This window comes from Allolucifera butyrica (assembly GCF_900476375.1).
In the GTDB taxonomy this organism is placed as follows: Bacteria; Bacillota; Negativicutes; order Sporomusales; family UPPP01; genus Lucifera; species Lucifera butyrica.
The window spans coordinates 1-115,343 of the sequence record NZ_UPPP01000116.1 but is presented as its reverse complement, the minus strand read 5'-3'; the positions used below and the strand labels follow the sequence as shown (position 1 = coordinate 115,343).

General features: G+C 48.0%; 95 protein-coding genes and 3 pseudogenes (1 of these 98 running past the window's edge). 6 read left to right on the top strand and 92 right to left on the bottom strand.

Translation table 11 applies throughout. The features are described 5' to 3' along the window. Positions 1–322: pseudogene (locus LUCIF_RS22900) on the top strand (IS110 family RNA-guided transposase); its annotated part reaches 836 nt to the left of the window's first position; the annotation flags it as partial. Between the two features lie 434 nt (positions 323–756). On the opposite strand, the gene LUCIF_RS22895 reads toward LUCIF_RS22900, so the two are convergent. From LUCIF_RS22895 to LUCIF_RS22875, 5 genes are all read right to left on the bottom strand, one after another. Continuing rightward, positions 757–963: a hypothetical protein gene (locus LUCIF_RS22895; protein ID WP_126720622.1), complete on the bottom strand. Its 207-nt coding sequence runs from the start codon at positions 961–963 to the stop codon at positions 757–759. 1 nt (position 964) lies between these two features. Then, the gene (locus tag LUCIF_RS22890; protein ID WP_122630133.1) at positions 965–8,758 is read right to left on the bottom strand and encodes a hemagglutinin repeat-containing protein; all 7,794 of its coding nucleotides are present in this window, start codon (positions 8,756–8,758) and stop codon (positions 965–967) included. 60 nt (positions 8,759–8,818) lie between these two features. Then, on the bottom strand, positions 8,819–10,519 hold the full coding sequence (locus LUCIF_RS22885; protein ID WP_122630132.1) for a ShlB/FhaC/HecB family hemolysin secretion/activation protein: 1,701 nt from the start codon (positions 10,517–10,519) through the stop codon (positions 8,819–8,821). A 954-nt stretch (positions 10,520–11,473) separates the two neighbouring features. Continuing rightward, on the bottom strand, positions 11,474–12,388 hold the full coding sequence (locus LUCIF_RS22880) for a CHAP domain-containing protein (protein ID WP_165866128.1): 915 nt from the start codon (positions 12,386–12,388) through the stop codon (positions 11,474–11,476). Positions 12,389–12,865: 477 nt separating this feature from the next. After that, complete coding sequence (locus tag LUCIF_RS22875) at positions 12,866–14,185, bottom strand: SLC13 family permease (protein WP_207858344.1); 1,320 nt, start codon at positions 14,183–14,185, stop codon at positions 12,866–12,868. A 663-nt stretch (positions 14,186–14,848) separates the two neighbouring features. Here LUCIF_RS22875 and LUCIF_RS22870 point away from each other — a divergent pair. Next, positions 14,849–15,886: a DUF7309 domain-containing protein gene (locus tag LUCIF_RS22870; RefSeq protein WP_122630129.1), complete on the top strand. Its 1,038-nt coding sequence runs from the start codon at positions 14,849–14,851 to the stop codon at positions 15,884–15,886. A gap of 98 nt (positions 15,887–15,984) precedes the next feature. On the opposite strand, the gene LUCIF_RS22865 is transcribed toward LUCIF_RS22870, so the two are convergent. From LUCIF_RS22865 to LUCIF_RS27115, 7 genes and pseudogenes are all read right to left on the bottom strand, one after another. After that, positions 15,985–16,737, bottom strand: a complete 753-nt coding sequence (locus LUCIF_RS22865; protein WP_122630128.1) for a YdcF family protein — start codon at positions 16,735–16,737, stop codon at positions 15,985–15,987. Between the two features lie 3 nt (positions 16,738–16,740). Beyond that, entirely contained in the window at positions 16,741–17,193 is a 453-nt protein-coding gene (locus LUCIF_RS26640) for a hypothetical protein (RefSeq protein WP_207858342.1), read from the bottom strand. Positions 17,194–17,916: 723 nt separating this feature from the next. After that, a complete protein-coding gene (locus LUCIF_RS22855; RefSeq protein ID WP_122630127.1) occupies positions 17,917–18,705 on the bottom strand; it encodes a hypothetical protein in 789 nt (262 codons plus the stop codon). 123 nt (positions 18,706–18,828) lie between these two features. Then, positions 18,829–19,686 (bottom strand): annotated as a pseudogene (locus LUCIF_RS22850) (AbiJ-NTD4 domain-containing protein). A gap of 449 nt (positions 19,687–20,135) precedes the next feature. Beyond that, entirely contained in the window at positions 20,136–21,461 is a 1,326-nt protein-coding gene (locus LUCIF_RS26630) for a glycine-rich domain-containing protein (protein ID WP_207858337.1), read from the bottom strand. 328 nt (positions 21,462–21,789) lie between these two features. Further along, entirely contained in the window at positions 21,790–22,635 is an 846-nt protein-coding gene (locus tag LUCIF_RS22835) for an IS91 family transposase (protein WP_207858335.1), read from the bottom strand. Then, entirely contained in the window at positions 22,611–23,081 is a 471-nt protein-coding gene (locus LUCIF_RS27115; protein ID WP_279386986.1) for a transposase zinc-binding domain-containing protein, read from the bottom strand. The genes LUCIF_RS22835 and LUCIF_RS27115 overlap by 25 nt, the downstream gene beginning before the upstream one ends. Positions 23,082–23,183: 102 nt before the next feature. Here LUCIF_RS27115 and LUCIF_RS22830 point away from each other — a divergent pair, with 102 nt between their 5' ends. Both LUCIF_RS22830 and LUCIF_RS22825 read left to right on the top strand, forming a co-directional pair. Continuing rightward, positions 23,184–24,377, top strand: a complete 1,194-nt coding sequence (locus tag LUCIF_RS22830; RefSeq protein ID WP_122630125.1) for an IS256 family transposase — start codon at positions 23,184–23,186, stop codon at positions 24,375–24,377. 267 nt (positions 24,378–24,644) lie between these two features. Beyond that, positions 24,645–25,872 (top strand): annotated as a pseudogene (locus LUCIF_RS22825) (IS256 family transposase). A gap of 328 nt (positions 25,873–26,200) precedes the next feature. On the opposite strand, the gene rfbD reads toward LUCIF_RS22825, so the two are convergent. From rfbD to LUCIF_RS22655, 34 genes are all read right to left on the bottom strand, one after another. Next, positions 26,201–27,040 (bottom strand): dTDP-4-dehydrorhamnose reductase, encoded by an 840-nt coding sequence (gene rfbD / locus LUCIF_RS22820; RefSeq protein ID WP_122630124.1) that lies wholly within the window; start codon positions 27,038–27,040, stop codon positions 26,201–26,203. Between the two features lie 9 nt (positions 27,041–27,049). Continuing rightward, positions 27,050–28,069: a dTDP-glucose 4,6-dehydratase gene (gene rfbB, locus LUCIF_RS22815; protein WP_442405474.1), complete on the bottom strand. Its 1,020-nt coding sequence runs from the start codon at positions 28,067–28,069 to the stop codon at positions 27,050–27,052. 1 nt (position 28,070) lies between these two features. Continuing rightward, positions 28,071–28,526, bottom strand: coding sequence for a dTDP-4-dehydrorhamnose 3,5-epimerase family protein (locus tag LUCIF_RS22810; RefSeq protein WP_122630122.1), 456 nt, complete (start codon positions 28,524–28,526; stop codon positions 28,071–28,073). A 36-nt stretch (positions 28,527–28,562) separates the two neighbouring features. Beyond that, positions 28,563–29,432, bottom strand: a complete 870-nt coding sequence (gene rfbA / locus LUCIF_RS22805; RefSeq protein WP_122630121.1) for a glucose-1-phosphate thymidylyltransferase RfbA — start codon at positions 29,430–29,432, stop codon at positions 28,563–28,565. 105 nt (positions 29,433–29,537) lie between these two features. Beyond that, positions 29,538–30,920 carry a mannose-1-phosphate guanylyltransferase/mannose-6-phosphate isomerase gene (locus LUCIF_RS22800; protein WP_122630120.1) on the bottom strand — a complete coding sequence of 461 codons (1,383 nt, stop codon included), beginning with the start codon at positions 30,918–30,920 and terminating at the stop codon, positions 29,538–29,540. A gap of 22 nt (positions 30,921–30,942) precedes the next feature. Further along, positions 30,943–31,695: a YdcF family protein gene (locus LUCIF_RS22795; protein ID WP_122630119.1), complete on the bottom strand. Its 753-nt coding sequence runs from the start codon at positions 31,693–31,695 to the stop codon at positions 30,943–30,945. A gap of 13 nt (positions 31,696–31,708) precedes the next feature. Further along, complete coding sequence (locus LUCIF_RS27110) at positions 31,709–32,374, bottom strand: acyltransferase (RefSeq protein WP_122630118.1); 666 nt, start codon at positions 32,372–32,374, stop codon at positions 31,709–31,711. 103 nt (positions 32,375–32,477) lie between these two features. Then, a complete protein-coding gene (locus LUCIF_RS22785) occupies positions 32,478–33,134 on the bottom strand; it encodes an acyltransferase (protein WP_122630117.1) in 657 nt (218 codons plus the stop codon). Between the two features lie 89 nt (positions 33,135–33,223). Further along, on the bottom strand, positions 33,224–34,180 hold the full coding sequence (locus LUCIF_RS22780) for a GDP-mannose 4,6-dehydratase (protein WP_122630116.1): 957 nt from the start codon (positions 34,178–34,180) through the stop codon (positions 33,224–33,226). 49 nt (positions 34,181–34,229) lie between these two features. Further along, positions 34,230–35,216, bottom strand: coding sequence for a GDP-mannose 4,6-dehydratase (gene gmd, locus LUCIF_RS22775; RefSeq protein ID WP_122630115.1), 987 nt, complete (start codon positions 35,214–35,216; stop codon positions 34,230–34,232). Between the two features lie 30 nt (positions 35,217–35,246). Further along, a complete protein-coding gene (locus LUCIF_RS22770) occupies positions 35,247–36,356 on the bottom strand; it encodes a glycosyltransferase family 4 protein (RefSeq protein WP_122630114.1) in 1,110 nt (369 codons plus the stop codon). Continuing rightward, positions 36,353–37,435 (bottom strand): glycosyltransferase family 4 protein, encoded by a 1,083-nt coding sequence (locus LUCIF_RS22765; protein WP_122630113.1) that lies wholly within the window; start codon positions 37,433–37,435, stop codon positions 36,353–36,355. The genes LUCIF_RS22770 and LUCIF_RS22765 overlap by 4 nt, the downstream gene beginning before the upstream one ends. 71 nt (positions 37,436–37,506) lie before the next feature. After that, positions 37,507–38,709 carry a glycosyltransferase gene (locus tag LUCIF_RS22760; RefSeq protein ID WP_165866127.1) on the bottom strand — a complete coding sequence of 401 codons (1,203 nt, stop codon included), beginning with the start codon at positions 38,707–38,709 and terminating at the stop codon, positions 37,507–37,509. Between the two features lie 14 nt (positions 38,710–38,723). Then, positions 38,724–39,770: a glycosyltransferase family 2 protein gene (locus LUCIF_RS22755; RefSeq protein ID WP_122630111.1), complete on the bottom strand. Its 1,047-nt coding sequence runs from the start codon at positions 39,768–39,770 to the stop codon at positions 38,724–38,726. Beyond that, positions 39,760–40,419, bottom strand: a complete 660-nt coding sequence (locus tag LUCIF_RS22750; protein WP_122630110.1) for an acyltransferase — start codon at positions 40,417–40,419, stop codon at positions 39,760–39,762. Before LUCIF_RS22750 ends, LUCIF_RS22755 begins: the two co-directional genes overlap by 11 nt. Beyond that, positions 40,409–41,287, bottom strand: coding sequence for a glycosyltransferase family 2 protein (locus LUCIF_RS22745; RefSeq protein WP_207858331.1), 879 nt, complete (start codon positions 41,285–41,287; stop codon positions 40,409–40,411). The genes LUCIF_RS22750 and LUCIF_RS22745 overlap by 11 nt, the downstream gene beginning before the upstream one ends. A 73-nt stretch (positions 41,288–41,360) precedes the next feature. Further along, the gene (locus LUCIF_RS22740; RefSeq protein ID WP_165866126.1) at positions 41,361–42,629 is read right to left on the bottom strand and encodes a flippase; all 1,269 of its coding nucleotides are present in this window, start codon (positions 42,627–42,629) and stop codon (positions 41,361–41,363) included. A gap of 254 nt (positions 42,630–42,883) precedes the next feature. Beyond that, the gene (wbaP, locus tag LUCIF_RS22735) at positions 42,884–44,368 is read right to left on the bottom strand and encodes an undecaprenyl-phosphate galactose phosphotransferase WbaP (RefSeq protein WP_122630108.1); all 1,485 of its coding nucleotides are present in this window, start codon (positions 44,366–44,368) and stop codon (positions 42,884–42,886) included. Between the two features lie 130 nt (positions 44,369–44,498). Continuing rightward, positions 44,499–45,191, bottom strand: coding sequence for an O-antigen ligase family protein (locus LUCIF_RS26865; protein ID WP_243638784.1), 693 nt, complete (start codon positions 45,189–45,191; stop codon positions 44,499–44,501). A 548-nt stretch (positions 45,192–45,739) separates the two neighbouring features. After that, complete coding sequence (locus LUCIF_RS22725; RefSeq protein WP_122630106.1) at positions 45,740–46,759, bottom strand: glycosyltransferase family 9 protein; 1,020 nt, start codon at positions 46,757–46,759, stop codon at positions 45,740–45,742. A 98-nt stretch (positions 46,760–46,857) separates the two neighbouring features. Next, a complete protein-coding gene (locus LUCIF_RS22720; RefSeq protein WP_122630105.1) occupies positions 46,858–47,913 on the bottom strand; it encodes a glycosyltransferase family 9 protein in 1,056 nt (351 codons plus the stop codon). 57 nt (positions 47,914–47,970) lie between these two features. Beyond that, positions 47,971–49,116 (bottom strand): glycosyltransferase family protein, encoded by a 1,146-nt coding sequence (locus LUCIF_RS22715; protein ID WP_122630104.1) that lies wholly within the window; start codon positions 49,114–49,116, stop codon positions 47,971–47,973. Continuing rightward, a complete protein-coding gene (locus LUCIF_RS22710; protein WP_122630103.1) occupies positions 49,097–49,870 on the bottom strand; it encodes a glycosyltransferase family 2 protein in 774 nt (257 codons plus the stop codon). The genes LUCIF_RS22715 and LUCIF_RS22710 overlap by 20 nt, the downstream gene beginning before the upstream one ends. Continuing rightward, positions 49,867–50,916 carry a glycosyltransferase family 9 protein gene (locus LUCIF_RS22705; protein ID WP_207858329.1) on the bottom strand — a complete coding sequence of 350 codons (1,050 nt, stop codon included), beginning with the start codon at positions 50,914–50,916 and terminating at the stop codon, positions 49,867–49,869. The genes LUCIF_RS22710 and LUCIF_RS22705 overlap by 4 nt, the downstream gene beginning before the upstream one ends. Before the next feature lie 18 nt (positions 50,917–50,934). Then, positions 50,935–51,999 (bottom strand): lipopolysaccharide heptosyltransferase II, encoded by a 1,065-nt coding sequence (gene waaF / locus LUCIF_RS22700; protein WP_122630102.1) that lies wholly within the window; start codon positions 51,997–51,999, stop codon positions 50,935–50,937. 30 nt (positions 52,000–52,029) lie between these two features. Beyond that, positions 52,030–52,539 carry a D-glycero-alpha-D-manno-heptose-1,7-bisphosphate 7-phosphatase gene (locus tag LUCIF_RS22695; protein WP_122630101.1) on the bottom strand — a complete coding sequence of 170 codons (510 nt, stop codon included), beginning with the start codon at positions 52,537–52,539 and terminating at the stop codon, positions 52,030–52,032. After that, complete coding sequence (gene rfaD / locus LUCIF_RS22690) at positions 52,536–53,501, bottom strand: ADP-glyceromanno-heptose 6-epimerase (protein WP_122630100.1); 966 nt, start codon at positions 53,499–53,501, stop codon at positions 52,536–52,538. The genes LUCIF_RS22695 and rfaD overlap by 4 nt, the downstream gene beginning before the upstream one ends. Beyond that, the gene (rfaE1, locus tag LUCIF_RS22685) at positions 53,498–54,979 is read right to left on the bottom strand and encodes a D-glycero-beta-D-manno-heptose-7-phosphate kinase (protein ID WP_243638781.1); all 1,482 of its coding nucleotides are present in this window, start codon (positions 54,977–54,979) and stop codon (positions 53,498–53,500) included. The genes rfaD and rfaE1 overlap by 4 nt, the downstream gene beginning before the upstream one ends. 3 nt (positions 54,980–54,982) lie before the next feature. After that, the gene (locus LUCIF_RS22680) at positions 54,983–55,537 is read right to left on the bottom strand and encodes a D-sedoheptulose-7-phosphate isomerase (RefSeq protein ID WP_207858327.1); all 555 of its coding nucleotides are present in this window, start codon (positions 55,535–55,537) and stop codon (positions 54,983–54,985) included. Positions 55,538–55,561: 24 nt separating this feature from the next. After that, complete coding sequence (locus LUCIF_RS22675; protein ID WP_122630098.1) at positions 55,562–56,956, bottom strand: LptA/OstA family protein; 1,395 nt, start codon at positions 56,954–56,956, stop codon at positions 55,562–55,564. A 186-nt stretch (positions 56,957–57,142) separates the two neighbouring features. Then, positions 57,143–58,060, bottom strand: coding sequence for a hypothetical protein (locus LUCIF_RS22670; RefSeq protein ID WP_122630097.1), 918 nt, complete (start codon positions 58,058–58,060; stop codon positions 57,143–57,145). 99 nt (positions 58,061–58,159) lie between these two features. Continuing rightward, positions 58,160–58,591: a hypothetical protein gene (locus tag LUCIF_RS22665; protein WP_122630096.1), complete on the bottom strand. Its 432-nt coding sequence runs from the start codon at positions 58,589–58,591 to the stop codon at positions 58,160–58,162. Positions 58,592–58,633: 42 nt separating this feature from the next. After that, entirely contained in the window at positions 58,634–59,509 is an 876-nt protein-coding gene (locus LUCIF_RS22660) for a CPBP family intramembrane glutamic endopeptidase (RefSeq protein WP_122630095.1), read from the bottom strand. A gap of 164 nt (positions 59,510–59,673) precedes the next feature. Further along, complete coding sequence (locus LUCIF_RS22655; RefSeq protein ID WP_122630094.1) at positions 59,674–60,594, bottom strand: decaprenyl-phosphate phosphoribosyltransferase; 921 nt, start codon at positions 60,592–60,594, stop codon at positions 59,674–59,676. 388 nt (positions 60,595–60,982) lie between these two features. On the opposite strand from LUCIF_RS22655, the gene LUCIF_RS22650 reads away from it, so the two are divergent. Then, the gene (locus LUCIF_RS22650; protein ID WP_165866123.1) at positions 60,983–61,933 is read left to right on the top strand and encodes an IS110 family RNA-guided transposase; all 951 of its coding nucleotides are present in this window, start codon (positions 60,983–60,985) and stop codon (positions 61,931–61,933) included. Between the two features lie 488 nt (positions 61,934–62,421). Here the strand turns inward: LUCIF_RS22650 and LUCIF_RS22645 are convergent, their stop codons facing one another. The 4 genes from LUCIF_RS22645 to LUCIF_RS22630 form a co-directional block, all read right to left on the bottom strand. Next, positions 62,422–63,699 (bottom strand): S-layer homology domain-containing protein, encoded by a 1,278-nt coding sequence (locus tag LUCIF_RS22645; RefSeq protein ID WP_122630092.1) that lies wholly within the window; start codon positions 63,697–63,699, stop codon positions 62,422–62,424. 317 nt (positions 63,700–64,016) lie between these two features. Further along, a complete protein-coding gene (locus tag LUCIF_RS22640) occupies positions 64,017–64,433 on the bottom strand; it encodes a RuvC family protein (RefSeq protein ID WP_122630091.1) in 417 nt (138 codons plus the stop codon). Between the two features lie 138 nt (positions 64,434–64,571). Further along, positions 64,572–65,711: an S-layer homology domain-containing protein gene (locus LUCIF_RS22635; RefSeq protein WP_122630090.1), complete on the bottom strand. Its 1,140-nt coding sequence runs from the start codon at positions 65,709–65,711 to the stop codon at positions 64,572–64,574. A gap of 509 nt (positions 65,712–66,220) precedes the next feature. Continuing rightward, on the bottom strand, positions 66,221–66,529 hold the full coding sequence (locus tag LUCIF_RS22630; protein ID WP_122630089.1) for a hypothetical protein: 309 nt from the start codon (positions 66,527–66,529) through the stop codon (positions 66,221–66,223). Between the two features lie 182 nt (positions 66,530–66,711). Between LUCIF_RS22630 and LUCIF_RS22625 the strand changes: the two genes are divergently transcribed. Then, on the top strand, positions 66,712–67,587 hold the full coding sequence (locus LUCIF_RS22625; protein ID WP_122630088.1) for a LysR family transcriptional regulator: 876 nt from the start codon (positions 66,712–66,714) through the stop codon (positions 67,585–67,587). Between the two features lie 13 nt (positions 67,588–67,600). Here LUCIF_RS22625 and LUCIF_RS22620 read toward each other — a convergent pair whose 3' ends face one another. The 42 genes from LUCIF_RS22620 to LUCIF_RS22415 form a co-directional block, all read right to left on the bottom strand. Beyond that, on the bottom strand, positions 67,601–68,851 hold the full coding sequence (locus tag LUCIF_RS22620) for a DUF3084 family protein (protein ID WP_122630087.1): 1,251 nt from the start codon (positions 68,849–68,851) through the stop codon (positions 67,601–67,603). Positions 68,852–68,975: 124 nt separating this feature from the next. Further along, positions 68,976–70,064 (bottom strand): LptF/LptG family permease, encoded by a 1,089-nt coding sequence (locus tag LUCIF_RS22615; RefSeq protein ID WP_122630086.1) that lies wholly within the window; start codon positions 70,062–70,064, stop codon positions 68,976–68,978. A 138-nt stretch (positions 70,065–70,202) separates the two neighbouring features. Next, complete coding sequence (gene lptB, locus LUCIF_RS22610) at positions 70,203–70,922, bottom strand: LPS export ABC transporter ATP-binding protein (RefSeq protein ID WP_122630085.1); 720 nt, start codon at positions 70,920–70,922, stop codon at positions 70,203–70,205. Between the two features lie 64 nt (positions 70,923–70,986). Then, positions 70,987–71,346 carry a four helix bundle protein gene (locus LUCIF_RS22605; RefSeq protein ID WP_122630084.1) on the bottom strand — a complete coding sequence of 120 codons (360 nt, stop codon included), beginning with the start codon at positions 71,344–71,346 and terminating at the stop codon, positions 70,987–70,989. Positions 71,347–71,433: 87 nt separating this feature from the next. Continuing rightward, positions 71,434–72,156 carry an LptA/OstA family protein gene (locus tag LUCIF_RS22600; protein ID WP_207858326.1) on the bottom strand — a complete coding sequence of 241 codons (723 nt, stop codon included), beginning with the start codon at positions 72,154–72,156 and terminating at the stop codon, positions 71,434–71,436. Then, positions 72,153–72,713: an LPS export ABC transporter periplasmic protein LptC gene (lptC, locus tag LUCIF_RS22595; protein WP_165866122.1), complete on the bottom strand. Its 561-nt coding sequence runs from the start codon at positions 72,711–72,713 to the stop codon at positions 72,153–72,155. Before lptC ends, LUCIF_RS22600 begins: the two co-directional genes overlap by 4 nt. Then, positions 72,685–73,632 (bottom strand): lysophospholipid acyltransferase family protein, encoded by a 948-nt coding sequence (locus LUCIF_RS22590; RefSeq protein WP_207858325.1) that lies wholly within the window; start codon positions 73,630–73,632, stop codon positions 72,685–72,687. Before LUCIF_RS22590 ends, lptC begins: the two co-directional genes overlap by 29 nt. Beyond that, positions 73,629–74,171, bottom strand: a complete 543-nt coding sequence (locus tag LUCIF_RS22585) for a KdsC family phosphatase (protein ID WP_122630081.1) — start codon at positions 74,169–74,171, stop codon at positions 73,629–73,631. The genes LUCIF_RS22590 and LUCIF_RS22585 overlap by 4 nt, the downstream gene beginning before the upstream one ends. Next, positions 74,171–75,142: a KpsF/GutQ family sugar-phosphate isomerase gene (locus LUCIF_RS22580; protein WP_279386985.1), complete on the bottom strand. Its 972-nt coding sequence runs from the start codon at positions 75,140–75,142 to the stop codon at positions 74,171–74,173. The genes LUCIF_RS22585 and LUCIF_RS22580 overlap by 1 nt, the downstream gene beginning before the upstream one ends. A gap of 14 nt (positions 75,143–75,156) precedes the next feature. After that, entirely contained in the window at positions 75,157–75,981 is an 825-nt protein-coding gene (gene kdsA / locus LUCIF_RS22575) for a 3-deoxy-8-phosphooctulonate synthase (protein ID WP_122630079.1), read from the bottom strand. A 98-nt stretch (positions 75,982–76,079) separates the two neighbouring features. After that, positions 76,080–76,811 carry a 3-deoxy-manno-octulosonate cytidylyltransferase gene (gene kdsB / locus LUCIF_RS22570; RefSeq protein ID WP_122630078.1) on the bottom strand — a complete coding sequence of 244 codons (732 nt, stop codon included), beginning with the start codon at positions 76,809–76,811 and terminating at the stop codon, positions 76,080–76,082. A gap of 55 nt (positions 76,812–76,866) precedes the next feature. After that, positions 76,867–78,024, bottom strand: a complete 1,158-nt coding sequence (gene lpxK / locus LUCIF_RS22565; RefSeq protein ID WP_122630077.1) for a tetraacyldisaccharide 4'-kinase — start codon at positions 78,022–78,024, stop codon at positions 76,867–76,869. Between the two features lie 24 nt (positions 78,025–78,048). Then, positions 78,049–79,350, bottom strand: coding sequence for a 3-deoxy-D-manno-octulosonic acid transferase (locus tag LUCIF_RS22560; RefSeq protein WP_122630076.1), 1,302 nt, complete (start codon positions 79,348–79,350; stop codon positions 78,049–78,051). A 23-nt stretch (positions 79,351–79,373) separates the two neighbouring features. Then, on the bottom strand, positions 79,374–81,104 hold the full coding sequence (gene msbA, locus LUCIF_RS22555; protein ID WP_122630075.1) for a lipid A export permease/ATP-binding protein MsbA: 1,731 nt from the start codon (positions 81,102–81,104) through the stop codon (positions 79,374–79,376). A gap of 24 nt (positions 81,105–81,128) precedes the next feature. Further along, positions 81,129–82,277: a lipid-A-disaccharide synthase gene (lpxB, locus tag LUCIF_RS22550; RefSeq protein ID WP_122630074.1), complete on the bottom strand. Its 1,149-nt coding sequence runs from the start codon at positions 82,275–82,277 to the stop codon at positions 81,129–81,131. Between the two features lie 119 nt (positions 82,278–82,396). Further along, positions 82,397–83,200 (bottom strand): LpxI family protein, encoded by an 804-nt coding sequence (locus tag LUCIF_RS22545; protein ID WP_122630073.1) that lies wholly within the window; start codon positions 83,198–83,200, stop codon positions 82,397–82,399. A gap of 17 nt (positions 83,201–83,217) precedes the next feature. After that, on the bottom strand, positions 83,218–84,042 hold the full coding sequence (gene lpxA / locus LUCIF_RS22540) for an acyl-ACP--UDP-N-acetylglucosamine O-acyltransferase (RefSeq protein ID WP_122630072.1): 825 nt from the start codon (positions 84,040–84,042) through the stop codon (positions 83,218–83,220). A 186-nt stretch (positions 84,043–84,228) separates the two neighbouring features. Continuing rightward, positions 84,229–84,657, bottom strand: a complete 429-nt coding sequence (fabZ, locus tag LUCIF_RS22535) for a 3-hydroxyacyl-ACP dehydratase FabZ (RefSeq protein WP_122630233.1) — start codon at positions 84,655–84,657, stop codon at positions 84,229–84,231. An 18-nt stretch (positions 84,658–84,675) separates the two neighbouring features. Continuing rightward, entirely contained in the window at positions 84,676–85,503 is an 828-nt protein-coding gene (gene lpxC / locus LUCIF_RS22530; protein ID WP_122630071.1) for a UDP-3-O-acyl-N-acetylglucosamine deacetylase, read from the bottom strand. 86 nt (positions 85,504–85,589) lie between these two features. Then, positions 85,590–86,363, bottom strand: coding sequence for an amino acid ABC transporter ATP-binding protein (locus LUCIF_RS22525; protein WP_122630070.1), 774 nt, complete (start codon positions 86,361–86,363; stop codon positions 85,590–85,592). 158 nt (positions 86,364–86,521) lie between these two features. After that, complete coding sequence (locus LUCIF_RS22520; RefSeq protein ID WP_122630069.1) at positions 86,522–88,867, bottom strand: ABC transporter permease family protein; 2,346 nt, start codon at positions 88,865–88,867, stop codon at positions 86,522–86,524. A 305-nt stretch (positions 88,868–89,172) separates the two neighbouring features. Then, positions 89,173–90,069, bottom strand: a complete 897-nt coding sequence (locus tag LUCIF_RS22515; protein ID WP_207858324.1) for a lysophospholipid acyltransferase family protein — start codon at positions 90,067–90,069, stop codon at positions 89,173–89,175. 43 nt (positions 90,070–90,112) lie between these two features. Next, complete coding sequence (locus LUCIF_RS22510; RefSeq protein ID WP_122630068.1) at positions 90,113–90,739, bottom strand: YjbH domain-containing protein; 627 nt, start codon at positions 90,737–90,739, stop codon at positions 90,113–90,115. Between the two features lie 380 nt (positions 90,740–91,119). Continuing rightward, on the bottom strand, positions 91,120–93,027 hold the full coding sequence (gene phnD / locus LUCIF_RS22505; protein WP_122630067.1) for a phosphate/phosphite/phosphonate ABC transporter substrate-binding protein: 1,908 nt from the start codon (positions 93,025–93,027) through the stop codon (positions 91,120–91,122). 290 nt (positions 93,028–93,317) lie between these two features. After that, positions 93,318–94,337 (bottom strand): UDP-3-O-(3-hydroxymyristoyl)glucosamine N-acyltransferase, encoded by a 1,020-nt coding sequence (gene lpxD / locus LUCIF_RS22500; RefSeq protein ID WP_122630066.1) that lies wholly within the window; start codon positions 94,335–94,337, stop codon positions 93,318–93,320. 45 nt (positions 94,338–94,382) lie between these two features. Beyond that, entirely contained in the window at positions 94,383–94,799 is a 417-nt protein-coding gene (locus LUCIF_RS22495) for an OmpH/Skp family outer membrane protein (protein ID WP_122630065.1), read from the bottom strand. Between the two features lie 84 nt (positions 94,800–94,883). Continuing rightward, positions 94,884–95,816, bottom strand: a complete 933-nt coding sequence (locus LUCIF_RS22490) for an OmpH family outer membrane protein (protein ID WP_126720621.1) — start codon at positions 95,814–95,816, stop codon at positions 94,884–94,886. Positions 95,817–95,916: 100 nt separating this feature from the next. Continuing rightward, on the bottom strand, positions 95,917–96,393 hold the full coding sequence (locus tag LUCIF_RS22485) for an OmpH/Skp family outer membrane protein (RefSeq protein ID WP_122630063.1): 477 nt from the start codon (positions 96,391–96,393) through the stop codon (positions 95,917–95,919). An 86-nt stretch (positions 96,394–96,479) separates the two neighbouring features. After that, positions 96,480–97,856 carry a hypothetical protein gene (locus LUCIF_RS22480; protein ID WP_207858323.1) on the bottom strand — a complete coding sequence of 459 codons (1,377 nt, stop codon included), beginning with the start codon at positions 97,854–97,856 and terminating at the stop codon, positions 96,480–96,482. After that, positions 97,840–99,612 (bottom strand): BamA/OMP85 family outer membrane protein, encoded by a 1,773-nt coding sequence (locus LUCIF_RS22475; protein WP_122630062.1) that lies wholly within the window; start codon positions 99,610–99,612, stop codon positions 97,840–97,842. Before LUCIF_RS22475 ends, LUCIF_RS22480 begins: the two co-directional genes overlap by 17 nt. A 20-nt stretch (positions 99,613–99,632) precedes the next feature. Next, entirely contained in the window at positions 99,633–100,232 is a 600-nt protein-coding gene (locus LUCIF_RS22470) for a hypothetical protein (protein ID WP_126720620.1), read from the bottom strand. A 261-nt stretch (positions 100,233–100,493) separates the two neighbouring features. Next, positions 100,494–101,135 carry a sigma-70 family RNA polymerase sigma factor gene (locus tag LUCIF_RS22465; protein ID WP_122630060.1) on the bottom strand — a complete coding sequence of 214 codons (642 nt, stop codon included), beginning with the start codon at positions 101,133–101,135 and terminating at the stop codon, positions 100,494–100,496. A 60-nt stretch (positions 101,136–101,195) separates the two neighbouring features. Next, a complete protein-coding gene (locus LUCIF_RS22460; protein WP_122630059.1) occupies positions 101,196–105,491 on the bottom strand; it encodes a translocation/assembly module TamB domain-containing protein in 4,296 nt (1,431 codons plus the stop codon). Positions 105,492–105,817: 326 nt separating this feature from the next. Beyond that, positions 105,818–107,113 carry a TolC family protein gene (locus LUCIF_RS22455; RefSeq protein ID WP_122630058.1) on the bottom strand — a complete coding sequence of 432 codons (1,296 nt, stop codon included), beginning with the start codon at positions 107,111–107,113 and terminating at the stop codon, positions 105,818–105,820. A gap of 172 nt (positions 107,114–107,285) precedes the next feature. Further along, positions 107,286–108,563, bottom strand: a complete 1,278-nt coding sequence (locus LUCIF_RS22450) for an MlaD family protein (RefSeq protein WP_122630057.1) — start codon at positions 108,561–108,563, stop codon at positions 107,286–107,288. Next, on the bottom strand, positions 108,560–109,318 hold the full coding sequence (locus tag LUCIF_RS22445) for an ABC transporter ATP-binding protein (protein WP_122630056.1): 759 nt from the start codon (positions 109,316–109,318) through the stop codon (positions 108,560–108,562). Before LUCIF_RS22445 ends, LUCIF_RS22450 begins: the two co-directional genes overlap by 4 nt. A gap of 31 nt (positions 109,319–109,349) precedes the next feature. Further along, positions 109,350–110,114, bottom strand: a complete 765-nt coding sequence (locus LUCIF_RS22440; RefSeq protein WP_207858322.1) for an MlaE family ABC transporter permease — start codon at positions 110,112–110,114, stop codon at positions 109,350–109,352. Between the two features lie 361 nt (positions 110,115–110,475). Next, entirely contained in the window at positions 110,476–112,314 is a 1,839-nt protein-coding gene (locus LUCIF_RS22435; RefSeq protein ID WP_207858321.1) for a SpoIVB peptidase S55 domain-containing protein, read from the bottom strand. A 16-nt stretch (positions 112,315–112,330) separates the two neighbouring features. Further along, positions 112,331–112,648 (bottom strand): biotin/lipoyl-containing protein, encoded by a 318-nt coding sequence (locus LUCIF_RS22430; protein WP_122630055.1) that lies wholly within the window; start codon positions 112,646–112,648, stop codon positions 112,331–112,333. A 38-nt stretch (positions 112,649–112,686) separates the two neighbouring features. Then, entirely contained in the window at positions 112,687–114,144 is a 1,458-nt protein-coding gene (locus LUCIF_RS22425) for a phosphodiester glycosidase family protein (RefSeq protein ID WP_122630054.1), read from the bottom strand. A 173-nt stretch (positions 114,145–114,317) separates the two neighbouring features. Next, positions 114,318–114,689, bottom strand: coding sequence for a rod-binding protein (locus tag LUCIF_RS26620; RefSeq protein ID WP_207858320.1), 372 nt, complete (start codon positions 114,687–114,689; stop codon positions 114,318–114,320). Between the two features lie 11 nt (positions 114,690–114,700). Continuing rightward, positions 114,701–115,343: flagellar basal body P-ring protein FlgI (locus LUCIF_RS22415; protein ID WP_165866121.1), on the bottom strand; the 643-nt coding region annotated here is incomplete at its 5' end.

The following is a 115,343-nucleotide window of genomic DNA, read 5'->3' as shown; positions in this document are numbered from 1 at the left end:
TGCCGAAGTCGGAGATATTTGCCGATTTCACAGTGCGAATGCTCTTATTGCTTATGCCGGACTGGACTCTCCACCACATCAGTCAGGTCTTTTATCTGTCAAGCGCAGCATTTCTAAACGGGGAAGCCCAACCTTGCGTAAAACAGGTTTTGAAATCATCAACAGCATACGGAAAGCCAAGCCTTCTCACGACAACGCTGTTTATACTTTCATGCAGAAAAAAGAAGCTGAAGGAAAGCCAGTTAAAGTAGCAAAAATCGCAGGTTTAAACAAATTTCTTCGGATTTATTATGCTAGAGTGAAAGAAACTCTCTCAGATTAAGTGTTCATCATACCGAATTTCACTGTCTTTCAGGACGGCTTTTTCGCCATGTCTTTTTACCTTATTTCGGTAATTCATCTCTTGACAATGCTTTACAGGTTTAATTAGCTGGTCTTTGACATTTTCTATGGATTTTGCAAAAAATCAGATGGATCATCTGATATAGTACTTATTATGTGTGAAAGTATTTCTTTTACTTCAGTTGGTTTCATATGCGTTCCTCCCTCGAACCTTTATATTTCAAGGGCAGGGCCGCAAATTTCCGACTATTTGTCAAGAGTTCTTTTATATGACTAGCAAATATAAAAATAGAACGTTTACATCTACTTTTATCGATGTAAACGTTCTATTTTGCTTAACTTAATGACATTGACTTGACAGGGAGCGGTTCAATTTTTCGTCCGTTGACCTCATTTTTAGTTAGAACAATACACCTAATCAATTAAATCAGCAATATATAGCGGAACACTTTCTTCTAATCTTTCTTTTAAACAATTCATATGACAAAATAGCTGCTGTTCTTGTTGTCTATCAACTCCTTTATCCCAATTAGATACAACAATTAGGCCTGTTACATCCATTTCGTTGGAGATAACTGTTTCACCACAAAAACAACATCTATATTTTTGATTTCTCATCATATCACTCCCATCCATAATTATTCGCTAACCTATTTAATGATTTCTCACTAATGTTTCTTAATGCAGTAACAACACCATTTTCGCCTTCGACTATAACACTATACTTTCCATCACTAAAACTTTTAATAAACACGTTAGCCCCATCAGCTTGTGTCATAATCTTGTCTGGTGATAGTTTTATGTCACTTATTTCCTCTGGCGTAAATCCTCTTCCTAGTAACCTTACTACTCCATGCTCCGTTGTACGAACGACACTTTGGATTTCTTCCTGCGCTAAGCTTTCTTTTAATCTTTGATATTGGGCAGCACTGGCTGCAATCTCTCCAGAACTTACAGCTTTCACCAATGTACCATTATAATTATATACTACTACACCAGCTATTACTACAGCAGTCCCAATAACTCCAGCTTCTGCTAATGTTGAATAATCAAAAGTCGGGGTATTTACTAACCATGAATTCTGGAAATCTGGGTCTGCCGCTAACTCTTGTGCCTGCACGGATACAGTATTTAACAATCCTTGATTTTCCTCTTTATTCCATTCTTCCTCAGTAAGGTAAATATTCATTCCGCTAGCTACTTGATCTTGAGCTTTATCAATCATATCCCAATATGCAACTGTTTTCAAATCTCCAGCATCGAGTGCTGCCTGACGTTGTTGCTGCTGCCAATGAGAAAGGAAGTTATTTCTTATATCATTTACAGTGATACTACCGCCAGTTTGCGCATTTCCTCCAACTGCCGCCGATGATGCTGCTCCAACTACATAACTTGCCCATTGCATTAGTGCTGGGTCTTTTATCTTTGCCAATTCACTCGTTACAATTTGGGTAAGTCCTGCACTTGCCGCTCCAGAACCAAAACTTCCACCGGACATTTGGGACATGATGCCACCGACAAATGCTTTGAGAGCAACTTTGTTCGGGTCATTTTCTTTAAGTCCCAAATCACCAATTGCCTTAAATGCTTCTTCACCAAATAATCCTGCCAACTCTTGTTGTTCCTGTACCTTGGCTTTATCGAAGATTTTACCTAATTCATTCACTGCATTGGTCATATCGCGACTTAACCCAACAGGGTCAACTTTTTTACCACCGATAATAATCGTTCCTGCTGAAATTGCAGATTGAGTTGTACTACTTGCATTACCGGTAGCAGTTACACCAATATTCGGTGTAAGACCTTGGTTTTTATAGTTCGGATCATCTTTACTATATTTATGAGTATCAAGGTTAACTCCAACGCTGCTTGAATCATAGTTAGCATTGTTTTGAATGTTGGAATAAGTAAGGGAGCCAGTGTCTAATTTGTTCTTATCCGGCGTCGCCTCGCTAGAAATCACTGCCCCTTTCAGGTCCGTATTCTTTCCTACTTGGATATCGAAGCCGCCTTTTCCTGCATAGACACCGCTTTGTTGGGTGACACTCTGGTAATTCGAGTCGGTTTTGCCTTTGCTTACGGAGGCCGTGCTTGGCATATTGATGCCAAGCGTGCCGCCTGACGAACTGCTCTTTTCCGTATAGTTATCAGTATCCTGTTGGCTGGCAATATTGAGGTTGCCGCCCACGTTCATTTGGACCGTGCCGCCCTTTGCCTGCGAACCGACTATGTTGGTGTCATTGCCGGAGTTGATGGTCAGATTGTTGTTGGCCGTAACCTGGGTCTGGGTATAGGTCGTTCCATTTTCCTTGGCATTATCGTTGGCTTTGCTACCTTGGACAAAAAGACCGGTACCGCCGCCGGGACTAAAGGTAGCACCAATGCCCGCGGAACTGCTACTCTCGGTCGTGTTGTTCTGACTCGTATTGCTTGCCGACTGCAGGTTGATGTCCTTGGCGGCATTCAGGTTAATATTCTCACTAGTCAGGGTGGAACCCACCACATTAAGGTTGCCGTCGGTGGCTTTACCGGACGAATCCTTCGCGCCGCTGCCGGTCGCGGTAATGGTAATGTCCTTATCCGAGGTCAGGGTACTGCCCTGGGCAGTTATTGCCTGACTGGTCGTTGTCGACTGGGTACTGCTGCTGCCCAGGCTGACGGTTACACTCAGTCCTCCCGTTAAAGCTTTCCCGTTAGTTTTCGTGATGTCCTCGATGGCTGGTTGGGCCGTTTCCGCGGCCTTATACTCATATAACGCTTTCAATCGGCTGTCCTGTACGTCCTGGCTCCGGTTCACATCGTTCGTGGCGGTTGTTAAGGCATTAATCGTGGAATTACCTACGGAAACGGACAGTCCGCTTTGCTTGAATTCGTACGTATCTTTTAATTGGTCCGTGTTATTGGCCGAATCGATGGTCACATTCTGGCCGGTCACATTAATGCCTTGCGAACCAATCATATCGGAGCCGGTGACCGCAGCATCCTTATGGGCCGTAATATTGACCTGGCCGTTGGTCGAACCGACGGTGCTGCTCACCTGGGTAACTGTATTCTGCGTAGTATCATTTTTCTGGCTCTGGCTGCCGATGGTGATGCTCAAGCCGCCCCCGCCAAAGATGCCGGAGGTCTGCTTATGGACATAGTTCTCGGTCTGGCTATTTTCCTGCGCCGATGTAATGTTGATGTTATTTCCCGCCGTCAGGTTTACGTCATTCGTGCCGACCATGTTGCTGCCCTTCACGGTCAGGTCATTGCCGGTGGTAATATTCACAGTGTTGCCGGAAACGGTACTGCCTTTGACTTGGTTAACCAAAGAGTAATTCATCGTATCGGTGGTCGTACTAGAGAAGAAGCCGCCGCTTTCTGTATGCGTTTGTACTAACGACTCATGCTTCTCGGTCGTTTCCTGCACGGTCACATCTTTATCAGCAGCAATCGTTACGCCGCCGTTCTGGCTGGTAATATTGCTGCCGGCCAGGGTGATGCTGCCGCCACTTACCGCAGCGCCACTCACCAACGATCCGCCGGAAACCTTCCCTGCCGCCACGGTGACATTGCCGCCCCCTTGCAGGTTGGTACCGATAACGGTCTCATCATCCGTCCGGGTCCGTTTCCAGCCACCATCCACGCCGACAGTCTGATCATTAATCTTCTCGTCCTTTACCGCTCCCAGGGTAATATTCCCGCCGGTGACAAGGGCCAGATTGTTTGTTGCGTTCACTTGGGCGCCCGTTAAGTTGGCATCGCCCTGGGCTACCAGAGTTGCATTCTTCCCGGACTGGATGCTGGTTACGGTGTTGCTCACAGTATCCGTGACATTAACCCCGTTCACAACCTGATCCCGCTGCTGCACGCTGTCCATTGTAAGGTTCTTCCCAGCGCTTAGGGTAACATCCTGACCGCCGTTCACTTGCGCCCCATGGAGGGTCATATCGCCGCCTGTGGCCAGACTTACATTGTTGCCCGCCTGGATGCTGCTTGCCGTATTCGTAACATTATCCTTGAGATATTTCCAAGAAGTAAGGCGATCTTGCTGCTGTACACTATCCACATTGAGGCTGCCGCCGGCGTTCATTGTAACATCCTGACCGGCCTTAACTGTGGCGCCGGTAATCGAGATGTCGTGACCCGCCTGAACCAACAGATTCTGTCCGGCGTTCAGACTGGCGACATTGCCGGCAATGGTCTTGGTCAGAATCGGCAGCGTCGTCGTTAAGGAGACGGTTTTATTTTGAATATCATTGCCGGCGGTAAGCTGCAGTTGATTCCCCTGGATTGTCCCGCTCAGATTTATGATGTTCTGACCGGCCGTGAGCTGCGTAGTCTGGCCGCCCGCAATGGTACCGCCATAGTTGTTGATATTCACCGCGCTGATGGTGGCGTTGCCTTTCGCCTGGATCGTCCCGGCGTTGTTGACATCACCGCTGGCTGTAATTTGCACATTGTCCCCGGCAATCACCGCCCCGTCGGCCTTTACATTGCTACTTTGAACCTGGGCGAGATAAACCACCGGCACCAGAACCTTCTGTCCGTCAACTTCTTTTTCCACCAGCCAAACCAGATCCGAGGTCAGCTTGGCCATCTGATCCGCCGTCAGGGCTACTCCCACCTGAAGATTGAATTGTTTGCCATAGGCCGCTCCATTCGCCAGCAGCGCCTTATACTGGTCCTCCGCCGAAGCGTAGCCGCTTAGGACATACCGGCCCGTGAGCTGGGTCACTTGTTCCCGCACCAATTGCTGCTCGTAAAATCCATCACCCAGGCGTTTCATGGTCGATGCCGGATCAATCCCCAGTTGCTGCAGCATATAATCGCTGGAGATAAAATTACTGTAGCTGGTAAAGCGGGGATTGGTTTCCACAAGATACTTAGATGTTGGGTCCGTATGAACCATATACAGATTGTTCGTGGGCAATACGATGTTATTGCCGCCGGTGGTCTGAGAACCTGTGCCATCCCCACTGGAGCCGGCGGCCGGCAGCAGGGTTTGCAGATTGTTGCCACCAACGGCATTAACGGTCTGCGTGCCAGTTAGCGCCGTATTGTTACCCAGTGATAGATTGGTCGGCGTCACGGTCGTATTATTGACGTTCACCGCTTGGATAGTAACCTGTTGTCCGCCGCCAAAGACCGAGGAATAGTCCGGTAATGCTTCAGTCGTTGTGGTTTGATAAGTTTTTATTACTGGCAACCAATGTTCTTCATACCCATGATTCCCCGAATTTAAAGTCTCAGATCCGATTATTTGTACCAAATTTTGTTGAGTAACCCGGACAGCGCCTCCAACCGTGTTATTAACCGTGTCCGCCTTTGCATCCAACACATTAGCAGCCAGGATATTGCTCATATCGTTGGTAATTTCGCCGCCCCGTAAAACCATGTTCTGGCCGGCCAAAATATTGCCTTGAGGCGAATCCTGGGTAACCTTCGATTCGCTTATGGTTTCACTTACTAAATAGGTTAACGGTGCAACTAAAATTCCCGGACTGCCGCTTGGTTTTCCATTCCCATCCGCATCCGTATACCATTTAGAAGTATCCCAATAACCAGTTGCGGCATACTGGTTTGTGGCGACCACCTGTTGTTCCGCAGCAAACTGACTTTTCTTATTCGTCAGCGTATCTGCATAAATGCCAACATTTCCTTCCGCCTGGATTGTCGCGGACTGGTTCAACACCGAACCGGTCCGGTCAGCATATTCCCCATTGGCATCCTTCGCCGAGCTGCCGGCAATATTGAGATTCCCCAGGCTGTAAATATTGGCCCCATCTTTGTTTTCCAAAGAGGTCTTAACGAACAGATTGGTATTTTGGGTCGTCGCAATGACGGCTGAGCTCCCCGTATTAGCAATAGTATCCGCTGTGACAGTTACGTTGCCGCCGAAGACGGAACCCGTATTGGTCAAGTTCTTGGCGCTAATCGCCGTGGTGTTTCCTTCCAGATCGCCCGCGTTGTTGACATCCCCCGCCGCCGTTATATTGAGTCCATTACCGCCTTGCAACGCAGCGCCGGCGTTATTCGTCACGCTCGCGGCATGAAGATTCAAATTGCCGACTGCGGTCAGCTTGGCCAGATTGATAAAGTTGCCCGTCGTTAAGGTAAAGTCCCGGTTAACATTAAAGACATTGTCACCGGTATTGGTGAAATCACTGTTTACGGTAAGGCTAAAGTCCCGTCCGGCGGTCACCGTTCCCCCGCCGCTCAACGCCGTGGCGGTCAGGTTGACATCCTGCTTGGCCGTCAGGCTCCCGCCGGCGAGATTCAGGGTGTTGGTCTGGGCCGACAGATTGGCGCCCGCGGTAATCTGTCCTTGAGACGTATTGGTCAGGATTGCCCCGGCGCCACCCAGGGTTACATCCTGCTGCGCCGTGATTGTTCCCCCGGTATTGTCAATGCTTTGGGCAGCCGCCGTCAGGCTGCCTTGGGAAAGGATCTTGCCGGATTGATTGGTTACGTTTGCCGCCGTTAGATTTACATCGCCGTTGCCGCCGATCGTGCCGGCAGTATTGTCAATGGTTTGCGCGGCATTCACAGTCAGTCCGCTGCCATCCAGGCTGGTAAGGCTGCCGCCCTGGTTGGCGACGGTCCGGGCATTCAGTTGGAGCGCGCCGGCGGCTTGCACGGTTCCGCCCTGATTGCTGAACCCATTCTGCATTCCCAGGGTTAGGTCACCGCCGGCCGTAATCACTCCCCGGTCATTGGTTAGGGTATTGCCGTTAAAACCCATGGATTGGAGCGCCGACACCCGGCCTTGCGTATTATCTAACATACTTGTTTGCAGGTTCGCGCCGCCATTGGTCTGAATGCTTCCGCCGTTGGTATTGGTAATGCCATTAGCGGCAGTAACGGCTAACGTACCGGTTCCGGCATGAAGCAGGGTCCCCTGGCTATTATTAATCGAAGCGGTGGAGAGATTGAAGTTGGTCCCATTGGTGGCGATGATACCGCTAGTGTTGTCGAGGCTGCCTGACGCGGTCAGGCTGGTGCTTTCCGTACCGGTTTGCACAATATAGCCGCCCATATTCGAGATCCGGTTAGCCGTAATGGCGAGACTGTTCGCTATAATCTGGCCGGCATTGCCATTCACGTCTTTATCATTGGTTACCGCGCCGGTGGCGTTGAGGGTTAAAGTACCGCCGACTTGCATCTTGGCGCCGGTATGGGTAATATCCCCATTCGTCGCCGTAATGTTGGCGTTGCCGCCGGCGTACGTCGTGGCGCCGCTCTGGTTAATGCTGGTCCCGGTTACAGTCAGGTTGCCGCCGGCCTGATTTTGGCCTTGGGCGGTCACCATACCGTTAGCATTAACAACCAAGTCCCCGCTGCTGCCAAGAGAGCCGTCGGTTTGTAGACCCGCCGCCAGGGTCCCGGTGGAGTTGACAGTCTGCGCTGTCAGCGTGGTATTCTGTTTAGCCCCCACCGTCCCCGTATTGACGAGACCGCCGCTGGTCGTCAGGGTGGTATTCCCCTGGGCGTAGACGGTGCCGGCGGTGGTGACGGTATCACCGGCGTTGACATTGAGGTTGCCGCTGGCGTTGGTCGTGCCGCCCAATACGACGGTGCCGTCGTTAGTGACAGTAATATCGCCGCCGGTAGCGGAAAGCGTTCCTTGGCTGTTGACGCCAACGCCCTTTTCCGTTCCCACCAGCTTAATTTTGTTGGCATACATGCCACCCAAGGCACCCACGTCAATGGCAACGGCTGGCTGGTTGGCGTCGCCGGTAATTTTCTGGGTGCTGAGATCAGTATAGCCAACCTGGTTGGCGCCGGTAACCACATTGAGTTCTTTGGCCCAGATGCCGGCGTTGGCGCTGACGGCCCGGCTGATCAGGTCGGCCCGTTCTACCCCGCTGGCGTCCATGCCGGCGCCTTGAATGGTGATCTGGCCGCCGGTGACGCGGAAGGCGTCCAGACTGCCGCTGCCGCCGAAGACAGGCGTACCAGTTGTTAAGACAGCCCGGTTGGTGTTGAGAAAGCCGAATCCATCACCGAAAATACCGTTGGGATTGGCAATAATAAGATCGGCCTTGGAGCCGGCAATTTCGGCATAACCCCGCAGATAGCTCGGATTGGCGCCGGTTACTTCATTGAGAATGATCCGGGCGCTGCCGCCGGCCAGGTTGGGGTTGCCCGTTATGTACCCGGCCAGTTGCGTCTGAATTAAAGAATAGGAATTATTAAAGATAAGACCTTTGGCATCAATGTCCAGTTGCCGAAACTGGTTGCGGGACACCCCGGCCGCGGACGGCGCCGTGATCTGGACAATCGGGGTTCCGTTGGCCGCAGTCGTTACACTGGGCTGGTTCTGTTTGGCCGCCTTAGGGTCAACCGCCACCTGGGCGCTGGCCATGACGGGCTGCAGGCTGAACAGGATCAGAGTCAGCCAGGCAATCCATTTTTGTCGCTTCCTTGACATGCAATCTCCTCCTTGAGAACGGTCTGGCAATTTTATAATTTTATCTTTTCTCTCTATTGATTAAAGCTGATAAATCAGCTGAAAGCCTAACGTGGGGCTGGCGGTCTCCAAGGCCGCCGGTTTTCTAAGAGGAAAACCGAGAAAGACGTCGTATTGGGCGCCCTGCCAATTACCCCGCACTCCCAGGACGGAACCCAGCAGGAACCGTCCCGGCGATAAGGCAGAGGTCGGACCATAGACATGGCCGCAGTCCAGTCCCAGGTAGAATTCGCCGGAGTTGGCCTGAGGAAAGCTCAGTTCATTGCGCCAATACCAGCCGGTTTCCCCGGATAGGGTCTGCTCGCCGTCGAAGCCCCGCACCGTATAGCGGTTACCAATACTCAGACATTGTGAGGCAAAAAGCGTATTTTTGGTGTATTGGCCGTGTAAGACGGCGGTATATTGCGCTTTGGGGTTGCCAAAGTGGACCGGCGCGGTTAGCGTGGCGTCCGCCGTCCAGACGGTGAAACGGGTGGTTGGCGAATCGGCGGAGGAAGCCTGGGGATCCGGCTCGGCACCAAACCAGGGAACGCCCCGCTGCGCCGCCAGTTCCCAGTTAAGAACGGTCTGGCCATTATACTGTTTTTGCCGTAAAGCTAGTTTAGCCGTTGTGATCTGTTGCCGCTCCACGCCGATTTCGGTATCATCCATAAAGTATTGGTTCAGACCGGTCGATACGGCAAAGGCCAGACTGGTCTTTTGGCGCTGGTCGCGGTGCAGCAGCCGTTCGGCCTCGATATTCCAGTCATCCATTTGACCGGAAGACACAAAGGAATTCCCGCTGTTGGCAACGGTCTGGTGGTATTGATAATACGAATGAGAAATGCTATAAGTCCAGTAGCCCTGGGGAAAGGAATAGTAGAAGCTGTTACCGGAGGTCCCTCTGTCGGAACCGGCCCGGTCGGCGTCACAATTCAAGGAAACATTAAACAGGTCGTTAATTCCTAAAAAGTTGTCATAGGAAAACGTGGCCGACTCCTGCAGCTTGCCGGTGGCCTGACTGCCCGAGTCGTCCAGGGAGAAAATCACTTTCCAGGGCTTAGCTTGTTTGACGGTAATGGCGACCATGCTGGCCCCCGGTTTGTCGCCGGGCAAGAGCTGCATGTCCACATCCTGGGAAGGCACCCGCTTCATTTGTTCCAGCCCCTGCTCCAGGTCCCGGAGATTGAGAATGTCCCCGGGCCGGACCGGAAAGGCGGATTGCCAGATTCCGCGGATGGTCGGGTCCACAAACCGGATGTCTTGAATGATGCCGGGCAGGATGCGAAAACGCAACACGCCGCTCGAAAGGTTTTGCTGAGGAATCAGCACCCGGGTTGTAATGTAGCCCCGGTCGATTAAGGATTCGGTCAACAGTTTAGCCAAGAGGTTGATGCCTTCTTTGCCGATCTTAGCGCCGGCGTATTGGTTTAACAGCGGCTGCAGCCAGAGAAAGTTCTCTAAATGGTCGCCTTCCAACTGAAAGGTATGGATGACAAAGCTGGGCGTTTCCTCCGGCAGTTGAATCGTATGCTCCCCATTCCCTCCCTTCTGCAGGAAGACGTCGGGGCTTTCGGCGCGCTGCTGACGGTCTTGTGCTTCCTGGCGGGCACGGCGGTTTTGGTCTTCAATATCCGTGCGGTTCGGCGCCTGGGCGGCCCAGGCCCAATTTTGCCCTAACAACAAAATAGCTGCGGTGAGTACAATACTCTTCTGCAATGATTGGCTGCGAAATAAATTCATCAGTTCTCTCCCTCGTAAAAAATATGAATGTCTCTTTAATTTTCATTAGAATCTAATACGATCCTTATCATAAATTGACGTATTTTGCCATAATCTTTATCTAAAAAGGTCGTATTCTTGTTCATAAAGGCGGTTTAGCTGATTATAAAATCAATACATTGACCTATAAAAAAATAAAAAGAGCCAACCGAATCGTTAGGCTGACTCTAAAAGAAAACCTATATAATTAAGCGACAAATACTGTTGCAATAAAACTTAATGCGAGTCAAAATAGAGCAGTGAAATCGGAAACGAATAGAGAACGCTTTGCCTGTTTTATTTGATTTTCATTTGATTCTTGTTTATTTTATCAAAAATCGACATAAAATTCCATAGTTTTCCATAGGACTTAGTTCCCTTATTCACTAGGACTTTAGCCTCATTTTCATTTCCGCATGCAGATTCTTGCAATTACCACCTTTTCAGTGATTTAAAGTACATAGACAAGGTACCGGTTCCATTGTCTATCTTGACCGAGGCTTGTTGTCCGAACAGGATAAAACCAAGCTGAAAGCGACACTTGCCATCGTATTCAGGGACGGAAAATCGAAAAAATAAAGCGGAAGAATTCCGGCATTAGCTAAGGAATTTTTCCGCGTAAGAACCTTGCGAATTTCCTCCGGTAATCGTTTGACGCTTTCAAATTGTCGCGTCCCTAACGATAACGTAAAAGGGTCTTTATTTATCCTTCTTATTAAAATACTTTCTTTTCATGGCTGGAATTATACTTTCAAACAGTATTTCCAAAAAAATATAAAGAAATACCATAATTAGACCAGCGCCACCGCAATAGGAAAGATAATCTAGTGTGTTCATTGTTTTCCTCTTTTTATAAGTATTAACGCTTATAAAGAAGTAATTTCTTATAAACCAAGATATCACAAAATACAACTTTTATGTTGATAAAGCTATTATTTAGCTTCTTACAGGCCATATGTATCCCAGAAAACTATAACTATTTTTATCCGTTTTTTGTAAATCAGCTATTGGTACTGTTTCGGTAAAAGGATACAAATTATTCTCCCGGGAATCGAGAATAAGCTCGTCTTTTTTAATCTCCCGAACAATGCTGACCTTAACCAAATTATTCTTAGGATTATATCTAATTAATAATGCGCCAATTTGGGCGTCATGAAAATCACTTTTAGTGACCCAACCTGCTGCTTTTGCATTTTTAACCCAGTCACTCACATTGCCCCGCCAGTTCACACCGGGCACCGGAGCTATTTTGTCAAATTCCTTAAGCATATAAGCAGGACCCCAGTATTCCCTAAATCCTTTATATAGAGGCTCCTTACTATGCATTTGATCTTCATAAGATATTTCATATTTAGAAGGATCTTTATCATAATCGCTTTGACGCACCGGCCAAATATAGCCCATGAATTTTCTGGTGCCCATTTTTAACATATCATCATATTTTATAGCTCTGATTGTTGTCTTGCCCCAGCCGTCCGTTACCTCGGTCTTGCAATGTCTTCCGCCGAATGTGTAATCCCGGCTGCCCGTTGTATTCCCTACGTTGTTTTCTTCGACAATAATTCGGTCGGACAGCACTTTCCTTACTATGGCGACATGCCCCCCATTGCGGTCAAGCCCCTGCCATTCCGCAATCGCCCCAACCATTACATTGCGAACCGTAGTTTTTACTACCCACCCAGCCTGTTGGGCTTGCACAACCCAGTCATAGTTATAATTTAGCCAGTTAACGCCTGGGGCTGGAGCAATTTTTTCAAATTCCTGCGCAGCGTACTTGGCACAAATCCCATCAGGCAAATCGTGCCAGCTTTCAGCAAACCCGCTTGTTGAAAAACAAACTAGAAACATCATAGTACATAAACAAGCTTTAAGATACATTTCATTTCTCCTTAAAATAAAAGACTTAGCTTTTTATCGAAGCATTTATACACCTATTTTTGGTTACACATCCCAATATTATATAAGTCGTGTAAAAAAACAGACAACGTAACGGGACTATAGTCCTATTTTTGTTTAACTGACTCTTTTATTAAGTTCAACTGCCACATTGTCATTTCCCGTTAACAAGCCCAAAGATTTTAAAAAAATTCTTGAACAGCCGGATGTAGTCTTTGAGGCGTCCCCTTGTCTGAACAGGATAAAACCAAGCTGAAAACGATACTTGCCTCGTATTCGGGAGACGAAAATCAGAATAAATAAAGCGGAAGAATTCCTGCATTTAGGAATTCTTCCGCTTTTTTATTTGATTTCCAAGTCTACACTATAAGGCGTGATTCTGGATTGGAATCATCAACATTTCACACTCCGAACCGGACTGTTTATTTGTTTTTAACCGACGATGGCAAAATAGATGAGACTCGCAACCACTGCGCAAGCGATGCTCACCGGCAAGCCAATGAAGAGTTCTCTACGGAACATTACATCGCGTTCACTTTCTTTCGTAAAGCCCATAATAATGGCGCCGCCGGCGGAGAACGGGGAAATACCGGTGGCAAGACCGCCGACTGTTAAGCAGGTATACAGCAGCGTAGGGTTCAAACCGGTAAGGTGCGCAACGGATGCAACGACGGGGAAGAGTGCCGGGGCGACGACACCCACAAAACTGCCGCCAATGATGTTCACAAACGCCGCGACGATGCTGAGAGTTACGGGAATGAGGCCGATCGGGATGCTGGTGCTCACCCAGTGGGCAAGAAGCTGGATGGTTCCTGCTTTTACGGCAACCGCAGTCAGCATACCCATGCCGGAGATCATGATAAGAGTATTCCAAGGCACTCTCGAGATAACGCTCTTGTCATCTCCCAGACCGAGGAACAGAGCAATAATGGCAAATATAATGGCAATAAGACCGACATCGATTTTTGAATTAATGAAGGTCAGCATCTTGGCGCCGGGAAACATAAAATGAAGGAACGACGGTATCAGAAGGATAGCCACGAAGATAAAAATGAGGCTGAGATTTATCTTCTGCTTCTGATTGAATGGCACGGCTTTCTTCAATTCCTCAGAGAGATTAATACTCTGACCCGCTCCGGACAGCGTCTGTTTGCGGCTGAAGAACATCATCCCGGTGATTATAACGAAGGCCATAATCAGGTATATGATAAAGATGGTAAGGGTAGTGGTAAAGGCTATTTCACTCGAATAACCTTCGCCGGTAATCAGGTTTCGGAAAATAACGCCGTTGAGACTGATCATGAAGTTAGAACCAACCTGCCCGCCGAGATCTACGGCCAGACCGCCTATCAACGGGTTAACATTAATCTTATTGCAGATGATGAGCGCTATGGGGGTCAGGATGACCATAACGGCATAATAGCCGGCTCCAAGCGCGGCAATCAAGGCAGCCACAAAAAAGATGACGACCGGCAGCATCGCCGGATACGCGCGGAAACGGTATAAAAGATTTGAGGCCAACGTCTCCAGGGTACCGTTCTCATTGGCAAAATTGAAAAACAGCGAGATGGCTAAAATAACGAAAAAGATGCCCATGGGCCATAATGCGATAATAGCACCAGGTTTCATATTAAGTAAGAAACTGCCGATTAAGTACGCAAACGCCATGGCCGGGAGACCAATGTTGATTTTTTTCATGCGGCCGATTACGATGGAAAGTATTACGGCAATTATAATTATCATGCTATTCATAACAATACTTTCTCCTTCCTCGCTTAAAAATTCTTAAATTTCCGATACTGCAATATTGCGGTTTTCCGGTCGGTTCTACAACTATACAAATATCACGGCATTACATCATAATCATCTCCTTAAATTTTTTGAAGGCGACGACATTAACATTACACAGAGATTGCTATCAGACGATTCCGATAACACCGTCTCTTTAAAAATATCATCCAATTCGTATAATTAATAGTTTTAGGTCATTTAGGTCATTTAGGTCTTTATTGAAAACCTATAAAGGAACAAAAATCATACCACTAATTGGATACATGCCATTTAGATTGAGCTTTAAATTATCAAATAAGGTGATATCAAGAGTACGGCGGTGCCAAGGGAACATCAGGCCTTGCTCCTTTAGTAAGTATCATAATTTAGGCGTTGTGTTCGGAGAGGGAAAACCGAAAAAAATAAAGCGGGAGAATTCCTGCATTAACTAAGGAATTTTTCCGCTTTTTAGTTGGTCTTCACCGTGATTACTTGTCTTGAAGAAGTTACTTCAAAAGGACTTTAGGAGCTTTTGGCGAATTATGGAAATGGTATTAGAATACTTGAAATTTGGGTAGTTTTAATGTGATATAGTTAATTGAATTCGATTTTGTGTAAAAATATGAGCAGAGAAAGGAATTAAGGATGGTTAATACTAACACACCCGATTTGACACAATGGAAGGCTCTTTATGAACTGGCAACAGAATTCAACAGGGCTCGCTGCTGGGACTGGATGGACGACTACGAAATATTCGGTGTCCGGGACCCGGAAAGCGGCCTTATCTATTACTGCTCCATTATGGGGGCCTCCGCAGAACACTTTGGAATTGCCGCCTACCGTGACGTCCACGGGCTATACTTGTTAAACAAAATACTAAGTAACGATATGCCGGATTTTCCGCCGGACTTTTCTTACGAACAAGATTGTCTGTCCTGTTCCTTCGAAGACCGGAACATGCTGCTGAAAGAAGAACTACAAACCATCAAAAATCTGGGACTCAAATTTCGCGGCCGCAACCAGTGGCCTTCTTTTCAGGATTATACCCCCGGCCTGCTTCCCTGGTTTCTAACCGGCGACCAGTGCCGGACCATGCAGCATATCCTGCGTCAGGCGCTGCAAGTTGCCGGCCGGTGCCGGGAAAATAAAAAAATCCTGTTGGGCAAGAATAACACCCTTCTGGTACGGACTCCCTCGCAAGGGAACGACGGTACGCTGGAATGGAAAGACCGTTATGTCCAACCCCAAAAGTACGTCATCGAAAGTGGCGAGTTTACCTCCCAGAACGATGTTTTGATCCAGAAGCTGCGCCGCCTGAAAATCGATAAATGCTTTGAGCTGGAAGCCGACATATTTTACGCTCCCGCACCGGTCGGTGATAAGGGGCAGCGTCCTTATTTTCCCACAATGGGAGTAATCCTGGACCGGAAATCCGGCCTGCTGCTAGGGGCAGAAATGGTGCGCGATCTGAAAACGGAGGGACATATTTTCCTGTCCTATCTTGTTGATACCATACTGAAACCCAACAAAAAACCGGGCTGCCTTTATGTTGCCCGGCCGGAAGCCTATATACTGTTCAATGGCTTTTGTGAACAAATCGGCTTGCCGCTAAAAATAGTAGACCACCTCGAATTCGTGAACGAATTCCGTACCAGTCTGGAAGAACAAATGCATAGGGAATGAAAGTTAGTGAGATTGTTTCACTTCGTTGCGCTTGCAATGACAGACTACGTAATAATGTCATAGCGAGCGCAACGAAGTGAAGCGCGGCAATCTCGATTTTAGTACCACCGGACGGCCAAAAGCCCCAAATATTCCTTCCATGCCAGACTGATCTTATCCAGGGCGTCGGCAGACGGAATGAAATCAAAAATTGTCAAATAGAGCCGGCGATTGCTCTGGTAGTCTGCCGGATACGGCGTGACTGCAACCTGCACTTTTTCAAACTGAGCAACTGCCCGGGGCATATGGAACGCGGATGTGACCAGAATGGGCCGGGTAAAACCCCGGCTTTTTAAAATCCGGGCTATATACTGTGCATTCTGAGTCGTATTCAGACTTTCCTTCTCCATTAAAATTTTATCAGCAGGAACCCCTGCCCCCACCAAGGTAGTCCGGGATATTTCCGCTTCATTGCCGGAACTTTGGAAGACCTTCCCGCCCGAAACAATAATCGGCACCCCGAGCCGGTGGTATAGCTGCAGACAGGTAAGCAGGCGATTCGCGGCGTAGTCCGAGACTTGCCCCGTCCCGTTCACATTGGGAACATCCGCGAGAGCGCCCGCTCCCAGCACAACAATGACATCGCCGGCCGGCTGCGCCGGCGGTATATAGCGCTGTTCCAATGGCCGTAAAAGCAAACTGGCCATAAAATTGGTCGTAAAAAGATAGAAAATACAAGTTGCCACGATAACAAGCCGCCAGCCCGGCTCTTTTTTATGCCACAGCCACAACCCAATCCCCAGAAGGGTAAAAATAAAAATGCCCGGCGGCAAGAGAAAAGCCTGATACATCAATTTTATGAAATACAGCATCTTTTACTTTGCTTTCTTCAGCGCGGCTATTTCCGATTCACATTGCAATTGGCGCATGGCTAAAATATTAATGGATTCTCCCTGTATGACCTGTGTTTCCTGAATCGTGGTCAGCTTCTTATCCATAATCTGCAGCATCGCAACGATGTCTTTTTGTTGTTCTGCAATCACTTTATGCAGTTCCTCACGAGTTGGCAAATTCGCTATATCGTCTTTAGTTGCCATATTAGCTATATCATCTTTAGTCGCCATATTGGCTATATCGTCTTTAGTCGCCATATTGGCTATATCGTCTTTGGTTGCCATATTGGCTATATCGTCTTTGGTTGCCATATTGGCTATATCGTCTTTGGTTGCCATATTAGCTATATCATCTTTGGTCGCCAAAGTAACTATTTTGTCGTCTAACTGCGCAAATTTCTCCAGCACCATTTTCTGAAATTCTTCGTTAGTCATACACTTTCACCTCTCAAACCCATTGTATCGCCTTATCCCTCCCTTGTCCAGGCAAAAACGAAGGGGGGCGCCCCGGTCGGAAACGCTTGTATTGTTCAACGAATTCCACTCCAGATGGTAAAAACACATTCAATAAGGAATAAAAAAAGCCCGGCCTTTTAGCCGGGTTAGCAGATTAAACACCTGTTGAACTATTTTTTTACAATTGAAGCAAAGAACGAAAAACTGAAGCTTGGCGATTGATGGCCAAGCTTTTCAAAAAAAGTTTCCTTTACTAAAGTGAGAGGCAAAATTCGCACGCTCCACTGGCTAAAGCCAATAATAAAAGCCTTCCGATTACTCGGAAGGCTGAATTTAACTGGAGCCGATAAGAGGACTCGAACCTCCGCCCCGCTCATTACGAATGAATGTTATTGTATTTATTAGTGTATTATGTTATCTTTCTTCCTTATTGTAACTATTGTAACTGGTTTTTTGACGTTGAATGTATTCAGTTGTATTCTAACGTATTCATATCATGGACACAGGTTTGGACACTACTTTAAAATAAAAAAACCGCTCATTGTAGACGGCCCCACGTACTATTATTTTTTCTCCACAAACCAACGTCCCTCATCGCAGAACAGGAAAAATTTCCGCTGGCCTATCCGGCAAGTGTAACGCATGCCGCAGCCACCGCCTTTAAAGGATGTTGCCTGGCATCCGCTTCATACCCAAAGATTATTATCCTTTCAATACATCATGAAATGCGGTTAATATTGTTTGCCAAAATGGATGAGGGTCATTAGTACGTCTTTCCAGTATATTAATTATATTAGAAACTTGCCTTTGTAGCATTGGTCTCTCATTTAGCAACGTAGAAACTGATGGTTGTTCTCTAATAGATAGTGATAGCTTTTCAACAAAATCAGCAATTGATATTGATAAACCATCAGGATATACATATATTTCTTTTTCTTCCCTATCATTAAACACCCTGAAACTGATACCTACGTTATTATCATTAAAGTTACTAATAAAATCTTTCACGCCATCTTCTGTAAGCAGAATCCCAATAGCTAACCCTCTGGAACTTTTTAGGGTCCCATACCGAATAATATATTTAGACTCTTCTATTGGATTAGAAACATACTTTTGTAAATATTCGAATGTAAACCGAGACATCTCTTTGGCTATTTGGTTGTGTTTGTATCCAAAGTAAAGAATTTCTTGTTCGAGTTTTTCAAGCCTAAGCATTAATTTTGGAGGTAAGTCTATTAAAGAACCGTCCTTAATCATGCGCTCAACAGTGGTATAATATTCCCCCTTATCAAATAGATAATCTTCCCATTTTTTGGGACATCCCTCGGCTATTCCCTTTTGCAATTCAACAAAATGAACAGCCAGCATACGATAAATTTCTTTCAGTTTTGGTCGATCAGCCTGATTTTTCCCTGCCCGAAGACCAATAGTGAATGTAAAGATGCTTACAATTAAGCTCACGATTAAACTAGTCAATACAGTGGAAATCACTTTAAAACCACCTTACTTGTACTTCTCGTTCTCCCATATTATAGGATAATTTAATTTTCTTATATGCAAAAAAGCCCGTTCAGCGTCGCTGTCCGGGTTTAAGTTTTCACTCTTGAAATACTTTTAATCTTTAATTTTATCTTTAAGATAGTTAACAAATCCTGAACATACAACAAGCATAAATTTTGCATCTTCAAACTTGAGGTTTGGTTCTTCCATTAACCCATGCCGTATCCCTTCGGCATCACTAGTATAGCCATATAATTTTTCAAATGCTCCCCTTAAAGCTGGATGTAATTCTTTTTCCAAACTACTTTCAATTGTTTTCAACGCTTTTCCCAATGTTGCATTAGAGTCGCCAGTTATCACCATACACGTTGACTCGATTGCACTAATAGATTCTTTAATCGAATTTCTGTAATCAGGATTTTTCCTATCCGATAATAATTGTAGTGCACTATTAAAATGGGTTGATGCCCCATTAAGTCTATCCGAATTTTTGATTGCTTGTTCTATGGAATCAATTTCTTCTTTAGAAGTAATCGAGGTTATTACTCGGTTAACAAAACGATAACCTGACATTTCTTTTTCTAAAATATTATTGCATAGTTTTATAAAGTTTTGACTATTGTCATCATCATTATCGTGTGTAGCCACAAACTCTATAAAGTCATAAACTTCAAACCACGAGCACGAAAAGAAATAGTTCTTTATAAATTTGTGTATATTATTCCAATCTATCCCTAAAGTGTCTATAGTTTTTTAAAAATACGAATGCCAAATAACTCTTAAAAATGGCAACATATAATGCGAACGCTCTCCATGGATTCGGTCCACTATAACGAGGAATGGCTGATTAACTCGCTCCCAATAAAAAATTGTTAATGCATTCCATAACCCATTTTTTAAATCATTATCTATATCTTCCAATTGTATAACTTGTTTTATTGGCTTTAATCCCTGCCTTTGAGAAAATAACAAACTAATTTCCTCCCATTAATTAATATACTTATTACAAATATTCATTATTTTTCCTAAAAATCCTATCTTTCAACAAAAATAAAGCCATCAGGTTCTTTTGAACTGTATAACAAAAAATGCCCCGCCTTTCGACGGGGCCAAACCTACTTTATATAGGAAAAGACATAACTTCCAAGTCCTGAATCTTATCAAATGTCAGTTTCCGGCTTTAGAATGAACAAATTACCCTAATATTTAATGCAAGCTAGTAAGGCGACATTGCGGGGTCGAGCTTCTATTCCGCCCTCATTAGTCAGATAATTATTATTGCCTTTTGCAACACAACCTTTCTTTAAAATTAAATTAAACCGACATAGCCAAGGGTCTGTTATTTTAATTTTCTCCCGTATATCGGTCTTCACTTATATACATTACCCGGCAGCTGAAGCCACCGGGTAACCTCTTTACACTTACCACTGTACTATACAGATACCGGGAGCTCCATTGCCACCAGCCCAGCCAGTTGAAGCATTATAGGAATTTCCGCCGCCGCCACCGCCTCCAGATCCCCATCCAGAAGCGTTTGTACCGGCACTTGATGCTCCGCCTTTTCCATTTACCCCAAAATACGAGGTACCCCCATTTCCTCCAGTAGTAGTATTACTAGCTACACTTGCACCAGCAGATCCGCAAAAATATCCTGTACCACCTGCACTTCCCCCGGCTACACCATTATTCCATGCACCGGCTCCGGCACCACCTCCAGGACAAGAATAATAGCTCCCAAATGAGGTTGTTCCTCCTGCAGTGCCTGCGCTACCTGCGCCATTACTTCCCGCAGCTCCACCAGTTCCAGCAGTTCCCACGGTAATAGGAATTGATGCTCCAATTGTTAATCCGGTTATTGGATAATTAACAACAGCCGCACCTGCGCCACCACCACCGCCGCCGCCTGAAGTACCGCCTGCACCGCCGCCGCCGCCGCCACCAGCCCCTGTCATCGTTATAAGAACGCTAGATGCAGGAGCAATAAAAGTACCAGGTGAAGTAAATTCCTGCATTCCATGCGACCCGCTACCATTACTTGCCGCAGTTACACGACCTTTTGAGTCGACCGTAATATTTGCGTTTGTATAACTGCCTGCCGTTATACCAGAGCTTGCGAGGGTTAATGCCGCACTGGCATTTGCACTTCCATCAACAGCCATAGACCCAGTAGCGTCCCCGGTAAAACTTAATGTTTTGGCAGCTGCCCACTTAGTCGCTGTTGCGGCATTACCAGTACAGGTAGCAGCACTATCTGCGCTGGTCACATCTACAGTAATTGACACATCCGCCGACCCATCAAACGATGCACTACCGGAGGCATCACCCGTAAGAGAAATCGTTCTGGCAGTAGCCAGTTTCGTGGCAGTAGCCGCGTTACCGGTTACATCCACTGCTAAACTTGTCGGATTGGTTCCCGCCGTAACCCGTCCTTTTGCATCAACGGTTACAGAAGTATACGTTCCTTCGGTTACTCCACTGTCGGCTAAGGCAGCAGGAATAGAGATGTCAGCGCTGCCATCAAATGAGGTTGCCGTCCCTACAACGTCACCCGTAATAGCAATATTCCTTGCGGTAGCCAATTGGGTGGCCGTTGCCGCATTGCCAGTACAACTTGCAGCCGTTGTTGCTGAATCCGCAGTAGTGGCACTAGCTGCAGCAACAATCTTGTCTTCTTTTAGTGCCCTAAAATTTTCCCTGATTTCCGCCGGTGCCGTAGTATCTGCCGGCAAATCTCCATTATAGGCCATTTAAATCCCTCCAAAATTATTTTGAAACCAACATAGCTAAGGAACTCTTAAGCTAATGTGTGTTTCCCGCATATCGGCTTTCACTTATATACATTCATTTCAGTTTCTTATTTAAACGGGGTAGAAAATAAGAAAAACCGCTAACGCGGTCTTTGGGTTTTATCTCACATCCGATATCTTATATTCAAAACCATGTGCTCCTTTGTAATATTGTGGATGCATCGCTCCACCACACTTCGAACAAGTAAATTGTGGTGGAACAGTCGGATCTCCATCATCCATAAGATCAAAATCTCGTACTACTTGGTACGGGATTTCTTCTTTTTCATCACATTCCAAACAATTGTATCGGACAGTAGTTGGGCGCGGTGGTGTTGGTTTTCCGCCCTTTTTCTTTTTCTTCTTCATTCCCCGTGATATAACTGATCATCCTTTCCAAGCAATCCCTTGCCATACTTTCCTTAGCATATCTTACGATAAGTTGACCGTCTTTTGGATAGACTCCCCCCTTGTATTCATAATAGCAGCCACAGACCGGACATTCCATAGGGTCTTTGCCCGTGTGATCTTTAATTCGCTCACTCCAATCACGACGAACTAGTCGTTTAGCTGCAACTAACCACTTACGAATAGTTTTTTGCCATATCACAATCAGTTTTTTGCTTAACGTTTTTATACGACGGCTGTATATCCCATAGTGCCGTATAAGCTTAAATTGCTCATCTGGAATATGTTTAATTAAACGTCCAATAAATTCTTCAACACTTACTGTTTCCAGTTTTTCTTCACCACTTGTTTTATCCTGATATTTAAAGCTCACTCTTTCCCCATCATAGTTAACAATTCGATTTAAACCGATTGCTGGTCGACGCATATATCGTCCTATGTACTTTAGTTGAATCTGAATCTTTCCCCTCTGTTTTGGCGCATAGACATAAAACCCCTCTGCATTCTCCTTGTACGTGGCTTGCAATAGCGGCTGCACTTTGCTCTTCTGTTCCTCGTTCAAACTTCTCCTGATAAATTTTAAAACTGCCGTCTGCCACTGCTTGCGCAGCATGGTAAACGGTATAAAGTCATATGTTTTCCACTCCCCGCTTTCCTTCATGCCTCCCATGCTTACTAGTATATGAACATGCGGATTAAAATTTAGCCGCGAACCAAATGTATGCAAACCAGCAATAATTCCAGGGGTACTTTGTACTTCTTCTTAAAGTATTCCTGCACGATTCTTACCGCCTCATCCATAAATTCTTTCAGCAAAAAGCGGTTTCTTTCAAATATCTCACGTAATCCCTCATCTATCGTAAGCACTAAATGCCGGTGGTTCACTTGCACAACTTCTTCAGCCATGATACGGCTCCACTCTTCGGTCTCGCCGCAGGAGCAGGTGGTACAGAAGCGGCTCTTACACCGGAAAGGCACGCGTCGGATTTCGTGGCATCCCTCACATACAAAGAGTTTAAAGCCGTTGCGCGGGTCGCCACAGTTTCGAAATTTTTCAACTTCCTTGACGACTACTTCACGGATACGACTCCCGTATTTTGCTTTAAACTTTTCCCAATTATTACGATCATCAAAGAATATTCGACGGAGGATATTTCTTTCGATAAGGTACAATAAATTTCGCAAATTGAATTAAGGCAAAAAATAGAGGACAAGTTTGCAGTCCGAAGGTAAAATGAAGTCACCACACACCATTTACCGAAGGAGACTGCAAACATGTCCAAAGAAATTATACAGTTGAATGAGGAAATCATCAAGGGAGAACTAAAAGAATTGGTACGCAGCAGCGTGGAAGAAACGTTGAATAATTTACTGGATCAAGAGGCCAGAGGTTTAACCCAGGCAGCGAAATACGAGCGTACCGAATCCCGACAAGGCTATCGTTCCGGTCACTACGACAGAAATCTGACGACCACCTCCGGGAATGTAACTCTTAAAGTCCCTAAACTCAAAGGCATTCCCTTTGAAACTGCCATCATCGAACGATATCGGCGGCGAGAAAGTTCTGTAGAAGAAGCCCTTATCGAAATGTATTTGGCCGGAGTATCCGTTCGACGGGTAGAAGATATTACAGAAGCTTTATGGGGAACCAAAGTGTCCCCGTCTACCATCAGTGAGTTAAATAAGAAAGCCTACGTTCATATCGAGGAATGGCGAAATCGTGCACTACAAGGCGGAAAATACCCCTATGTTTATGTAGATGGCATTTATCTACGCCGTAATTGGGGCGGTGAATATAAGAGCGTAAGTGTACTTGTGGCTATTGCAGTCAATGAAGATGGCTACCGCGAAGTTCTTGGTGCAGCGGAAGGGATGAAAGAAGACAAAGCTAGTTGGTTGGAGTTCTTCAAATGGCTGAAAAGTCGTGGTTTGGAGGGCGTAAAATTAGTTGTTAGAGACAAATGCTTAGGCATGCTGGAGGCTGTAAACGAAGTATTTCCAGAAGCCAAATACCAACGTTGCACTGTTCATTTTTACCGTAATGTTTTCGCTGTTGTTCCTCGATCCAAAATAAAAATAGTCGCTAAGATGCTTAAAGCAATTCATGCCCAAGAAAGTAAAGCGGCAGCCCAAGAGAAGGCCAGGCAGGTTATCAAATCCTTGCAAGAAATGAAGCTTAAAGAAGCTGCCTCTAAGATAGAAAACAGTATTAATGAAACCTTGACGTATACAGCATTTCCAACGGAACACTGGACACGAATTCGTACAAATAATGTAATCGAACGACTAAATCGAGAAATCAGGCGCCGGACAAGAGTAGTCGGTACATTTCCGGATGGTCAATCCGCTCTTATGTTGGTCTGTGCCCGTCTTCGTCATGTTGCCGGAACCCAGTGGGGAAGCAAAAAGTATATGAATATGAAACACTTAGAAAATACCGACCTTGAGTCGGATTTTAGTGCTGACTAACATAGTTTACTATCGGATTGCAAACAAATTTGCGAAACAATCTTGACAGTACCTTTCTATCCATAACATTACCATATCACGGATAGAAAAAAAGGCTACCAGTCGGGTAACCCCAAAAACTTATACTTTCCTATATAGAAATAAAAACCGCTAATGCGGTTCAGACTGTAGGAGGGCACAGAAAATTTTGTGTAAATAGGATTGAAACATCTTCCCTACTGGCAAGAATAGGAATAAAACTATTTGAGCCGGAAAGGAAGATTTTTTATGAAAACAATACCCAAGGAAGTCATTAAGGAACTAATCAAAGAAGAAAAATTTAGCAATACCACGGAAGTTATGAGTGCAATCAAAGAAATGTTTCGAGATGTGCTCCAGGAAATAATGGAGGCAGAATTAGAAGCCGAGCTTGGATACGAAAAACAGGAACGTCGGACGGAAGATGTCGAATCATCCCCGTCGAAAAATTACCGAAATGGCTACTCAAAAAAGACAGTTAAAACGCAACTGGGAGAAGTAGAAATAGCGGTTCCCCGTGATCGAAATGGCGAATACGAGCCCAAAATAATCAGCAAATATAGCCGAAATGCCGATGGTATGGAAGAAAAAATTCTATGTCTGTATGCTGCAGGCCTTAGCATTCGGGACATATCAGAACAAATAAAGAGTCTGTATGATGTAGAAATCTCGCCAGAGCTAGTAAGTAAAATCAGTGAAAAAATCATGCCTCAACTTAATGAATGGCAAAATCGTCCGTTAGAAGCAGCATATTCCTTTATCTTTCTGGATGCCATACACTATAAAATTCGTGAAGACCATCAAATTGTTACGAAAGCAGCCTATATGGTGTTGGGAGTCAATTTAGATGGTTATAAAGAAATACTAGGCATATGGATCGGCGAGAATGAAAGCAGTAAATTTTGGCTCAGTGTTCTAAATGAACTGAAAAGCCGCGGAGTACAGGATGTTTACCTATTTTGTGTGGATGGACTGAATGGGTTTCGTGAAGCGATTGGCGCCGCCTATCCAAAAGCAGGAATCCAACGCTGTATCATACACCAAATTCGCGCAAGTATGAGGTATGTAAACTACAAACATGCTAAAGCCTTCACCGCTGATTTAAAAGAAGTTTATACGGCAGTAACCGAAGAAGAGGCCCTAGAAAAAATTAATGAGTTTTAAAGAAAAATGGGGTCAAAAATATCCGGCAGCAATAAAAAGCTGGGAGGATAATTGGGATATTTTGTCTACGTTTTACGCATATCCCCCTGCCATTAGGAAAATAATATGTACAACCAACATTATTGAAGGATTGCATCGGCAATTTAGGAAAGTAACCAAAACCAAAGCTGTATTTCCCAATGATGATGCTCTGCGCAAAATGTTGTACTTAGCATCAAATAACATTGTCAAAAAATGGACCCAGCGATATCGTGATTGGGATATGGTTTTGAACCATTTAGCCATACTTTTCGAAGATCGTTACGCAGGGTAATTTCCCCTTAAAAGTACGATTCCCTAGCTGGGATAGAAGCATTCACGCTAACGCGCACATACTTCTGTCCCGGCTAGGGAGTAGATTCAACAAGGGTGATAACAGACTTGCTTCAAAAAAGCCACTATTTCTTGTCATAAGGAATCCGATTTACACAAAATTATCCGCAGACCCGACTGTAGATAATATCGCTTCTTGAAGATTGCCACCCTTGGCTCCTACCCAGAAAGTGACGAAATCGCCGTGCTCCCTTGTTCGGTCCGCGATGACAGTTCATAGATTGTCGTTGCGAACGAAGTGAAGCAATCTCGATTTTCATTTTTAAATTTTATTTTCTAAATTCTAAAATATATTCCTTTAACGCTTCTTCCCAAGGCCGTACTGTATGACCGATTGCCAGCCTGAGCATCCGGTTCTCAAACGGCGAATACATCGGTCTTGGCGCCGGACGATTCAGTTCTTCCGTCGTCTGCGGCAAAACCTTAACCCTGGTATTGCCGCTCAGTTCAAAGATCTTTCTGGCAAAATCATACCAAGTTGTCACACCGGTGTTGGCTGCATGATAGGTACCATAAGACTCTGTATCAATCAATTTTAAAATCACTTCCGCCAAGTCCTTGGTTGAAGTGGGGCAGCCATGCTGGTCATTGACGACTTTTATTTCATCCCGTTCCTGTCCCAGTTTGAGCATGGTCCGTACAAAATTATTGCCGTCGCCGTACAGCCAGGAGGTCCGCACGATAAACAAGCGGTTCAAAATATGCTTGGCCAGCGTTTCCCCGGCGTACTTGGACTTGCCATAAACACTCTGGGGGTTGGGCTGGTCAAAATCATTATAGGCCCGCCCCAGAGTGCCGTCAAATACATAGTCCGTACTTATATAAACCATTTTGGCGCCGCAGTTCAGACAAGCTACGGCAACATTCTGGGTACCCACGGCATTAATCTTATAGGCTAAATCCGGGTTGGCCTCCGCTCCGTCAACATTGGTATAAGCTGCGCCGTGAATGACCACACCGGGGCGATACGACTCGATGACTTTCCTGGTGGCGTTTTGGTCGGTAATATCCATTTCCGCCACATCCGTGGGCAGGAAATCCGTTCCCTGCAGCCGTTTCGTCAGTTCCCGGCCTAATTGGCCATTCGCGCCGGTAATTAATATTTTCATTATTTCCACCTACCGGTTTCCATACATTTTTTCATAATACTTAATATAATCGCCCGACTTCACATTCTGCCACCAAGCCTTATTTTCCAGATACCATTTGACCGTATCCCTAATACCGGTTTCAAAGGTATACTCCGGCTGCCAGCCAAGCTCCGTCCTGATTTTCGTGGCGTCAATCGCATAGCGCCGGTCATGGCCCGGACGGTCTTTTACATATTTAATCAAACTTTCCGGCTTGCCTAATTCCTGCAAAATTGTTTTTACAATATGGATATTAGTACGCTCGTTATTGCCGCCGATATTATATACTTCACCGCTCCGGCTTTCATGCAGCACCAAGTCGATGGCGCGGCAATGATCCGCCACATGCAGCCAATCCCGAATCTGCAGTCCGTCACCATAAACGGGGATTTCCTTTCCTTCCAGCACATTAGTAATTACTAAAGGGATCAATTTCTCAGGAAAATGATACGGACCGTAATTATTAGAACAGCGCGTAATGTTCACATTCAGGCCGTAGGTCTCGTGATAGGCCCGCACCAAGAGATCGGCGCCGGTCTTACTGGCCGAATAGGGGCTGTTCGGCGCCAGGGGCGTCGTCTCAGAGAATAGTCCTTCCGGTCCCAAGGCGCCATAGACTTCGTCGGTTGACACCTGCAAGTATTTCTTCACCCCGTTCTTGCGGGCCTCGTCGAGCAATACCTGAGTCCCCAAAACATTGGTCTTAACGAAGATACTGGGATCCTCAATGCTCCGGTCCACGTGCGATTCGGCCGCAAAGTTAACGATTGCCTCCACACCCTGAGAAATTACAGCGTTTACCGCTCCGCCGTCGGTAATGTCCCCTTTGACAAAGGCATAATGCGGATTCTTGCTAATATCTTGCAGGTTTTCCAGGTTGCCGGCATAAGTCAGTGCATCCAAATTGATAATTTCATAATCCGGATGAGCGGCTAACATATGCCGCACAAAGTTGCTGCCGATAAAACCGGCGCCGCCGGTAATCAGTATTCTCTTCAAATGAATCACCCTACCTGTTCTTCGTTGTCCAGTCAAAGCCAATCATCGGATCATTCCAGTCGATTCGTTTCTCGTCCGGATTTTTCGGATCGTAGGATTCGGTCGTAAAGTATACGATACAAGCCGGCTCATTGCCTAGCACCCGGTAGCCGTGGGCCACCCCCTTGGGAATAACCACAACCTGTGGGTTGTCTTCCCCCAGATAAAACACATTGGTTTCGCCTTTGGTCGATGAGTCCGCCCGCAAATCGTATAATACCACCTGAGCGTTGCCAACCGGGAAAAACCAGATATCATCCTGCCTTTCATGATAATGAAAGGCTTTTATTACGCCGGGATAAGACTTCGACATGGACGCTTGTCCAAAACGTTTTAACAAATTTTCATCATCCCGCAGGATTTCCATGAAAAAACCGCGGTCATCAGGATGACGCAGCAGTTTTTTGACCATAACATCTTTTATCAATATAATCTCCCCGTTTCTACTGGATAAGTAACAAACCTATCGAACCAGCGTCAGCAGATATTGCCCGTAGGCATTCTTTTTCAGCGGCTCAGCCAGCTTACACAACTGTTCCTGATTGATATATCCCATCCGGTAAGCAATTTCTTCCGGACAAGCAATTTTAAGCCCCTGGCGTTCTTCGACAGTTTGAACAAACAAAGAAGCTTGCAATAGCGATTCATGGGTGCCCGTATCAAGCCAGGCATAGCCCCGGCCCAGTTTTTCCACCCGCAGGGTACCTCGTTCCAGATAGGCTTTATTTACGTCGGTAATTTCCAGTTCGCCCCGGGCGGAAGGCTTTAGACCGGCCGCGATGTCGACGACCTGATTATCATAGAAATAGAGTCCGGTTACGGCATAATTGGACTTCGGCTGAACCGGCTTTTCCGCCAGACTGATGGCCTTGCCGTCCTGGTCAAATTCGACGACACCATAATGCTGCGGCTCTTTTACCCAGTAAGCAAAGACCGTCGCTCCCGTCTCATGCGACGCCGCCCGCTGGGTCGATTCCACAATGCTGTGGCCATAAAAAATGTTATCCCCCAACACCAAAGCGCAGCTATCCCCACCGATAAAGTCCCGGCCAATAAGAAACGCCTGGGCGAGACCGTCCGGACTGGGCTGAACAGCATAGTGAATATTCAAACCCCACTGACTGCCGTCTTGCAAGAGATTCTGAAACAGAGGCGAATCCTGCGGTGTGTTAATCACCAAAATATCTGTAATTCCGGCCAGCATAAGGATGCTTAGGGGATAATAAATCATCGGTTTATCATAGACCGGCATCAATTGCTTGCTAACCACTCTAGTCAGCGGATGCAGCCGGGTTCCGGAACCGCCGGCCAGAATAATGCCTTTTTTTATCATCGGCAATAGGCCCCCCTTTCCTGCTATTTCAGCACAATATCATTTTACCATATAATACCATCATACAGGAAAATAATTACAAAAATATGACAATTAACTATTATCTTAGTCCCGCCCATATTCATCATCAAACCGTACAATATCATCTTCTTCTAAATAGCGCCCATTCTGGACCTCGATCATTTCCAGCGGGATCTTGCCGGGATTCTCCAGGCGGTGCTTCGTAGCCTGAGGAACAAAAATGCTGTTATTTTCATGAACCATATGCTCCTGTCCATTCATTGTCACCTTGGCTGTACCGGACAGAACGATCCAGTGCTCGCTCCGGTGGTAATGAAGCTGCAAACTCAGTTTCTCGCCGGGATTGACGGTAACCTTTTTCGTTTTATAGCCTTCCCCTTCATTTAAAACCGTAGAACTGCCCCAGGGACGATAGACCGTAGTATGTTCCTCCGCTTCCTTGCGGCCTTGTATTTTTAGAGTCTCAACCAAATCCTTGACTTTTTGCGATTCTCCCTTTTTTGCAACCAGTATGACATCATCGGTCTCGACCACCAGTACATCCTCCAGCCCGATGCCCGCAATCAGCCGGCTCCGCCCCAACAGCAGACTATTAGTGCAATCAATAGGAAGGCAATCACCTTGTAAGCCGTTTCCCTGCTCATCTTTCGGTAAAATATCATAAATCGAATCCCAAGACCCGATATCATTCCAATAACCTGTAAAGGGAATGGTAATAACCTTATCGGATTTTTCCGCCACCGCGTAGTCAATCGATATCTTTGGCATTTCATCAAACCGGTCTATGACTTCCTCCCAGCCGGCTGCCAGTAGGTTATAAATAGCCGGCTGATGCCGCTGCAGTTCTTCCATAATGCAGTTTAGAGTAAAAACAAACATTCCCGAATTCCAATAATAATTTCCGGCCGCCAAATAGGACTCGGCGGTTGCCAAATCCGGCTTTTCCCGGAAGGAATCAACCCGGAAGCCATACTGACAGGGCTCGCCTGCCTGAATATAACCGTAGCCCGTTTCCGGTTTATCCGGCAGGATACCAAAAGTGACAATATAGCCTTTCTCTGCCATCTCTGCGGAATGACGGACGGCTGCCTTAAAAGTGGCTTGCGGTTCAATGACATGGTCAGCCGGTGTTACAAATAGGGCTTCCGTTGGCGGCACATCTAACAAGTCCATGCAATACCGGACCGCCAGCCCGATAGCCGGAGCCGTGTTCCGCGCGGCCGGTTCCAGCAAAATATGAGCTTTCTCCGCCCCGCAGGCAATCAGTTCCGATTTCACATGAAAAAAATACGCTTCATTAGTCACGACTACAATATCATTGGGCTTTACGATCTCTAAAAAGCGCTGTACTGTTCTGGTAAGCAGCGAATCTTTATTATCGAGCTTGAGAAACTGTTTGGGCAAACACTTTCTGGACAGCGGAAACAAACGGGTTCCCCCGCCGCCGGCTAATATAATCACTTTCACGGATTTCACTCTCCCGTCTCGCTTAGTACCACCGGACTGCCAAAAGTCCAATGTATTCCTTCACCGCCAGACTAATCTTCTCCGCGGCATCAGCTGAAGGAATAAAATCAAAAACCGTCAGAAAGAGTCGACGATTGGTCTGGTAATCTGACGGATAGGGTATAACAGCGACCCGGACCTTTGCAAACTGTCCAATAGCCCGTGCCATATGAAACGCCGACGTTACCAGTATTGGCCGGGTAAAGCCGCGACTTTCTAAAATCCGGGCAGTATACTGCGCATTCTGAGTCGTATTGAGGCTTTCCTTCTCAACTAAAATTTTATTAGCAGGAATGCCTAACCCCAGCAATGTTGTTTTGGCAATTTCCGCTTCATTGCCGGAACCTTGGAAGACCTGTCCGCCTGACACAAGAATCGGTACGTCAAGCTGATGATACAATTGGACACAAGTAAGCAACCGATTGGCGCCATAACCTGAGATCTGCCCAACCCCGTTCACATTGGGAACATCCGCATGAGCACCCGCCCCCAGCATAACAATAATATCGCCTCCTGGTTGTTTCGGCGGTTCATAACGCTGTTCTAAAGGCATTAAAAGCAGCCTTGCCGTAAAATTCGTCGTAAAAAGGTAGAAAATACAGGTCAATACAACAATCAGTTTCCAACACCGTTCTTTTTTATAACGAAACCAAAGGCCAATTCCCAGAAAAGTAAAAATAAAAATGCCCGGCGGCAAGAAAAATGCCTGATATATAAATTTTAGGAAATACATCATTTTAAATCACTTCCTATAGTTGCCAGTAAATATCTCTACTGACTACCTTTGCCGGATTTCCCGCTGCTATACTTCCAGGCGGTACATCTTTGACAACGACCGCGCGGGCTCCAATTACCGCTCCCCTACCAATTTCCACACCTTTTAAAATGGTTGCATTCAAACTAATCCAAACATCCTCATTAATTATAACAGGTGCATTCTTAATAGACGGTGGATTACCGATTTTGTGAGCAGAGCTGTCCGTAATAAAAACATCCCAGGAAATGATGCCGCCTGATCCAATTTGTACATACTCATCGGCGACTATTTTAAAGTTATAAGCGGCCTCTATTGTTTTGGAAATGTCTGTGCCCAGAACAACCTTTGCATTATCATTTACTGTAATCACCGTACCCTGATGTAAAATAACTGTTCCTTTTACTTCTAGTATAGCATTATAGCCAAGTTCTATGATAATGTTTGATTTTGGATTCGGCGAACTGCGGCTATCCAAAATAAGCTGGCCGGAAACTATAATCTTTGCATCTCTTTTTTTTCTTACCTTTACCGGTAATCCTGGAGATTTTATTAAAATTGGCAACGGACAATTTTTCTCAGCCACATAAAAAGTAGATAGCCAGTAACTATAAAAATAACTAAAAATACGTCTAGGATTTCGCAGAATACTTTTAAACATAAGTCATCCTCGCTACATTATGAATCTAAATTTTATTTACTCCGCCTAATACCAAATCAAGAACTCTTTGATTTGTTGATACCTTCTTCTCATTCGAATCCAATTATTCAATCCAACATACGTTTTCCTTCACTACCTTGGCCGGATTACCAGCAACAATTGTTTTATCAGGAACATCCCTTACAACTACTGCCGCTGCTCCAACGACAGCTCCTTGTCCAATAGTTACTCCTTTTAAGATCGTAGCCCGGCATCCAATCCAAACATTATCATTTATATGTATCGGACTATTCATTCGGGTTGGCGGCTCAACAATGGGATGCACATTACTGTCCATAATTAAGATATCCCAGGATAACATACAATCGGAACCAATTGTAATTCTTTCATGAGCAGAAATGGTTGTTCTGCTATTTATGTCTATTTTACCATTATTTCTACTTCCTAAAATTATTGTTGCCCCTGGCGCGGCTGATAGATGTACATCCGCGCCAAATTTAACAATACCGTTAATAATAATTGTAGAGCCTTCATGAATATCTATCCGGGCGCGTTTTTCCACTCGTAATGTCCCATTAATAATCAGCTTACTGGCTTTTTTTTTCTTAATCTTTAGCATGTGAAATCCTGGCTTTTCACAAATAATAGGTAAAAAGTGACTTTTGTTATCCACATATAATAGTGATATGATCCATCCCGCCAAAAAACTAAATATCCGTAAGGGATTCCGAATAAGTAATTTAAATAATAATTTCGTCATTTCCACTCCACAATACTATTTTTTTATTGGGGCTTAGCTTAAAACCAACGAAATTTACATAGTCTGTTTTCAGCTCAAATAATAGGATTTTATTCAGTAGCAGCCGCAGTAAAATCCTGCTGCCGCCACCAATCCATGGTTTCCTGCAAGCTCTCCGCAAAATCTCTACGCGGTCTCCAGCCCACCGTCTTTGATATCTTTTCTTGAGAACCGACAAATAATGGTACATCGGAAGGGCGGAAGCGTGATTTGTCTATTTCTACATCGATAGACACCTTCGCCATTTCTATCATCCCGTTGAGTATCCCGCCAATATTACGCGGGATGCCGGAGCAAACATTGTACGTCCCAGTCTGGACGCTATTTTCCAATAAAGCCGCATAAGCCAGGATGACATCGCGCACATCAGTAAAGTCACGTTTTACATTAAGGTTGCCGACTCTGATTATTCTGGGCGCCAGACCTTGCTCGATCTTAGAAATCTGAGACGCAAAATCGCTGATAACAAATCCAACCCGTTGACCTGGCCCGAAATGGTTAAATGGCCGTACATGAATAATATTAAGATTGTCCTTTGCCGCCATCTGCAGTACTATTTGGCCTGCCGCCAGCTTACTGGATGCATAAGGATTCTGTGGTTGGCCCTCTGCATCCTCCATTAGTGGAAAACCCGCTTTGCCTGCCAAGCCATATTCTTCACTCGTCCCAATATTCACCATTTTTACCGGCCGGCCAATTTCCCTAATTGCCATAGCCACATTTACCGTACCGATCGTATTCACATATACCGTAGCCGCAGGATCCGACCAGGACTGCGTCACCATGCTTTGGGCCGCCAAATGAACAATTCCATCCGGCCGGACTTGGCAAATGGCATCTTTGGTCTGCGCAAAATCAGTCACATCAAAGCCAATGTGCCTGACACCAACAGTACCGTTCATCCCATCCTGGATAACTCCGGCAAACACTTCATGCCCGCGCCGCAATAACTCCGTTACCATATACCGCCCGACAAATCCGCCGGCTCCTGTAACCAATACCCGCATATTATTTACCAGCCTTCATTATCAATTATTCAGCGGTCACCGCATCATGCTAACAGGTGTGTCCTCCAGCCTCATACCTTACCCTTTTCAGGTCAGCGTCAACCATCATATGAATTAAGCTCTCCAAACTGGTCTTAGCTTCCCAGTCGAGAACCCTTTTCGCTTTAGCCGGATTTCCCAACAACACTTCCACTTCCGCCGGGCGATAGAATTTAGGATCAATTATAACATAGTCTTCATAATTTAAGTCCACATACTCGAAGGCAATCCGGCACATATCCCGCACTGTAGTAGTCCGCCCGGTAGCAACAACATAATCATCCGGCTTGTCCTGCTGCAGCATAAGCCACATGGCTTCGACATAGTCGCCGGCGAATCCCCAGTCTCGCTTTGCATCAATATTGCCGAGTCTTAGTTCTTTTTGCCTGCCTAATTTAATTCTGGCTACAGCATCCGTAACCTTTCTGGTAACAAATTCAATTCCGCGCAGCGGTGATTCATGATTAAATAAAATCCCGCAACAGCCAAACATATTAAAGCTTTCCCGGTAATTCACAGTAATCCAGTGTCCGTATAACTTGGCAACTCCGTAAGGGCTTCGCGGATAAAACGGTGTTTTCTCACTTTGCATTGGCTCTTGAATTAAGCCAAACATCTCGCTGGTCGATGCCTGGTAAAACTTAATTGAAGGCTCGGTCAACCGAATGGCCTCCAATACATTTACTGCCCCAATCCCTGTAACCTGTGCAGTTAGGATCGGCTGCTCCCACGACGTGGCTACGAAACTTTGCGCGCCAAGATTATACACCTCTGCCGCCTTCGATTTCTGTATTGCCCGGATCATTGACGACATATCCGTCAAATCCCCGTCAATCAGTTCCACATCATTTTGTATTTCCAAAAACTGCAGGCGCCAATTGGAAGGTGTACTCCTGCGGGCATTAAAACCATATACCTTATATCCCTTAGTGAGCAATAATTTTGCTAAATACGCTCCGTCTTGTCCCATAATGCCGGTAATTAGCGCCGATTTCATTTGCACTTTCCCCCTATGCTATTTCTCTCATTATATATATTGGTCGACAAATTCGCTAAATTTCTGGCGAAATACATTTGGGGCAAACCGCATCGCATTGTTCCGGCAAGCCCCTGGCCTAATCCGTTCCTTTTCCAGTTCAAATAAATCCACTGCGTCAACAATCGCTGAAACCGACTGTTCAGGAAAAAATATCCCTGTCGGGTTCTCCCCGTCTAATCCGATTATCGTTTCACTTACGCCGCCTTTGCCGTAAGCAATAACCGGCGTTCCGCAAGCCTGCGCCTCCAAGGGCGTGATCCCAAAATCTTCCTCCGCAGCAAAAATAAAGGCGCGCGCCTTTTGCATATACTCCTTGAGAACCTCCGTTGGCTGATAGCCCATGATTACAACATTTTCCCCTGCCTTGGCTGCGACCTTATCGAATTCAGGCCCGTCTCCTATAACTACCAGCCGTTTATCAGGCATTGATTTAAAGGCTTCAACAATCAGGTCCATTCTTTTGTAAGGCACCATGCGGGACGCGGTAAGAAAATAGTCTTCCTTGGTTTCATAAAAATTAAATGTATCGACATCAACCGGCGGATAAATTACCGCCGCGTCCCGGCGATATGTCTTCCAAATGCGCCTGGCAATAAAATCCGAGATGGCAATAAAACAATCAACCCCATTCGCTGTCCGCGAATCCCACAGCCGCATATAATGCAGAATTGCTTTAGCCAGCCAGCCTTTCAGCCCCTTATCCAACCCAGACTCCTTTAAATACTGATGCTGCAGGTCCCAGGCATATCGTATTGGAGAGTAGCACAGGCAAATATGCATCTGGTCCGGTCCGGTAAGCACGCCTTTCGCTACCGCGTGAGAACTTGATATGACCAGGTCATACCCTGACAAATCAAGCTGCTCAATTGCCAACGGCATTAAAGGCAAATAGCTCCGGTACTTTTTTTCAGCAAACGGAAATCTTTGAATAAACGTAGTTTGAACAGGTTTGTCCAGTAAAAAACCACGCTGCCCCTGAGGTATGTAGTCCACCGTGCTATATATATCAGCATCCGGAAAAATATACAACATCTGCTCAAGAACACGCTCAGCCCCGGCATAGGTTACGAGCCAATCATGGATAATGGCAGTTCTCATCTTGCCAGCACCTCCTTTATCACATTCGCAACCTGCTTACCGCTTTCTTTCCAAGAATATTTCTCTACTCTCTGCTTTCCTTTAGCAATTAATTCACTACGTAAACTAGGGTCTTTTACCATTCGCTCAATTTTTTCAGCAATATCCGCCGGATCATACGGATTGCAGTATAAGACGGCATTACCGCATACTTCCTGTATTGGTTCTATTGGGGAAGCGACAACCGGGCAGCCACATGCCATCGCTTCTAACGGAGGCAACCCAAATCCCTCATAAAGCGATGGAAATACTAAAGCATCCGCATGTGCATAATATTGCCGTAAAGTGAAATCATCGACCTGGCCTGTAAATTTAACACGCCCGCCAAAGTTTTCCGCTTCTTTAAGCACTTTTAAATCGCCCGTTATGAATCCTTCCTTTTTGCCGACAATTAGCAGATCGTGTGGAATAGCATGCTCGATAATCTTTAGTGCTTGCAGCAGCCTCATTAGATTTTTGTGCGGTTTCACATTTCCTACAAATAAAAGATACGGACGACTGCATGGAGAAGAAGCATCCTTCTCCCGAAACCATGTCGTTTCAATCCCAAGATAAATTGTATATACCTTCTTATTTATTCCCGTATATCGTGCCAATTCCCTTGCGGTAAATTGGGAATCGCACATAATGGCATCCGCTTTATACCGCAATGCATTAAACATGAATTTAGCATACATTCGTTTATGAAGGCCGCCCACAAATTGCGGCATTGCTAAGTGAAATACATCGTGGACAGTAACTAGCAGTTTCCCGCCATAATATTTAAGCGGAATATTATAGTGCGGCGACCAAAATAATGTTGTATCCTTGGGGATACTCATTCCAACCTGCTCAGAGATCGAATAAATCGGGAGTATACAATGGACAATGCTAACGTTCTTTTGCAAAGACCAGTTATATTGACGCAGCTCATCGGCATTACCGACTATGACAAAGTCTACTGCTGGAAGTTCCGACATGACAACCGGCAACAAACATCGTATATATGTTCCAATTCCAGAGAAGTTAATCATACGCGCATCAACAGTAATTTTAGCCATTTCATTACTCCTTGCCCATTACCAGTATATGTAAGATCCAACTCTAAATAATTTAATGAAGTATATTACAGCTAATCTCTAGATAATAATAATTGTTTCACCTTATTTTTAATATTCTCTGTATTATACAACTCATCATATTTCTTCCATACTGCAGAAAACTCCATATTGCCATTCAGTATTTCAATACAATATTCAGCAAAAATAGTTGGGTCATTAGTATTAGGCACACAATCCTCCAATCCCGATCCGTAGACGCCTTCCGGCGTGCTTACGGTCTTTTTATAATAAAAAATTGCTTCCATCAGCTTTAGTTTTGCCCCAGCTTCGCTTGTCGTTAAAATAACATTTAAGTCGGCTATAGCAATATACGGTTTAACTGACTTTACTTTTGAAAAGACATACAAAGAATCATTCATTATATTGGAAAAATATTTATCTGCATAAAAGCCGCCAAACATAAATATTACATTTGGCAGCCTCTCTTGGATGAGGGGAAAAACTTCATTAATAAACCATCTTGTAGCCTGAACATTGAAACCACCAACAAAGCTACTTGTAAATAATACTATTTTCTTATTTGCCAATCTTTCTTTAAGAAGATTAAATTCAATCATTTCATCTTTAGAAAGTGTAATGATACGATCCTCGTTCGGCCTGTACATGACTGGAAGCCAGGATACTTTAGCCTGTGGGTTAATTTTTTTTACATAACTAGTTTCTTTTTGTGAAACACATACTATTTTATCAGCACGTTCAATAACTTTTCTTTCATACTTTGCCATTCTAAACATCTCTAATAAATACAAATATTTCCTTGGATTTGTCCATGCTGTAGTCTTAAACAAGTCCTGAAAAAAAAGATGCTCAATATTCTGCATTCTATATATTATTGTTGTTTTTTTATTAAGCCACTTTATCACTAATTTTGCAATCTCAAATACATGTGGCTGCTCTATAATCAGAATATCTATATCGATACAATAATTGATTATAAAATCATGTAGTCTATTTATCTCTTTACTAGATGGCTTATTGGATAAAGCATAATAGGGTATAGTTGGATGAACAGCATGAAAAATATCTTTGTTTCGCGAAAAACTGTAATTATCTTTACATAACTTTGATAATTCATCAGCTCCAATATTTATATCTTGAACATTGTTGTAACAATAGATTACATGCACTTGCGCTCCTAAATAATGTAACAGAACGAGTTGGTAATAATAGTCTAGCCTACCACCATTTACAGGTGGATAAGGTATATCCGGCATGATAACTAGTATATTCAATACGTGCACGTCCTTTTTAATATGCTTTCGCAAATTACTCTAAAAATTGTATACGCTCTTTTATAATTTAGTTTCATGAGAGATTTTATTAATACTAAATAAAGGTAACCTATTACAGTAATATAGGCATAGGGAAAGTACTTTTTAGTCACCAATACTCTGTTCCTTAAAATATAGTATAAACTAAAGTTATTTTCCTGTTGTTTTAAATCCCCTAATCCTGTACTTTTCCCTTCTTTATGGTAAACAATCGACTTGGGCGCATATGCTAATACATACTTCTCTTTACCCCTTATTGCCCAGTCTAACTCTTCAAAATATAAAAAGTACTCTTCACACATTAAACCAATGTCGCAGATAAAATTTTTTGAGACAAGCATAGATGCCCCGACTATATATGAAATGCGTTCTTCAATATTACCCATCTCACAATCTGCTGAATAAGGAATATGGGCATGAAAATGCCGCGTAGTCCCAGTCCATTTATTATAGAGGCCGCCACACGCCTGCACGATTGTTGGGTCACTATAATACAATAAAGTTGATCCACATAAACCAGCAGACGCTTTCTCTTTCATTCTATTAACTATATATTTTAACGCATTTTTGTCTATAACAGTATCATTATTAAGAAGCCAAATATATTCAAAATCATCCCTACTCAATGCATATCTGATTCCCACATTATTTCCGCCTGCAAATCCTAGATTCTCCCCTGTTTGTATCAATATAAGCGGAGATTCATTCCTCTGGTTAAGCAAATCTCCACTTTCTGCTTTCTCCCGGTCATACACGACATATTCTATCGGCTTCTTTATATATGGATAGACATTCTTAGCTATCGTTTCATCAGTACTAATATTACTCGTTAATTCTCCGTCCGCCCACTCTTTAATTTTATCTAACGACATATCTTCAGATGCATTGTCGCAGACAATCACCTGGTAGTTAGAATAGCTGTTATGGAATACACTTTCTAAACATTCAATTGTATCCTGCCAACCATTCCAATTTACTATGATAATATATACTTTAGGACTCATCAGATTTCACCAACGGGATTCTACTTCCGATTTTTTTTGCAGGTACACCACCCACAATGGAATATGGATCAACCGTTTTATTAACAACTGAACCTGCCGCAACAATTGCCCCTTCCTGAATTTTTGCTCCATCTAAAATCACTGAATTCGCCCCGATCCAAACATCTGACTTTATATCAATACCTATTCCGAATTCACCTTGCTGCTCCATTGGAATATCAGTTAAAGCAAAAACATGATTGGATGCAACAATCGTGACATTATTCGCAATCATAACGTTATTGCCAATATTTATATAAGACCCTGCAAAAGACTGCAACAATGAGTGAGTTCCAATAAAATTATTATTTCCAATATTAATTCTACCTCCACGCGGCGATAAGGTGATTTCCCCCTCAGTTACAAAGTTATTCCCAATTTTCAACTCACCCTTGCTGTTTGCATCATCAAATACAATTTTTATCTTACCATATATCCTACTTCTATTGTCTATGGATACACTTCCATTTAAGCCCCGAATTATTGGAAAGGCAGTAATTGTTTTAAAATCAGCCTTTTTCACAATTCCCCAGTATGTTATCTTCACCAATACAGAGATTATTTTTGACATTAGAAAGGATAATATATCCATTAGATTTTTATTCTTCACTATATTCTGCCCTTATCTGTTCAGCAATTTTATTATATTTTAATCTTATAACCTCATCATAGTTTAGATTGCTACACTCATACATAATTTTTAATTTTAAATTAATAACTAATTGATACGTAACCATCAATAGTGACAAAGATAATCCACGAAATCCATCGGAATACCCTTTGCAAAATAGAAATCTACGAATAAATTCTTTTGCACTGGAGATTACTATTTTTTTTAAATCGAAAGGTATGTCATGTTTATATTTACCTTGCGCTTCAATTGTGGTATATCTATTAAATTTTTCAATATAATGCTCTACCGTTAAAAAATTGAAGTGAACAAAGGCACAATCTTTATCCAGCAGTCTAAATAGACGAGCATCTTTACTCAAATGTGCAAAATCATGAACTTTATCCGAATAATACATATATTGTTTCTTAAAAAAACGTATATGCATATCCTGTAACGGCCCCCAACCTGTTCCTTTCATAGGATAACCGAAAAAATAATTTAAATGTGGTATTAATACTGCATCATACTTATCACTTTCAGCAATATCAATTAATACCCTTTGTAATTTCATCGGTACTAATTCATCGGCATCAACAACTAAAATCCACTCACTACTTGCTTGTTCTAATGCAAACTTCCGTGCCGGATCAGCATATCCGGATCTTTCATACATAAAAATTTTATCAGTATATCCCTGAGCAATTTCAATTGTTTTATCGTCACTATACATATCCACAACAATGATTTCATCTGCCCATTTTACACATTCCAAACAATTACGGATATTTTTTTCTTCATTGAAAGTGTGAATAATAACCGATATTGGTTTTCTCATTAACACATCACCCTTCAATTTGTCCGGCATTAAATAGTAACCCCGAATTTTTAAATAGCAATGGTATTGATTTCCCGTCCAATTCGAAACTACCTTTTTTCATTTAATTAATCGAACCTGAACTTGTATGAAAGTAACTTTGCATAAAAATATATATCTCTACTCCCAGCATACAATATGCCATTCCATAACTTCCAAAAAACTTTGTTATTGGAATTGATGTTATCAAAAAAAGTATAGCAATAGCTAAATACATTTTTTGCACTATAGCATATTTTCTTGTAGCTAAAAGTATGGAATTTAATAAAACATTCAGCATAGTAAAAATCGTAATAAAACTAAATATTTGAATCATTGTGGTAAGTTCAGGATAAATTTTACCACCAATTAGTAGCACAATTTGACGTGAAAATATAAAAATTAAGATAGAACATATCGTTCCAAATAAAGTTCCACTAAGCATAAGGATAGTTCTAATTTTTAAAAAAAGCTTTTTATCATTTACAAATATTGTACAACAGCGTGGATATATTGCTTGTGCAATGGGTTGCATAAGGCCTACAACCGCAGATGACAATTTTTGTGCTAGTGAATAATATCCGGCAGAAGCTGAACCTGCTAAAATTCCTGTAATAAGTGTTGCACCTTGTCCATAAACATTTCCAGAAAGTGTTGATATGAATACTTCTTTACCATTCTTTAATAGATCATAGATCTCTTGTTTTGTAGGTAATCTGTTTATAAAAATTTTATACTTATAATAAACCACATATAAAGCTACTACCCCTCCAATCAGCACTCCTAACCCTTGCAAAGTCATAGCAAGAACAAAATCAGCTTCAGTCTTTACAAAAATAAATAAAGCGGCCACACTTAGCAAACGAGATAATATGTTAATCAGTGTAATATATTTCATTTCTTCCATCCCTTGAAAGAACCACAATGGAAATATAGCATTCCCTACTACAATTAAGTAAGCACTAAAATAAAAAAGCCATTCACTTCTCCAGGCTGGGATATAGAATACCGCTAGACACATTAATAAAAAGCATATTATCATAACTATAATCTTTATACATAAAACATTATTATATATTGTTGCAACTTCTTGAATATTATTGCGATTAATGGAAATTTCTCTTGTAACAGTTAAATTAAACCCGTAATCAGTAATTACAACAAGATATTGCATAAGTGCTTGAGCAAAAGCAATCATTCCATACTTATCAGCACCTAACACTCTTAGTAGGTATGGAAGTGTAATTAGCGGCAAAATGTAGTTTGCTCCTTGCAATATGAATAATGAAATTACATTACTTAATACCTGTTTATAGTAATCAATCTTTAAATCTATCTTTACCAATTTTTTCACCAATACTATTTATTCTGAAACATTTCTACAAATCCGTAGCACTGGACAGTTCAAATTTTTGCGCTGTCTGCACCTGGATCTCATTACCTTGTATTACCGCTTAGTTTAAAAATAATCTTTCTGGTAAATTTCTACGTGTAATAGTATAGTCTGCCATCGCCGTACATTTAGGATACCTAGGCGATAAACCAATCCAGAATATGCCTTTCCGTGTTGCTCCGACATACCCGATTTTACCTCAAACACAAAATCTCTTAATACGCCCCTTTTCCTGAAAAAATTACCTTTACGGTTTTAATCAGCAAGATCATATCCAACCATACCGACCAATTTCTTACATACCAGGCATCCATCTGCAACCGGCCATCAAAATCAATTTCATTCCGCCCAGAAACCTGCCAAAACCCCGTTATACCAGGCAGCGTCTGCAATATGGTATTAATATAATATTTCATTTGCTGCTTTTCCCTCGGCAAATACGGACGGGGTCCAACCAAACTCATATCACCCTTCAAGACATTAAGGATTTGCGGCAGTTCATCCAGGCTGAATTTACGCAGCCACTTACCGGTCGCAGTTACCCGCGGATCATAGCCTCTCAGCTTGGCGAACTGTTGCCATTCCTGGGAGGCATCGCTGTCATCAGCTAAATGTTTCTCCAATATCATGTCACTATTCACATGCATAGTACGAAATTTATAACAGATAAATTCATCGCCGTTTTTGCCTAATCTCTTCGCCAAATGGAATACGGGCCCTTTGGAATCCATTTTAATTACTACAGCAATGACCGACATAAGAAGTAGTAAAAAGGGGAGAATCAATACACTAACTACTAAATCAAAGCTTCGTTTTACCATGAGATTAACTATTGAACTAAGGTTGTTGCGCACTTTAAGCAGCACGATTTTTTCTTTTAAAAACGTTTCCACTTCCATGTTAGATAACGGAATCCCGAACAAATTCGGGATAATTGCCAGGCTGCGCACATGCGGCTGGACACGGTACACCAAGCTTACAAGCTGCTCCCTTTCCAACCCGGGGGTAGCCAAAATCACATTGTCGACACCACTGGCTAAAATAGTCTCCTCGATATTATTGAAATTCCCGAGTAACGGGAATTGGCGGGTTAACGGACGTTCAGCACAGCAGTCTTCGATCAGTCCGGCAATTTTATAGCCAATACAGGACTCTTCGGCAAAGCTACGTGCTAACAATTCGGCAGTCTTACCGGCGCCAACAATGATAACAGGCTTATCCCATAGGCCGCAGACCACCAGCATCCGGCGCACAACATAGGCCTCCAGTGTGAGGAACAAAAAGCAGCTTATGAAAGACAAGCCCACATACAGGCGCGACACATGCTGAGACTGGCCGGTGAAATACACCAGACCCACAGCCATAATGGTCACAAAGGCGCAGATTTTAAATATCTTTTCGACAATATTCCAAAAAGGTATCCGCCTATGATATATCCCATCATAGATAAAGAACATGAGATACACAAGCGGAATAATAAAGTAAATATAAACATGATTAACTTGATAAGAAACCAGAGACGGAAGATTATAAAGCAGTATCGTATTACGCATATACAGCGTAACCGACAAGGCCGCCACTACGGCGATGTAGTCTGCTGCCATAAGTAGTAACGGTGCCAGGTAACGTCCAATTTTGTCCATAAATTTAACACAGGAAAATTGCCTTACCGCTGTTACCTGCTCTGCCGACTGCGCCATAATCTCACCTCAACTCAAGAATTGTGACAAATCGCATACTATTTTTTTCGCCAAAAACAATAATTTTTCCTGCAAATATATTAAAATACAAACTATTTTCCAAGACAAACTCGTTCTTCCTTAACATTATTTATGTTCTGGTATCCAAAGTCACGCTGCCTAAACCCACGCAAAACCACATCAGTCTGATAACATTCATCATCCTAAAGGTATGGTCGGTCAACCCGCCCAACAAAAATCCCAATACTACAGAAAAAGCAATTAAGGCAAACCAATCGGACCTACTCTTAAAGTCCTTATATAATGACAGAAGAACTGCCGCGAACAATCCAATAAAAGCGCTTAACCCGATGATGCCCGTTTCATCAAGATACATGGCAAAATTATTATGCGGACTGTCCACACCGGGTTCATGAGCCAGGGGAGAAACATATTGGTGTCTGTAATAATACTGCCATCGGTCCAATCCCACTCCGACCAATGGATGGTCTAAAAACATCCTCCACGCGCTTTTCAGCATCAGCACCCGCTCCGTATTCGGCTCAAAGTGTGTATCGGTAATAGTAATTAATCGGGCATGCAAGAACGGAACAAACCATAGCGCCATCGCGGATAATAATATTAGGATCAAAAGCATGGCTAGGATTCGCGGGTGTCTTTTTCTCAGTAGGAAACCGATGGTCAACATACATATAATGATCGATAACCAAACCCCTCTGCAGCCGTTTAATAATAAAACTGCAATAGAAAAAAAGGCAGCAAAGGAAAAGAAATACTTTAGGCGCCATGAGATTTTTTTGTCATTTAACAGCACAAGCCCCATTAGTATCATCGGCTGAAGCTGATTGGCAAAAAAGATATGATTATGGTCAAATCCGGTTGGAAAACAAATGCCATGGAATTTTTGCCATATAGAATATATATCGGCAATTATAATTGATATTTCCAGTAAGACGGCAACTGTAATTAAATCTTTTCTCGTGCGAAGAAACAGTACCGGCATAAAAAAGGGTACAAACCGCGTTGCTAATTGTAACAACTGGTTATAGCTCTGCAAAGGGGCCGTCGAAAATACTGAAGTAAAGGCAAATACCGCAAAAAAAGCCAATATTGCTTTTGTTATACTAGGCGGCAGTCTTAGGCGGGCTCTATCATCTTTGATAAGCTTATAAATAATAAGCAATGCCGACCCGTAAACGGAAAAGGTACTGGCCAACGGCGAAATATTGGCTGAAAGAGCATATATGATGCATAGCCAGAAACCGATTTTTTCCCCAATATCCAAAGAAGATATATTGTCCATAGCAAACAACCTTTCCACAACTGTTAAATAGAAAAACGGCAACGGCAGTAACTTTTTTCGTTTAAATCTTATCTAATTAAGAACTCTTTCGTAGCATCAACAACCAATTCGGGGGCAATATTATTCAGGCAAGGACGCTCCCCGCAAGTCTGAGTCCTGCCGTCTGTGTCACAAGGAGAACAGGAATAATTAAGATAAATTACTTTACATTTATGTTTTGGCGCCCAACGCTCAGGATCACCAGGACCGTATAATACAACAGCAGGCGTTCCAACTGCGGCAGCTGCATGCATATGCCCACTGCATGACCCGATTATTATACTGGAACGATGAATTAATTCCGCCATCTGTAAAAAGGACGTTTTTCCTACAAAGTTAATTACTCCGCCCGCTTCCTCAATAGGTTTCGCTCTGTCCAGATTCTTTGGTACACCGACTAGCACGATTGGCAGCCTGTATTCTGTCTTAAGAAGTTGAATTAAGCGAATATAATTTTCTTCCGGCCAATCCTTTGGTGCAAAGGCAGTAAATGGAGCAATCGTAATAAAATTGCCGTTAGTCAGTCCGGCTTGATTCATTAAATGATCTATATATTCTTTATCAGCGACGGAACGTTCCGCGATATTCAGGTGAGTCAAATCATCGTCCGTAACATTGATTCCGGCGCCAAGTTTTAATATATTCGCCATATTATACGGTTCATACTTATTAAAGCCCACGCTATCTTCCTCAAGTGGATTCGTTAATAGCCATTTGCGTTTGTGGGTAATTCCAACCCGTTTTTTTATTCCCGCGAGCCAGGACATTAAAGCCGGTCTATAGGCAAGGTCAAAGAAAATCGCGTACTCGAACCCCCATACGCGCTTTACTACCCGAATAAGATCTTTTGTACTTTTTTCATATACAATCACTTCGTCAATATAGGGAAGTCCTTCTAATACCTCACGAGCATTGCCGTAAACTGAAATTACAATCTCAGCATCAGGTATATTATCTTTTATCTTTTGAAGAACGGGAGTAACTAAAATGACATCTCCAATACCACCCAGTTTGCTTATAAAAAATCTTTGTTTTGGCAAAAAAATCATTCCCTCTTATTCATTTCGCACCCCAGCTATTAAATGATCTATTTCTGAAGGAAGATGACTCACTATTATTAGAATCAACCCTATTATATCCATATACTTCAATATTTCTTACTTTCCCATGAAACAACTTTATCTATAAGTGACAGCACATCCTCTACCTGTATTTTATCCATACACCGGTGTTCCGGGCATTCGTTTTCCCGGACACCGCAGGGACAACACGGCTCGTTCGTCCAGGCGACAACCGATTTATCACTGATAGGATGAGCATCCAGCGGCGAAGTACAGCCAAAAATCGTGACCATCGGTACACCGGTTGTTGCGGCAATATGTGCGGCGCCGGTATCTACAGTTATAAACAAATCACTGTATTTTAGAACCGCCGCCAAGTCCACAACACTGGTTTTGCCGCAGAAATTCGCGATTGGTGTACGAGCCAGCTCAATTACTGGCCCGGCATAATCCTTATCTCCCGGCGCCCCGATAATATAAAAAGCGGCATCATATTTTTGCGCCAGTATGTCCACAAGCCGAGCAAACCGCTGCGGAGACCAATTTTTTAAGGCAAAGGTTCCTTTCACACATAACGCAACTTTATATTTTGCCGCAGGTAAGCCACCGAATAGGTCTTGGGCCTTTTGTATATTTTCCGGCATAATGTCGGCAAAAACCGGCTTGGCGCTTCCTTCCATTCCCGTAAACCCCCGTACAATCGCCTGAAAGGTTTCTACCCGCAGCGTCTTTTGAATGATATGGGGAATGGAAATTACATGTGTAAATAGATGAATGACTTTACGCGGTTTCGTATCGAATAAGAATTCCGGTCCTACCCGTACCGGAATCCCCGCCAGCCAGGTAAGCACAGCGGAACGAAGTTTTAAATCAAAGGCAAAGCTGATATCGAAGCGGCGGGTCCGCAGCGTCTTTAGCATGTTCCAGACCCCCTGGAAGCGGGATTTACTTTTATAGTCATAAACAATTACTTCGTCAATCAAGGGGTTGTTAATCACGGCAGGAGCCCCCTGGGGCTTGACCAGCATGGTAATTTTGGCTTCCGGGTATGCCTGCCGCAGCAGCGCAATGGCGGCAGTGGTCAGTACCACATCGCCAAGATTAATTAAGGAATAGCATAAAATATTCGAATACTTTTTCACGTTTTCTCCTCAATTCTTTCTCAACATACCTTTGGAAAATGCAAAGCATGGCTTGGTTCAACACTTTGCATTAGCAAAAGCCACCAAGTTATGCGCGAACTTTTCCGGTGAAAACTCCTGGTTGGCCGCGATCAAGGCGGTACTGTATTGTTCCGCCTTTTCCGGAAATGTGTTGACGAAGTCTTCCAGTTGACGCCGGAAGGTTTCTTCACTACTTACATCCAGCGCTTCTCCTAAGGGATACCGTGCCAGCACTTCCGGATTTAGTTCCGGGGATTGCAGGACGGGTTTATAGAACCCGATTGCCGTAAACAGCATGGCGCCCCAGTGATACCGGTACCGTTCCGCCGCATACGGCATCATGATGGTATCCACATCCAGCAGCGCTTGTTGCCATTCTTTGCCAATCAGGCTTTTATGAATAAACCGGGTTCCGGGACAATCGCGATATTCTTCCATCAGCCGGATAAAATCTTCTTCGTCTTCCGTGCGGGCGGTTGCCCCTTGCACTATAAGTTCCACCGGTATGGAAAAGGAAGCTTTGCCAAAAGCATTCAGAAAAAAACGAACATTTTTTTCCCGCCGGTATTGTCCAAAAAAGCCCAGCTTTAAAGGCGAGTGAACGGTAAACTCCGGTTCGATCCCTAAGTCACGCGGTGTAAATACGGGCGGAACAATACAGTGAACATTCGGCAATGATTGACCAAATAGACCCTCTCCCAGGGTTAAAACCACCATCTTCATATTGGGAAACGGAATTAACTGTTTGGCCTGCTCCAAAAACCGCTCTTTTTCTTTGGGATTCACCCCATGAATAACAAACAGCACCGGAACCGGGCTTTTTTTCAGCCTGCAGTTGCAAGCTGTACGCAAGTAGCGGTAGGTCGCAGTCGGAACAATGATGGCCTCACATTCCCCCCGCACCGCTCTCTCATAGGCGTCATTAAACCATTGGCGGCGCCGGTACTCGCGCCGGAGTGACAAAAATATCTTTTTCATCGCATTGGCACCGGCGTAGCTTACAGCCTCGCCTCCGGCCAGTTCTGTAACCGGCACATTGTAATTATATTTAAAATGAAAATTCTCCGGCACGAAAAAACAGACCTGGTGGCCGAGTTTTTGCAGTTCTTCCACGATAATCCGGTCAAACTCCACCTCATGTCCCGCCGGCATAAGAATTGATTCAAGGATTGCAATCCGCACGGCTCTTCGCACCTCGTTTCTGCAATTCATATAGTTTTATATACTTGGCCAAAGTATACGAAAAATGAAAACAGCATAAAACAAACCCATAAAATCCGTCGAAAAAGCCGCGCTTGAGAATGCCCATTTGCAGAAAGCTGCCGGCGGCATGACCAATAATAGAGGCCTGCGTACACCGCTTACCTTTTTTGTAGGATGCTTCCGCCCATAGCGTGGTATACTGATTAAATTTTTGAAAGTAACGGTCCCAGGAAGTGTATGTATAATGCTCCATATAAGAAGGCAACTGCCTGCGGGGCAGGTTACTTTTAATTCCCTCATGCACCATTCCCTCCCACTCAGCCGCGTCGAGGGGAAACAACCGCACAACCGTATCCGGACGGCATACCCCGTACTTCATTTTTTGCCCAAAGGCAATGCTATAGCGCTTGATGCTATAGCAGGCAGCAGCGCCCGAGGAAACGGCTTTTTGGATCTCTGCCGCCAGTTCCGGGGTAATGCGCTCATCCGCGTCCAGGTACAGCACCCAGTCCGCATCAGTACAGGTCAGGGCAAAATTCCGCTGGGCGGCAAATCCTTCGGTCATGGGATGCTGCACGACTTTGGCCTCATGTGCCTCCGCCAGCGCCACCGTCCGGTCGCTACTGCCGGAATCCACGACTACAATTTCATCGGCGAAGGAGGCGGACTGGATACAGCCGGCAATATGATGTTCCTCATTATAGGTAAGAATCAGCACTGCCAACCGGCTCATATGGCGCTTCCCCCGTCCAGATACTTTTTCGCCGCCTCATATACTTGCTCCACAGTGATATTCTTCATGCAGTGCATGGTCGGACAGGTATGCTTCATACCGCCGGCGCAGCCCCGGCAAGGGGGAATGGCCCTGACTACAGTCGCCAGCTCCGTATAGGGACCGTATAGTTCCGGATGAGACGGTCCATAAAGCGCAACCACCGGCACATGCTGGGTAATGGCTACGTGCATGGGCCCGCTGTCATTGGTAATAAAGACCCGGCAGCGCCGGATGGCGGCAGCCAGTTGTCCCATCGTAAATTTTCCGGTAGCGATTAACGGTTGGGCAAGCTTCATCTTCGCTTGCGCCGCGGCAACGAATTCTTCATCCATCGGGCCGCCAAAAAACACCAGTTTATACTTTTCCGCCGCCAACTGATCGGCCAGCAGGGCAAAGTTTTCCATGGGCCAGCGTTTCGTCTCCACGGCGCTGCCAATATTGAACCCGATTAGTGTATCATCCGGCTCCAGGCCGGCTTGCCGGTAAAAGTCCGCCGCTGCCGCGTCATCCTCCGCGCCGGTTACCATCTCCAGTCCGGCGTGGACGAGCGGCGTCACCCCCAGTTGGGTCAATACATCCAAATACATATCGGCCGCGTGAAGCTTGCGGTTCAGTGTAAGCGGCCTGTCAAACCAGGGCCGGAAGATTCCCTTCGTAGCGCCGGCTTTATAGGCTGCGCCGCAAAAAGCGCCGATAAAAGAACAGCGCTCGTTAGGATGCAGGTTGATCAATACATCATATCGTTCCGCCGCCAGCCGGCGGGAGAAACGCCACAAGGACGCCAGATTGTCATCGGCGCCCTTTTTATCAATGGTAATAACCTGATTCAAATGAGGATTATGCCGGACAACATCAACCAGTTTGCGGTCCACCAGCATGGTGATTTCCGCTGCCGGCGCGGCTTGGCGCAAGGCATGAAGGAACGGGGTTGTCAGCACTAAATCCCCCAGATGCATTAAAAAGGTTACGAGTATTTTCCTCGCGTTTTTCAGTTCTACAGTCAAAATAACACCGCCATTTAGTTATGAAGTGGGCTTCAAAACCGCCATACATTCTGCAAAAACTTTCGCCGCTGAAATTGACTTCATACAATCCAAGGTAGTGCATTGCTTTTTAAAGCAGGGAGCGCAGGGTTCCCCGGCCCGGAGCACAATGCTGTTTGAACCATAGGGACCAGTCCGGTCGGGATTGGTCGGACCATAGAGGGCAATGATCTTGGCTCCGGCCGCCACTGCCAGGTGTAAGGGACCCGTATCCCCGCTGACAAAGAGGGCGATCCGCTGAAACAGCGCAATCAGTTGGCGCAGGTTTGTCCGTCCGGTCAGGTCATAGGTATGCTGGGGAGAAGCGGCTATAATGCCGGCTGCCAGAGGGCTTTCGGCTTTACTGCCCACAACCAGCACTTTATAGCCCTGCCCGGTTAACCGGGCCGCCAGTTCCCCGTAGTATTCAACCGGCCAGCACTTGGTCGGCCAACTGGTGCCCGGCGCCAGTACGACCGGCCGTTCTTCCGGGGCGATTCCCAGTTCCTGCAGCATTTGATCCATTTCTCTTTTTTCTGTTTCTAAAGCAGGTAACGGAAAGGACACCTTCTCTATCTTGCCGCCGAGATGGCGGATGACGTCCAAATACCGGTCAATAACGTGGGCCTGGCGGTATTCGCCACAGACGGCCCGGCTGACGAGTCCGCTGAGTTCCCGCATTTCGCAATAGCCCAGCCGCTCCGGACAGCCGGTCAGCCAGGCGACCAGAGCGCTTTTAAACAGCCCCTGCAGGTCCAGTACCAAATCGAACTTTCTGGCTTTCAGTTCCCGCCCCAGCTCTTGCAAATGGGAAAGTTTACCGCCTAATCCGTTGGCACGCAAACGGGGCTTGTCGAAAATCAATATTTCATCGAGCACCGGCTGTCCCGGTAAGAAACCGGCGAACGGCGGTTCCGTAATCCAGCTGATTTTGGCCCGGGGAAACCGTTCCCGCAAGGCGGCCGCACAAGGCAAGGCATGAATGATGTCGCCCAGGGAGCTCAGTTTGATAATTAAAATGTTGTTGTATTCCCGGTCAGGCATAGGACCTCCTACTTCTGTCATTGCGAACGGAGTGAAGCAATCTCATTCAGTCTATTCTTCGGGCTGGTTTAAAATTGTTTGCACAAAGGTATATAGATTTTTGCCGGCAAACAGATAGCCTTTGATGCCAGCGGCGCGGCCGGCTTCGACATCGCCGGGGTTGTCGCCGATAATAAAGGAGTGGGCCAGATCTACCGGCCAGTCACGGGCCGCTTGTAAAATCAGGCCGGGAGCGGGTTTGCGGCAGGTGCAGGCGGCCTTGTACTGAGGTACTTTCCCTTCGGGATGATGCGGACAATGATAAAACGCATCAATGTGAGCACCATCAGCCGCCAGTTCGCCTTGCATCCAGTTGTGCAAGGCGATGACATCCCTTTCTTCGTAGTAGCCCCGCGCCACACCGCTTTGGTTGGTCACGACAAAAACGTAGTAACCCCGTTCATTGCACAGCCGGATTGCTTCCCTGGCTCCATCCGTCCAGACAAAGTCTTCCGGACGGTACAAGTAACCAATATCCTGGTTGAGCACTCCGTCCCGGTCAAAAAAGACGGCTGGTTTCATCGAATATACCCGTCACTATTTTCAAGATATCTGTAATAATCGGCCACCGCTTCTTCCAGCGGCATAAATCCTCCCTGATAGCCGGCGGCCAGCAGTTTGTCCGTATCCGCCTGGGTAAAGCTCTGGTATTTTCCCTTCAGCACGTCCGGGAATGGTACGTATTCAATCTCGCCTTTACCGGCCACTTTCTGCAGCGCCCGGGCCACGGCGTTAAAGGAGTTGGCCGTACCGGTGCCGCAATTGAAAATGCCGCTGATTTCGGGATGTTCCCAAAAGAACAGGTTGACCTTTACGACATCCTTGACATAGACAAAATCCCGTTTCTGCTCGCCAGCGCCATAGCCGTCCGTCGCGCCGAAGAGTTTCATTACGCCCGACTCCTGCAGCTGGCGATACAGCTGATAGGCAATGGAGGCCATCCGTCCCTTATGGTTTTCCTGCGGGCCATAGACATTAAAATATTTCAGTCCCACCACCTGGCTGGACAGCAGCGGCAAATGCCGCTGGACATAGCGGTCAAAAGCGAGTTTGGAAAAGGCATACACATTGAGCGCATCTTCCGAAGCCGGGCCTTCGGTGAAACCCTTTTTGCCGCCGCCGTACGTGGAAGCGGAGGATGCATAAATGTACTGAATCTTGCGGCCGATGCACAAGTCAAATAGCATTTTGCTGTACTCATAGTTATTGGCCATCATGTACTTGCCGTTATACTCCATGGTATCGGAACAAGCGCCCTGATGGAATACCGCTTCGATGGGTTCCCGGCCATACTTGCCGTTTTGCACGGCATTGGCAAAGTCCATTTTATCAACGTAATCTTTAAATTTAAGTCCCACCATGTTTTTGCATTTTTCCGCATTGGTGAGATTATCCACAATCAGAATGTTATCATACCCCTGGTCATTCAGTCCTTTGACCAGGTTGCTGCCGATAAAGCCGGCTCCGCCGGTTACAATAATCATATTGTCGCCTCCTTATAGGTCGCAAGAATCCTTTGAATCAGTCCGGTTGTCGAACGGCCGGGTTCAAAATCGATAATTTCCACTTTCCCGGCAAACTCCCGGCCAACCACTTCTTCCGGCTTGTAGTCGCCGCCCTTGACCAGGATATCCGGCTTCACCCGCCGGATTAATTCCAAAGGAGTCTCTTCATCAAATAGTATTACCGCATCCACACATTCCAGCGCCGCCATAACCTGGGCCCGGTCCATTTCCGCCACAATCGGCCGGCTGGGACCTTTCAACCCGGCTACCGACGCATCGGTATTGAGACCGAGAATTAATTTGTCGCCCAGTTTTCTGGCTTTCTGCAAATAGGTTACATGGCCCATATGTAAAAGGTCAAAACAGCCGTTGGTGAAAACGAGGGTATCGCCGGCGGCCCGCCATTGATCAATACTTTGCTCCAGTTCCGGCCAGGCAAGAATCTTGCCTTCCGTAACCGTGGCGGCGTATTGGGACTGCACGGCTTGTTTCAGTTCCTCGGCGGTAATGGCATAGGTCCCGACTTTGCTGACCACCACGCCGGCGGCTAAGTTAGCCAAGAGAGCGGCGTCACCCATCCCCACTCCGGCCGCAAAAGCAGCCAGGAATACGGCGGCCACCGTGTCGCCGGCACCGGAAACATCGTAAACCTCCCGCGCCTGGGTGGGAATATGCACTTCCATGCCACCGTTCACTACGCTAAGCCCCCGCTCGGAACGGGTCACTACCAGATTGGGTATGTCAAAGGCCGCACGGGCTTCGTGCGCATACTGCCGGATTACGGCATCCTCGTTTTTTAAAGAGCGGTTAAACGCTTCTCCCAGTTCTTTGACATTGGGAGTAATAAAGCCGGCGCCGCGGTATTTCAGCCAGTCGGCCCCCTTCGGATCAACCAGAACCGGAATGCCGGCCTGTTGGCAGCGGCTAATGACGTATTGGCAAAAATCCGGTGTGCATACGCCTTTGGCATAGTCGGACAAAATGACGCCGTTAATCTTTTGCCGCAGCAAATTCTCGAACCAAGCCTGCAGCTTGGTTTGTTCTTCTACTTTCAACGGTCCCGGCTCTTCAAAGTCCAGGCGCAGCATTTGCTGATGCGCGCCAACAATCCGTAATTTGGCAATGGTATGCCGGTCCGTTATAATCAAACCGCTATAGTCGATTCCGGCGGACGCCAATAATTCACAGACCGCCTGACGGTTTGTATCGTCGCCGCTGATGCCGCCCATCCAGACACGGCAGCCCAACCGGGCCAGATTCGCCGCTACATTGGCCGCGCCGCCGAGGGTTTGCCTCTCGCCGGTAACCCTCGTCACCGGCACGGGCGCTTCCGGCGAAATGCGTTTCACTTCGCCGTAATAGTATTTATCAAGCATCACGTCACCAATCACGGCAATGGCGACATTTTTCGCCCCTGTAGACAAAAAAGAATGGACTTGTTCCATTCGTTGAAACATCGGTTACACCTCTTCAATTAATTCGCAAACAATATGGCCAATCGTAATATGAGCCTCCTGAATGCGGGCTGTAGTATCGGACGGCACGCAAAGACACAAGTCGCAAAGTTCCCGCATCGCGCCGCCTTTGCGTCCGGTCATGCCTACCGTAAAAGCTCCCTGTTCTTTAGCCATTTTAAAAGCGGCGATTACATTCGCACTGTTGCCGGACGTGGAAAAGCCGACAACGACATCGCCCGCTTTGACCAGCGCCTCTACTTGCCGGGCAAACACCCTGTCAAAACCGTAATCGTTGCCCACCGACGTCAAAATGGACGTGTCCGTGGTTAGCGCGACGGACGGGAGTCCTTTGCGTTCCCGCTGAAAACGTCCCACCAGTTCCGCCGCCAGATGCTGCGAATCGGCAGCACTGCCGCCGTTGCCCATAAAGAAAACGGTGCCGCCGCCATTAAGCGCAGAGCGGCACCGGTCGGCAAAACGGGAAATGGCATCCAGCAGTTCCTCATCGAACTGCCGGATGGTCTGAATATGGTCATTGAGTAAACTCTTAACTAACAAAACGATAACCTCCTCAAAATCAAATCACCATTGGGCAACGCTGATATCCCAGTGTATTTGATGCCGTTTGGCCCTATACATAAGATCCAGCTGCCAGCAATGCAGATTGCGGTGCCAGGTGTAGTCCAGGTCCGTTACCTGATTCGTCTCCAGATTATAGGTCCTGCTGACACTCAGGGCATCCATCCGGTCAATCCGGTAGGTAAACCCGCTGTCCAGTTCCCGGTTCCGGTCGGCACTTTCATACGCAAACAGCGCAGTGGTATTGCTGCGGTTATGATAGGCGATCCAAGTGTTAAAGCGGTTTGACCAGTCTTTGCTCAACATACTGTCAAGCAGAAAAATATTATTGGACGATCCATCATAACTTTCCCGTACATTCTCGAAACCGGACCCCAGATACAAATGCAGGGATTTACTGAAATTGATCGGATCACGGGTAAAATAAAGCTTGTAATCCTGGTGCCAGCTGGACTTGATATCATCGTTCCATTTGCCGTAACTGGCGGTGAAAGAATATTGCAACGGTAATTTGCCAATCCGCCTGCTGTCCAAGTCGAATTGCAGTTCCGGTTCCTTCCTAATCCAGTTATCGTCACTGTCTTCGTAATCTCCCTGCACCAGACGGACCGTATAGCCCTGTTCCCTGTCGGCCAGGCCATAGTCCGGCTTAAATCCGTGTTTCGTATAGTAGTTGATATTGGCAAAAGCGGACAGCTTCTCCGTTAACGGATACTCTACCCGTTGTCCAATATAAAAGCCGTCGCTTGAACTCTGTCCAATTTTCGGAAAATCACTCTGGGCACCTTTCTTCAGGGATCCCCGGTATTTGGCCATGGAGAACAGTTCCACCTTTTTGAACCAGAACTTGGCGTTATAGGCGATATAATGGTCGCCGGGCCAAATTTCAATCCGTTCGGCGCTGATATGATAATCCGGAACCTTCGCCGGACAGCGGGTAATCCAGCCGTTTTTGATAATATCCTTATCGGGATAGATTTCAATATGGTTGCCGTAGACCCTTTCTTTCTCCACCCAGCCCGTTGCTTCCCCAACCGTACCCGTTTTGGCATGATAATTGTACTTTAGGGCACTGCCGGTAAGCTGCAAGCCCGGCTGCGTCATATACGCCTTGTCTTTGACCCATATCTCATACTTCTGGGTATTTCCCTCGGCCCGGTCCGTGGTAATTTTGCCGTCGTTCTGGGTGATAATTACGTTGCCCTGGGCAAAAAAATCACCGTTGGATTCATCATAGGACAGTTCATTCGCATCAACGGCAACCGGCGCTTTCGGCGCTGCTGCTGTTGGCGCCGCCGTCTTCTGCTGACTGGCGGCGGCGGCGGCAATGGGAGCCGAAAGAGAAAGCGCCGTCAAAAAGCCAACCAAACCGACTGCAATCTGTTTATGAAAATGCATTGGATTTACCCCTATCTGCAGAAATTTCGCTATACGGATCGTAAATGAAAGTGGAAAAATATAGCAAATCTAGTTTTACCCTAATTTTTTTATTTATTCTACGTATACGGCCATTTTCCTGCCCCTGGCTTCACGGGAAAATGTAGAAAAGCTGCGTAACGCAGCTTTTCGTACTACTTCTTATTCTTATTGTCCTTTCATTCCGAACACGGTAGTATCCGCCTTCATCTGGATATATAACTGCGTCCCGGCCGGAATGGTGATTTCCTTGCCGTGAACGAAGGCACCGCCAACGATGCCGATGGGACCCAGGATTGCCATCCCGGCGACGGAGGCTCCGGCAGCCGTAACCATCGACTTGGTTTGTTCCTTGGCCTTTTCCCCCATAAACGTATTCAGATCTGTACCGTCAATAGCCTTGATTGTATCGTAGGATATTGTAAGCACCGCATCGCGGCCAAAATTCTGGGCGTGTTCCACTTTGGTGATGGCGCCTGTCCCTTGCGCTCCCTTGGCAATCACCAGAATGCCGTTTACGTATACATCCTCGGCAGCCTGGAAAACAACCGGATCCCCCACCCGGCTGGTACGGGAATCGAGGGGTGTCACCATTTGAACTTTAATCAGCGAATCCTTATTTATGGTCGTTGAAGAAACATCCATTTGTCCTGCAGCATAGGCAAGGCTCATCAGCTTGGTCAGTCGGTCTTCCACACTGCCTTTTTGCTCGGACCCATCCAGGGACCTTTCCAGGTTGCCCAGCCGGAGCATAACCGGATCCGCCGTGACTGTATGGGTGATACTCCATTCGATGCCGTTCAGTTTCAGCAGTAAAGACGGTGCCGCAGCGGAGTTATCACTTATGTAGGAATAGAGTTTGTCAATTTTGGTTAACAGCGCATCACTGCTTGCCGTACCATACACATCTTTTTCCAGTTTGCCGACACGGTCGACCAATGAACCGGTCTGTTCGGTGCCATAGATGATTTTCTCCACAGCACTTAATTTATCAATGGCCGTCATGTCCTGAGGGACTGCGGCCGACGCTACCGACGAAAATAAAAACAAACTCAGCAGCATGCCTGCCAGAAGTTTACGCAACATAAAAATCCTCCTTATTTTAGTACATCTTATTTCGGCTATATTCGCTGTTTAAAGAGAAATATCCTGCCTGACCAAGCAGGCAGGATTGATTTCCCGTTTTTAAATCCGGACATCAATCACGGCGGAAACGCCTACACCCTGAACGCGGGAAAGTTTGAGCGGATTTTTGCTGTCACTGGGCACCAGCGCTTTGACCCGGAATTGATCGCCGCCGAAGTTCCCTTCAATCTGGAAGACGGCTGCTACCCGGTCAACCTGGTCCTGCGGCCCCGAAACCTGGGCCGCGCCAATATAGCCGCCGCTGCCGATGGATAAAATCGGCACTACTTTGGTGGCGTAATCGGAGCCGGCGTTATGGTTCATGGTTAAGGTATTGACAAAACTATTGAGCGGGCCGGCAAACTTATCAACCAGTATGCCTATACCGCCAACTTTCAAAATATCGCCCAGCCCAAATGCCTGGGTCACCGGGACGGCGGCAATCGAAACCAAACAAAGGATCAGAATACCGGCAACAATATGTTTCTTCATTGTAAATACCTCCAAATTATTTTTATGTAATATCGTCGTTGCTTAAAACTTATGGGAAATCCTGCCTGCAAAGGTCAACTTATAACGATGAATCAAAATGGCGGCTATCGCCATCGCCAACAGGAGATAAGGAGCATTTTCGGGAGAAACGGCTAAAATTTTCATCGAATGGCCCGGCGCCGCCACGGCAATTTTATGACAGATCCGGGACACAAACACCAGCCCGGCGTGAAACCCGACGGACGCATAGAGACTGTCGGCCTGATTGTAAATATAAATAAGCAAAAGACCCAACGCGGAAATTAGCGCAAACAAACCCAGGTGATAGGCATTCAGGTACTGCATCCGGGCCAGTGTCAGAAACAGGCTTTCCCGTCCTTCCCCCCAGCGCAGCAGCCAGTCAAAATCCACCCAGTGCATGCTGCCGAAAAAAGCGCTGGCCAGCACGGCAGCAAATTGTTTGGTCCGCCGGTCGTAGCGAAAGGCATTATAAACCACACCGCGAAAGAACGATTCCTCCAGAAGGCCAATCGCCACGGCGCCCAGCAAATACCAGACCAATGTCCGCAAGAAGTTTCCGCCGAATAGCCACTGCCATTCCATTGTCCCCTGTCCCAAGAGGATTCTGATTATGTAATAGGAGACGACGGTAACCGAGCCGATCCCCATTCCATAGAGGAAAACATACAGACGCTTTTTGCTGGGTTTTCCGAACTTCATCCCCGGCAACTTCAAGCGGGGATAAATTTTCAGAATCAACAGCAAGATCACCAGCATACTGAGGCGGGCCAAAACACCGCCCGGATCTTTTTCGACAACAGATGGTATCACATAAAGCAGTACGGTTTGTACCCAGGGAAAAATCCAGGCCGTAAAAAAGAGGGAAAAAATAACGATCCCAATAACCAGAAAACCCAAGAATTGTTCCTCCTCAGCGGAGCCTCGTCCATTCACCAACAGTCCAGTTCTGCTGCCTTCGCTCCATGACTCTAAACCTTCAAATTCTATTCTAATTTTACAACAAGTTTGACTAGTTGGTCAATCTGGTTGCCCTAAATTTCGTCAACTATTTTAATGCTAAATTAGCCCCATATATATTGAATTCCCGCTACACTGACCGCCCAGAGGAGAACGGCGGCCAGCAGCGGCCGGTCTTCGAACAGTACTTTTTCCGGCGCCCCGCCCTGATTCCGGCTATGCACCAGATAAAGATAACGGAACATGCCGTAAATAACAAACGGGACCGTACCCATAAGTTCAACCGGTTTGCCGCCGGAAATGGTATACAAAGCATAGCTCATAATGACGGCGGTTGTCACAATGCCATTGAGTTGATCGAGAAATTCTATAGAGTAATCCTGTAAAACCTGACGATGGCCGCCGCGGCTGTCCGCCAGCAGGAATACTTCCTGCCGCCGTTTGCCAATGGCCAAAAAGAGCGCCAGCAGCAACGTACACAAGGCAAACCAAGCTGTAACGAGACGGTCAATCACAATCCCGCCGGCTACCGCCCGCAGGACAAAACCTCCGGCAATGGTCATGACATCAATAATGATTAAATGTTTAAGCCATACGGAATAGGCCAGACTACTCATAAAATAGAGCAGCACGATCCCGCCAAAAGCGGTATCCTTGTAGAAGGATAGCCCGATTGCTATCAGCAAAATAAGAATTCCGCCGCCCAACCCGGCGCGCGGATGCAGCCGTCCCGAAGCGATGGGCCGTTTCGCCTTGTCCGGGTGCAGCCGGTCCTTTTCCCGATCGATATAGTCATTGATGACGTATACGCCGCCGGAAACCAAACAAAAAAGAAGAAATGCCATGGCGGCATCCAGCCACTGCACCAATGAAACCTGGGCAATGGAAAAGAGCAGAGCGGCAAATACCAGGCCGTTCTTGCTCCATTGCCTGGGCCGCAGGCATTCGATAAAAGCGGCGCACTGACGCAACAGCAGCGATTTTCTCAATTCTCTTAATTCTTTAACCAATTCTATGCTTTGCATCGGTTCCCCTCATTCTCTGTCTCGTTATAGCCTTATTTTATTCTACGGGAAACGGGATCATTCATCAACAAGAAAAGTATAATTCTGTCTTTATTGCGGTTCATATTAAATCAAAAAGCTCAAGATTGCCGCACTCCACTTCGTTACGTTCGCAACGAACATGAAAAGATTTCATAGACAGAACTGAAAAGCCAGCAACTTGGGGATAATTGGAATAGAGAACAAATAGGTTGTTGTCATTCTGATGGTTTAAACCTCGTTTCGCAACGTAACTAGGACTGACCTTGAGTACAGACAATTGCCAGTTTTACTGCGGTTGATAATCTTCATAAAGATTTCGGTCAGTCCCAATTGTTCTCTTCCAATATTCAAGTAGGATGTGATGTTTATGGAAACTCTTTATTCTTGTTGCTGCGGTCTTGATGTTCATAAAGACACTGTCCAAGCCTGCATACTCAAAGGCGATGTTCACGAAGAACCAGAAAGCGAACTACGTAAATTTTCTACCCTGCGTAATGATCTTATGAATCTCGTTCGATGGCTTAGCGACAATGCTTGCACTCACGTGGCAATGGAAAGTACCGGTGTGTATTGGCAACCCATTTACGAAGTTCTAGAAGAGTATGGAATCCAAATTTATCTTGTCAATGCCAGATATATGAAAAATATGCCTGGACGAAAGACGGATATTAAAGACTCCCAATGGATTGCCGATTTACTCAGACATGGTCTTTTAAAAGCTAGTTTTGTTCCTGATAAGTTCTTCCGTACCTTTCGTGAATATACACGAACATACAAAAACCTAAGTGATGACAGAGCCGCTTTAGTGAATCGAATTGAGCGTTTTTTGCAATCAAGAGGTTTTAAATTGTCTACCGTGTTAAGTGATATCCTTGGAGTGACGGGGCGTAATATTTTAAAACACCTCGTTAAACATGGTCAGATTAGCTTGCCACAGATAGTTAGCCTCATTAAAGGAACGACTAAACATTCTCCGGAGGAAATAGCTCTGGCGGTAAACGGTACACTTAGCAAAGAGCAACGTAATCTTTTGGCTCACCATTTACGGCATTTAGATTCTTTAGATGAACTTCTAAAGAACTTATTGAAAGATACCTGCCAGTTGATTGAACCATATCAGAAACAACTTAACCAACTCACGTCGATTCCCGGAATTAGCGATGTTACAGCCCTTGGATTGCTAGCGGAAATTGGTGTTGACATGTCAAAGTTTGCATCGTCAGAGCATCTTGCTTCCTGGGCTGGTTTGTCACCGCGCAACTGCGAAAGTGCAGGTAAAAAAAACAAACGCGGGTCATGCCAGGAAATCCCTATATAAAAAGATTACTTTGTCAATGTGCATGGGTCATTTCAAGAACGAGAAAAAACCAACTCAATTCGTGGTTCTGGAGTAGAAAACCACGGTTAGGAACCAAGAAGGCCACCATCGCTGTATCACGTAAGTTGCTGGTAACTATTTACGCTATGTTGAAAAATGGAACTCTATATGACTACGACTATGCCGCGAATAGAAGGGTACACATATCTGAGAGCATCTAACGTGGATTAATAAAACGAATATCTCATTAATAATTACTAGTTCAACCTAGCTTTGTTTTCTTATGCCCTTTTTAAGGGGGCTTTTCTTGATAATGACACCGTTACGTAGTTTATCATTGCGAACGAAGTGAAGCAATCCCGCATTCACGAACTCGCCCATTAACCGTGCCCACCCATATCTCCGGTAATATAATAAAGTAAAGAAATACAGGAACCAAGGCAACAAAAAACCCGCTAACTGAAGTTAGCGGGTTTTTCTTGTTGTGTTTAGAAGAAGAATTCAACCTGAGCACGGAAGACATTAGCGTCGTTATTGTCGGTAATAGTCTTGCCTTTCAGGTAGAAAGCCTGGAATTTGGTGTTCAGCATCGGCACATAATCGAAGCCTAATTGAACCCCCTTAATGTCACGAGCATAGTCCCAAGTGGAGTCGATTTCAGAGTTTAGAGGAATCTTACGGTAGTTGGCAAAAATATCATAGGAACCAACGGTTTTCACATCGGCAGCTTTGTATTGCAATTGAGTGAAGTAACCTTTATTGCTTTGATTAGCAATGTCAATGTTGGATTTAGCATAATCAGCCATAAAGCTCCAGTCATCAGCCAACTTGGTGTCAAAACCGGCTTCAAGGTAGTTAGCAGTTTTGTCATAGGGAGCAGCACCAGTAACGCTATATCCGCCTACACGATGATAAGCAGCTTTAATATTGGTAACAGGAGAAGCTGCAAGATCAAATTCAACAGCACGGTAGCTAGGATAGTTAACTGCTGCAGCGTTGGTAGCATAGTTACCAAATTGCGGGAAGCCCAAAGCAGTGGTAGAATCGGCCAAACGACCAACAGCAATCCTGGTTTTCAGAGTATTACCAAATTGGAATTGAGCACCAGTCATGTTATCATCGATAATCAGACCATAAGCAGCAAAGGGGTTGAATTTACCAAGAGTCAGAGTACCACCAAAGGCCTTGCCCTGAGCATAGATTCTGGTAGCAGGATCAGTAGCATCAACTGCACCAGTATTGGTAAATCTGTTAGCTTCGTATTCAACCTTGCCAACCCAGTCCGGGTTGATTTGAGCCGTAGCCCACATATCAACATAAGAATCGCCAGCAGTGCTATGAGCGCCTGCAGTAGTGCTAGAACCGGCTTGGCTCCGGCTATCATAACGCAGACGGACTTCGCCGCCCCATTTCACGTTGTCAACTTTGTTTTCCAAGTTGGAAACGCGAACGCCGAGGTTGTCAAGTTCTTGCGAGAATTCTGTGGACAGTTTCTCAATAAGAGCTTTGTCCTGAGCGCTGGCTTTATCTTGGTTAGCCATAGCTTTAGCTACGATTTGAGCCATTTCATAACGGGTCAGGGTTTTGTCGCCACGGAACGTGCCGTCGCCGTAACCGTCGATTACGCCGTCAGCAGCCAGTTTGGCAACTGCGCCATAAGCCCAGTGTTTCGCAGGAACGTCTACGAAAGGATTGGCAGCAAAGGCAGTACCGGCGATGCCAAGTACGAAAACCAATGCCAGAGTGATAATTAAACTTTTTTTCATTTGTTTTCCTCCCTAGGTTTGTTTTTTGATTTATCATGAGCCCCTAGGCAAGGAACAAAAACTGAGTGTCCTTGTTTCCTCAATTATATATCCTTGTCAAAGAACTCATATCTTAGCACCTACTTCAAGAACCGCTCCGGGTAACCTAGAGTGCACCTCCTTTCCTCACCCTTGGTCCTCTTCAGTGAAAGATCAGTTGGAATGTCCAGTCAGGTTTAGTCCCCGACCTTCACTATGTATATTATTCTATATTAAGAATATTATTCCTGCCTGTTTGGGAAATTTTTTTAAGTTTTTTTTAAGTTTGTTATGATTTGTTAACATGAATTGGAGCAAAAATAGCGTTCCGCCAGGATCACCGCCACATAATCGTCAATGGGCACCGGCGGCACCTGCATTGTAACTGGGATTAACCGTTTCCAGCCCCGGGGCGGATTTTCCCGCCAATAACGGGAGCGGGCCATTTCACTGGTATGATGTTCATCCACACGCCGTACCCGCAGCGCTTCGCCCTGCACGGTAAGTCCGGCGAGGGTCCGGGCTGTTTCCGCCGAATAGGTGCGGTCTCCGAGGATCACGGTGACGGTCTCATATTCATGGGCCAACGCGGTCACAGCGGTTGCCAGGGCCGCCGTCTCCACCACCTGCCGCCGCAGCGCTCCCTGCGTCCGGTGAACGACAGCCACACCGCATTTGGCCCGGCCCGGGTCTACGGCTACCACTAAGTCTTCCATAGGGCTAACCTCCACAGGAATATTCTATTCCGATTCCGGAAAATGATTCCTCGGCTATGTTTTATTTTAACACTTCCGGGGAAAAAAAGAAAGAGGACACCGCAATGGGCGTCCTCTCAGGGATTGCTTGATATCTTCTTAGAACTTCACGTTAACGTAAGCGGAAGTGTGTTTCGGCAGGTTGTCAAAGTTTTGGTATTTCACAGTCAGACCCACATTTTTGTCAAGGGTTTTGTCATATTGGTATTCCATACCTTTGATTGCCGTGCCGGAAGCGATCGGGTCAATGTCGGAAGCCATGGTTGACCAAGGAGTATAGGTGGAAGCGGCAAGGTCTCTGTAAGTGGCCGACAGACCCAGTTTGTCAAATTTCACACCGTATACTTTACCGGTTTCGCCGGTGGTGTCATTTTTCAGGTATGAAGCATTGGCCGTTACATTCTTAATCAGACCAAAGGAAGTGTTGGCTCCGTAGAGAGTGGTACCGGCAGTGTCATCTTTGGTGTAATCCAGACCCAATTTGGCAATGCCAATATTGGTGTTGTATTCACCGGCATAAACACGGTCGCTGTTTTTGTTAAGAGCAAGCATTTTCAGGTCGCCGATTTGAGTACCGAAACCAGTCATTTGCGTATCGGCAATCAAACCGTTATCCAGGTAAACGTCCTGACGGCCTACCGTATTGTCGAAGCCAAGAGCTTTGAAGGATACGTTGGCAGTATCAAGAGCAATAGCTGCATTATGGCTGCCTGCTACCCCTGTGCTGCTGTCGTTCGAGAACATATCCACGTTGCCGGAAGTCAGACGGGCATTGAAATGCACGTTGTCGCTGATTTTGCCGTCGAAAGTAATGCGGGCCCGGAAATCAGCTTTGTTCGAAGTATTTTCCGAATCGCCGTAACGCATACGGGCATCGCCGGAGATTTTCACCATGTTGTCCATTTGATCTTGCAGACCGTCGACTTTTACACCCAGGGTGTTCAATTCAGTAGCATACTCTTTGGACAGCCGATCTACGGTAGCTTGTTGTTCCGGATTCAGATTTTTCGTCATAGCCTTGGCTACGATTTGAGCCATTTCATAACGGGTAATCGGTTTATCGCCGCGGAATGTGCCATCGCCATATCCGTCAACGATCCCTTCCTGAGCCAGTTTGGTTACTGCGGCATAAGCCCAGCTATGGGTAGGAACATCGGAGAACGGATTCGCGAAAGCCGGTACAGCGAAGGCTACTGCTAATGCAGTCGTAACAGCCACTTTCAGAAGTCTCTTTTTCACAGAAAATCCCCCTCATAAAATTTAATAAATTTTTGTTCGCGGGTGTTGCCACCGGTATCGCGGACAATCCGCCAGGGGGACGGCTGATATGAGTTTCCACGTTTCCTCATAGGCTCATCCCTGCCAGTCAAATTCTCTTTGATATCCCTGCCGCTTTTTGCAGGTTTATAGTTTACATAATTCGACGATGCTTATCAATCTCCTTCTACTTACACCGTGGTAAATATCGGTATAATATTGATTGACTGATTAGTCACGTCGTGTCAAAAAAATTATATACTTTACATAATCATTTTGACATTACTATAGATTCGTTAAAAGGAGTGAGATTCCTGCTTATGATAGTATGTAGATACTGGGAAAAAGAAGGCGCTTGGCTCAGGGCACGGGGCGCGTGAAGGAGGTGGCATTGGACTAAGATCTCGTATAAAAAAAGTAACAGGATGTCTCAGCAATAATTGCTGAAACATCCTGTTATTTTTGCCAACCTGCTTTTTTAGGAATTACTGCTATCTTGGTTCTTTTTGGCCTGTTTGCCCGCCATATCGCGCCGGATAGTCGCACGGATTGTCTATTTGGGCAATTACCCGTCCCGTATTCAGCTCAATGGTTTGTGTATGGGCCACTAGATCTTTGTCGGTACCAGTCAGCCAGGAATGTGTCGCAAACCCCAATTCCGGATATTGCCGGTCAAGGACAACCGGCTTTTCATTCAGCATATTCGCAGTACTGGCCGGTTCCACCGACGCAAAACAAGGGGCAGCCGCCGCCAAAATCAACAGAGATGTCATAAATATTGTAAAAATGGATTTTCTCATTTTATTTTCCTCCTTTTATCTATCAGGCTATTTATTTTATTATTGGAATTAACCATGCGCTTCTTTTCCCTCTCAGCAGGTTTGTTATAATTATAACAAAAGATAAATTATATAAAAAATACCAAAAAGCTCTAATCATTATATCCAATTTATTATAATGATTAGCAAAGGAGTTCTGGTTTATGGACATCAAACGGCTTCAATATTTCCTGACGGTTGCTGAAGAGAGGCAAATTACCAAGGCTGCCGAACGTCTTCATATGGCCCAGCCCCCGCTTAGCAAGCAATTAAAACTATTGGAGAATGAACTGGGGATATCTCTGTTTAAACGCGGCGGCAGCCGGAAAATAAAATTAACGGAAGCGGGACATTTGCTGCAAAACCGGGCGGAGCAAATTTTGTCACTGGTTGCGCAGACGGAAAAAGAAATTAATGATTTGGTAAAAGGAAATAAAGGAACGCTGACTATTGGCATCATGACGGTGTGGAGTGCAACCTTAGGCATGACTCTATTGATGGAACGGATCCGGCAATTTCATGAACGGTATCCCAATATTAACTTTCATTTACGGGAAGGCAGTCCGGCTAAAATCGAAGAGTTTTTGCATAATGGCGTCATCGAAATTGCTATTACCCTGTCACCTGCCGATTCAGCTCTCTATGAGACGGTGCCGCTGCCCGGCGAATCCATTACGGCGGCCTTCGGACCAGGCTTTGATTTGACACCGGATGATCATATCTCTTTGGCCGGCCTTGCCGACAAACCCTTAATCATATATGGCGCCTACGAAGAAATCTTGTTAGGATATTTCCGGGAACGCGGCTTTACCCCGAGAATTATTTGCCGGCATGAGGATATCCGGTCTATGTTGTTATGGGCCAATACCGGACTTGGCGTAGCGATTGTCCACGAATCGGCTGCCTGTCTTATGCCCGGCAGCAATCTGGTTTTTAAAAAAATCATCGAACCACAGTTATCAATCAAGCCAATCGCCATCACCTGGATGCGAAACCGGTATTTATCATCGGCGGCCCGGCATTTCATCAACATGTTATAAAAAAAAAGAGCAGCTATAAGCTGCTCTTCACGCGGATATCGACTTTTAACGGGCCGATGGTATAAACATTATTCTGGGTAACAGCGGTCAGTACGACCTGGCCGCCGATGCGGCGTACCCGGTTTACGGTATCGAAGAGTTCAGCGCCGGACATGACTCCCACCGTTCCCTTGAGCGGATCCGGTAAAATGCCTTGTTTGACCGCAGAAGCATTGACTTTCTGCAAAAACTGAATCACGGCTTCTTCCGCCTGTTTCCCGTCATAGCCTACATCGACTGTTTCCGAATAGACTACAGCGCCTTCTTTATACACCAGGCGATTCGGAAACAGGTCGATCCGGCCGATAACCGGCTCCCCGTAAATAGTATTGCCGCTGGAAGAAATCCGTACAACCACATCCTCCGAAGCGGAACTCAGCGCCGTTACAACCTGGTCAAAGTCTGACCGGGCGATCCATAACACTTCCAGTTTTTTATCTTTTACTTCCAATTTGTCCGCAATGATCCGGTTCGCCTGATAAACCAACCCGGCCAGCGCCTTTTCCGTTTCCGCCCGCGGCTTGCCGCCCGGCAGAACACCGGTCATCAGCACCTCACCGGCCCGGAAGACAACGGTTCCTTCCCGGACAAACTGAATGCCGTTTTTCAATTTACCCGTTAAATCATTCAAGCGGTCCACATCACTCTGCAGGGTGGTCTTCGCCTGGTTCAGGTCGTTGACCCGCGTATCCAGTTCTGTTTTTGTCTTTTGCAGCGCCTGAATCTCACTTTGCGCTTTAGTCAGGTCCCCCTTGGCCAGTGCATAATCGTTCTGTACCGTGGCCAAGGCCGCAGCGGTCCGGTCCCGTTCGGCTGTTACCTCCGTCAGTTCACCGGTAATTTCCGCCAGCTTGGCCGCCGTATCTTTGATCTTAGCCGTCAAAGCGGAATACTCCTTGGTTTTAGCCGCCAACTCCGCCCGGTTGGTTTCCAATTCAACACTCTTGGCCCTTACTTCCTGCGACAGCGTATCCAGCTGCGCCCGCAGCGCTTCCATCCCGAACAAAGCGGTCCGCACATTCTGGGAGGTAAGCGTCAGGATACCAAGGGTTGAGGCGGCAATTAAAATGCCGGTGATGACGGTTACCACAATCGATGTATGCTTGGGACGCAGGCCGAAAATCGTCAGTTTCCGCTTGCCCACTTTGGTGCCGAGCTTATCGCCGATATAAGCGATGGCTCCGCCCATGACTACCAGGACCGCAATCAAAGCCAAACCATACATTGGTATCCCTCCTTTCATTTTCCGGGCTCAGAGCGCAGGGCTCTTGGCACATGGGAAAGAATATACCCCAGCTTCAGTGCAGAAAATAGCGAGATTCAATTCAAGAGCCTTGCGCCGTCTTTTCTTATCTTGCCGCTCTGCGGACCAGGAGACCGCCTGCAATCAGGGCGATGATGTTGGGAATCCAGGCGGCCCAGACGGCCGGGATGGCGCCGCCCTGTCCGAGCGCCGTGGTAAAGGTCATAATGGAATAGTAAATAAAGATCACGATAATACTAAGTCCAAAGCCGATGGAGGAACTGGAACGGTGCGGCGACAGGCCTAGTGGCGTGCCGATGAGAGCAAAGACCATGCTGGCCATGGGAATGGAAAGACGCTGCTGCAGTTCCACTTCGTAATCACTGGTATTCATATATTCCCGCCGCAGGGCCTTGATTTGTTGTTTCAATTCTTTAATCGTCATTTCCTCCGGTTTTTTTTGTTCCAGGGAAATGTTCGCCGGCTTTTTGTCGAGCGGCATAACCTGTTCATCAAAATGCATGGTGCGGGCAACGCTGCCGCCGGTCGTTAAATCATGAACAACGCCGTTGTACATGATCCAGCGGTCCTGCTGCCAAACCGCCCGTTCCGCATTTTCCACCCGGGTCAGATTGTCATTTTCAAATTCCTGAATGGTAACGCCATACATGCTGCCTGTCGTTTCGTCGTAGCGGCGTGCGAAGGTCAGCCGCCGGATATCCCCTTGGCTAATGTCTTTAATCACAATGTATTCCTGAGACTTGGGACGTTCATTCTTTTGAATCTCATAGTACACAGTATAATTATACGCCGCATTGGCGGCCGGAACCAGGAATTCATGAAAAGCGACCGCAAAAATACTGACTAAAAAGGCTGCTGCGATAACCGGAGCCGCCAGGCGGTAGAAACTGATCCCGCCGGATTTCATTGCCGTAATTTCACTGGTGCTCGATAACCGTCCAAAGGCCAGGAGCGCCGCCAATAACATGGACATGGGAAAGGTTACAACGACAATGCCGGGCAGGCTGTAGATAAACAGTTTCAAGACTTCGGTAACCGATGCTCCATATTGAGTGATATACTGGGCAATCCGGAAGAGGGTGCCTGTGCCGATAAAAATGCTGGAAAAAGCCCCTACGCCCCAGAAAAACGGCCCAAACAATTCTTTTAAAATATATTTATCTAATATGCGCATGCAATTCTCCCAATTTCATGTGATCGGCGTGCCGGGCGTCTACGCTTTAGCCCCCCGCTCGACACAAATTGATATCTGCTTCTCCGAGCCTGCTTAAAAAGCACATCTGCATCTTTTTAAGCAGGTTCTCTCCAATCATTATAACGTAAAGTTGTCTCCCAAGTAAAATTTCCGGGCAACTTCACTGTTGGAAATCGTATCGCTGTCGCCGGATATTAAAATTTGCCCTTCGTTAAGAATATAGGCGTTGTCTACAATGCTTAATGTTTCCCGGACATTGTGGTCGGTAATTAAAATCCCGATGCCGCGTTCCCGGAGATAGGTGATGATTTCCTGAATATCGTTCACCGCGATGGGGTCTACGCCGGCAAAGGGCTCGTCCAGCAAAATAAATTTCGGATCCGTCGCCAGGGAACGGGCTATTTCCACCCGCCGCCGCTCGCCGCCGGACAGCTCGGACCCCTTGCGCCGACGCACATGGGTGACGTGGAACTCCTCCAGGAGGCTTTCCATCTTTTCCTTCCGTCCCGCCGCGGCCAGACTGGTGGTTTCCAGAATGGCCATGAGGTTCTGTTCCACGGTCAGTTTGCGAAAGATTGACGCTTCCTGCGGCAAATAGCTTAGTCCGAAGCGGGAGCGCCGGTACATGGGAAACGCCGTCACATCCTGGCCGTCAATAATAACTTTGCCGGCATTCGGCTCTTCCAGACCGACAATCATATAGAAGGTGGTTGTCTTACCGGCCCCGTTCGGCCCCAGCAAGCCCACAATCTGACCCTGGTCCACCCGCAGGCTGACCCCGTCAACCACATTGCGTCCCTTATAGGTTTTTACCAAGCCGTTTGTTTCTATATACATTTGCATACCCCTTTTATGGCTCTTGGCTCAGGGCGCAGGGCTCGAAAAAAACAGAGAACGAGCTCTATGCCTTTTCATTTAATTTTTTCCGCAGCGAACGGATTTGTTTGCGAACGGCTTCACATTGTAATAGTACTTTTTCAATATCTATATTATAGCAACGTTTCGCCAGTTCTAGCTGCGTTTCCAATTCGCAAAGGCTGCCATGAGCGATGTCCAGAAAATAGTAAAATTCTTTATCCCGGTTGCGTCCCCAGCCTTCCGCAATATTGGACGGTACCGATATGGAACTGCGTCGGATCTGCATACTAATGCCATAGAAATCCTGTTTCGGAAATTCCTCACTCATTTTAAATACGGCAACAGCTAAATCCATTGCATCTTGCCATACCCGTAAAGATTTAAATCCTTGTTGTTCACTCATACATCTGATTCCTTATCAAATTTGGGTAAAAACCCAGTACCAAGAACGGGCTTACGCCATGCGCCCCGAGCCCTGCGCTTTGAGCCATCACTGTGGTGTGACAACGAGTTGGCTGCGGCCTTCGGAGTCCATTTTTTTGTTGTCAAGGTAGATGACCAGTCTGTTGCCGGTCAGAACGTTGCCTTGCTGTACGGCCCGGGCGTTGCCCGAGAGAACGACTTTGCCTTTTTGGCCGCCGTTGCCGTAGTACACGGCTTGATCGCCGGTAGCATCCAATTGACGCTGCTCGCTGACGATGTGTACCGAACCGGTGGCTACGGCCCGGTTTTCGGCGGTGAAGGCTTCAATTTTGTCCGCTGTCATAACCGAATCGGCGGTTACCAGTTTGCCGTTTTGCGGCACAATGGCATACTGTTTGTCCACATAATACTCCATGAGCGGTCCGTACAGGGTATCTTCGCCTTTTACCAAAACAACGTTGCCCCCCGTGGCCACGATGTGATTATCCTCGAAGGAGCGGACCTCAGGCGCCGTCAGGGTGGCATCGTCCTGCACCACTTTGACTCCCCCGGATACTTCAGCTTCCTTGGTTTTCGTATTATAAGTGGCACTGGTGCCGGTCATAACGGCGTTACCGCGAGTTACTGTCACCACACCACCATTGGCGGTCATAACTCCCTGCGCCGAATCATATTCAATTGTATCGGCGGCTAACTCCACCGGCTGGGATTGCTGGGCGGCATCCATTTTGGCCGCCATACTCAGGGAAAACAATATTACAAATGGTATAATCCATAATTTACGCTTCAATTCGATTCCCCTCCCTTACGGACCAGTGCATGGCCCTTAACTCTAATCTTTTGCATATCGGCATCACTGTCAATGGTATCGCCGGTCATCACAAGGTCGCCGCGTGTCCAGCGCACATTACCCGTGCCGTAGAAATGGCGTTCCTTGGCAATATATTGAATCTGCCGGACCGTAAAGGTATCCCCGTCGGTGGAGGTTGCCTTTATATCCCCTTCCAGCTTCATATTTTTCGTCTTCATGTCCATTGTGCCTTGCGGCGCAACCAGGTTGACTTTACCGCCGTCCTGTTTATAAAAGACGGCTTTAATATTTTTCATAACGGCCGTATTGCCGTCCTGGGTCATCTCAATCGAATCGGCGCTTATATCCCATACTTTCTTGCCAGCGTTTTCTTCCGTAATGGTATTGCCATTGAAGGATGCAACTACTTTGGGGCCGGTTTCAGCCTGTTGCGGCGGCTGCGGCGAAGGCAACGGCACATCTTTCAAAAAATAATAGAGCCCGCCCGCCAGCAGCAGCAGGATACAACTAATCACTACGTATGTAGTTTTTTTCATCCTGCTCACCTGCTTTCTCTTGATATTGTGTGGCCCACCGTTTTTGAAACCAGATCCATTCATCCGGATACTGCCGGATGATATCTTCGATAATTTGGGTCAAACGGGTCATAAAAGCGGCTATATCTCCGGACTCATGACCGCCTTCATATTTCAGCGGCGGATAAACCATAATCCGGTGCCCGCCTTCCGGCTTACGGACAATAAACACGGGCACAACCGGCACCTGCAATTTCTGGGCGAAAACAGCCACTCCCGTATGGGTTGAAGCGGGCTTGCCGAAAAAGTCAATAAATATCCCTTGCCGGCCCGCATCCTGGTCGGAAAAGAAACCGACCACTTTTCCCCGTTTCAAGGCTTTGATTACGCCCACGACTTCGCTGGTGCCGCGGGAGTAGACTTCGATGCCGGCCCTACGCCGGTATTCGTTGAGCACTTTGGTATGCTGTTCATTGGGCTGTTCACGAATAATGCTGGCAACGGGAAAACCATACAGGGCCAAGGCGGCTCCCAGCCACTCCCAGTTGCCCATATGAGCCGCCAATACGGCTACGCCTTGGCCTTGGGCCAGCGCGTCGTCGAGATACTGCTTATTTTCAATCATAACATAGTTTTGAATCGTAGCCGGGGTCAGCACCGGCATATAAAGAACTTCCAAAAAAGTCTGCGCAATTTTGCCAAATGAACTGCGAATCACACTCTCAGCTTCCTGCCGGGAAAGTTGCATACTTTCCTGAATTTGTTTGAGCGCCCTGTCCCGCTGACGGGGTGCGAAATGATAATATAATACGCCTAATTTACGCCCCAGCCATAGGGTCGCGCCATACGGCAGCATACATACCAGACGGCTGATTCCTTTGATCATATAATACTGCCAGTTTATCGCCGACACTCCCCTTTTGGATATTGGATGCGTCACTGCCGCACTTCTTTGACGCCCTTTGTGTAGGCGGCCACGACAGTTTCCCATTTTTCCTGGGCTTTGAGAATAAATTCGATAATTTCCCGCACGCCGCCCCGGCCGCCTTCCCGGGAAGCCACGTAATGAGCAGCAGCCCGGACTTCCGGCACCGCGTTGCCCACGGCGCAGGCCAGACCCACCCGCGTTAATAGCGGCAGGTCGTTCAGGTCGTCGCCGACATAAGCGATTTGGTTAGCGGTTAGGTTGTATTTTTCTTTCAATCCGTCAAAGGCGGCCAATTTATTGGCGGCTCCCTGACAAAGATCACTTATTTTCAGCTCGGCAACCCGTTTTCTGACCATCTCCGACTCCCGCGCGGTAATAATAGCCGTCTTCAAACCGGCTTTATGGGCCGCTGCGATGCCAAGGCCGTCATGAACATGAAATGCTTTTAGCATTTCCCCGTCAGGGCCAAAGAAAAGCTGCCCCCCGGTTAAGACTCCGTCGACGTCGAAAATAAGCAGTTCGACATTTTTCGCTCGAGCCTTACTATCCATTATACCACTCCTTGACGTAATAAGTCAGTAAGGTGAATAATGCCAATTGCCCGGCAGGTTTCATCCACTACCGGCAATACGGTAATCGGCCGGGGTTTGTTATTCTCCATCACATGCAGGGCGAATGCCGCCAATTTGTCTTTGGTAATGGTGCGGGGCGTCCGGGTCATAATGGTATCAACGGGTTTGTTGAGAAAATCAAGGCCCTTCTCCAGTCCGCGCCGGATATCGCCATCGGTAATGATTCCCGCCAGGGTTCCGTCGTCATTAATGACGGAAGTTGCGCCCAGTCCTTTGTCGGTAATGACAAACAGGGCTTCTTTCACTGTTTTATCGAGGGTAACCACCGGGTTTTCCCCGCCGGCATGCATAATATTTTCCACGGTAAGCAGCAATTTGCGTCCTAACGAACCGCCGGGATGATACAAGGCAAAGTCGTCGGGCGTAAATTTACGCGAGGATAAGAGGGCGATTGCCAGGGCATCGCCCAGGGCCAGCATCGCCGTCGTACTGGCAGTAGGCGCCAGGCCTAAAGGACAAGCCTCTTGTTCTATTCCGGCGTCGAGAAAGATTTCGGCGTTACGCACCAATGTCGAATCTTCCCGGCCGCAAAGCGCGATAATCGGCGCGCCGATCCGCTTCAGGGTCGGCAGAATGCCGAGAATTTCCGACGTCTCGCCGCTGTTCGACAAAGCTAGGATACTATCTTTGGCGGTAACCATTCCCAGGTCACCGTGAATGCCTTCGGCCGGATGGAGAAAGAAAGAAGGCGTGCCCGTACTGGCCAGGGTGGCGGCAATTTTCTTGCCGATAATTCCCGATTTGCCCATGCCGGTCACAATGATTCTTCCTTTACATTTCAGTATCATATTCACCGCCCGGGTAAACTCCCCGTTAATCCGCGGAATCAACGCTTCAATAGCAGCCGCTTCTATCGACAGAACCTTACGTGCCTGTTCTACAATCATGATCGAAACCTCCCACCTTATCTGTGTTTTCGGGCAATGCGGTCGATTTCCAATACGTCTTTCAGTAAATCTTCCAGTTTGTCCAGATATATCATATTGGGTCCGTCGGAAAGGGCTTCTTCCGGGTTATCGTGAACCTCCATGAACAAGGCATCCACACCGGCGGCTACGGCGGCCCGCGTCAGGTAGGGAATAAATTCCCGTTTGCCGCTTGACGCCGTGCCGGCGCCGCCCGGTATCTGAACAGAATGGGTCGCATCGAAAACGACAGGATAGCCGAAAGAACGCATAATCGGCAGGGACCGCATGTCCACAACCAGATTGTTATAGCCAAAGCTGACGCCCCGCTCGGTAAGCAAAATACGCTCGTTGCCCGCCTCCCGGATTTTATCCACCACATTCTTCATATCCTGGGGCGCCAAAAACTGGCCTTTTTTTACATTAATGACTTTACCGGTGCAAGCGGCTTTGTATACCAGATCCGTCTGCCGGCACAGAAAAGCCGGGATTTGGAGAACGTCCAGCGTCCGGGCCGCCGGCTCAATCTGGTTCACACAATGAATATCACTCAATACCGGTACGCCAAGCTCTTTTTTGATATCAGCCAGGATGGATAATCCCGCTTCCAGACCGGGGCCCCGGAAGGATTGATAGGACGAACGGTTGGCCTTGTCAAAGGAAGCCTTAAATATATAGGGAATTCCCAGGCGGCCGGTAATTTCTTTCACCGCCCGGCCGATTTTAAGCGTCCGCTCGGCCCCTTCAATCACACAGGGTCCGGCAATCAAAGCAATGGGATTCTTCCCTCCCACTGCGATGGAACCAATGTTAACTGTATGCATGGTAATAACCTCCGTTATAAAAGATGGCGCAGGGCTCGGGGCCCAAGGCGCAAAAGATGGCTCAGGGCTCGGGGCTCAAGGTATGACGAAGCCTTGCGCTAAGAGCCCTGCGCCACGATTTCCCGTACCCGGTCCAGGTCTTCCGGGGTGTCGACGCCGATTGACTGAAAATCGGTTTTTAAGACTTTAATGCGGTAGCCGTATTCGAGGGCTCGCAGTTGTTCCAGGGATTCGGTTTTTTCCAGGGGGGTGGGTTTGAGGGCGGCAAAGGCCAGAAGAAACTCCCGGCGATAGGCATAGATACCGATATGCTTATGCACTGTAAAGCCGTCCTGTTTCACCCGGGGATAGGGAATGAGGGAGCGCGAGAAATAGAGGGCGAAGCCCTGGCGATCGGTCACTACTTTTACCGCCGCCGGATTGTTATATTCTTCTTCCTCCATCTCCGTCATCAAGGTGGCCATTTTCAGACCGGGGGCATGATCAAATGCAGCGGCCAGTTCATCAATGACTTGCGGCGCAATTAAGGGTTCGTCGCCCTGGACATTAATGATAATCTCCGCCTCAGGATACGATTGGGCCACTTCCGCCAGACGGTCGGTGCCCGTCGGATGGTCGGCCGACGTCAGCATAACATTCCCGCCAAAGGATTTAACCGCTTTATATACTAACTCGTGGTCCGTCGCTACCAATACTTTATCCGGCCGTTTGGCCAGCATGCACCGCTCATATACATACCGGATCATCGGTTTGCCGGCTATATCCGACAGCGGTTTTCCCGGCAGCCGGGTTGAAGCATACCGGGCCGGAATGACACATAAAATCTTCATTGCTGCAATGCCTCCTGTCCCACTTTTCGCAATCCTCTGTCATTCGACAATAATTCTACTTGCTTAATGCCCGTTTAATGAGCTCGGTCAGCATGGGCTGGCCGTCAATAAATTCCACGGTCATATTCAGAACGTAAAGCGGCAGCGGACGGTCGGAATGAATAAATTCGGCCGGAATCTTAACCGCATCTTTTTCGGTCGTAACCAGCGCACAAAGCCCGTTGTCAACGGCTCTTTGCATAATAAACTGCATTTCCGCCATGGTATAATCATGATGGTCCGGAAAACGCACGGTATCAGCCAGTTCCGCCTTCAATTCCGCGATGGTCTGTTCAAAGGAAGCCGGATTGCCGATGGCGGAAAAGGCCATTACTTTTTTGCCCTTAATATCGTCCAGAGCGATTTGGTCCGGCCGTACTCCTTTATACCATCTTTCGATCTCAATAAAACATTGCGGGCTATGCGTGCTTTCGGCAACCAGCGCTGACGGATTATAGCGTTCTAAAGTCTGCCGGATCATTTCCCGGTTGCCATTGGTCGACTGGTTGACTTTGGTCAGAATAAACGCGTCAGCCCGGTTTAAATTACGCAGCGGCTCCCGCAGCGTCCCCCGGGGTAACAGGTAGCCGTTGCCAAACCGGTTAATACTGTCGATTAGGACAATGTCGAAATCCCGGGCCAGCTGCCAATGCTGGTAGCCGTCATCCATAATAATGACATCGGCTTTTAGCTGCTTGACCGCATAATCACCGCTGACCGAACGGTTTTTGCCAATTACCACGGCTACCCCCGGCAGGTTTTTAGCCAGCAGGTAGGCTTCATCCCCGGCTTCCGCCACGGACATGTAAATTCTGCGCCCGTCGGAAACCAGCCCGACGTCTTCTTGCCAGCCGGCGCGATAGCCACGGTTGAGAATGACTACCCGGTAACCCATGTCGCGGATGGCCAGGGCCAGACGTTCGGCCGTCGGCGTCTTACCGGTACCGCCGACAGTAATGTTGCCGAGGCTGATTACCCGGCAGGGAAGCTTACGCTGCCGCAAAAGACCCCATCGATAAAGACTGAGTTTCACTAAAACACCCCAGGTGTATATGACCGATAAACCCCGCAGAACCGCCAGCATCATACCGGCGAGACGTCCTTTTTTCTCCCCGTGAACCAGTTCATATAAATATGTCAGCAAATCTTCCAATTGATCTTCTAATTGGCGCATAGTTGCTCCGCCTTTAATATAATATTAAGGATTCGCCTGTTTCCGGTAAACGGCCTCAATATAAGACACGCTTTTTCCTGCGGCGCCGCGATTATCCTCAATCACCCGCAGCGCATTGGTTCCCATTTGCCGGCGAAGCTCCTCATGTTCCAAAATAAATAACGTTTTTTCCGTCAGTTCGGCGGCGTCCTGCACGGTATCACAGGCTTCTTTGCCGGACATCAGGGCATAGGTTTCTTTAAAATTAAACATATGCGGCCCGACCAGAATCGGTTTACCGTGGGCCGCCGGTTCCAGGATATTATGTCCCCCTGTCGGTACCAGGCTGCCGCCGACAAAAATAATATCGCCCAGACTATAGATTTTGCCGAGCTCGCCGATGGTATCAAGGAGCACTACATCATGCTTTGAATCCGGCTGTCCGTTTAATGCCGTACGCCGTACGGCGCTGAGACCGGCTTGCTCGCTCAGTGTCTGAATCTCTTCCACCCGCAGGTAATCCCGGGGAGCCAAAATCAATTTGGCGGCCGGATAGGTTTCCTTTATTTTATTGAAAGTCTCCAGAACGGCTTCTTCTTCCCCTTTGTGAGTGCTGCCGGCTACCAGTATGGGAAAGCTGCCGGTCAGTCCGAATTCGCTCTGCAGCCGTTTCTTTTCCGGTTCCCCTACCGCAGTATAGGTTTGATCAAACTTGGTATTACCCGTGATGATCACCCGGCTGGGGTCGGCCCCCAAACGGACGATATATTCCGCATCGATGGAAGACTGCATGCAAAACCAGGTAATGGTATCCAGCATGTCTTGCAAAATGCGCCCTAAGTGGCGATAGCGCTTCACACTTTTATCGCTGATCCGGCCGTTTACCATGACGACAGGAATACGATAAGACCGGGCGGCCCGCAGAAAATTAGGCCATAACTCGGTCTCCACCATGGCAAAGACGCCCGGCCGGATCCGCCGGATTACACTGATACCCAGCCAGGGCAAATCCAAAGGGAAAAAGATAATGCTGTCGGCTTCGGGCATAATCCGTTTAGCCATGGCATATCCCGTGGCCGTGACCACCGAAACCATGACGGGAACATCCGGCATTCGCCGCTTAAGTTCTTTTAAAATGGGACTGGTCGCTACAATTTCCCCCACCGAAGCCGCATGCAGCCAAACACAATTTTGCCTGGCCACCGGCCGCAGGTCTTCGTTCCGTAAAAAACCAAAACTCTGGCGCAGCCGTTCCCCAAAGCCCACTTCCCGTATCAGTCGTACGATAAATACCGGCAGGGCCAGGACCACCAGTATAATTGCCACTAGATTATACACGAATTGCATGCACATACCCCATTTCAGCCAGGTCAGGCTTCTTTAATGCCAAACTGCACTTGGTATAGTTTGCTGTATAAGCCGCCGGCCGCCAGCAATTCCTGATGGGTTCCCCGCTCGATAATTTTTCCTTTTTCCATGACCAAAATGGTATCGGCCCGTTGAACTGTGGACAACCGGTGAGCAATTACGAAAGAGGTACGGCCAATCATTAATTTGTCCAGCGCTTCCTGCACCAATTTTTCGCTTTCCGTATCCAGCGCCGAGGTCGCCTCGTCCAGAATCAGGACACGGGGATTTTTTAAAATGGCCCGGGCAATGGCAATCCGCTGCCGCTGTCCACCCGAAAGTTTCGAGCCCCGTTCGCCAATTTGGGTTTCATAGCCGTCGGGCATGCCCGTAATAAAGTTATGAGCATTAGCCGCCTGCGCGGCAGTAATGACTTCTTCCCGGGTTGCCTCCAAATCGCCGTAGAGAATATTTTCATAGACCGTACCGTTAAACAGTACCGTCTCCTGCGGCACTATGCCGATTTGGCGCCGCAGGGATTGTAAGGTAACTGTTTTTATATCCAACCCGTCAATGCGGATGGTCCCGCCGGAAGGGTCATAGAAACGGGGAATCAAATTGGCAATGGTTGTTTTGCCTGCGCCGCTCGGACCTACGATGGCTATCATCTGGCCCGGCTTGGCCTCCAGGTTTATATCATGCAGCACCCGTTCCCCGGTCCGATAGGCAAAATCTACCTGCTGAAAGGCTACATGGCCGGTAATGGCCGGCAATTCAACGGCTTCCGGCAAATTCTGTATTTCCGGTTCAGTGTCCAAAACGGCGAAAATCCGCTCCGCCGCCGCCATGGCCCGTTGAATATTGCCGTAGACCCGGCTTAAGCGTTTCATCGGATTAGACAAATTGACAATATAGATCAGATAAGCCATCAACGAACCGGTCGTCAAATGTCCGGTAATCACCTCCCGGCCGCCGAACCAGACAATAACAGTCACTCCTAACGCCGCCAAAAATTCAATCAGCGGCGTTAGCGTGGCCATGAGCTGGGCGATCTTCATTTGCGCCCGGAAGTTACTGTAGTTTTCCCGGCCAAAACGCTCTATTTCATATTCTTCCCGCCCAAAGGACTTAATAACCCGCACGGCGGAAATGGCCTCCTGCAATACGGCGGTAATATCGGCAATCCGTTCCTGGTTATTGGTACTGGCCCGTTTCACTTTGCCGCCAAAAATGTTAATGGTCTGTGCCACCAGCGGCATGGTGATAAACGTCAGCAGGGACAGCTTCCAGTCAAGATAGAACATGGCGGCCATGGAACCGATTAAGGTGGTAGCCTCGGTGACCAGTTCGATGACATTATCCACCAAAGCGCTTTGTACAGCCGCGACATCATTGGTAATATAACTCATGATTACCCCGGTCTGCCTTTTTTCAAAATAGGACAGGGACAAGCGCTGCAAATGCCGGTATATCCCCGCCCGGATATCGATAACCACTTTTTGACCGACATAGGACATGAGATAGGTCTGGCCGTAGAAAAAAATTCCCCGCAGTAAATAGATCCCCGCAATGCCGCCGGCGATCAGATTCAACATGGCCATGTTTTTTGTCGCCAGCACGTCGTCAATGACATCGCGGATGATCCACGGCACGTATAAATTGGCGCCCGCCGCCACCAATATGCAGACAAGAGCCAGCAGCAGCCGGGAAATATACGGTTTTACATAACTTAATAGACGCAGATAGATGGTCATACTCCCTCCATAGCCTTTACAATATCATTTTTCATCCCGGGCTTCTTCCGCCACTTCTAAAATCACTCCCGCGACCCGGCCCACGGCACCGGTCTGACCCAGTTTGTTCCGCACTTCCGTCAAATCTTGCCGGACCCGTTTTTGGCATTTTTCCTGCCCCAATATGGCAAGCGTCTCCCGGGCGATGTTCTCCGGATTGGCATCATTCTGCAAGAGCTCCGGCACAATCCGCCGTCCGGCTACAATATTCGGCAGGCCGATATGCGGAATCTTCACTAAGAACCTGGCTAAAAAGGCTGTCAGTGCCGCCGTTTTATAGATGATTACGGTCGGCACCTGCATCAGCGCCGCTTCCAGGGTTGCCGTGCCGGAAGCGGCAATGGCGCCGTCGGCGATGTGCATCAAATCATAGGTGTTGTCCGTAGTTAATTGTACCGGCACCCGGTATTGTTCTATCTTATTTTGCAACATTTCCCGGGAAATTGTCGAAGCAATGGGTAGAAAAAACTGGCAATCCGGCACTTCCCGGAGTATTTTTTCACTGGCCGCCAACATGACCGGCAGCAATTTTTCAATTTCCTGCCGGCGGCTTCCCGGCATTAACAGTAAAACCGGACGGGCCGGGTCGGCGCCAAAATGGGCATACGCTTCCTGTTTCGACATTGCCGGTTGGACAATATCCAGCAGCGGGTGCCCGACAAAGGTGACATTGGCCCCCGCCTCGCGGTATACTTCGGCTTCAAAAGGAAAAATTGCCGCGATCCGGCTGACAAGGCCGGCAATTTCTTTGGCCCGGCCTTTACCCCAGGCCCAGGCCGACGGACTGATGTAATATACGATGGGAATTCCCCTGGCTTTGGCCGCCTTGGCCAGACGGGTGTTAAATCCCGGATAGTCGATAACTACCAGCACATCGGGCCGCTCCTGGTCCATAACGCCGGCCAGCCGGTCCCGCAGCGCAAAAAGTTTGGGCAGGCTCTTGACGACCTCCACCAGTCCCATGACGCCTAAGTCCGCAATATCGTAGACAATTTCCACCCCGGCGGCCTGCATTGCTTTACCGCCCATACCGAAAAGCCGGATATCCGGTTCGAGCTGCCGCAGCGCCTCAGCCACCCGCGCGCCGTTCAGATCGCCGGAAGCTTCTCCGGCCGAAATCATAATTTTGTGCATACAGCCGCCTCCAGCCTAAACAAGTAGCACTTGGTAATGAACAACCCGGCCCAGGTAGCGTACGAGCCACTACGAAGTGCCAAGCGCCAAGCGCCAAGTGCCAAGTATATTTATAGAATTTACATCGCCACAATTGTTATTCCGTTTTTTTCAGCCAATTCAAGCACTCTTTCCCGGTCGACAAGGAGCGTCTTGCCGGCTTCTAACACCAAAGCCACGGCACCGGCGTCAATCATCGCCCGCAATGTATCCGGACCAACACTGGGTACGTCAAAACGCAGGTCCTGCTCCGGTTTAGCCACTTTGGCCACGGTAACACCCCCGCGTCCCAACTGACCGCCCCGCCGGATGCAGGCGTCGGTTCCTTCGATGGCTTCCACAGCCATCACCGCTTTATTCTTAACTACAACGGTTTGTCCAATATCCAGGCCGCCAATTTGCTTGGCCATGTGGAAACCAAATTTCATATCTTCCTGCTCCGCAGCCGTCGGCTGCCGGCCGGTTAATACTCCGGGCGCCGGCATCAGAGACCGGATAAGCGCCGTCTGGTCCAGCACGCGCATCCCTGCGGCCATAATTTCCCGCACCAGCGCCAGCATAATGGTATCGTCGCTGCGGTCAGGCAAAGCCGCCAGTAATTTCTGCATGCGGACATCCGGCCTGGTTGTGCCGCTAAATAGCAGCTCTTTGGTTACCTTGCCCAGCATGGTCACTTCCTGGGCCTGTTCTTTGTGCAATGTAGTCAAAATAGTATCCAGTTCGCCGGCGCTGATCGTATAAAACACGTCGGCCGCTGTCGCTAATTCTTCATCAATGCCCGGCACAACACCGATGGCGATCACGGTAAAGCCCATGCCGCGAGCGGCACGGGCAAAAGTTACCGGCAATCTTCCAACGCCGGCAAGAAGACCAATTCGTTTCATGCTACCAGACTCCTTCTCTATGCTTCTACCGTATCTTTGCGGCCGCGGCAAATTCCGCGTTCGGCGTTGCGCAAAAAACGGAGCAAATGTTCCACTTCGTCACAGGATTCCAGATCCTGTTCCATAACGGCAATTGCCTGGGCCAAAGTCAGGCCGGAACGGTATAAAATCCGGTAGGCCCTTTTCAAATTGCGGCGGGCAATATCGCTCATTCCCGCCCGGGAAATTCCCACATTGTTCAGACCGGCTACCTTCGCCGGATGCCCGTCGACAATCACGAACGGCGGCACATCCTGAACCACTTTGGAGGCTCCGCCAACCATGGCGTTGCGGCCGATTTTCACAAACTGGTGCACACCGGCCAACCCGCCGATTACCGCACGGTCTTCGACAACCACATGGCCGGCCAGGGTGGCCGCATTGGACATGACCACATGATTACCGACAATACAATTATGCGCTACATGGGTGTACGCCATAAGCAAACAATGCGACCCAATCCGGGTTTCCTCACCTTCCCCGGTGGCGCGGTTCACCGTGGCAAATTCACGAATTTTGGTATAGTCACCAATAAACACATAGCTTTTTTCGCCGCGGAACTTTAAATCCTGCGGCTCTGCGCCGATAGAAGCCCCCGGATAGATTACAACATTTTTGCCGATGCTCGTCCAACCATCTATAACAACATGTGCGCCGATCTGGGCGCCATCACCAATTACAACATGTTCACCAATTACGGCGTATGGCCCGATTTCCACATCCTTACCGATACGGGCGCCGGGATGAATGACTGCTGTTTCATGCACTTTTCGAATCGGTATTACAACTGTTTCCGGCTTCATCAGCACATCAACTCCTTCTTTTCAGAGTACATTCCTGTATTATTTCTTCCGTTACATATAGTCCGACTAGCCAGTCGGATTCTGACAAATCCAATTCCGGCAAAATAGGCCATAAAAGGCAATCAAATTGATTTATTAGCAAATTTCAGCCACACATGGCTGATTTTATAATTTTTTCATGTGATTCTATGCCGGTACCAGGGCGAACATGAATTCCCCTTCCGCCACCAGTTGACCGTCAACATAAGCTTCCGCCCATATTTTACCCATGGTGCCACGCACTTTAACCACTTCAGCCACCATACGGAGCTGGTCTCCCGGAACGACAGGCCGGCGGAGTTTGACCCGGTCCATCCCCACAAACATGGCCAGCTTGCCCGCATATTCATCCGAATAAAGCATCGCTACGCCACCCACCTGCGCCATGGCTTCCAAAAGCAGGACCCCCGGCATAACCGGATGGCCGGGAAAATGCCCCTGAAAAAATTGTTCGTTTATCGTCACATTTTTAATTCCTACTGCCCTTCGCAGCGGCTCCAGTTCGATAATGCGGTCTATTAGCAAAAACGGATACCGGTGGGGAAGGATTTTTTGTATTTCACTCGCGGATAACATAACCAAACTCACGCCTCCTCAAATGCTATGCACATTGCAGACTATTTCCCGGGCCAGAGCGGTATTGAGAGCATGACTGGATTTTACGGCAATTACATGCCCCCGCACCGGCCCAACTAGCGACAAATCGCCAATAATATCAAGAATTTTATGTCGTACCAATTCATCGGTGAAACGAAGCGGCGTCAAAACACTGGTGTCGTCATAAACCACCACGTTTTCCAGACTGCCGCCGAGCGCCAGTCCCTGCGCCTGCAAACTTTCCACCTCATGCATGAAGCCAATCGTCCGGGCCGGGGCAATTTCCCGGATAAAGGTGTCCCGGTCGATCTCAAAATCACCAAACTGCACGCCTAAAAGCGGATGCGGGTTAACAGAGGTAAAGGTGATGCGGAACCCGTCATACGGCAAAATGGTAATAAATTTATCCGGCTGACGCACCATATGGGCTTCCTTGATCCGGATGACTTCGCGTGTACTCCCCAGCGTCACCGTTCCGGCGGTGCCGATGAGTTCTACGAAAGGCAGCGCACTGCCGTCGGCGACAGGCGGTTCCACCGAGTCAATTTCGACCAGGCAGTTGTCAATCTCCATTGCAAACAGTGCGGCCAGCAAATGTTCCACCGTAAAGACTTTGGCCGCACCCTCCTCCAAGGTGGTAGCCCGCATGGCTGCCGTAACCTTGGCAGCGCGGGCAGCCACTCTGGGAGCCCCGGCTAAATCGGTCCGGGCAAAGACAATCCCCGTTCCGGCAGGTGCCGGATTCAGGGCGATGGAGACATCCTTGCCGGAATGGAGGCCAATGCCGGTGTATTCTACGCGCTTTCCTACCGTGGTTTGGTGCATATCTTGTCCTCCTGATACAATAACTCTCATTCATTCTACAAAAAAAAATCTTTTCCTGCAAGTACATAATTTGCCAGCGGCGTGATTTAGGCTATCCGTTTGCCGGCCAGCGTGGAAGCGCTGGTATTCATTTGATACTCGATCAGTTCCTTGTACTGCTGTCCAATCCGGGAGGACGGCGTCACAAATACCTGCGACGGCAGTCCTGCCTCAACAATTTTTCCTTTATCCATCAAAACAATGCGATCGGCCACATGCAAGGCGAAAGAAAGCTCGTGAGTCACAACCAGCATGGTGCTCGCGCGGTACTTGGCCAGCTCTTCCATAACTACCAGCACTTCCCGGACCAAAATGGGGTCCAGGGAAGCCGTAGGTTCGTCCCAAAGCATTAGTTCCGGCTCATAGGCCAGCGCCCGGGCAATGCCCACCCGCTGCTGCTGACCGCCGGACATTTCACCGGGCTTCTTGTCACGCTGGCTTTCCAGCCCTACCTTGGTCAAAGATTCAAACGCCCGGGCGCCGGCTTCCTCCCGCGGCATACCGCTCATAACCAGTCCCAGCATGACATTTTCCCATGCCGACAACCGGCCGATGAGATTGAAATGCTGAAACACAAAGCCGATCCGTTTGCGGATCCGGCGCAATCCGTCGGCATCCAGAGCGGTAATGTCCTGTCCGGCAAAATGAATGGACCCGCCGGTCGGTTCCACCAAACGGTTAATCATCCGGATTGTGGTCGATTTACCACAGCCTGACGGCCCCATCATAACCAGCGTTTCGCCTTTTTTCATTTTCAGATTCAAGCCGTCCACCGCCGTAACGCGGCCAAACCGCTTGACCAGATTATCAATAGTAAGCATATGATTCCCCCCTTTTAAAAGATGGCGCAGGGCTCAGGGTCCTTGGCTCTTGGTGCAAAGAGCACGGAATAAATCCGCCGGTCCGGTCACAGGATCCGTATTGCAGCAAACGAAGTTCCGGGTCTTCCTTAAGCCCCGCGCCCTGCGCTCTGTGCTAATTATTTAAATTGCAGTTTCCGTTTATTCAGTTTCTGCATAACGCCGGGACGGCCATTGGGAATCACAATTTCCCGCATGATGTCGTCAAAGGACATACCCAGGGCCTGTCCGGCCATGACTTCGTCACCGGCTACCGGATTGATCTTATCGGCATAACCGGCCATAATGCTGCCTAAGAACGCGCCGATTACAGGGACCCCGATCCAGGGCAGATACGGAATCCCGCCGCCGGATAAGATAAACATGGCTGTCAGCAGAATGGCTCCTACCACCATGCCGTACTGCCGTTCCGGAGCACTGAAAATAGCGGTAACCTGCTTCAACACCTTCCGCCAGCCTTTGGCCTTCACCGTTCCGCTAAGACGGCGGCGGCGAATCACGGCCATAATAGACGTATGGTCCAGTGCCAGAAATAAAATTGTCATAACCAGCGACGTCAGGCCGGCCAAAATCGCTTTGACCTGATTCAATACTTCGTACATTTCACTGCGCGGATTGGGTTCAATGACTCCCAGCGATGTCGAATACAACGATACATTGTTATAGCCGGCATCATGGGTAACAATCGGCATTACCGCGTCGGTGCTGATATTATTTGTAGTCAAAATCTGAATCCTGGCACCGGGAATCACCTGACCGCCGATAAATTTGTCCAATAAAGCCATGGAATGGCTGATATCCTCATCTTTCAAATTAGGAACGGCCGTCGACAGGTACTGTAACTGCGCCGTAATCAGCGGTAGATTCATCTGCTGCAATTCCGCCAGATGTTTATTGGCGTTTTGCAGACTGGTCCGGGCGCCGTTCACGTCGAACGCTTGCAGTGTATTCAACGCATTATTTCCCGTCACGACAATATTATCCACCGTAGCCTTAGCCTGGCGGGCATCGGCAGCCACATTATCCAGAGCGCTTAAACCGGCTTTCAGGTTGTCCAGATTTTGCCGGGTTCCGTTTAATCCGTCAATGGTATTGGCCACATCCGGCTGAAGCATCTTCACTACCTTCAGGGTAGTAATCAAACTGCTCAGCGCTTTCGATGAATTAGCCAGTTGCGCTTGCATGCCGCCGGTATTCATGTTGGTTAAACCGCTGGTTGCACTTTGAATACTGTTGCCGGCATCCCGGACGCCGTCCAGAGTGCTCCGGATGGCAGCCACGCTGGTGTCATAATTATTCAGAGCGCCGAGAGCCACCTGCCCCATGTTTTGGGCATCCTGAACAAAGCCGGGAATCTGACCCACTACTTTTGCTGTCTCATTCAGCGCATTGCCCAGTTGCTGCCGGGGGTTACGGTACGAGGCCGTTGCCACCGCCGCGTCAATCACGCTGTTGTTTACCTTGTAACCCTGCAAATTGGTCAAGGCAGATGCATCGCCCTGGATGATCAGGCCTGCTGCCGTCCCGTCGGCGTGCACATCCGTTATTTTTACCAGCACATTCGCTTTATTTACGGGACTGCCTGCCTGCGGCGCTTGCGGCGCCGTTCCCTGAAAAACCAGTACCTCGTCCGGTACGAATTTCGTACCGCCTGCCGGTTTCAGGGTAACCTGGGTAGCATAGTCGGCCAGAAACCGTTTCAGTTCCATCATGGTACCGACCATATAGGTCATATCATCGTTTTTGCCACCAATGGAAACATTGCGTGCATACTCCAGTTTCAACTGATTTTGCATATCATTGGCGATGGTATCTCCCAGACGGATCGGATTGGACGGTTCGCTGCCCACGGGGAAACTGATTTCAATAACCTGGTAATGCTTCAGCAAATTTTTGATCTGCTCACTAACGGCTGCACTTTTGTTAAAAGAGGTAAGCACTACCCCGATGGATGCACCGTCATGAAAAGCAAAGCGGACTCCGTCAAGTTGGGAAATCTTATCCATTACCATATTTTTCGCCCCGTCCGGAACACCCCGGATTGTCAATCTGGGGTCGGTCATTACGCCGACGGCGGCACCGCCGGGGATACTGCCGAACGTCTTGGACAGATCGTCATATACTTGTTTAGTCTTAAATTGTTCCGGCAAAGAAATAAAAATGGAGGTTTTGCCGGTAATCGTCGGTCCCTCCTTCATCACGGCTCCCGGGAATGCATCGGCGATGACCTTATTGATCTGCTCTTCGGCATCTTGTTTCAATTCTTCCCGGACCTGAATAATTACGTCATATTGTCCGTAATCTCCGACCAAATTGGAAAGGGTTTTGGAGAAGTAGGCATTGGCCGAAAAGGAGAGAGTACCGGCCAGCAGGGACCCGATAAATATGCTGACTACCATAAGAATCAGCACGTCCCAACAAAAAGATTTTTTTCCTACCTTCCATTTCCGATATGAAATTTTCATACTCCAGTCACCTCTTTTCCGGCTCATAACAGATTTAGTGTATAAAAGACACGTCAATTATTATATACTATTTATTCACTTTTGTATATACTCATCTTCCATTTTTATATACTAAATGTTAGTCATAAGGCTCTTGATGCAGATCTCAGGGCGCGGATTGCCGCACTCCACTTCGTTGCGTTCGCAATGACACCGTTACGTAGTCTGTCATTACGAACAAAGTGAAGCAATCTCGCCCGATCCCATAAAAAGAAGCCATCTCACCTTGGAGACAGCCCTTTTTCATAATAAAATATTTTACTAATTTAATAAGGTTCTTCTGTGTCCGCTATATTCGCATCCGGCTGAGGCGTTTTCCAGCGGTTATGCAGCCAGAACCATTCATCGGGATGACGGCGGATATGGTCTTCAACAATCTGCGTTAGCTGCTGGGTTGTAACCAGGATGTCCTGATCCCGGTCACCGGTGCGCGTGACATACACTGCCGGACAGATGAGCGCCGTATGGGTTCCATCGGGGTGCTCGGTAATAAAGGCGGGAACAATCGGCGTATCTTTCAGCCGGGCCAACGCGGCTGCTCCTTGCGGGGTAGAAGCCTTGCGGCCGAAGAATTCCACAAAAACACCATCTTTGGATGCATCCTGATCCATCAATAAACCAATAATTTTTCCTTCACCCAGCAGCCGGACCATTTCCCGGACGCCGGTTTTATAGGTAACGTGCATTCCGGCCAATGTCCGGTATTCGTTGATAAAGCGGTCCATGGCAGCATTGGTTTGCTTTTGAACCACCGCAACCAGCGGAAAGCCATGCATTGCCAGTGCGGCCCCCAAAAGTTCCCAGTTGCCACTGTGCGCCGTCGCCAGTACAACGCCTTTTCCCTGCCGCAATGCCTCTTCCAAATGCTCGCGGCCGCTGACCGCCACGTAGGAATGAATAGTGCGGGCGGTCAATCTGGGAAAGTGCAGTACTTCCATAAACATGCGGCCAAACCGTATACCGCTTTCTTTGGCAATGTCATATGCCTGCTCACGGCTTACTCCCAGACTTTGGACAATATTATCCACCGCCATATTCATCCGCCGTTTCGGTACAAACCGCCAGCAAACCGCTCCCAGCCAATTGCCGAGACGGCGGCGGAGGCTATGAGGCAGCATAGACACTAACGTGCTTAACCCTTTTACAAAATAATATTGCAACATAGTACAGTACCTCCAAGAAAATACCCGGTAAGGACTCCTTTTTTTAGTTGGTGAAGCTCATACCGATGTAGAAATCGTGCTGCCGCCAGCCGGCATCCAGCTTCATACCGGGCACAACCGACAGACGCGCTCCATAGTTCATATAGTGTCCGTCATATTCGGCAATCAGCGTAGTCGCCGGAAAAGTATTGTTGCCTGATAAAACACTAACCGGGTTAATTGTTTTTTCAATCCCGGCAAACACGCCGTCATAGCGCCCGTTGCCGATACCGGCATGGATGCGGAACCCGAAGGGCAAGGCTTTGCTGGCCGCAGCATAAACCGTTCTTTGGCCGTCCTGGGCTATATCTTCCACACCGATCGCAAGGCCGGGGGTAAATACCGTTTCCGGCGCCAGCGCAAATTTGGCATTCAGATAGGTCCGGTTAGCCGCACTATCATAACGAAAGCCGGCAACGCCTATTTCCCAATTGTGTCCCATTCCGAAATCAAATACTCCCACACCGCCCGCCTTCAGATGATAATAACCGGCGGAAAACTGTCCTTCCCGCAAAACATCGGCCGAAGGCGTATTAATTAATCCTGTTGACCCGTTCGTGCTAGGAGCCGCCCAAACCGTAGCCGAAACCAGCAACAGACAACAGACTAGCCAGCTGATTTTTCCCTTCATGCTAAATCTCCTCGTATATAAGTTAAACGTATAATTTCTATTTATTCAATACGGACCGCGAAAATCCTGCCCTCCGGCGGCGGCCAAATACTAGTAAACGGCACAGGGCGCGGGGTTCAGAGAAGCTTTAAATACGTGGCCCATGGTTCCGGTCACGGATGTGGGTCCAGTCTCGAAGGAAATAGGCTCAATAAAAAAGTAAAGACTTGGTTATAAGCCAAGTATCAGACTGTAGACAAAGTTGCTTCTTAAGAGATCGCCACATCACTTTGCTCTTACTCCGAAAAAAAGAGATTGCTTCACTTCGTTCGCAATGACAGACTACGTAACGGTGTCATTGCGAACGTAACGAAGTGGAGTGCGGCAATCTCGTTTTTTTCCTATTTCATTTTAGCCGCTTTGCGGACTACGTCGTAGTTGCGATCATCGGTGGCGATAAAACCGTTAATGGGGGTATTTTTCAGCAGTGCCTTAAACTGGGGATCCGTATCGGCAATCTGCCGGAAGGCCCCGGTCAGTCCGGCAACCAGTTCCGGCGGCAGATCCGCCCGGGCCGCAATTACATCTTTGGGGATCGGTTCGGTCCGGGCAATGATCGCCAATTGCTCCACGGCAGCCCCTTTGGCCTTGGCACTGTCCAACGCTTCCGTATAGGTGGCGCCGGCATCAATGGTTCCATCCAGTACAGCGTCGATTACCCGGTTATGGCTGCCGAGAAACAGGGTTTCCCCAAAGAAGTGCCCGGGATCCTTGCCTTGTTCCACCAGAATTGCCCGGGGATATATATACCCCGATGCCGATTGGGGATCGACGAAGCCGAACCGCTTGCCTTTCAAGTCATCGACAGACCCGATGGCAGCCTCTTTTTTGGCGATAATGTACCCGGTATACGAAGCATTCCGGTTGGTGACCGGGGTGACAAGCGGAATGATATTGCCTTGATTTTTCGTAGAAACATAAGCAAAGGGTGAGAACCAGCCGATATCCGCATTTCCGCGCAGCAGGGAGCGGCCCAGGGCATCATAATCGGACACAATAATCAGGCGGGCTTGCCGGTCGATGTGCTGTGCTGCCGCTTCAACAATCGGCAAATAGCTTTCCCGGATTGTCTGCGGCGCCGAGAATGGATTTATGGCAAAAATAATTTCTTTTTCGGTTTTGAAATAAACGGCAATTTCCTGCAGTCTGTCGGCTGTTCCCGTCATCTTCCGGGCATGGTCATAGGTCTCCTGAATGCTCTTGTCCTGGGTAACGACACTTTGCTGCGCTTGCTGGGTATTGGCGGCGATTTCCTGCGTAGCCGCGCTAATGGCGTCTACAGCCCGTACAATATCACTGGTGGTCACTTGCTGTTCATAGGAAACATCCCGTAGTTTTTTCACATTCTCGCCGATATGGGCGACCTGGTCAACAATCTCCTGCAGCGCTGCCGCCGATTGACGGGACATCTGTTCGATGCCGCTCAATTTGTCACGGCTGCGGTGCATATTGGCTGTTACTTCACTCGTTTTGCTGATCATGCTGCAAACGTTATTTTCTACTTCCTTCGTGATGCGGGCACTTTCATCAGCCAGTTTGCGAACTTCATCGGCCACAACGGCAAAACCCCGGCCTTGTTCTCCCGCCCGGGCCGCTTCGATGGCGGCGTTGAGGGCCAGCAAATTCGTCTGACTGGCAATCCCCTGAATTTGACCAATAAATTCGCCAATCCGCTGGGATGCCCCGCTTAATTCTTCAATTGCCACGACTGCTGCTTGTACGGTCTGGGCAATGTCCAGCATTTGATTGCCTGCCTGCGTAATCTCCTCCTGGTTTTTAGCCGCCAGTTGCCAGGACTCATTAGACTGGCGCAAAGCATCTTCGGCCGCATTATAAACAACGCCCGCCTTGGCAGCGATTTGTCCTATGCCGCTGGTGGTCTTTTCCACGCTGTTCGCATTGAATTCACTGGCTTTGGCGATATCCGCCGACAAATTTCCCAGTTTACTCAAAGCCGATTTACTCTGTCCTACAACCCACAATAATTGTTGAGACATAAAAGCCACTTCTTCGGCAATTTTCAACATGTCCAGACTATTCTCCGTTTCCCGGCATGTTTCCGGAGAAGTTTCTGTTGGCCCTTGCTCCGGCCAACACCGCAAGCTGAATGCGGCCGCCAATAATGCCGCTGCACCAATAAGTAAAGCGGACTCCCCCACGGATCCACGCCAACGAAAAACCAGCATGCCTCCCAACCCGGCAGCTACAACGAACAAGAACTGGAGCACAGCCATGATCTTTTTATGCATTGTTTCCACCTCTTTAAAAATTGGGCTTTTTTTCTATATTCTATCAGAATATTCCAAAATCCTTTAAAGAAAAATCGCTGGCGCAGTTTTTCGGCTCATAGCGCAGGGCTCGTGGCGCGGGGAAGAACCTGGATCTACGGTGATTTTGAGCTTAAGCTATAAAAATTTAGACTCTTTTTTTTAAAACCTTTGTGCGCCGTGCTGCACCCGGTACTGCGCATCTCTGCGCCCTGTGCCCTGCGCTTTGCGCCCAAATAGAAAGAGGCAATCATGACGATTGCCTCTTTTTACTATTTGGGCTCCAGTTCCGCCAGACGGCGTTCCAGTTCCCTTACTTTTTTCATGATATCATTGACTTTGTACATACCCACTGCCGCTCGCAGCCATTCCTGGTGAGGCCTGGCGGGAAAGCCGGCGTAAAAGGACCCGGCCGGCACATCACCGGTCACACCGGCTTTGGCGGCAAAAACACAATGGTCGCCAATGGTAATATGTCCGTTACTGCCCGACTGGCCGGCAAAGGTTACATAGTTGCCGACCTTAGTACTGCCGGCAATGCCAGTCTGAGCAGTTAAATAGCAGTGCTCACCAATAACCACATTGTGGGCAATATGGACCAGATTGTCCACCTTGGTTCCCCGTTTGACTACCGTGCTGCCCGTAGTAGCCCGGTCAACGGTGACGTTGGCGCCAATTTCCACATCATCTTCAATGACTACGTTCCCGACTTGCGGAACTTTGCGGTGCTCTCCGCCAATTGTCACAAACCCAAATCCGTCACTGCCGATTACAGCACCGCTGTGAATAATATTCCGGTTGCCAATCCGGCATCTTTCCCGCACCGTTACACTGGGATACAGCACCGTGTCCTGACCGATGACCGCTTCCTGACCAATGTAGGTATGCGGATAGATTACCGTATTATCGCCGATAACAGCATGGTCGGCAATTACGGCACAAGGCATGACTGCCACATTTTGGCCGAGTATGGCTGTTGGCGCCACCACGGCAGCAGGATGTACTTTCCGTTCAACCTGCAGCGGCGGTGTAAACAGCTCCAGCAGTTTGGTAAAGGCAATGCGGGGATTCGCCACGCGGATTGCCGGCTTGGAATATTCCGTCACGCTATCGGGAATAATGACTGCCGCCGCCCGGCAGCGGGCGGCTTTTTCCAAATGCGGCGGCACCGCAAAGGTAATGTCCTGTTCCCCTGCATCTTCAATATTGGTCACACCGGTAACGGTTACATCCCCGTCGCCTAAAACTACCCCTTCCACTAAGGCGGCCAGTTCATCCAGCTTCTTAATCAACGAAACATCCTCCAATGTGCAACGTCATGGTGAAGGGCGCAACAGCTATTGCATCTTTTTCAGCACGTCATCCGTTACGTCCGTTCCGCCTTGAGCCACACTGTTTTTATAAACCACGACGCCAAGTTTTTTCTCTTTGGCGACTTGATCAAGAGCCTGCTTAATCGCGTCATCAATTTGTTTTTCCATGTCCTGCTTAGTCTTTACAAATTCACTGTAAGACGCTTGCTGCTGCTTTTGAAAATCTTCTTTGCTAAGAGACGCTTTTTGCTTTTCCAGTTTGTCGCTTAATTCTTTCCCTTTGGTATTCAACTGGTCCTGGAACTGTTTTACCTTAGGACTTTCATTCATAATCCGGTTTACGTCCAAGACACCCACATTCGTGCCGGCATTACAGCCGCCCAGCAGGGCAGCCAGAGCCAGCAGGGCAATCGCCGTTATTACTCTCATTTTCCGTTTCATACCCGATCCTCCACCTTCCAATTGGTTGCTCTATTCGTCCCGGTTCCAGCGGTCCGGAATTTCACCTATAGTATGCGCAGTCAATCATTTCTTAAACTCGGCAATAACCGCATCCGTAACATCAACCCCGCTGGCATTGACCGTCACGTTGGTTAACACAGTATCCAATCCCTTTTCAGCCGCTACTTTAGCCGTTTTATCGCGAATGTCCTGCACGATCTGTTCTTGCAGGGTTTGCATCTGCTCCTTCAGCGAATTTAACTGCCCCACTAATTCATCATTCGCACCGGCTGCAGGAGCAACCGGCGGTATCAGGGGCGCAGCGGCAAGCATTTGAGCCCGCTTGGCGGCTCCCTCTTGATCCAGTTCGGCTCTCAGTTGTTTGGCGTATTGATCCAGTTCCGTCTGCATGGCTTTGCTTTCCGGCGCCATAGCCTCATTCATCTTCGCCTGTAATTCCTTCTGTTTAGCCGCCAGTTTAGCGTCCCGCTCATTTTGCAATTGCTCCAATTGCTGCTGCAGGGACGTCATCTCTTCTTTACTTAGACGCAGGGTTTTCAGTTTCAACTGCAAGTTAAAAATTTGCGGTTGATAGGTCTTATCCACTTCCGCTTTATATTCATCCATTTGCTTATTCAGGTCACTGCGAACCTGCGTCAATTTTTCGTTGAGCTGCGCCTGTAACGTGTTCTGCTGGGCGGTCATTTTACTTTTAAATTCCGCCGACAATGTCTCATCTAACCCGGCGGCCTGCTGGGACGACAATGCCTGCGGCGCCGGACCGCCATTCGCTGCCCGCGCTTGGCCCTGGGCTGTTTTGAGTTTTAGCACCAGCGTATTATATTGTTTTTGCATTTCCTGAAAATCTTTATACCGGGGATGGGACTGAATGGCTTTTTGCATGTCAATCAAACCCATTTTAGGAGTAAAGGTAACTTTGGGGCCCGGATTCTTCGGTGCATTGAAGCAGCCGGCCAATAATATGGCTGGCACAACGAGGATCAAAAATCGCAACATCGATCGTTTGGATACCACCAAAAATCACCTTCCTTCTTACTTATCCGGTAATCTAATGAAGAACCGAGCAGGTTACCCGGCTCGGCTAAACATCTTCCTATTATTTACCGGTAATTTTTTTCATTACATCATCTGTAATATCCTGACCGCCGTAGACGACATTGCTCTTATCCAGAACCACCGTAATTCCTTTGGCGTCGGCCACTGCTTTAATAGCCGCGGTAATGGAATCGTGAATCGGTCCCATGAGTTCTTGTTGTTTGTTGCTCAGCCGCTGTTGCAGCTGCATATAATAATCTTGCTTTTCTTTATCGTTCATCGTGGCGGATTTGGCGTCAAAGTCCTTCTGTGCGGACTCAGCTTCCGTTTTCATGGCTGCCTGAGCCTTGGGAATGTCGGGATGGCTTTGCAGCAGCAGCTGGTAATTCACCACGCCCACATTGGAAGTATTAGCAGCCGCAGCAGCGTAAATCCTGCCGGATTGGGTAGCCGCCAGGCCAACGAAACCCAGCACAAAAAATGCCACGATCGCCAGCGTCACTATTTTCACTTGCTTTTTGTCTTTCAAATTTAACACGAAGTAACCTCCTCAAAATTTATTGGCCTCTCCTGAGAGTTGCCCTTGCGCTTATCATTATAACAGGGTGCCAGTCCAGATTCAACCTACAAATTTCCAATCAGCCGGAGCCACTTTTCATCTTTGGTAAATACATACTCGGCGCTTAAAAAATCGTGCAATTTATAGCGGATGCCAAATTCGTCATAGCCGGTTGCCGGCGTGCGTTCCAGGCGCAGGGTCAGGTTATGCCCCAAATACTGGCTGCCCCACAGAATCGCCTGCCGGTCCGACAGGTCATATTTAAAACCCGCAGCCATATTGCTGCTCAGGGAATGGCTCCAGCCCGGCCTGAACTGCCAGGTTACGGAATTGGGATAAAATGTCGTTTCCATAAAAAGCTCATCCCGTTTGCCGAGATAACGGCCAATATGCAGTCGCGCAGCTGTATTATCGGTCTGATGCCCCATATCCAGATAGCCTTCCAGCGTCACTTTGTATTTATCGGTATCGGCATTTACTGCCACAACCGTTTCAGCTCCGGGATAAATATCGGTAGAAAGGGCCAGACCGTATTGACGGACAGCGGACTGCTGGGAAAGGGCCGCTTGCAGCTTAGCCGTAAAATAATCACGGTGCCGTTCGACAAAGGCTACGGGCAAGCCATTGAGGGATTTTACCGCATCCTCCGTCACCGGCCGAAGGCCAAACAGCAACAGATTGGGAATCGTCCGGGAGCGGAGGGAAACCCGCACGTTTTGGATAAGCGGTCCGGTTGGCGCCAGCGATAGTTTTACTACCGTATGCGGACCGGCCGTGACATCAAAACTAACCCGGAATTCCGGCAACTGGGCGGCCAGCATTTCGCGGATCATGTTCTTCGATACGCTGCCTGCCCAATCCGCCGCATCTACAGACAAGCCGACAAACACGTCGTCCACTTGTTCTTTGATATTTCCCATATCCTGGGCAATCAAGCCGGACAATTCGGGCGAAATCCCGTCGAGATTCACTTTCAGCGTCACATCCCGGACAACCTCGCCCCAAGGAGCCACCACTACATCGATTTGAGTAGCACCGGCCGGATCAATGGTTACGCTTTGCACGGAATAACCAACTAATACCCGGTCAAATACTTCTTTAATCAACTTTTCATAGGAAGCCTGGGAGGCTGCGACTTCAGCCACACTTTTTCCCAGCAACAATTGCTCGCCAACCGTACGCACACTATCAGCCATACGTTTGGCAACCTTTGCCGGCAGCGGTGATTCACCGGCCTGAATGGTTACCTGGACTGCATCCACCGTCGCCGGTAAGGCCTGGGCCTTTAGCGGCAATGCCAGAATTGTAAGCACAGGGATTAGCAGGCATAGAAAGCCAAGTCTGCGGTCTGCGGTAATTGCCAACACCCCCTCAATGGTACGGATAAGAGTCAGGCCGGAGCCTGACTCTTCAACGCCGGTTCGTTTAGAATTGTCCGCCAAAACTGAAATGTGTTTTTACACCTTGCGTACCTTTGGCAAAATCCAGACGGATCGGACCGATTGGAGTGGCGACACGTACACCCACGCCCACGCTGGCTTTCAAATCATTCAGTTTATAGCCGTCGCCGGTCCAGGCATTGCCGACGTCGCTGAAGAGCGCGCCCTGCACTTTCTTGGCAATCGGGAAACGGTATTCGGCGGTTGCCGTCAGCATTTTATTGCCCTTAAACTGTTCGTCATTATAACCGCGCAGCGTATCGGCGCCGCCCACGGCAAATTCCTGCGATTCCGGCATATTACCCGTAGCGTAGCCCATATTGAGACGGACTGCCACCACCTGGGCATTGCCGACTTTATAATAGTGACGCGTTTCCGCGGTATACTTGTTGTAATCAAAGTCCCCGCCCAGCATCCGGCCGGCAAATTCGGCCGTCAGCGACACCATCTGGCCTTCGGTGGGATCAAATACATTGTCGCGGGTATCATAGATCCGCTGCAATTGGATACTGTTGGTCAAACCGAAGTTATTCTGTAAATACGATGGTGAACTATAATATGAATCGTAATTGGAACTGCCGGATGTCGCCTGATAGTCGACCGGTCCGCTTACATACCCTTCATAGGTGTCGCGCCGGTGTTTCAGCGTTATATAATTCTGGGTATAGTCATCGCTGGGTCTGCCCAGCGTAATATTCCAGCCCCGTCCATTCCGGTAGTATGTGGACCGTTCGGAGCCGCCCTCATTATAATCGGTGTACTCATTGGTCATATCATAAACACTAAAGCCCAGGGACGTCTGTTTGTCATCCAGCCAGGGCCGGGTATAACTAAGCTCATAGTTATGGTTGCCAACTGTGTTTCCGCCAAATTCCCAATGGAGCTTGACTTTATCGCCCGTACCCCGGAAATTATTGTCCCCCACCTCGATAATACCAATCAGGCCGTCGGCTTGGCTATAACCGCCGCCAATGGTAAAGGTGCCGGTTTTTTGTTCCGTTACATCGGTTTCCAGCACTACCGCATTCGGTTCTCTGCCTGGGTTGAGCTTCATATTAACATCTTCAAAATAACCCAGGTTGTACACTTTTTGCATACTGCGGCGCGCATCTTTTACATTAAACGGTTCACCCGGTTTCAGCTTCATTTCCCGGGTAATAACATAGTCCTTGGTCTTTTCATTGCCCTTGACAACAATGCCTTCCAGCGCTCCTTCATTAATGGTAACGTTCAGAACGCCGCCGGCTCCCATGGATACATCGCTAACTTTAGCCAGAATAAAGCCCTGGTCATGATAATACTGTTCAATAGCTCGCATATTGTCATTCAATGTTTTGCTATTCAAAACGTGGCCTTTGCTCACCGTCATCAGGCTGGCCAGCTTGTCCGACGTCACTTTGGTATTGCCCTTAAAGACAAACTGATTGACGACAGGATTTTCCATCACAGTATACACGACTTTGACACCTTCAGGAACTTCGGTAAAGTTCGATACTACATCAAAGAAGTAACCCATCTCGTAAATAGCCTGCATGTCCTGCTTGACCTTATCCGCCGTCAATGTATCACCCGGCTTCAATTTGATAACGGCCAAAATATCGCTGGTTGATACGGCGGAGTTACCGGTCACACTGACCTCGGTCACTGTCTTGCCCGTAAGGTCGGCTGCGGCATAGGCCGGAACAACTGCATTGAGGACCATGCTTAGACCGAATATCGCTGCAAATAACAGGTTCCCGTAGCGTCGTATCGTTTTCATGTACTACCTCCTTATTAAATTTACTGGCCCCGCAATGACCGGCCGGCTTCCCGGATTAATTTCTGCATCTCCTGCGGCGGCAGTACTACTTCCGGTGAAGCGGTATGAGACCGCGTCACTGTCTGCGGAGGCCTTGTCTCTTGTAAGCTAGATTGTGAATTTGGCGTGGAGATTGCTGCCGGAGCCGGAGACGGCTCGGTTACCGCAACGGGAGCCGGCGAAGGCGGCGTCAAGGAGGAATCGGGCTGGCCGATTTTGGCCGGTGCCGGTTTGGAGACGGCAGCCGGAGCCGGAACTACCGGTTTGGCTTTTTCTATAGCCGCTAACGGTACAGGTGCCACATTGCCCTTGTCCCGCAGCCACAGATACGTTCCTCCCAGGCCGGCTACCGCAATCATCGCCGCAAAACCAAAAGCAAGCCCCTGCCATAAAAGCGGATATTTAAACCGCCACTGGCCGGCGCGATTGGCTTCCCGTACTCGCTGCAGTTCCGCCTGCGCAATCATCAAATCCAATTCGCCGCGTACATCCCGGTTTTTGCCGAACGCTTCTTCCGCCCGCATTAACCAATGACGCGCCGATTGCATTCCTCGGGTCATATTTTTTTTAAAATCCGCCATTTTCACCACCCCTATTATAACCACATTTATATAGTCATGGGAAGAGGCCAGATTCTGGACATCAATCAAACGCGAAATAAGAGCAAATTGAGGGGGTTCCCTTCCTTTTTGAACAATTTGCTCCCAGGTTAAGCTTATTTTCTTTATATTACTGAATATCCTATGGTAAACACTCCGTGCTTTTGAATCTAGCCTGTGTGTCGCAGATACTCTGCCTTGATTTTGGTTTTCTCATTTAGAAGCGCTCGGCCTTAAAACGGCTTACCAATGCTGCATAACTTTGGCGAGCATGCCGCGGATGCGGCGGATGCCCTGTTTCTGTAAACGGTAAATATGGGAAAGGCTCATATTCAGGTCTTCCGCCAGTTTTTTCGGTTCATAATTTTGAAAGTAAACCCCGTTGAGGACAAGTTGCTCCTTGCTGGGCAAACGTTCCAAAGCCGTTTTCAGCTGCTCCACCAAATAGTTGTGTTCGGCCTGTACCGCCACTTCCTCTTCACTGCCGGCTAAGGTCTCACTCAGTGTACCGGCGGATTCGTCCCCCGCCAGCGGCTCATCCATGTAGGCCCAGTTAAGACTGCCTTCGCGCTGCAAGAAGTTCACCATCCGGCCCCGGATGCGATGCGTCGCATATAAACTAAACGCGACACCCCGGGCCGGTTCAAAGTTTTCTACTGCTTCGATCAGACCGACGGTCCCTTCCTGCACCAAATCCATAAGCATAGAGTCGGAACACCGCCAGTGCATAGCCAGTTTAAACACCAGCGGCTGATAATGCTCAATAAGCTGCCGCCGGCTTTCAAAGTCGCCGTCATGTTTATAATTTTGCCACAGAAGCTTCTCTTCTTCCGGTTCCAGCAGGTTGATTTTTTTGAGTTCCGCCAGATATTGGTGTAATAGCATACCTGTCACCCTCTTCATACATAAAGTGGCACACCTGCGGTTTGAGCCGCCGGCGTAACCTTAAAAACGGAACCGGGCTTGCAGCTCCAGTTTTTTGTTATTTTGCGTATCTGTTGAACCGGTCAGACTGATGCGCGGCGATAAATCATAGCGGACAAGCATGGACTGCTCCGTATGGTCGACTCCCATGGTATAGCTGAGGAACAGCCGGTCCGTGACATATTTGCCAACTTCCAGGCTGTATACGTCCCGGTTGATCGCCTCCGCCTTATCCTGATCCGATAAGGTGCCCGGCACCAGTTGAAATTCATCCAGGCCAAAGGCATTGCGGAAAGAACCTTCCACTTCGCTAAGGAAACTCATTTGCAAGCCGGCATTCATAATGCTGTAGAGTTCATCCCGACCCAGACCGGTATTGGATGTTGTATCCTTCTGTTTGTCATAATACCGGCTGCGCAGGGTCAGTAAGGAAATAATTTCCTGCTGGTTCATTTCCGGCTGGGAACTCAGCCGGAGGTCCATGGCGCTGACCGGCCCCTTAGCGGTCATATATACTGTGGTCTGTTCCAGCTTGGTTTGGGCGCTAAGCGTAATCACCGGCTCAAACGACCGGAACTGGATGAAATCGGCCCGGCCCTCCGTGACCTGAAACGGAGTTTGTAAATAGTTGACCGTACCCCGTAATGCGTCAATATGTCCGGAGACATCGGGGTATTTCGTTGTGCCTTTCAGTTTCACTTTGCCCTGGGTCCAAATATCATAAAGATATGGATTGTAAAAACGCACCTTATTGGCGGCAAGCAAATCCACATCCAGGGCTATATTCAAATCCGAGGGGCTCACTTCCGGTATATAAGGAATGTTAATCGTGTCATTCTCGAATGTCAGGGAGCCGCTCAATTTAGGTCTGGGACCCGTAGAATCCAATTTGAGCAGACCCTGTACCGGCCCTTTAAAGTATTTGCTATTTACGCCAAGTTTATCCAGTTTCAGCGTTAAGTTGTAATCATCCAGGGCCATTCCGTTCAGCCTGGCGCTGCCGGTCAGACTGTAACTGCCCGACCCCATAGCCCCACTGAAGGTATTTATATTTATTTTATCACCTTCAAAGCGAATATCAACCCCTACTTTTTGGATAGGGTCCGCCAGGGCGGCCAGTTTAATAACGCCGTTATCAATTTGTATGCCGCCTTCCAGGGTCGGGTGAGCCAAAGTACCGCCAATAGTAACTTCCCCTTTGGTTTGGCCGGCTCCCCAGGAAACCGCCTTGGTCAGGAACGGTAAAATGCTGAGATTCGCTTCGTCCAGACGGACCTTCAGATTCATCTGATCCTCAGCCGATGCCTGCTGCCGTCCCTGGGTATTAAGGGCTTTTAAAGGAATCAGGCCGTAGGCGCTGGCCCGGTAAGTTCCTTTGTTTAACAGTAACTGATTGACATGAATATTGTCTTTATCAATAACAAATAATCCGTACAAATTATCAAAGGTAGCGTTGGCCACGCTGCCGTCTTTAACTTCCAGGGAGACGGCTGCAGAAGGTTTTTCGGCCGTACCCGTAATTTGAACGCCAAAACTAAGTTTTCCTTTCGTTTCGATGTTCGTGTCCAGCCAGGCCGTTAACAATCCGGCATCCAAATCCCGGCCGCCGATTTCCAGGTTAAGGGGTCCATGCAAATCCGCCGTTCCCCGTACCGCCAGAATACCGCTGCCTTGGTTGGCCGTGAACCGGCTTACGGTAATCACATTGTTTTCCAGGCTTATATCCAGGTCTATGTTCTGGAGCGGATAATTCTTGATTTTTCCGCCGGTCATGTTTCCTGTCAGCCAAACATTCGGCCGCTTTAACGTACCGCCGATTTGAATATGGCCGTTGAGCCGGCCTGATACATCCTGGGTATCCACATTAAACAGGGGTAACAAGGCGCCCAGTTCGGCATTGTTTACATCCAGGCTGCCATAGACCGCTTCGGACGCCGTATCAATGCCGCCGGTAAAGGTGTATTTTCCGTTGCTTTGGGTAAAGCTGAAATTGGGAATATCCATCTGGGAACCGTGAATCTGCAGAGAACCGTGAATATCCTGTAGGGTCTGACCGTTGAAAACCATACTGTCGGCCAATAGTTCCCCCGTAAAGACCGGGTCCTGGGGCGTTCCGGTCAACTTGCCGCTAAAATTAGCTTTGCCGGTAACCGGATAGGGATAGTCGAAATGCAGTTTGGCCACGTCAATATTCTGGGCGATGATATCAAAATTGAGTTGATTGCCGGCCGATATTTCGCCGGACAGTTTCAATTCCGTATTTAGCGACTGCAGCGTAAAGTCGTGAATGGTTGTGACTCCGTTCACGCGTTGATAACTGCCCTCGCCTTTGGCCAGCAGATAACCGCGGAAACTTCCTTCCGTCAGCCGGACCCGGCCGCTGGCATTGAGCTGTTTTAACGTTCCGGTCAAAACAACATCATTGTCCACATTCCCCGTCAGTTTTTCTCCCGGCAGGAGCAGTTTAACCAAGTTTTCCGCCCGGGCGTGCCGGGAACTGATGGTAAGGTTGACCGGCTGCCCGTCAACCAAACCAATCGTACCGTCTATCTTATGGGTAGTAGCATGGTCGATTAGTTCCACGCCGCTTAGTTTTATTTGCCGGCTGGTCATCTCAATCCGGCCGGTGGCGGTAGTAAATGGCTGATAAAGCACAACCCCGTCGGCCGCATCAAATACAGCATTAAACACAGGATTATCGATTGTCCCCGTCACGGTTCCGTTTATGCCGCATTGTCCCTCCAAGGACGGTAAACCGACCCGGTTCCGGATCCCGTCCAGAGGCACTTGGCTGCCGCTAACATTCAGCGCAAGCTCACGGCCCGTGACGGTACCGGCGGCAGTAACCGCCCCTTCTCCCAGTTTCATTGTAAAATAATCGAGCGAAACCGTGTCCTGCTGCCGGGTAAAGCCGGCCGACAGAGACGTAAAGGGAATTCCCGCTGCTTCCCCCTGTCCCACGGTAACTGTTCCCTGCAGGCTGGCCGTTGCCAGCGTTCCCTGGCCGTCCACCAACAGGTCCACATCCCCCTGTCCGCTGAGACTGGGAAGTCCCGGCGGCAAAGCCGCGCAATTAAGCTGACGGCCATGCAATTCAGCCCAGAAGGCTCCGTTAGCCATATTTAAGCTGCCGTCACCGGTCACCCGGCCTCCGAACAGAGAAGCCTGCCCGGACGTCAAAGTAAGCTGTTGGGCATAATAATGCACCTTGCCGCCGGCATTGGCAATGGCATACCCGTCAATCTCGCCCTGTTTCACGTTAAAGCTTCCTGCCATATCTGGCTGACTCATCGTTCCGCTCACCGCCAGGTTGAAGGCTACCGTTCCCTGGAAAGGATATTCCCCGATGGCGGCCGGGTCAAAACCATCGGAAGCCACTTCGAGGTTCAACGCCGGTTCGGCGCCGTCCGTACCGATCTGTCCGTTAACAGTCAAAGGCTGGTTATTTACTTTTCCTTTGAGACTCAGCAGATAGACGGCATTATGGGTCAATGCCAGCATTCCGCCGGCCTCGCGTATCTTCAGGGAGTTGAAGTCGGCCCCTCCGTCTACCAGCCGGGCTTCGCCCGCATAGGTGAATTGACCGTGTTCCCTGGCCACAGTCAGATTCAGGTCTTGCAACAGGCCGGTCACTAACTGTATAGACGGACTGCCGGTTAAAAAGGGCTGTCCCTCTTGCAGCGCAATCTGGTCGGCGTGAATATGTAAGGTATCCCGGCCCCCGCTGTTTATGAGTCCCTTCACAACGACTCCGCTGTTCCGGTACTGCAGGGATAAATCTACGGCGATAGCGGGATTGGCGTCAAAATCAATGCGCCCGTTAATCCCTTCGACCGGCCACTTACCCTGGGATGTTTCCACGACCGCCGTCCCGTCTTCGGCCGTGATTCGCCCCGTAAATTCCGATTTCGTCGTTTGTTTTTGCTGCAAAAGCTCCGTCACATTCCAGCTTTTATCCGGGTATTGCTGCAAAAATAATTGTGGCTTAACCAGTGTTACGCCGGAAATCGCTGCAACCGGCCCCGCCCCCCGCAGTAAAGAGAATGGGTTGAAAGTTACCATAACTTTGTCACTGGCAGCAATTTCGTTTCCCTGTTTATCAAAAATCACTGCCTTGTCTACGGTTACTTTATTATACGACGTGATTTGCACGTTCCCGATCGATACCTTGCTGCCGAGGGCTTCGGTCAGTTGCTGGTCAAGGGTTTGCTGCATTCCGGCTAAGACGGTCTGACTGGCGGAAGCCCCCCAAAACAATACGGCAGCCAATCCAATTACTATACCGGCGGCTATCAGCGCGCCTATTTTTTGCCGCATGTTCAGCCTCCTGTCCTCCAAACGGATTCGCCCACCTTATGTAAAAACATTTTTCGTCTTTACTCATAATGATCCACGGGCATTTATTTCGACAGCGGAGGGGCTCTTTCCTCTCGGTATAAATTGGTATGCTATTTTTCCCCAAATAAAACCGGTTAATGCGGACGGGATTGGCGTTTGGACATTAGGTTTTGGATGTTGGGTATTGAAGGTTGGGGGCAAGTATAATTTCTCTTCACAAAAAAAGACCGGAAACTCCGGTCTTTTTAGTATAAGTTTTAAAGACTGCATAGATGCCACTCAAAATGATTCCGGACGTTTTTTTCCTATTTTGCCGGAACGCCCATGGCCTTTTCCAGTTGAGCCTTGCTGGTGTTATAATCATACAACGCCTGGATATAGTTGGTCTTGGCCTGGGTAAGCGCCAGTTGGGCATCAATAACGTCCAGGTTAGTACCTACACCCGAGCTATAACGCACCTCATTAATTTTATAGTCTTCCTGGGCCTGGTTGACGGTAACACTGCTGGTCTGAATCCGTTTTTCCGCTTCCCTCATGCTGAGGTAAGCCTGACGCACTTCAAGCTGCACACTGTCCTTCGTTTGCTGCGCTGTGTGCTGCGCTTTGTCCAGAGACGCATCCGCCTGTTTAATTTGCGAACCGGTTGAGTTGGAATCAAAGATTGTCCACTTGGCAATCACTGCAACAGTCCAGTTATTATTCTCCACTCCCGGGAAACTCTGGTCGTTCCAGTCCTCCGACCCTTGCAGGTTCACATTAGGCGCACGTCCGGCCTTAGCGATTTTGACATTTGCCTGACTTTGAGCCACCGCCACGTCGGTCTGCTTGACTTCGGGCCGGTTGGCCAGAGCCTGGCGAATGCAGTCATCCAAAGACTGCGTATACTTTTCGTATTTCAAATCTTCCTTAAGTTTAATTTCCGTATTCAGCGGCAAACCAGTGACATTGTTCAGGTTAGCAACGGCCAGATCATAGTTGTTTTGCGCTTTGGTCAGGTCCTGCTGCGCATTGGCCAGTTGCACCTGAGAACTCAATAAGTCCGACTTGGCCACCGTTCCCACGTCATATTGGGCCTGTACATTTTTCAAATGCTGCGTCAGGTCGACCACCGAATCCTGATTCACTTTCAATAGATTACGGTCCTGCAATACGGTAAAATAGTCGGTGGTTGTATCCAGTTTCACTTGCTGCATGGTACTTTCCAGACCCAGATCGGCATAGGTCAGACCCAATTGGGCATACTCAATCTTACCCTCCAGGTTCCCCCCCGTATAAAGCGGTACCGTAAGCACCAGGGAATTGTCAAAATTGTTGTTTACGAACGACGGCTCCGTGCTGGTGGCCTGGCTCTTAAAGCGCTTAGCTGTATGAGTAATATCCGCAGTAAGCCCCTTGCCCGCCTTGGCTGCTGATAAACTCCAGCGGGCATTTTCCTTGTCCGCCATGGCAGTCTTTATGGACTGGTTGTTTTTAAGGGCCAGCGCGATGCTGTCGTCCAGGGAGAGTTCCACCGGCGCCGCCAGCACCGTGGCTGCGTTCAGCACCATCAGACCGCCGACGCACAACGCAGCCCAACGTTTCCAGAATTGTTGTCCAGACATTTCTTTCCATTCCTCCTGTTTTTTTACAAAATGCCATCGGTAAGATGCAGTTTTTCGTAAATTTTATGTATGATTGACCCTAGGCCATCTTTTCTGACTGAGTGGTCAATCCTTTTTTTATTATATGGGGAAATCCTGTCCCTGTCAATGCGCGGAGGCATCCCGCTTACGCTTAGAAGGACCGGCTGAGGCCGATATAGGTATTATCGCCGGGATTCTTGTTCAGGCTTTCGGTTTCGGCGACAAGGGACGTATCCGGCGCAAGCTGATATTTCGTACGGAGTTTGACGCGAACATCATTAGGGTCATATACATCAAGGGACAGTTGGAGGCGGTCGTTCAGTTTCGTATCGACGCCGACTCCCGCTTTGCCGTCTATGATCCCGGCCCGTTGGTCCCACTTGTCATCACCTTTGCCTACCTGAAAATTAAACTTGTTGGTTTCTCCCAGGTCGGAAACACCGACTACGGCAAAGTCCTGCGGCGATGTTTGAATCCGCACGTCCGCATTGCTGCGGTATTTATTGTTTCCCGTACCGTACAGCATTTCAAAGTCGGTCCGGGCACTGACATTTCCCACCTTGTTCAGCATCTTATTGGCCTTTTCGCTCACTTCCCGGGCATTGCGGAGAGTCGCTTTAATATTTTGGGCTGTTTCCGGGTCGGTTACGACGCCTTCCAGAGAGGAAGCCATTGTTTCCACCCGGACGCTGGTTGTTTTCAGATTATGAATCGCTTCCCGCAAATCCTCTGCCGTCTGTCCGTTATTATCCACGGTTGCAAGCATTTTATCAACCCGGGCGGCGACCTGTCGCATACTGCCCGACATGGCCTGCAGATTATGCACCATGCTGTTGACGTCGGCCTCGTTATTCCGGGCCATACGAGCCAGGACAGCGCTGAGCTGATTCAGATTGTCCGTAATGCGTTTGGCATTGACAGCCGAATCTTTTAGTGAGGCTTTTACCTGCTCATCGGCAAATATGTCATTGAAGGATCCCATCAGGATGTCCAGCTTGGCCAGGACTTCATCGGCCTTGGCTATCATTTGGTCAAGCCCCTGCGGGTCTTCTCCCCTGACCCTGGCATTGGGGGCTAACACTCCCGAAACAACCGGCGGCGGAATAATATCAATAAACTTTTCCCCCATCAATCCTTCCGTGTTAATGGTAAACTTGGCATCCGTGGGTAATTTCGTATTAGGATGAATCAACATTTTTACGTCTACTCCCTGAGGCGAAACCATCACGTCTTGCACCCGTCCCACTTCAACGCCGGCATAGCGGACAAGATTACCCGGCTTTAATCCGTTAACTTGTTTGAATGCGGCATAAACCGGGTAGCCTTTTTCCCCCAAGCTAAATCCGCCAAGATGAATCACCATATAGGCAAGCAGCAGCAGGCCTGTCAGCGTAACAGCACCTACCCTGGCTTCCGTGCTCATTTTCATTCCCGCAGCCTCCTTTTGGCCAGACCTGCTATTTTTTGACCTTGAATAAAGTGTTGCACCAGTGGATTCTCCGAATGACGGATCTCATCTACCGTACCGGTTTCGACGATCCGTCCGTTATAAATCATGGCAATCCGGTCGGCAATGTTAAATGCACTGGGCATATGGTGAGTCACGACGATGGAAGTGACATTCATCCTTCGCTGGGTGCCGGCAATAAGCCGGTCGATTTTGCCGGACATAATGGGGTCCAAACCGGCAGTCGGCTCATCATACAATATCACTTCCGGATTAATGGCAATGGCCCGGGCCAGACTTACTCTTTTTTTCATGCCGCCGGACAGTTCATTGGGCATGGTGTTTTCCTGTCCTCTGAGCCCTACTATCCGCAACTTGCGCCGCACTACCGCCGCAATTTCCTCATCTGTCATTTTGGTATGCTGCCGCAGTCCAAATGCCACGTTTTCCCCCACCGTCATGGAATCAAACAGGGCTGAATACTGGAATACCATGCCCATCTTCAAGCGAACCGCATTGATCTCATCTTCGCTTAGCCGGAACAGTTCCTTATCGTCAACCCAGATTTCACCGGAATCGGGTTTGAGCAGGCCGATGATCAGGCGCAGCAGGGTGCTCTTGCCGGAGCCGCTGGGACCGATAATCACCATGGTCTCACCCCGGGCAATCTCCAGATTAATGTTCTCCAACACCTGCTTACCATGGAAAGTCATATTGACATTTACCAGTTTGATCATGGTCTCTCCTCCAGGCAGAAATACTAGTTAATCAATATAGAAGCAGCGATAAAAAATAATTGCTGATAAAAATTAAAATAATGGAACTGACGACGGATGCCGTGGTTGCCTTGCCGACGCCTTCGGCTCCTTCGCTGGTATTCAAGCCTTTATAACAGCCAATTACGGCAATGATCGCCCCAAAAAAGGCCGCCTTGACCAGCCCTCCCGTTACATCATTAATAACGGCAAAGACCGAAATGGAATGAAGATAAGTAAACGAACCAATGCCGGCATAAAAGGTAGCCACCAGATACCCGCCGATGGTCCCGATCACATTGGCAAAGATGACCAGAACAGGCAGCATAAAGACACAGGCCAACAAGCGGGGAACAACCAGATAAGCAACCGGGTTGGTCGCCATAACCCGGAGCGCGTCGATCTGTTCGGTTACTTTCATCGAGCCAATCTCCGCCGTAATGGCCGCTCCCACCCGGCCGGCCGTGACAACGCCGGTCAATACGGGAGCCAATTCCCGCCCCATGGCAATGAACACAATACCGCCAACTGAGGATTGCGCACCATATTTAATAAACTCGTGAGCCGTCTGTACTGTCATGACCATGCCGGTAAATAAAATCGTCAACAATACAATAGGCAGCGAGTCAACGCCTAAATGTGCCATTTGCTGCAGTGTATGCCGCAGGTTGGCCTTCTTTAAATGAACCATTGCCTCCGAAAACAAAAGAACAATACGGCCGGTGTTTTCCAGCCATTTTAATATGGTCCGGCCTAGTTTTTCCAGCAGTCCTATCATAATTATAGTTCCCTCGCAGTATTTTCCCGCCGGCAAGTTGGGTGGTGCGGGCGATTGATATTATGCCATAATCATGTGTACGAAACCGATTCCCGCCCTATGCCTTAAAACAAAAAAATGGCCAAAAAACCGCTAACGCGGTTTTACCGCGCAAGAATCCGAAGTTTAGGGTCCGGCGAAATCGGTCAAAAGACTATACTTCCATTAAAAATAATTCTATGCTTGAAGGCATTTCCCTGCTTTGCAAGTGGTGACGCTATTTACCAATAAGAAAAACCGCTAACGCGGTTTTTTCGCTCGTGGCGCAGGGCTCAGGACGCCCATAAAAAGCCACACCCGGAAAACCGGGTGTGGCTGAATCTCATTTCTTTACGACCTGAATCGCGGCCTGTGTATCACCTTGAATAATATAATCGGTAGTAATATAATTTTTGGCCCCCTTATCCGGCGCCTTTAGCAAATCATCAATTAACGATTCCGATGCCGGCAGTTGCTTTTCAGCCTTCTCTTGACGAGGCTTGATATCGTTAGAAGCTTTTGGCTGGGCCACTGTGCCGGTCTCCAGACCGCCCGTAAGGTTGCCAAGATTCTTATCAAGCATTTCCACGACAATATCGTTGTTACGGTCCCGGTTGACCAGGTCCTTGATATCGCCTGCAAAGGATTCCGTTTTTTTCTTCGGATTTAATATACTCGCATCCAACCCCTGATTTTTTAACAGGAGTTGCGCCAAGGGCACCATACCGCCGCCGCGGACTTCCAACAACAACGGTCCGGGAGGCTGGTTCCCAGGTATGGTATAGGAAACGGTCCGTACAATCGGGTCACCCCGAAACGGTTTGAGAGTCACATCCAAATTAATTGTATCACCCGGCTTGGCGGTTGCGGCCCGGGCTTGTACCGATAAAATGGTCGCAGTGCGCTGTTCCTGGGTCGTGCTCACATGAACCGTCATATCCATGATATCGACCGGATGAAACGGATTGCTTGCCAGCATGGTCAACGCCTCATGCAATTCGGCAATCGCAGTTTGCGCAACATTGGCCGGGCTGTAAAACATGTTTTCCCGCTTCAGCACACCGCCGGGCATATCTTTCGCATCAATTTCAAAGCTGACCCGGGCCGTTCCCGGTCCTACACGGTCAGATGCCTTATTGATGGCGTCAAATACACTGGTGGCAGCCAAAATGGGGGCCAAATCCTGGTCCTGTACAACCATGACGTCGCTACGCTGCGTCTTATGTAAATCCTGGTCATTTACAAAAATATGCAGCGGCACTACGCTGGGATATTTAGCAAGACGCCCGGCAATTCCCGCCCCCCGGTCCTGATTGATCATTCCGATGGGAGATTCGGTGACTCCGACTTTAAACGGACTCTCCAGTCCGTTCACGGTAGTAAAAATCCGGGCATTGGTCATAAAATAACCGACATTGCCTTTTTGCAGAAAGGGATGGCCGAAAGCTAACACTTTGCCGTTTTCAACGTAGGTAACCGTCCCTAACGCTCCCAAGCTAAGATCCCCGTGTATCAATTCCACTCCGACCGCGCTGCCCGGTTCCAAAGGAACCGGATGATAGCTGTCGGAGTCTCCGTCAGCGCCGGAATCTCCGCCGCCAATATCATAGGGAATCAAGTGATACGGCTTAAGCTGCTCCTGTAAATAGCTCAGTGCCGGCTGGCCGAAACCGGCCGCCATCAACGGCGTATCCAGTTGTTGGGCCGTTCCGTCCTGACCCTGAACAGCGGCATTTTCCGTTTTCAATGCCGGTGATTGCCCGCCATCGGGCAAATCCCACAATTTCAACATATCCGCAATGGGAGTGACCATACCTATTTTGTGATCAGCCAGCGACCAACCATACGCAATGGCTCCAACCAGTTTGCCGTCAATATATACCGGACTGCCGCTCATTCCCTGGGCAATGCCGCCGGTGCGGTCAATCACATCTCCAAAGGTGCGGACCAAAATTAAATCCCCGGCGGCTCCTTTATTTTTCATGACTCCCAATACTTCTACGCCAAACTCTTCAATCTTTGAACCGGAAACCACCGTCTTGGCAATACCCCGCATCCCTGCATGCACTTCACTCACAGGCAGAATATCCGGTGCCGCTAACGCGGCTGCACTCCAAAACAGCAGACCAAGCATCATCATTCCTGCTGCAACCGTATGGCGCCATCGCAATACATACGACAAATAAAATCATCCTCTCCTATTTTCGCGCTGGCTCAATTCGTACTAACACTTCTCCTGTCCGGACGTTGTCTCCCGGGCTAACCAGGACTTGTCTCACCCGTCCGTCTGTATTGGCCCGTACGGCCGGAATGGGTCCGGTAATGGTATCAACAAATACCAATATATCTCCTTCCCGCACATTGGCACCGACACTTACCAGTCCTTGCGCCAACACCCGGCCGGCAAGAACCCCTTTTTGATCTACATAAGTATTTGACGCTGCAGCCCATGCGGCGGCAATCACCAGTAAGATTACCGTTAACAGTAAAATTCTGCGACGATGATTATGGAGCATAAGTAGCACCTCCCTAATCTCATTATACAGGATTCTGCTTAATTCGCAACCTTAACCGGCATAACCAGCAGGGCATCACCCACTTTCCGTTCCTGACCGTCGGAGGGATTATTCACCAGTTGTCCTTTAATTACCATGGCGCTTGAACTGCCGCCGTCAAAATTCATAGCGTCCACGGCGCCCAAGTCCTGCATTAATATAGCCAGTTCCAACAGGCTGACGCCAACACTGTCCGTTTCCCGTCCGTCTATAACGGTTAAAAGTATATGTCCGTCTTTCGTAATACCGAATGCGGTCCGGGGCGCCCGCCCACCGGACACATCGGAACCGAATTCTTCCACTTTGGTCGTTAAAAATATACTGCCGTCCTTTACCAGCATGGGACCGGCGCCCAGTATGACATTCGCCTTGTCCCACTCCGGTCCCAGCGTCTGGGTGACGGTAACTTTATCGCCCACTTTCAGGGAAGCCATTTTCGCGGCTGCGGCCCCGTGGGCCGATAAAACCACGCCATCGTCAGGAATTTTGGAATTGGCCTGATTCACGGCGACAATCACGCCGTCTTTCACAACGTATTCCTTACCATAAGGATTCGTACCGGTTGCTTCCCCAAAATAATGGTTGTAAAGAACCAGCGAATCTGTTTCCCGCTCGCAGTTGACCCCGCTAATAGGAACTTGGCTGCCATCGGGTAATGTAATATTTCCCTGGTAATTAACCTGGTCAATTAAAATTCTCCCGCCGGGCAGGATTCCCATGGCCGTACGCGGCAATTCGGGAATGCTGGCAATGGTCCCGTCTATTTTTAACAACCCCCAAATTTGCCCGTCCGGATCAAAATAGGAGCCGTTAACTGCCGCAACGGCCTGGGGAAAACGCTGCGCCATGGAGGATACTGTTTCCACGCCGGCGGTGATAGAGTCCCCGCCTAACACCGGCTGCAGAGCATATCCGGCCTGCGGGTCAATATCCAGAATGTGGGCCTGAATCGGTCCGAAGGGCATACTATGGAGCCAATACGTGTATTTAATTCCCGGGGCCACATCTTCGGTGATTTTTTGTTCATACGATTTTATCAGGTCGACAACCAGGCGATTCGGTGATTTTAATGTAAAAACATTATAGCCGACAGCCATTTTTAAATCAATTACGGCCTCTAAGCCGCCTGATTTTAATTGAGTTACGGAAAGGCCGTCGACAAAAGGGTCATTGAAAACCATTCGCGACGAACCGCTCTTGTCCACCGTGCCGGGCAAATCAATGGTCAATTGAAGCGGTGTTTGCTGCAATTTTACGTTGTAAGCGGGAATCTTATCCAAATCAAAAACAAGACGGATTTTCTCCGGCGTCTGACTAAAACGGATTTTTTGCAGGGTACTGCCCGCCGTTGCCGCCGGACCTGCCGGCGCAGCCGGTTGAACCGGTGCCGCCAATACGCTGCCGGCCGTCATCCCCAAAATTAGCAAGACCGTTACCAGACGTTGCAGTATTTTCATCGTACTATTTCATCTCCTGTACTGTTTGGGGTAGATTTTGGTAATTGGTAATTGGAATTTGGAATTTAAAAAATTGAGAACGGGAATGATGGACAAAAAAACATGAGCAGGTCCCTACTCCAACATCCAAATTAAAAGGGCCAGGGCCTTCGGGGCGCCTGGCCTTTTTGAAATCATTTAGTTTTCTCTTTGCTGACAACAGTCGGGGATAATTGCCGGTATAGCATATCGGCTAACCCAATGCCGCCGGCCTTAGCCATATTTTTACTCATTTCATTGTCCAACATGGACCGCATGATATTCTCTTCGGAACTATCGCCGAACAAAGTGTCTTTCGGCACTGTTTCCCGCATTTTAGACAATAAAAGATTGAGAAATACGGCTTCCATATCCTGACAGGCCTGACGCAACTTTGCTGCCTGTTTCGGATTCTGGATGTTCTGGGCCGCCTTGGTTATCTTAGCGGCCAACGCACCACCGGTACTCGTGTCGGCTGCCGCATTCACGGATGCTGCCAGGGGACTTTGTATTCCATTAATTTGCACTGATTTCCCCCCTACATGACCTGCAACTCGGCGTGAAGGGCGCCGGCTGCCTTAATAGCCTGCAAAATAGCGATTACGTCCCGCGGTGTGGCGCCGACGGCATTCAGCGCATTTACTACATCACCAACGCTGGCTGCTGTCGGCAGAACAACCAGATTAGCAGGCTGCTCCGTCACATTTACACTGGTATTATTGACAGCAACCGTACTACCGCCCGATAGTGGCGGCGGTTGTGACACGGTTGTGTTGTTCGTTATCTTAACGGTTAAATTGCCTTGCGCCACAGCCACTTCGTCAATAGTGACCCGTGATCCCATAACGACTGTGCCGGTGCGTTCGTTAACCACAACTTTGGCAATTTCATCGGGAACAACGGACAACTCTTCCAGGGCGGAAACAAAGTCGACCACGTTATTAGTATACGCCGGCGGCACGGAAACAATAACTGTTCCCGGATCCCGCGCATAGGCCACCGAACCAAACCGGCTGTCCAGCGCGTCGCTAATACGGCTTGCCGTGGTAAAGTCCGGCTGATTAAGGGCTAAAACGATATTACCGTCATTGGTAAACGTGGCGGGAACATCTTTTTCCACAATCGCGCCGCCAGGAATAGAGCCAACGGTAGGAAAGTTCTTCTGCTGGCTGCTGCCACCG

Bases quoted from the DNA above. Each gene is read 5' to 3' on its own strand.
- LUCIF_RS22895 (WP_126720622.1), bottom strand. From the start codon at position 963: ATGATGAGAAATCAAAAATATAGATGTTGTTTTTGTGGTGAAACAGTT.
- LUCIF_RS22890 (WP_122630133.1), bottom strand. From the start codon at position 8,758: ATGTCAAGGAAGCGACAAAAATGGATTGCCTGGCTGACTCTGATCCTG.
- LUCIF_RS22885 (WP_122630132.1), bottom strand. From the start codon at position 10,519: ATGAATTTATTTCGCAGCCAATCATTGCAGAAGAGTATTGTACTCACC.
- LUCIF_RS22880 (WP_165866128.1), bottom strand. From the start codon at position 12,388: ATGATGTTTCTAGTTTGTTTTTCAACAAGCGGGTTTGCTGAAAGCTGG.
- LUCIF_RS22875 (WP_207858344.1), bottom strand. From the start codon at position 14,185: ATGAATAGCATGATAATTATAATTGCCGTAATACTTTCCATCGTAATC.
- LUCIF_RS22870 (WP_122630129.1), top strand. From the start codon at position 14,849: ATGGTTAATACTAACACACCCGATTTGACACAATGGAAGGCTCTTTAT.
- LUCIF_RS22865 (WP_122630128.1), bottom strand. From the start codon at position 16,737: ATGCTGTATTTCATAAAATTGATGTATCAGGCTTTTCTCTTGCCGCCG.
- LUCIF_RS26640 (WP_207858342.1), bottom strand. From the start codon at position 17,193: ATGACTAACGAAGAATTTCAGAAAATGGTGCTGGAGAAATTTGCGCAG.
- LUCIF_RS26630 (WP_207858337.1), bottom strand. From the start codon at position 21,461: ATGGCCTATAATGGAGATTTGCCGGCAGATACTACGGCACCGGCGGAA.
- LUCIF_RS22830 (WP_122630125.1), top strand. From the start codon at position 23,184: ATGTCCAAAGAAATTATACAGTTGAATGAGGAAATCATCAAGGGAGAA.
- rfbD (WP_122630124.1), bottom strand. From the start codon at position 27,040: ATGAAAATATTAATTACCGGCGCGAATGGCCAATTAGGCCGGGAACTG.
- rfbA (WP_122630121.1), bottom strand. From the start codon at position 29,432: ATGATAAAAAAAGGCATTATTCTGGCCGGCGGTTCCGGAACCCGGCTG.
- LUCIF_RS22795 (WP_122630119.1), bottom strand. From the start codon at position 31,695: ATGATGTATTTCCTAAAATTTATATATCAGGCATTTTTCTTGCCGCCG.
- LUCIF_RS27110 (WP_122630118.1), bottom strand. From the start codon at position 32,374: ATGTTTAAAAGTATTCTGCGAAATCCTAGACGTATTTTTAGTTATTTT.
- LUCIF_RS22785 (WP_122630117.1), bottom strand. From the start codon at position 33,134: ATGACGAAATTATTATTTAAATTACTTATTCGGAATCCCTTACGGATA.
- LUCIF_RS22780 (WP_122630116.1), bottom strand. From the start codon at position 34,180: ATGCGGGTATTGGTTACAGGAGCCGGCGGATTTGTCGGGCGGTATATG.
- gmd (WP_122630115.1), bottom strand. From the start codon at position 35,216: ATGAAATCGGCGCTAATTACCGGCATTATGGGACAAGACGGAGCGTAT.
- LUCIF_RS22770 (WP_122630114.1), bottom strand. From the start codon at position 36,356: ATGAGAACTGCCATTATCCATGATTGGCTCGTAACCTATGCCGGGGCT.
- LUCIF_RS22765 (WP_122630113.1), bottom strand. From the start codon at position 37,435: ATGGCTAAAATTACTGTTGATGCGCGTATGATTAACTTCTCTGGAATT.
- LUCIF_RS22760 (WP_165866127.1), bottom strand. From the start codon at position 38,709: ATGCCGGATATACCTTATCCACCTGTAAATGGTGGTAGGCTAGACTAT.
- LUCIF_RS22755 (WP_122630111.1), bottom strand. From the start codon at position 39,770: ATGAGTCCTAAAGTATATATTATCATAGTAAATTGGAATGGTTGGCAG.
- LUCIF_RS22745 (WP_207858331.1), bottom strand. From the start codon at position 41,287: ATGCCGGACAAATTGAAGGGTGATGTGTTAATGAGAAAACCAATATCG.
- wbaP (WP_122630108.1), bottom strand. From the start codon at position 44,368: ATGGCGCAGTCGGCAGAGCAGGTAACAGCGGTAAGGCAATTTTCCTGT.
- LUCIF_RS26865 (WP_243638784.1), bottom strand. From the start codon at position 45,191: ATGGGGCTTGTGCTGTTAAATGACAAAAAAATCTCATGGCGCCTAAAG.
- LUCIF_RS22725 (WP_122630106.1), bottom strand. From the start codon at position 46,759: ATGATTTTTTTGCCAAAACAAAGATTTTTTATAAGCAAACTGGGTGGT.
- LUCIF_RS22710 (WP_122630103.1), bottom strand. From the start codon at position 49,870: ATGAGCCGGTTGGCAGTGCTGATTCTTACCTATAATGAGGAACATCAT.
- waaF (WP_122630102.1), bottom strand. From the start codon at position 51,999: ATGACAGAAGTAGGAGGTCCTATGCCTGACCGGGAATACAACAACATT.
- LUCIF_RS22695 (WP_122630101.1), bottom strand. From the start codon at position 52,539: ATGAAACCAGCCGTCTTTTTTGACCGGGACGGAGTGCTCAACCAGGAT.
- rfaD (WP_122630100.1), bottom strand. From the start codon at position 53,501: ATGATTATTGTAACCGGCGGAGCCGGCTTTATCGGCAGCAACCTGGTC.
- rfaE1 (WP_243638781.1), bottom strand. From the start codon at position 54,979: ATGTTTCAACGAATGGAACAAGTCCATTCTTTTTTGTCTACAGGGGCG.
- LUCIF_RS22675 (WP_122630098.1), bottom strand. From the start codon at position 56,956: ATGCATTTTCATAAACAGATTGCAGTCGGTTTGGTTGGCTTTTTGACG.
- LUCIF_RS22670 (WP_122630097.1), bottom strand. From the start codon at position 58,060: ATGTTGCGTAAACTTCTGGCAGGCATGCTGCTGAGTTTGTTTTTATTT.
- LUCIF_RS22665 (WP_122630096.1), bottom strand. From the start codon at position 58,591: ATGAAGAAACATATTGTTGCCGGTATTCTGATCCTTTGTTTGGTTTCG.
- LUCIF_RS22655 (WP_122630094.1), bottom strand. From the start codon at position 60,594: ATGCAAAGCATAGAATTGGTTAAAGAATTAAGAGAATTGAGAAAATCG.
- LUCIF_RS22650 (WP_165866123.1), top strand. From the start codon at position 60,983: ATGGAAACTCTTTATTCTTGTTGCTGCGGTCTTGATGTTCATAAAGAC.
- LUCIF_RS22645 (WP_122630092.1), bottom strand. From the start codon at position 63,699: ATGAAAAAAAGTTTAATTATCACTCTGGCATTGGTTTTCGTACTTGGC.
- LUCIF_RS22640 (WP_122630091.1), bottom strand. From the start codon at position 64,433: ATGGAAGACTTAGTGGTAGCCGTAGACCCGGGCCGGGCCAAATGCGGT.
- LUCIF_RS22630 (WP_122630089.1), bottom strand. From the start codon at position 66,529: ATGAGAAAATCCATTTTTACAATATTTATGACATCTCTGTTGATTTTG.
- LUCIF_RS22625 (WP_122630088.1), top strand. From the start codon at position 66,712: ATGGACATCAAACGGCTTCAATATTTCCTGACGGTTGCTGAAGAGAGG.
- LUCIF_RS22620 (WP_122630087.1), bottom strand. From the start codon at position 68,851: ATGTATGGTTTGGCTTTGATTGCGGTCCTGGTAGTCATGGGCGGAGCC.
- LUCIF_RS22615 (WP_122630086.1), bottom strand. From the start codon at position 70,064: ATGCGCATATTAGATAAATATATTTTAAAAGAATTGTTTGGGCCGTTT.
- lptB (WP_122630085.1), bottom strand. From the start codon at position 70,922: ATGTATATAGAAACAAACGGCTTGGTAAAAACCTATAAGGGACGCAAT.
- LUCIF_RS22605 (WP_122630084.1), bottom strand. From the start codon at position 71,346: ATGAGTGAACAACAAGGATTTAAATCTTTACGGGTATGGCAAGATGCA.
- lptC (WP_165866122.1), bottom strand. From the start codon at position 72,713: ATGAAAAAAACTACATACGTAGTGATTAGTTGTATCCTGCTGCTGCTG.
- LUCIF_RS22585 (WP_122630081.1), bottom strand. From the start codon at position 74,171: ATGGATAGTAAGGCTCGAGCGAAAAATGTCGAACTGCTTATTTTCGAC.
- kdsA (WP_122630079.1), bottom strand. From the start codon at position 75,981: ATGCATACAGTTAACATTGGTTCCATCGCAGTGGGAGGGAAGAATCCC.
- kdsB (WP_122630078.1), bottom strand. From the start codon at position 76,811: ATGAAGATTTTATGTGTCATTCCGGCCCGGTATGCTTCAACCCGGCTG.
- lpxK (WP_122630077.1), bottom strand. From the start codon at position 78,024: ATGCGCCAATTAGAAGATCAATTGGAAGATTTGCTGACATATTTATAT.
- LUCIF_RS22560 (WP_122630076.1), bottom strand. From the start codon at position 79,350: ATGCAATTCGTGTATAATCTAGTGGCAATTATACTGGTGGTCCTGGCC.
- msbA (WP_122630075.1), bottom strand. From the start codon at position 81,104: ATGACCATCTATCTGCGTCTATTAAGTTATGTAAAACCGTATATTTCC.
- lpxB (WP_122630074.1), bottom strand. From the start codon at position 82,277: ATGCACAAAATTATGATTTCGGCCGGAGAAGCTTCCGGCGATCTGAAC.
- LUCIF_RS22545 (WP_122630073.1), bottom strand. From the start codon at position 83,200: ATGAAACGAATTGGTCTTCTTGCCGGCGTTGGAAGATTGCCGGTAACT.
- lpxA (WP_122630072.1), bottom strand. From the start codon at position 84,042: ATGAAGCCGGAAACAGTTGTAATACCGATTCGAAAAGTGCATGAAACA.
- fabZ (WP_122630233.1), bottom strand. From the start codon at position 84,657: ATGTTATCCGCGAGTGAAATACAAAAAATCCTTCCCCACCGGTATCCG.
- lpxC (WP_122630071.1), bottom strand. From the start codon at position 85,503: ATGCACCAAACCACGGTAGGAAAGCGCGTAGAATACACCGGCATTGGC.
- LUCIF_RS22525 (WP_122630070.1), bottom strand. From the start codon at position 86,363: ATGCTTACTATTGATAATCTGGTCAAGCGGTTTGGCCGCGTTACGGCG.
- LUCIF_RS22520 (WP_122630069.1), bottom strand. From the start codon at position 88,867: ATGAAAATTTCATATCGGAAATGGAAGGTAGGAAAAAAATCTTTTTGT.
- LUCIF_RS22515 (WP_207858324.1), bottom strand. From the start codon at position 90,069: ATGTTGCAATATTATTTTGTAAAAGGGTTAAGCACGTTAGTGTCTATG.
- LUCIF_RS22510 (WP_122630068.1), bottom strand. From the start codon at position 90,739: ATGAAGGGAAAAATCAGCTGGCTAGTCTGTTGTCTGTTGCTGGTTTCG.
- phnD (WP_122630067.1), bottom strand. From the start codon at position 93,027: ATGCATAAAAAGATCATGGCTGTGCTCCAGTTCTTGTTCGTTGTAGCT.
- LUCIF_RS22495 (WP_122630065.1), bottom strand. From the start codon at position 94,799: ATGAAACGGAAAATGAGAGTAATAACGGCGATTGCCCTGCTGGCTCTG.
- LUCIF_RS22490 (WP_126720621.1), bottom strand. From the start codon at position 95,816: ATGTTGCGATTTTTGATCCTCGTTGTGCCAGCCATATTATTGGCCGGC.
- LUCIF_RS22475 (WP_122630062.1), bottom strand. From the start codon at position 99,612: ATGAAAACGATACGACGCTACGGGAACCTGTTATTTGCAGCGATATTC.
- LUCIF_RS22470 (WP_126720620.1), bottom strand. From the start codon at position 100,232: ATGGCGGATTTTAAAAAAAATATGACCCGAGGAATGCAATCGGCGCGT.
- LUCIF_RS22465 (WP_122630060.1), bottom strand. From the start codon at position 101,135: ATGCTATTACACCAATATCTGGCGGAACTCAAAAAAATCAACCTGCTG.
- LUCIF_RS22460 (WP_122630059.1), bottom strand. From the start codon at position 105,491: ATGCGGCAAAAAATAGGCGCGCTGATAGCCGCCGGTATAGTAATTGGA.
- LUCIF_RS22455 (WP_122630058.1), bottom strand. From the start codon at position 107,113: ATGTCTGGACAACAATTCTGGAAACGTTGGGCTGCGTTGTGCGTCGGC.
- LUCIF_RS22450 (WP_122630057.1), bottom strand. From the start codon at position 108,563: ATGAAAATGAGCACGGAAGCCAGGGTAGGTGCTGTTACGCTGACAGGC.
- LUCIF_RS22445 (WP_122630056.1), bottom strand. From the start codon at position 109,318: ATGATCAAACTGGTAAATGTCAATATGACTTTCCATGGTAAGCAGGTG.
- LUCIF_RS22440 (WP_207858322.1), bottom strand. From the start codon at position 110,114: ATGATAGGACTGCTGGAAAAACTAGGCCGGACCATATTAAAATGGCTG.
- LUCIF_RS22430 (WP_122630055.1), bottom strand. From the start codon at position 112,648: ATGCTCCATAATCATCGTCGCAGAATTTTACTGTTAACGGTAATCTTA.
- LUCIF_RS22425 (WP_122630054.1), bottom strand. From the start codon at position 114,144: ATGAAAATACTGCAACGTCTGGTAACGGTCTTGCTAATTTTGGGGATG.